We start from the raw sequence: 111045 nt of genomic DNA, 5'->3' as shown, positions 1-111045 counted from the left end.
GTCGGCGAGGCCACCTTCAGCACGGTGCGACACTTCTTCGACTACCTCGGACTCGACGAAGCCGACTGGCTACCCAAATGCGCCGGAGGCTACAAACTCGCCATCCGCTTTGAGAACTGGAGCAAAGCAGGCGAGTACTTCTACCACCCGTTCGAGCGGCTGCGCGTGGTGGACGGATTCTCCATCGCCGACTGGTGGCTCGAACTGGGCGACCGCAGCAAGCCGTTCGACCGCTCCTGCTTCATCACCTCGGCGCTGTGTGAGGCCAAGCGCTCACCGCGGATGCGAGACGGTTCGCTCTTCGCCTCCGAACTGGACGGCCCGCTGGGCCGCTCCACCCTGGCCGAACAGCGAGCCCAGTTCCCCTACGCCTACCACTTCGACGCCGACGAGGTCGCCAGATACCTGGCCGACTTCTCCGTCAAACGCGGCGCCCGCCACATCCTGGACAACGTCCAGCACGTCGCCCAGGACGAACGCGGCTGGATCAGCCACGTGCGCACCGAGGCCCACGGCGAGATCGCCGGTGACCTCTTCATCGACTGCACCGGTTTCCGCGGCATGCTGATCAACCAGACACTCGGCACCGAGTTCCAGTCGTTCGAGGACGTGCTGCCCAACAACCGCGCGGTCGCGCTTCGGGTACCGCGTGAACAGGCCACCGACATGAGCCCCTACACCACGGCGACCGCGATGAGCGCGGGCTGGATGTGGACCATCCCGCTGTTTCGCCGCAACGGCACCGGCTATGTCTACTCCGACCAGTTCATCAGCCCCGAGGAGGCCGAGCGGGAACTGCGCCAGGCCGCCGCGCCCGGCCAAGAAGACCTGCAGGCCAACCACATCCGGATGCGCATCGGCCGCAACCGGGACTCATGGGTCAAGAACTGCGTGGCGATCGGCCTGTCCAGCGCGTTCGTCGAGCCGCTGGAGTCCACCGGCATCTTCTTCATCCAGCACGCCATCGAGCAGCTCGTCAAGCACTTCCCCGACCAGCGATGGGACAGCGAGCAGATCGCGGCCTACAACACCCGGGTCGCGAACGCCGTGGACGGGGTGAAGGAGTTCCTGGTCCTGCACTACAAGTCCGCGCAACGCGACGACACCCCGTACTGGAAGGAGGCCAAGACCCGCGCGATGCCGGCCGGGCTGCGCGAGAAACTCGACCTGGCCCGGTCGCGTCTGCTGGACGAGGAGACCATCTACCCCTACTTCCACGGATTCGAAAGCTACTCCTGGAACGCGATGAACCTCGGTCTGGGCCACCTGCCCCGCACGGCGCCGCCGGCCCTGAAACACCTCGACCCCAGCAACGCCCTGGCCGAGTTCGCCCGGATCAGGTCGCAGGCCGAGGAGATGGTCGCCGCGCTGCCCAGCTGTTACGAGTACCTGGCCGGTATCAATGGCTGACCGCCATCACCTCGTGACGCCGGAGGCCTTCCGCGGCTTCATGAGCTCCTACTTCACCGGTGTCACGATCATCACCTCCATCGACGGCGACGAGCGGCCGCACGGGCTGACCTGCAACTCGCTCACCAGCGTGACGCTCGACCCGCCGACGCTGCTGGTCTGCCTGGACATCCGAAGCGGGACGCTGGCCGCGGTCAGCGGCCGGGGAGAGTTCACGGTGAACCTGCTCGACGAGGGCGCTCAGAGCACGGCGGAACTCTTCGCCTCGCCGAAATCCGACCGCTTCGACCAGGTCACCTGGCGGCGAACCGCGCTCACCGGGCTGCCCTGGCTGATCGAGGACGCCTTCGCGGTGGCCGAGTGCCAGGTGACCGAGACATTGGTCGTGGGCGACCACGCGGTGCTCTTCGGCCGGGTGATGAACGTACAGGCCGGTCCTGGAAACCCACTGCTGTACGGCATGGGGGCGTTCTCGGGCGGGAGGCCGCGGCCGGTGCCGGCCTCCTGACCCACCCGGTGAGCACGACCCCGAGGGGAGTTCGGTCTTGTCGTCTTCGTGTTCCTGCTCGGCTGTGAACTGCGGGCCGACAGGATCGAGCGCCCGCGTATTCGTCCCGGCGGGCGGGCTCAGGGCGGCGTGAAGGTGGCGCGCAGGCCGGCGAGGGTGAACTCGGTGGCCTGGCGTCCGGCTTCCAGCATCTCCTCGGGGGAGGCTCCGTGCCGCATGCTGACGAAGGCGGCGAGCTTGGCCCCGCCGATCACCGCCCCCACGGCCGCCGACGCCTCGGCCAGGTTCAGCTCGTCGGGACACGCCCGGTGCAGGGCCTCGGCGAGCTCCTGCTGGCTGTCGAAGAGGAGCAGCAGGCCGCGCGCCCTGAGCGAGGGGACGGTCAGGATGAGGTGGTTGATGGGCGCTATCTCACGGGCGAGCTGGTCGTCGACGGCGAGCGCGGCGAACCCCGAGGTGATGGCGCGGCTCAGCAGGTCGACCGCCCGGTCTCCGGGACCGCGCTCGGCGATCACCCGCAGGGCGCGGTCGATGCCGTCTCGCGAGTTGTGGAAGACCACGTCCTCCTTGCTCGCGAAGTAGCTGAAGAAGGTGCGGGTCGAGACGTCGGCCGCTGCGGCGATCTCCGAGACGGTCGTCTGCTCGTAGCCCTTCTCGACGAAGAGCTCGATCGCCGCGGCGATGAGTGCGTGCCGGGTGCGCAGCTTCTTGCGCTCACGCAGTCCCAGAACCTCACTCATGCGGACATCTTACTGCACAGCACCATACTCTGCACCTATTGTAATTTTACATTTGATGTAGTTTTCTGGAGGGAGACCAGCCGCATCTCTGCACAGGAGTAACGGATGACAGAGTCCCACGCGGAGGCGATCGCCTTTCCCTTCGGACGCCCCGACCCCTTCACCCCGCCCGAGCGCCTGGCCGCACTGCGCGAGGAGCGGCCCGTCACCCGGATGGCCTACCCCGACGGCCGGGTCGGCTGGCTGGTGACCTCCTACTCCGCGGTGCGGTCGATCCTGGCCGACCCCCGGTTCAGCTCCCGGCGCGAGCTGCTGAACGTCCCGGTGCCCTTCCCGCTGATGCAGGAGATGCGCCGCCCGGCCGACCCCGGCATGTTCATCCGGATGGACCCGCCCGACCACACCCGCTACCGGAGGCTGCTCACCGCGCAGTTCACCGTGCGGCGGATGAAGCAGCTGGAGCCCAGGATCCACGAGATCACCGAGGAGCGGCTGGACGCGATGGAGAAGGCCGGGCCTCCCCAGGACCTGGTCAGGGAGTTCGCGCTGCCCATTCCCTCGCTGGTGATCTGCGAGCTGCTCGGCGTCCCGTACTCCGACCGTGAGGAGTTCCAGCAGGCCACCGCGGTGCTGCTGAACCTGGAGTCCGCCGTCGAGGACATTCGCGCGGCGGTCGCCCGCGTCGCCGCGTTCTTCGCCCGGCTCATCGAGCTCAAGCGGGCCGAGCCCGCCGACGACCTGCTCAGCGGGCTCGTCACCGGTGGTGAGCTGACCGACGAGGAGCTGGGCAACATCGGGTTCCTGCTGCTCGCCGCCGGGCACGAGACGACCGCCAACATGCTCGGGCTCGGCACGTTCGCCCTGCTGCAGCACCCCGAACAGCTCGCCGCGCTGCGCGCCGATCCCTCGTTGGCCGACAACGCGGTCGAGGAGTTGCTGCGCTATCTCAGCATCATCCACATCGGCCCGATCCGCGCCGCCCTGGAGGACGTCGAGGTGGACGGGGAGCTCATCAGGGCGGGTGAGGTGGTGACCCTCTCGGTCCAGGCCGCCAACCGCGATCCCTCGCGTTTCACCGATCCCGACCGGCTGGACATCACCGGCCCCGCGAGTGGGCATCTGACATTCGGGCACGGGTTGCACCAGTGCCTCGGCCAGCAGCTCGCCCGTGTGGAGATGCGCACCGCGTTTCCCATGCTGTTTGATCGGTTCCCCGGTCTACGACTCGCCATACCGGCGCAGGAGGTCCGCATGCGCGACACCATGTCCATCTACGGCGTACGGGAGCTGCCGGTCAGATGGTAGAGAACGCACTGAGGGTGACCACGGACACGGCGCGGTGCATCGGAGCGGGCATGTGCGTGCTCACCGCGCCGGAGGTGTTCGACCAGAGCGAGGACGACGGCACCGTCGTGCTCCTCGACGAGTCGCCGCCGCCCGGGTCGCACGCCGACGTCCGCCGGGCCGAGCGGCTCTGCCCCTCGGGCGCCATCTCGGTGCGGGAGGATCCCGGTACCGCCTGACGTACGGGGGTGCCGGGGTCCCGCACGTCGGAGGACGCGGGATTCCGGCACTTCCCGAGGTACCTCGGTCACCGGCGCGAGCGGGCGACGGCCAGCACGGCGGTGAGGATGGCCTGCGCGTTGGCGGGTACCGGGACGTTCTGGACGAGGACCGTCGGTGTGGCGCTCACCCCGCGCTCGATGGCCGTCTCCGTCACGTGGGCGGCCCAGTCGAGGTAGACGCCCTCGCGCACGCATCCGCCGAACCCCGGATCGGTGATCTCCGCGAGGCGGCCGACCTCGACCAGTTCGTCGTCGGTGAGCCCCGGGCCTCCCTCCGGGGGCTGGTCGGCGAAGAGCGCGTGGGCGTACTCGACGAACCTCCCCCGGTCCGAGGCGCAACCCGACGAGGCGGACGCGCGGGAGGAGTAGCGGTCGGTGGACAGCTCGTCCAGGAAGCCCATGGGGTGGTAGACGAGGCTGACCGCCCCGCCCGCCACCAACCTTGCCAGCGCCGGTCCCGCCGCCTCCTCGAACGCCTTGCAGAACGGGCAGAGGAAGTCGATGTAGACGTCCACGATGACCGGGCCCGAACCCATGGCGACGCCGTCTCCCGCCGTGGAGGCGCCGGCGGGCACCCGGGCCGGCCGGGTGGGCCGATGCGGTCGAGCTGTCATGTGTTCCTCCCCGCGACGCGGAAGAGGGCCGCGGACCCCGCGGGTCCACCCCCTTTCGTGCTCTACCCCGTGACGGACCGCCGGAGCCTACGAACCACCAAAATTCGGACAAATCACCCCGATATGCTCCCCCTCAGACTCGCGGTCCCGGAGCCCGGCGGAAGGAGAAGGGCTGGCTCTCGCGACCGGGGATCACGAACCAGCACTCGCCGGTGCCCTCGCTGTCGAGCAGCTGGACGAACGTCTCGACGACCGCCGAGACCTCCAGGATCGGGAAGCCGAGCTGCTGGAGCGTCTCCCTGCCCTCGCCGAGGATCGCGGTGTCGGCGAACGAGGGGCAGAGCCCCTGCACCCTGATCCCCCGCGGCTGGAGATCCTGGCCGAGCGAGCGGACCAGCCCGACGACGGCGTGCTTGTTGGCGGCGTAGATGGGGTCCGAGGGGATGCCGACGATGCCCGCCATGCTGGCGGTCGCCACGATCGTGCCGCCGCCCGCCGCCAGCAGCGCCGGGATCGCGGCGTGCGCCCCGAAGACGACACCGTCGAGGTTGACCCCCATCGCCAGGCGGTAGCGCCGGATGTCGAAGTCCTCGCCCAGCCCGCAGCCCGAGGTGATGCCCGCGTTGAGGAAGACGAGGTCGAGCCTGCCGTACCGCTCGACCGCGGTCGCCACCGCCGCCTCGTTGTCCTCCGGCCGGGACACGTCGCAGTGGACGTAGGTCGCGTCCAGCTCGTCGGCGAGCTTCTCGCCCGCGGCGTCGTCGATGTCGGCGAGGACGAGGCGGGCCCCGCCCTCGGCCAGCCGCCGGGCCACGCCCGCGCCGATGCCGTTGCCGCCGCCGGTGATCAGGGCGACCCTGCCCTCCAGCCGGTCGCTGCGGACCACGTTGGCCGCCTCCACCGGGCTCTGCCCCCCCAGCCCGCTGAGCAGCCCGGCGCCCGTGTTCCCCGTGTTCTCCGTGGTCAAAGTGGCAGCCCTCCGGTCGCGGCGTTGGTCGAACCCGTGCTCTGGTACGCCGCGATCGTACGCTCGGCGATGCGCATCTGGTGGATCTCGTCGGCACCGTCCGCGAAGCGGGCCCAGCGGGCGTGCTGGAGCATGTTGGCCAGCGGGGTGTCGGTCGAGTAGCCGAGCGCGCCGTGCACCTGGATCGCCCGGTCGACGATCCGGTTGAGGCTGTTGGCCACGAAGTGCTTCGCCATCGAGACCTCGGTACGGAAGTCCTCGCCCTTGTCGATCTTCGAGGCGGCGTGCAGGACCATCAGCTTGCACTGGTAGAGCTCCATCGCCGAGTCGGCGATCAGCCACTGGATGCCCTGCTTCTCGGCCAGCAGCGATCCGTGGCTGTAGCGGTTGAGCGCGCGGTCGACCATCATGTCCAGCGCCGTCTCGGCCTGGGAGATCCAGCGCATGCAGTGCGCCAGCCGCGCCGGGCCCAGGCGGTACTGGCCGAGCCGGTGGCCGTTGCCGCGCCCGCCGAGGATCTGGCTGTCGTGCAGCCGCAGGTCGGTGATGACGATCTCGCTGTGACCGGTGGAGCCGTGCATCGTCTCGACCTCGCGGACGTCGTTCCACCCCTCCTGCGGGAGGTCGACCAGGAAGGCCGTGTTGCCGCCACGCGAGCCCTCGGGCACGTCGAGCTCGGTCTTGGCGATGAGGATGGCGAAGCTCGACCGGCGGGCGTTGGAGATGAACCACTTGTGGCCGTTGATGACCCACTCGTCGCCGTCCCTGACGGCGTGGGTCCGGATGAGCGTGGGGTCGGAGCCGGCCACCTCCGGCTCGGTCATCGCGAAGCATGACATCTGGTGGCCCTTGAGCAGTGGCTTGAGGTACTTCTCCTTCTGCTCGTCGGTCGCCCAGTGCAGCAGCGTGTGCATGTTGCCCTCGTCGGGCGCCGCGCAGTTGAGGACCCAGGGCCCGAGTCGGGTCTTGGCGGCCTCGGACTGCACCATGGCGAGTTCGACGTGGCCGAGGCCCATGCCGCCCCATTCCTTGGGCATGTGCGGCAGCCACAGTCCCTCGGCCCGCGCCTTCTCGCGCAGCTCGAAGATGACCCGGATGTACTCGTCGCGGCTGGTCGCCTTCTCCTCGTCGTCGAAGCCGCTGACGGCCGGGATGACGGTCTCCTGGACGAAGGCCCGTACCCGGCGGCGGATCTCCTCGTGCTCGGGGGCGAGGGTGAAATCAATGGCCATGGGGTCCTCCCCTTACCTTCCGGCCGACAGGTCAGAAGGGGACGCCTTCTATCCTTGCCGTGTGCCGCCACCTTTGAGGCGACTGCTTGATGATTTCAGACAGATGCATTATTACCTTAACGACCGACGGATCCACCGGCAAGACAGGAGCGCGCATGCCCCCCAACCCGGAAGCGACCGGCAGGCGCCTGGTGGCGGCGGCCGAGCGGCTGTTCGCCGAGCGGGGGATCGACGGCGTGTCGCTCCGCGAGATCAACACCGCCGCCGGGCAGCGCAACTCGACGGCGCTCCAGTACCACTTCGGGGATCGGGCGGGGCTGCTGAACGCGGTGCTCGCCAAGCACCATCCCGAGATCGAGGCCCGCCGCCACCAGCTGCTCGACGAGTACGAGTCCAGGGGGAGCCTTCCGGAGGCCGAGGCCCGCCGCGCCCTCGCCGCCGCGCTGGTGCGGCCGATGGCCGCCAAGCTGGCCGACCCCGACGGCGGCCGGTCCTATCTGCAGATCATGGAGCAGCTCGTCCACCGCGGCGACCTGCCCGCCCTGCGGGGCGTGCGGGACGATCCTCGGCAGAGCATCAACCGGTGGCGCGAGCTGGTGGCCCCGCTGCTCTCCGAGGTCGCGCTGCGCCGGTTGCACCAGCGTTTCATGGCCATCCGGGTGACCTACGTGGAACTCGCCCGCCGCGCCGCGGGCCCCGAGGGCAAGGACGACCGGCTCTTCACCAGCCACCTGATCGACGTCGTGTCGGCCGTGTTGGCCACCGAGGTCTCCGCGGAGACCGCCCGCCTGCTGGGAGAGCGCGACAGGCTGCGAGGCGGGGACCGCCCCGAACCCCCCGAAGGCGAACGGTGACCGTCAGGCGCCCGCCTGAGCCGCCTGGAAGGCGCCTCCCGCCGAGTAGGTGACCAGCGTGGTCAGCACCTCCTTGACCGACTCGCGCCTGCGCACGTCACAGAGGATGATCGGGGCCACCCCGTCCAGCCCCAGCGCTCTGCGTATCTTGATCGGGTCGTGCCGCCGCGCGCCGTCGAAGCAGTTGACCGCCACCACGAACGGGAGCCCGCGCTGTTCGAAGTAGTCCACCGCGGGGAAGCAGTCCTGCAGCCGACGGGTGTCGGCGAGCACGACCGCGCCGAGCGCGCCGACGGAGAGCTCGTCCCACATGAACCAGAACCTGTCCTGGCCCGGGGTGCCGAACAGGTAGAGCCAGAGCCCGTCGCGGATGGTGATCCGGCCGAAGTCCAGCGCCACCGTCGTGGTGATCTTCGATTCCACGCCCGCGAGGTCGTCCACGCCGACGCCGCGCTCGCTCAGCAGTTCCTCGGTGTGCAGGGGCCTGATCTCGCTGATCGTACCGACCATGGTCGTCTTGCCGACCCCGAAACCGCCGGCGACAAGGATCTTGATGGCCATCGCCGGGCTGTCGGCCGGGCTCATGCCCGGCTCAGAGGCCGCGTATTCCATGCAGCACTTCCCTGTAGATGCGTTCGTCGATCGTCTTCCCCATCGGCCGGGGCTTGTCGATGGTGACCAGGCCCTCGCGGCGCAGTTCGCTGAGGAGTACGCGGGTGATGTTGAGCGGCAGCTTGAGGTGCGCCGCCACGTCCGCCACGGGGGTCGGCCGACGGCAGGCCGACAGCACGTCGAGATGCTCGGGCATCAACCCGACCGGCTCGAAGGGCATGTCGACGGTCGTGACGATGGCCACCAGGTCGAAGCTCTCCCCGATCGGGCGCGCCCGACCGCCGGTCACCCCGAAGAGCCTGACCAAGGGCCCGGGATCCTCTCCCGTCACGATCTCGCACCGTTCCAGGCGGGTGCCGGGGCAGCTCCCCTCGGCTGGGAGGACAGGTGTTCGCCGACGCGCTTGACCAACAGCGCCATCTCGTAGGTCACCATGCCGAGTTCGGCGTCGCCCGCGGCCAGCACGGCCAGCCGGGCTCCCTGCCCCGCCGCGGTGACGAACAGGAAGCCCCCCTCCATCTCGATGATGGTCTGCCGCACACCGCCGAGGCCGAAGTGCCGCCCGGTGCCCAGCGCGAGGCTGTGACTCCCGGCGGAGATGGCGGACAGGTGCTCGGCGTCCTCCCGGGTCAGCTCCCGGGAGCCGCCCATCGCCAGGCCGTCGGCGGACAGCACGATCGCGTGCCGGATACCGGGGACCCGCTGGGTCAGGTCGTCGAGAAGCCAGCTCAGTTCAGATCTGGGGTCGGGCATCGGAGTGGCCATCCTTTCGCTTCCACACGTCCTGGTCCTGCTCGGCCTGGCTGCGACCCTGCTGCCAGCCTTGTTGCATGGACGACATGAGGTTTGAGAGCTCCTCGGGAGTACGCGCGGGAACGTCGCGCCGCTCGGGTGAGCGTGTCTGGCGGAGCTGGGGGGCCAGGTTGGCCTGCCGCACCCGCACCGGCAACCCGTCCAGGTCATCGTCGATGTCCGGTACGGACACCGCCCGCCGCACGGGTATCGAGGGGGCCGGGGTCTCCTGCCGCTGCTGTGGCGCGGGGAACCATCCCGGCGAGGGCTCGGGGGTGCGCGCCACCGGCAGGTCCTGCGAGCTGTAGAACGCCCCGGGCAGCACCTCGGGTGCCGCGGTCAGCTCCCGCGCCGGCCCGCCCGGATGGGCGCCCACCCGGCGCGCCTGGGGGACGGCATCGGCGGCCAGTGCCTCGCAGGTGGCGAGGAGGCTCTGCGGCAGCAGCACGATCGCGGTGGTGCCGTCGTACGGCGAGGGCCGCAGCACGACCTTGATCCCGTGCCGGGCCGCGAGCCTGGCCACGACGAACAGGCCGAGCCTGTCGCTGTCGGCCAGGTCGAACTCCGGCGGGTCGGCGAGCTTGGCGTTGAGCTCGTCGAGAGTGGCCTGGTTCAGCCCCAGACCCCGGTCCTCGACCTCCAGCGCGAAGCCGTTGGCCGCCACCATGCTCCGTACGTGGACCACCGTGTTCGGCGGCGAGAAGACCGTGGCGTTCTCCACCAGCTCGGCGATCAGGTGGATCACGTCGGTGACCGCGGCGCCCACCAGCAGCGGCGCCTGCGGCATGGGCAGGACCGTGACACGGGTGTAGTCCTCGACCTCGAGCACGGCGCTGCGCACCACGTCGAAGATCGGTACCGGGTCGCGCCACCTGCGGGCCGGGGCCGCCTCGGACAGGATGATCAGGTTCTCCGCGTGCCGCCGCATGCGGGTGGTCAGGTGGTCGAGCTTGAAGAGATCCTCCAGGATCTCCGGCTCCTCGACGCGGCGCTCCATCGTGTCCAGGAGCGTGAGCTGGCGGTGGAGCAGCGCCTGGTTGCGCCAGGCGAGGTTCAGGAAGACCTGGCCTACGCCCTTGCGGAGTGTGGCCTGGCCGACCGCGGCCTCCACCGCGGTGCGCTGCACCGCGGAGAACGCGTGCACGACCCGGTCGACCTCGGCGGTGTTGGCGCGGTCCAATTCGGGGGCCTCGGTCGCCGGGTCCACGTCCTCGCCCTTGCGCAGCCGCTCGACCAGCCGCGGCAGCCGCTCTTCCGCCAGCTCCACGGCCGAGGCCTGGAGGCGCTTCAGCTCATCGATCAGGGAGCGGCCGAACCGGTAGGAGAACACGATCGAGACGACGATCGCGAGCAGGCCCAGGCCCAGGACCAGTCCGACGCGCAGGAAGGCCGAACTCCTGAGCTCGCCGCCCTTGATCGTGGCGCGGGCCAGTTCCTCCTGGGTGTGCTGGTTGACCGTGCTCAGCACCGTCCCGGAGTCCCGCTTCCACTCGGCGGCGTCCAGCGGCGGCTTCCCCTTCAGGTCCCATGCGAAGATCTTGTTCTCGGCGGCCAGCAGCCGCTGGTGGGCGGCGTCCCCGGCGACCTGCTGGTAGCGCGCCTGCAGTTCGGGGCCCATGTCCCGCTCCGCGTTGGTCAGGTAGTTCCTTCGGCTGGTCATCGCCGCGACGAAGGCCACCTGCTCGGCGTGCGTCATCCTGCCGTGCTTCAGCACGGGGGCGAGTATGGCCTGTTCCCTGCCCAGGTACTCGGCGGTGGTGCTGTAGGCGCTCATGCCGCGGATGATCCGGAAGGAGGACACATCGGCGAGCTCCGTCGAGTCGCCGAACTGCTTGTTGGCGGCGCTGATGAAGGCGTTGTAGGCGTCGGTCACCTGGATCGCGCTCATCGAGCCGTTGTCGGCGGAGGCGCGCACCAGAACGAGCCCGTCCATGGCCGACTTCAGGGCCCGCATGTCGGTCGGGGCGTTCTCCGGCTCGTAGCCCTCGGCGGACGAGATCGCCTGGCGTACCAGATCCACCGTGCGGTTGGTGGCTCTCCGCTGTTCGGAGAGCGGCTTGTGCTGTGCGGTGGCCCCGGCCGCGTCGGCGGAGAGCTGGCGCTCGCGCTGGATCTCGACGATCATCTCCCGGATCGGCGCCCCGGTCACCTGCCAGCGGGTCTGCGTCTGGGAGATGCCGGCGATCTGCGAGACCGCCGTGTAGGCGATGACCGTCCAGAGGGCGATCAGCGAGAGCACAGGAATGACGAGGATCCTAAGGATCTTCGAGCGGATCGGAGGGGGGGAACTCATTCTTCTTGTCCAATCCGCGGTTCCTGCGCGTAGCCGACAGCCGCCGGGCTCGGAGAGCCCGGCGGTCGCACGCCGCGACTGGTGCGTGTGTGATTCGAAACACTATGCCCATGGGACATATGTGGCTTCAAGCCGCAGAGCGAAGAATGAATCTGAATGTTCGCGACAGGTCACCAGACTTCGCACCTGCGAGGACCCGGACTCCAGACGATCATGCAGCTCAGCGCGGGTGTGGGCGCGCGAAACCACCGTCTCCGCAGGCACGGATCGAGAGCATTCCGTTACCGCCCGCCGACGCCCGAGCAGCCGGTGGCGGAGCATCGCCCCTGACGTCCGGTCGCCGAGCGCGACGTCGGTGGACACCCGAGAATCAGACGGCCGGATCCCGCGTGCCGAGGTGCCCGACGCCTTGCGGGCCCTCATGGGGGGCGACATGGGGGGTGACCGGAGGCGGCTCCGGGGAACCACCCGCCTGGTTCCGCGGGGCGTCCGGCGAGAAGCCCTCGCGCGCCGCCTCGGAGCGGGCGCGGCGGGCGGCCAGGTCGACCACGGTGCCCGCGGTGCCGGTGGCGGTGAGCGCCGCCGCGAAGAGGATCAGCTGGTTAAGGATCTTGAGGAAGACCAGCATCCCGACGGCTCCGGCGACCACCTGGTAGGCGGGATTGCCCACCGTCATCTCCAGATAGAACTGCCCCAGGGACTTGAGGGCCTCCAGACCGGCGGTGATGAGCAGCGCGGGCCCGAGGACCCGGCGCGGCGGCAGTCTCAGCCGGGGCGGGCCGCAGAGCAGGGCGACCGCCAGCAGGGTGTTGACGGCCAGGCCGAGCACGAACGCGGCGGCCGACAGCAGCCACCGCGACAGTGTGTCGTCGACGCCCACCGTGTGCGCGAACATCCAGTTCAGCACCGTCTCCGCGACGAAGGCCACCGCGAGCGAGGCCGACAGCAGCAACCCGAGGCCCGCCATCACTCCCAGGTCGATGATGTGGCGCAGCACGGGACGGCCCGGATACTCCTCGATCCGCCAGGTGGCCCTGATCGCCGAGCGCAGGGCGTCCATCCAGAACAGGCCGGTGATGGGCAGGCCGACGAAGGCGATCGCGCCGGCCGTGCTCCTGGCGTCCTGCAGCGCCTGCACGTCCAGCCGGGGGAAGTTCTCCGAGAGGTAGCCCTGCACCGTACGCACCACCTCCGGGTCGTCGAGGACCTGGCCGATGATGGCGAACCCGAGCAGCCCCAGCGCGAACACGGCGAAGAACGAGTAGTAGGTGAGCGCCGCCGACAGCCGTCCGGCGTCCACCTCGTCGTAGCGCACCCCGGCACGCACCAGATGGTCCAGCCAGCCGTGACGGTGGCGGGCACGCGTCCACGCCTCGGAGATCCGCGCGGTGAAGCCCGTGACCGTCATGCCACGGCCTCTACCCCCGCGCCGCCCGTCTAGCCCCTTCCCGATCATGTCCTCTCCGGGCCCACCTCCCGGATCGTCCTTCCGGAGAGCCGGTCTCGTCCCGGGAACGCCGCCGTCTCGCCCTCAGCCGTCGCAGGCCCTGCGGGCGAGGATCGAGTGGATCTCGAAGGAGGGCGCGCTGAACCCCGGAGCGGACATGACCTCGCGGACCTCCCGGAGTCGCCGTACGGTCATCCCCGCCTCCACCAGGCGCTCCTCCAGGTGGTGACTGTTGCTGATCAGCAGGCCGAGCCCGGCGGAGCCGCGCTCCCACACCTCGGTCCAGCGCACCGGGTCGACATCGACCAGGCCCGCCCCGGCCATCTCCCGCGCGGCGGAACCGCCCCAGGTCGGATCGCTGCCCGCGGCGCCCAGCACCCGGGTCATCGCGGCGATGTAGGCCCCGTACAGCTCGCCCTCCCGCCCGCCGAGGGTGGGCGGCGCCACCCAGCGGGTGATGTCGATCTCGTCGATCTGCAGCCAGCCGCCGGGCCGCAGCGCGGCGCGCAGGCGCCGCAGGACCTGGCGGCGCTGGGGCAGGTGGCTGAGCACGAGCCGGGCGTGGATCAGGTCGAACGCGTCCACCGGCAGCGGGTCGGCGACGATGTCGTGGCGGGCGACGGTCAGCCCCGGCCTGGACGGGATCAGGCCGGGTTTGATGTCGGTCGCCAGCACGCGCCCGCCGGGCGCCACCCGCTCGGCCAGCCAGAGCGCCACGCTGCCCCCGCCGGCCCCGACCTCCAGGCAGTTCCAGCCGGCTTCGACGCCGGTCAGCGCGAGGCGCTCGAAGGTCAGCGGGTCAAGGAGCTGGGCGAGGTAGCGGTGCTGGTCGGACGAGTGATCCCCGTCGTTGTCGAACACGTAGTCAGACGCGGTCGCCGAGTTCTGCCCGGGCATGTGGGAACCTTCCGAAAGTGGGTGACCTCCGTCGCATGGTAAGCGGCGCACCACGGAAAGTGACAGGCTTTCGGCGAGACGTACCCCCTATCCCTAAAGAACGTATCCCCCGCGCCACATCATGTCCGGACATGAGCCTTTTGCTGGGCGAACAAGCGGCGGTCCAGCCGCCGAGCGGCACACCGCGAGGCCGGTCAGGCCCCTCCCCGGGGAATGACACGGCGAAATGCGGTGAGGTACACCGGTGACGCCATACACGAGGGGGCACCATGGCGACCGTCGCCGAGCAGTTCATCGAGGTTCTCCGCCAGGCCGGGGTGGAACGAATCTACGGGGTGGTGGGCGACAGCCTGAACCCGGTGGTCGACGCGGTCAGGAAGTCCGGCCACGTCGAGTGGGTCCACGTGCGCAACGAGGAGGCGGGGGCGTTCGCCGCCGCGGCCGAGGCACAGGTCACCGGGCGCCTGGCGGCCTGCGCGGGGAGCTGCGGCCCCGGCAACACCCACCTGATCCAGGGGCTCTACGACGCCCATCGCAGCGGCGCCCCCGTGCTCGCGCTGGCCTCGCACATCCCCTCCACTCAGATCGGCACCGGCTTCTTCCAGGAGACCCATCCGGGACGCCTGTTCGTGGATTGCAGCCACTTCTGCGAGACGATCAGCACGCCGGAGCAGATGCCCCGGGTGCTGCGCACCGCCGTCCAGCAGGCGATCGGCCTCGGCGGCGTCTCGGTGCTGGTGCTCCCCGGTGACGTGGCGAGCATGTCCACCGCCCACGCCACCGGGAGACACGACTTCCTGACCAGGACCGGCACGGTCGTGCCGCCCGCCGACCAGGTGGCCGGGCTGGCCGAGGCGCTGAACCGCGCCGAGAAGGTGATGCTGTTCTGCGGTGCCGGGACGCGCCACGCCCGCGAGGAGGTCATGGGACTGGCCGGGCGCACCCTGGCACCGGTCGGGCACGCGCTGCGCGGCAAGGAGTGGATCCAGTACGACAACCCCTACGACGTGGGAATGAGCGGGCTGCTCGGCTACGGCGCCTGCTACGACGCGATGCGCGAGGCGGACCTGGTGGTACTGGCGGGGACCGACTTCCCCTACGACGACTTCCTGCCGGGGGCGCGCACGGTCCAGATCGACCACGACCCGGCACGGCTGGGCCGCAGGACCCCGCTGGAGCTGGCCGTACACGGCGATGTCGGCGCGACGATCCGCGCGGTGCTGCCGCACGTCACGCAGAAGACGGACCGCCGCCAGCTCGACAGGATGCTGGCCAGGCATCTGAAGGCGCTGGAGAACGTCGTGGAGGCCTACACGCACGACATCGAGCACCACCGCCCGATCCACCCCGAGTACGTCGCGAACCTGATGGACGAGCTCGCCGCCGACGACGCGGTGTTCACGGTGGACACCGGGATGTGCAACGTCTGGGCCGCCCGCTATCTCAGTCCCAACGGCCGCCGCCGCATCATCGGCTCGTTCGTGCACGGGAGCATGGCCAACGCGCTCCCGCACGCCATCGGCGCCCAGTTCACCGACCGCGGGCGGCAGGTCGTCTCGCTGTCGGGGGACGGCGGGCTCGGCATGCTCCTCGGAGAGCTGCTCACGGTCCGGCTGCACGACCTGCCGGTGAAGACCGTGGTGTTCAACAACTCCTCGCTCGGCATGGTGAAGCTGGAGATGCTGGTGGACGGACTTCCCGACTTCGGCACCGACCACGCTCCCGTCGACTACGCGGCGATCGCCGCCGCGGCCGGCATCGGGTCGTTGCGGGTGGAGGACCCCGCGAACGTACGTGAGGCCCTGACCACCGCCTTCGCGACCCCCGGCCCCTTCCTGCTGGACGTGGTCACCGACCCCGACGTGCTGGCCATGCCGCCGCGCATCACCACGGGGCAGGTGAAGGGGTTCGCCCTGGCCGCGGGCAAGATCGTGCTCACCGGCGGGGTCGGGCGCATGGTCGACATGGCGAAGGCGAATCTGCGGAGCATCCCGCGCCCCTGAGCCGGGCGGCGCCCGAGCCGGCTCCGCTCAGGGGGCGTCCTTGGGCCGGGCGGCGAGGACCCGGCCCAGGAGGTCCGTGAGGTTCCCGCGCTCATCGGCCCCCAGGCAGGAGAACCACTCCTGTTCCCTGCTCGTCTGCTCGGCGAAGATCTCACGGACCGCCGCCTCGCCCGCCGGGGTGAGGCCGACCACCACGGCCCGCCTGTCCTCGGGGAGCGGGCGGCGCTCGACCAGGCCGTCCCGCTCAAGGGTGTTGACGGCGTTGGTCACCGCGGAGCGGGAGGTGGCCGAGATCTCCGCCAGCCTGGCGGGCTGGGTGGGGCCGAGCAGCCAGAGTTTGAACATCAGGCGGAAGCCGGGAAGGGTCCAGCCGCGCGGGCGGTGGATCCGCGTCTCCAGGTCCGTGACGAGCAGGTAGGCCAGCTGGAGCAGGTTGTAGGCCAGCGCGAAGGCCTCGGCGTCGGCCGGGGGCGGCATGGCCGCCAGGCGCTCACGCGCGTAGGCGGCGTACCGAAGGTCTGCTCTGTCCATCGGCCAAGTCTTGCGCAACGAGAGGTCCGTCGTGAATATTGTTACGGCCATAACAATCCCCGGGAGGCAGCTGTGCGGGTGGTCATCGCCGGAGGCGGCATCGGCGGGCTGGCGACGGCGCTCAGCCTGCACGCCGCCGGCTTCGAGGACGTGGTCGTGTGCGAGGCCGCCGGGGAGATCCGCCCGCTGGGGGTGGGCATCAACCTGCTGCCGCACGCCGTGCGCGAGCTCACCGAGCTCGGCCTCGCGGAGCGGCTGGCCGAGATCGGGGTGGCCACCGGGGAACTGGCCTACTTCAACCGGTACGGCAGGCCGATCTGGTCGGAGCCCAGGGGCCTGGGCGCGGGATACGGCTGGCCGCAGTACTCGGTCCACCGCGGACGCCTGCAGATGCTCCTGCTGGAGGCCGTGACCGAGCGCCTCGGCGCGCAGGCCGTGCGGACCGGCAGCCGCGTCGTCTCCACCGGCCCGCGCCCTGGATCCGGCGCGGACGGCCTGCGGATCGGGACGGGCGACCTGCGGATCGAGGCGGACGACCTGCTCGTCGGAGCGGACGGCATCCACTCGGCGGTCCGGGCGCACCTGTTCCCCGGCGAGGGACCGCCGCCCTGGAACGGGCTGGTCCTGTGGCGCGGCACGACCTACGGCGAGCCGTTCCTGACCGGGCGGTCCATGATCATGGCCGGGGACGGCACACGGAAGTTCGTGGCCTACCCGATCGAGACGGGCGAGCGGACACTGATCAACTGGATCGCCGAACGCCCGCTGGACGGCGAGGCCCCGGCCCGGGGCGACTGGAACCGCCCGGCGGACCCGCGGAGGATCGTCGAGCACTTCGCGGACTGGCGGTTCGACTGGCTGGACGTGCCCGGGATCATCTCCGGCGCCGAGGCGGCGTACGAGTACCCGATGGTCGACCGCGACCCGCTGCCGTACTGGACGTCGGGCAACGTGACCCTGCTGGGCGACGCCGCCCACGCCATGTACCCGATCGGCTCCAACGGCGCCTCCCAGGCGATCATCGATGCCCGGGTGCTCGCCCACTCCCTCGCGCACGGCGACCTCGCCGCCTACGAGACGGCCCGCCGCCCGGTGACCACCGCGCTGCAGCTGTCCAACCGGCGGATGGGCCCCGAGGTGGTGATGAAGCTCGCCCACGAGCGTGCCCCGGACGGCTTCGACGACATCGAGCGGGTCGTCCCCCTCGCCGAGCGGGCCGAGATCGCCGCGTCGTACAAGCGCACGGCGGGCTTCGACCCGGTGTCACTGAACGAGCGCCCGTCCTGGAGCGTGACGCGGTGAACCTCGAACCGCTCGCCGCGTTCCACGTGGAACTCGACCCGATCATCGACCTCGGCGACTCCCCGTGGGGCAGGCGCCGGGTGATCAACATCGTGGGCGGATCGTTCGAGGGGCCGCGCCTGTCGGGAACCGTGCTGCCCGGCGGCGCCGACTGGCAGGTCCTGCACGCCGACGGCATGGCCAGCGTCGACACTCGCTACACGCTGCGCACCCACGACGGCGCGCACCTGTTCATCTCCACCAGCGGGGTGCGGCACGGCCCTCCCTCCGTCCTGGAACGCCTGTCTCTGGGCGAGCCCGTCGACCCCGGTGAGTACTACTTCCGGCTGTTCTGCCGCTTCGAGACCGGCGACGAGCGTTACCTGTGGCTCAACCGCACCCTGGCCGTGGCCTCGGCGGCCCGCACCGCCGACGCCGTCCGCTACGACGCCTACACCCTGACCTGAGGAGCCTCCCGATGGCGAAACTCAACCGCGCACCGCTGCCCCTCGCCGCCGAGCACGACACCCCCGTCCCCATGCGCGACGGCACGATCCTCCGCGGCGACGTCCACCGTCCCGCCTCGGGCGGACCGTTCCCGACCATGCTGGTCCGCTCCCCGTACGGCGAAGGCTCGTTCCGGATGACGCCGACGATCCCCGCGTTGGAGGCCGGGTTCGCGGTGGTGCTCCAGCACTGCCGGGGGCGCGGCAGCAGTGACGGCACGTTCCGGCCCTGGCTGGACGAGGGAACGGACGGCTACGACACCATCGAGTGGATCTGTGCCCAGCCGTGGTCGAACGGCGAGGTCGTGGCGTCCGGGATGTCGTACCTCGCCGGATGCGCGCTCCAGGCCGCGGCGACGCGCCCGCCGGGACTCAAGGCCGTGGTCGCGTCCATGACGCCGCACGACTTCTACGACGGGCTGAAGTACCACGGCGGGGCGTTCGCCCTGGGGTCGGCGCTGAACTGGGGATCGATGCAGTCGATGCTCGACCTGCTGCACCGGACGGCGGCGGGCGAGGACGTGGGTGCCGGGTTCGGCGCGCTGCTGCCCGTCATCGGCGATCCCGCGCGGGCCGCGCGGACGCTCCCGCTCCGTGACATCCCGGCCATCCCGTGGTGGCAGGAGTGGACCTCGCACCCGAGGCGGGACGCCTACTGGGAGGGCCTGGCCGAGACGCTGCGGCACGACCGGATCGAGGTGCCGGTCATGCACACGGCCGGCTGGTTCGACCTGTTCCTCGCCGGCACCCTGGAGAACCACCGCCGCCTGGGTGGTCCGCTGGTCATCGGGCCCTGGTCACACGGTCCCGGCACGGCGGGCACCGGTGCCCTCGACTTCGGCTTCGCCGCCTCGGCGGCGGCGGCCCGGCTGGAGAGCCGGCAGCTGGAGTTCCTGCGCGGCGCGGACCGGGGTCCGGCCGTGCGAATCTTCGTGATGGGTGACAACGTGTGGCGGGACGAGGAGGCCTGGCCGCCGGCCCGCGCCGTCCACACCCGCTACCACCTGCACTCCGACGGCAGCCTGTCGACCGACACCCCCGCGAGGACCGCCCCCTCCACGTTCGTGTTCGACCCCCGCGACCCGGTTCCCACGGTGGGAGGTCCGCTGCTGCTCGCCGACGCCACCAATGTCGGCCCGCAGGACCAGCGCGAGGTGGAACTCCGGCACGACGTGCTCTGCTTCACCACCGACGTCCTCGAATCGGACATCGAGGTGACCGGACCGCTCCAGGTCACGCTGCGGGCGGCGACCTCGGCGGTCAGCACCGACTGGACGGCCAAGCTGGTCGACGTCCACCCCGACGGCCGCGCGATGAGCGTGATCGACGGCATCCTCAGGGCCCGCACCGAGCCGGACAGTCCCGCCGAGTTCGTGATCAGCCTGGTGGCCACCAGCCAGGTCTTCAAGGCCGGGCACCGCATCCGCGTGGAGATCTCCAGCTCCAACTTCCCGCGATTCGACCTCAACCCCGGCAACGGCCGCACCTCCGCGGAATCGACGCCGGACGAGTTCGTCGTCCAGCGCCAGACCGTCTTCCCCGACTCCCACATCACCCTGCCGATCGTTCCCCGCTGAGGACCGTCACGAAGACGCCGGAAAACGGGGTGGGCGGCATGACTCGCTCTTTCCCTGTTCGGTGGGGTGGAGTTCGGCGTGGCACCACGTGGCGGCGAATTTCGGCTGTAAGCATCGTCACTGTCCCGCCGGGTCGTGCCAGGTGACGGCCCGGCCGGCGAATCGGTCGTGGATCACATGTGGAAAGGAGTGAGGTCTCCATGTCCACTCCCGGACCCCGAGTCCCTCCAACCGGTACAGGGGACGTCGGCCGATGAAAGGGACGGCCGTACTGTCCCTGTCCCTGGCCCTCGCCGTCACCGTCTCCACACCCGCGGCCGCGTCCGCGTCCGCGTCCAACGTCCCGCCACCCGCCCCGACCTCGCCCGCCGCCTCGACCACCGGCTCGACCACCGGCTCGACCAGCACCTCGACCACCGGATCGTCCGCGCTCGTCGAGCCACCACCCGACCCGACCTCGCCCATCGCCTCGGTCAGCACCGAACCCCCCTCCGCCGCCGACTCCGCCGGCTCCCGCCCTTCGCTCGCGGAACAGGCACGCAGGAAGTGCAGGCCGAGGTCCTTCTTCAGATTCCACTCCTTCAGGCCGAAGAACTTCTTCGTTCCCCGTACCCGGTTCATCGACGGACCCGGCGGCACGATGGCGGCGACGGTCGTCCGGCAACACCGCGTGTACGCCGAGATGGAAATAGAAAGGGAGAAGGTCAGCGAGATCGAGACGGGAAAACTGATCCGCCAGCTGCGAAACGACGTGAACCCGCTGCTCGCGGACGAGCACATCGTCGAGACCGGACACGAGTACACCCGGGAGATCAGCGACGGCATGTACGGCAACCTGTGGTACCGCGTCTTCGGATACCGGGTGAGTTTCACGGCGTGGCGCCAGGTCTACAACTGCCGGGTACGCAAGGTCACCGCCGGCATAGCCAACATCCCCGCGCGGGTGGAGGGCTGGAGGTACTGGGAGACCAAGCACCCGATGTTCGGGGGACGCAGGCTGAGCGACCGCTGAGCGTCCCCCGGCGGGGGATGCTCAGGTGACGGCGAGGCGCCGGCTGTAGCGGTCGTCGCGCCAGCTCTCCTTCTCCAGCACCTCGGCCAGGGTCACGGCCGCGTCGTAGACGTCCACGAAGCGGATGTAGAGCGGCGCGAAGCCGAACCTGAGGACATCGGGCGCGCGGAAGTCACCGTGGACGCCACGGTCGATCAGGGCGCGCATGACCGGATAGCCGTCCGGGTGGCTGAAGCTGACCTGGCTGCCCCGCCGCTCCGGGTCCCTGGGCGAGAGGAGCCCCAGCCCGTGCGGCGCGCAGAGCTCCTCGACGAGCTCGATGAAGAGCGAGGTCAGTGCCACGCTCTTGGCCCGTACGGCGGCCAGGTCGACGTGCTCCCAGATGTCGAGCGAGGCGTTGAGCGGGGCGTAGGACACCACGTGCGGGGTGCTCACCGTGAAACGCCGGATGCCCTCGGCGGGACGGAAGTCCGGCTCGAACGCGAACGGCTCCGCGTGACCGTGCCAGCCGGTCAGCAGGTGCCGCCCCGCCGCCTGGTGGTCCGGGTGGACGTAGACGAAGGCCGGGGACCCCGGACCGCCGTTCAGGTACTTGTAGGTGCAGCCGACCGCCAGGTCGGCCGCCGAGACGTCCACCTGGTACGCGCCGGCGCTGTGGCACAGATCCCAGATCATCAGCGCGCCCGCCGCCTGGACCAGCGCGGTGACCGCCGCCGTGTCGTGCCGGGCGCCGGTCCGGTAGTCCACCTCCGACAGCAGCACGCACGCGACGTCCTCGGAGAGAGCGCCGGAGAGGTCGTCGACACCGGTGACGTCACGGATCTCGTAGCCGCCCAGCGCCTCCGCCAGCCCCTGGACCATGTAGCGGTCGGTGGGGAAGTTGGCCAGGTCCGAGACGACGACCCGGCGCTCCGGCCGCAGGCCCAGGGCGGCGGACACGGCCTTCACGATGGCGATCGAGGTGCTCTCACCCACCGCCACCTGGCCGGGGCCCACGCCGATCAGCGGGGCGATCCTGTCACCGGTGGTCAGCGGCAGGTCGTACCAGCCGGAGACGTTCCAGGCGCCGACCAACCGGCCGCCCCACTCCTGCTCCACGGTCCTGGCGACCGCTGCCGCGGCGGCCTTCGGCGGGGCGCCGAGCGAGTTGCCGACCAGGTAGATCGTCCCGTCGGGCAGGACGAACTCGTCCCTGATCTGCTTGAGGGGATCGGCGGCGTCGAGCGCGACGCACTCCGCACGGCTGATGGCCATGAGTCAACTCCGGGGTAGGTGCCGGCAACCTTTCCATCATGCCGTCACCGGCGGATCGGCCGGCACCCCGGGTGCGGCGGGACCCCGAGCGGGCCGCCGCACCCTGGCTCCCCTGCTCGCCGCCGGGTCAGCGGCCCAGGAACCGGGTGGCGTTGCCGCCGAGCAGCTTGGCGCGGGCGTCCGCGGAGAGGAACCCCGCCCCGCGGATCAGTGAGCCCACCGGCGACTCGCCCAGCGGATAGGGGAAGTCGGAGCCGAGCATGACCCGGTCCTCTCCCATCGTGTCGACCAGCAGTCGCAGCGCCCGCTCGTCGAAGACCACCGAGTCCACGCTGAACCGGTCGAGATAGTGCGACGGCGGGAACTCGGAGACCCCGACGAGGTCGCCCCGGCGGTGCCAGGCGTTCTCGAACCGGCCGAGCCAGAAGGCGAACGAGCCGCCGCCGTGCGCGAAGCAGAGGCGCAACGTGTCCGGCACCCGATCGAGGACCCCGCCCAGGATCAGGGCGAGCACCGACAGGTGTGTCTCCGCGGGCATGCCGACCAGCCACTGCGCCATCCAGCGCTCCAGCCGGGGCCCGCCCGCCATGTCCCAGGGGTGCACGAAGACGGGGGCGCCCACGGCGGCGCAGTGTTGGAGGAACTGGACGACCCCCTCGTCGTCGAGGTCACGGTCGCCGACGTGGTTGCCGATCTCGACGCCCGCGTGCCCGGCGGCCATGCACCGGTCCAGCTCGGCACAGGCCAGGTCGGGGTCCTGGAGCGGCACCTGGCAGAACGGCACCAGCCGTTCGGAGGCGCAGATCTCCAGCGCCAGGTCGTTGAAGATCTTCGCGACCCGTACCGCCTCCGCCGCCGGGCGCTCGTAGCAGAAGAAGACCGGCGTCGGCGAGACGACCTGGACGTCCACCCCGTCGGCGTCCATCCGCTCCAGACGGACCGAGGGGTTCCAGCAGTCGTCGGCGATCCGGCGGAACTCCCGGTCACCGAGCAGGATCACGGCCTCCCGCTCGGAGTCGACCCGGAGCCGTGGCGCCCCCGGCCAGCCGAGATCCGGCCAGCCCTTGGGGACGTGGTGCGTGTGCACATCGATGATCAACGGCTATCCCTTGCCGGGGTGGACGGCGCCGCAGTTCCCGCAGGTGCGCGCCTTCTCGTCGTCGTAGAACGCCTGGAAGATCGGCGGCAGGTCGGTCACGATGTCGCGGACCTGAAGCTCCACCTCGTGGACCACGGCGCTGCACTCCGGGCAGTACCAGAGGAACCTCTCCAGCACACCCTCCGGCCTGATCCGCTCCACCACCAGGCCGACGGACCCCTCCTCGGGGCGCTGCGGCGAGTGCGGCGTGTTCGCCGGGAGCAGCCACATCTGCCCCTCGCGCACGTGCACGGTCTGCGGTCCCTCGGGGGTCATGACGTTGACGTGCATGTTGCCGCGGATCTGGTAGAAGAGCTCCTCGTACGGATCGATGTGGAAATCGGTCCGCGCGTTCGGCCCGCCGACGACCATGACGATGAAGTCACCGGCGCCCTCGAAGACCATCTTGTTGCCCACCGGCGGCTTGAGCAGGTGGGCGTGCTCGTCGATCCACTTGGTGAAGTCGATGGGTGGGATCACGGGCGCCCCTCCGGTCGGTAGGCCACGGCCTGGATTTCGATGAGCAGATGCGGGTGCGGCAGCTGGTGAACGGCCACTGTAGTGCGGGTCGGACCGGCCTCGTCGAAGTACTCCGCGTAGACCGCGTTGTACCCGCCGAAGTCATTGATGTTCACCAGGTAGGCGGTGACCTGCACGAGATCGCGCAGGTCGGCTCCGGCCGCCCGGAGGATGTCCTTGATGTTCTCTATCACCGCCCGGGTCTGCTCGGCGATGTCGAGCGTGACCGTGCCGAACTCGTCGGCCTCGGCGCCGACGATCGTGTTGTCCGGCCTGCGCGAGCTGGTCCCGGACACGTACAGGAAGTCACCCGCCCGCTTGACGTGCGGAAACCTTCCCCTGGGGGTGGCCTTCCCGGTGACGACGAGCGCGTCGCTCATGTTCTCTCCGCTCCTGCGGTCGCCGGCGTTCAGGACTTCTCTCCGGGCACGGACGCGGTGAACGACACCGATCCCAGGTGCTGGATCTCGGCCCGCACCCGCGCGCCGGGCGCGAGCGGCTCGGCGGGCGTGGCGGCGCCGGCGAGCAGGATCCACCCCGGCTCCAGGACCGTCCCGATCCGTTCCGCCAGGCGTGCGGCCTCCGCCAGGGCCCGGCGTGGGTCGCCCAGGATGGCGCCGGTCGACCCGACCTGCACCACGCGTCCGTCGATCTCCAGCACGACGCCCAGGTTCCACCGGGACGGGTCGTAGGGCCGCCACTGGCCGACGGCGTACCCGGCGGCCGAGGTGTTGTCGGCGATCACGTCGGGCAGCGAGAACCTGAAGTCCTCGTAGCGCGAGTCGATGACCTCGATCCCGGGGGCGACGGCCGCGATGGCGTCCGGTGCGAACGCGTCGGCCGGCGACGCGACGCGCCGCCCGATGAGGTAGACGACCTCCGGCTCCACCCTCGGATGGATGTAGCCGGACAGGTCCGCGTACGAGCCGTCACCGATGGCCGACGACTCCGGCACCCGGCCGAAGATGATGTCGTGCACGCCCATCTGGCGGCGCTTGCCCTCGCTGGTGAAGCCCAGCTTCACCCCGGCCAGCCGGTCCCCCCGCGAAAGTCGGAGCCGGATCAGCTCCTCCTGCACCCGGTAGGCGTCGGCCACGTCGTAGTCCTGCTCGGGCCTGGGCACCGCGCGACCGGTGCGGACGGCCTCGTCCAGGACCGCGGCGAGCTTGTGGATGTCGGTCATGACTGCTCTCCCGAACGTGCGAGGTCCAGCGCGATGTCCACGATCATGTCCTCCTGGCCGCCCACCATCCGGCGGCGTCCCACCTCGGTCAGGATGGTCCGGGTGTCGACCCCGTACCGCGCCGAGGCCGCCTCGGCGTGCCGCAGGAAGCTGGAGTAGACGCCGGCGTAGCCGAGCGTCAGCGTCTCCCGGTCCACCCGGACCGGCCGGTCCTGCAGCGGCCTGACCAGGTTGTCGGCCGCGTCCATCAGGGCGTTCAGGTCACAGCCGTGGTCCCAGCCCATCAGGTCGGCCACCGCGACGAACACCTCGATCGGGCAGTTGCCCGCGCCGGCGCCCATCCCGGCGAGGGAGGCGTCCACCCGGTAGGTGCCGTTCTCCACCGCGACCACCGAGTTGGCCACGCCCAGGCCCAGGTTGTGGTGGGCGTGGATGCCGATCTCGGTGCCCTCGTCGAGCACCGAGCGGTAGGCCCGGATCCGTTCCCTGACCCCGTCCATGGTCAATCGGCCGCCGGAGTCGGTCACGTAGACGCACTGCGCCCCGTACGACTCCATGAGCTTGGCCTGCCTGGCCAGCTCCTCGGTCTCCGCCATATGCGACATCATCAAAAATCCGGACACGTCCATGCCGAGTTCGCGCGCGGTGGCGATGTGCTGGGCGGAGATGTCGGCCTCGGTGCAGTGGGTGGCGACCCTGACCGAGGTGACGCCGAGCGCGTGGGCGCGCTTGAGGTCCCCGATGGTGCCGATGCCGGGCAGCAGCAAGGTGGTCAGCCTCGCCCGGCTCACGGCCCCGGCGACCGCCTCGATCCACTCGTCGTCGGTGTGCGCGCCCACGCCGTAGTTGAAGCTGCCCCCGGAGAGGCCGTCGCCGTGCGCGATCTCGATCGCCGCCACCCCGGCGGCGTCGAGGGCCGCGGCGATCTCGGCGGCCTGGGCGACGGTGTAGCGGTGCCGGATGGCGTGCATGCCGTCCCGCAGCGTCACGTCCTGAACGTACAGTCTCACGCCGTCACCTCCGTACGGTCCATCTCGGCCAGGCGCTCGGCGGTACGCAGCGCGGCGGAGGTCATGATGTCGAGGTTGCCCGCGTAGGCGGGCAGGTAGTGGGCGGCGCCCTCCACCTCCAGGAAGACGGTCACCTTGACGCCGCCGTCGCGGGTGCCGTCGGGGAGCGGCTCCCCGGCCGGGACCTTCTCGAACTGCACGTCCTGCTTGAGCCGGTAGCCGGGCACGTAGTCGCGGACCCGCTCCACCATGGCCCGCACGGCCGCCACCACCGCCGGCTCGTCGCACTCGTCCACCAGGCAGTAGACCGTGTCACGCATGATCAGCGGCGGCTCCGCCGGGTTGAGGACGATGATCGCCTTGCCCTTGGCCGCCCCGCCGACCTGCTCGATCGCCCGGGAGGTCGTCTCGGTGAACTCGTCGATGTTGGCCCGGGTGCCGGGTCCCGCCGACCGGGAGGCGATCGAGGCGACGATCTCCGCGTACCGGACGGGCACCTGCGAGGCGACCGCCGCGACGATCGGGATCGTGGCCTGCCCGCCGCAGGTGACCATGTTGAGGTTCGACTCGGTGAGGTGGGCCTCCAGGTTGACCGGAGGCACCACGTAGGGGCCGAGGGCCGCGGGGGTCAGGTCGATGACCCGCTTGCCGTGCGCCCGCAGCACCTTGTCGTTGTGCCGGTGCGCGCCGGCCGAGGTCGCGTCGAGGACGACGTCCACCTCGGCGAACCCGGGCAGCGCGACCAGACCCTCGACGCCCTCGTGGGTGGTGGCGACCCCGCGGCGGCGGGCGCGGGCCAGGCCGTCGGAGTCCGGGTCGATGCCCGCCATCGCGAAGACCTCGACCTTCTTCGACAGCAGCGCCTTGAACATCAGGTCGGTGCCGATGTTCCCCGAACCGATGATCGCTATCTTCATGAGAACACCGCCCTGACCGAGCCGAGGCCCTCGATGTGCGCTTCGAAGACATCGCCGGACTCGACGCCGACCATCGGGCCGAGCGCGCCGGTGAGCACGACGTCCCCCGCGCGCAGCGGGAAGTCCGTGCGGCCCAGCGCGTCGGCCAGCCAGACCGCGGCGTTGAGCGGGTGCCCGAGGCAGGCCGCGCCCGCGCCGGTGGAGACCTCCAGGCCGTTCCTGCTCATGGTCATCCCGGCCAGGCGCAGGTCCAGGCCGCGCAGCTCGACCGGGGTGTTGCCGAGCACGAACGCGCCGCTGGAGGCGTTGTCGGCGACCGTGTCGACGAGCGTGATGTCCCACTCCGCGACGCGGCTGTCCACGATCTCGATCGCGGGCAGCACGAAGTCGACCGCCCGGATCACGTCGGCGACCGTGAAGGGGCCGCCCTCCAGGTCGGCGCCGAGGACCAGTGCCACCTCCGCCTCGGCCCTGGGCTGCAGGAAGCGGTCGGTCGGGACGGGCAGGCCGTCGAGGTGGGCCATGTCGGCGAAGAGCATCCCGAAGTCCGGCCGGTCCACACCGAGCTGGCGCTGGACCGCGGGGGAGGTCAGCCCGATCTTCCTGCCGACCAGCCGCCGCCCCTCCGCCAGCGCCCGCCTGGTGTTGATCTCCTGTACGGCGTAGCCGATCTCGGCGCTCCGGCCGGGCAACGTCTCACGTACCGGGGGGCACGGCTTGCCGCTCCGTGCCGCCTCCAGCAACCGGTCGGCCGCCTCCGTCTGCGCGTCGACGGCCTCGCTCCACTCAGTCATTTCCCGGCTCCAGCTTGATGGTGATCGTGGTGGGTTCGGAGTAGAAGTCCAGCGAGCGGGTGCCGCCCTCGCGCCCGATGCCGGACAGCTTCACTCCTCCGAAGGGGGTTCGCAGGTCGCGCAGGTACCAGGTGTTGACCCAGACCAGTCCGGCCTCCAGCGACCGCGCCACCCGGTGGGCCCTGCTCAGGTTGGTGGTCCAGACCGTCGCCGCCAGGCCGTACTCACTGTCGTTGGCCAGCTCGACCGCCTCGGTCTCGGTGTCGAACGGGGCGACGTGGCAGACCGGGCCGAAGATCTCCTCCCGGTTCACCCTGGAGTCGTGCGGCAGTCCGGTCAGCACCGTCGGCTCGACGTAGTAGCCGCCGTCGCGGTCGTCGCCGAAACGCGGCACGCCACCGCCGGCGCGGATCTCGGCGCCCTCACCTCTGGCCAGCTCGTAGTAGGAGAGCACCTTGTCCCGGTGCTCGGCGGAGATCATCGGCATCATCGTGGTGTCCTGGTCGGCGGGGCGGCCGAACCGCAGTTCCCCCGCGCGCTTGGCCAGCCGCGCGGTGAACTCCTCGAAGACGGGCCGTTCCACGTACAGCCGCTCGGTGCACAGGCAGACCTGGCCGCCGTTGGTGAAGACCGACCGCACGCTCCCCTCGACCGCCGCGTCGAGGTCCGCGTCGGCGAAGACCAGCCCCGCGTTCTTGCCGCCCAGCTCGAACGAGACGGGCTTGACCCGGTCCGCCACCGCTTTCATGATCGTCGAGCCGGTGCGGCTCTCGCCGGTGAAGGTGACCGCGTCCACCCCCGGGTGCTCCACCAGGAACTGGCCGGTGGAGCCTCCGCCGAAGCCGTGCACGACGTTGAGGACGCCGGGGGGAAGGCCGATCGAGGCGGCGATCTCCGCGAGCACCGCGACCGAGCCCGGGGTGTGCTCCGAGGGCTTGACCACCACCGTGTTGCCCGCGACGAGCGCGGGGCCGAGCTTCCAGGTCGCCAGCAGGAAGGGCAGGTTCCACGGCACGATCACCGCGACCACCCCGAGGGGTTTGCGCACCGTGTAGCTCAGCACGTCCGTCAGGTGGAACGCGTTCTCCGGGTGCTGGGCCGCGATCTCGGCGAACGACCTGAAGTTGGCGGCGCCGCGCGGGATGTCCAGGGTCCGGGTCTGGGTGACCGACTTGCCGGTGTCCGCGATCTCCGCGGCCACCAGATCCTCGAACCGTTCCTCGATCGCGTCGGCGAGGCGACGCATCCAGGCGGCCCGCTCGGCCACCGGCAGCGCCGCCCAGGCGGGCAGGGCCGAGCGGGCGGCGGCCACCGCTCTGTCGACGACGGCCCGGTCCGCCTCGCGGACCTCACGCACCACAAGCCCGGTCACCGGGTCGTACGTGGCGAACGTCGCGCCCTCGGCGACCGGCACCCCACCGATGAAGTGGTTCACCTGGTCAGACAAGACTTCTCCTCGGGGATGTACTTCGCTGGGTCACTCCATACGGGTATAGGGCCCAGGTGATTCATAAGCAAGAATGAGTTCCGTGAAACGGAACCCCGACCGACTGTCCGTGCTGGAGAAATCCTGGCTCGTACTTGACGCGTTCCGCCCCACGGGCGGGCCGTTACGCCTGGCCGACGTCGCCGAGCGCTGCCATCTGCCCAAGACCACGGCCTTCCGGCTGCTCACCGAGCTGACCTCGATCGGCGCGGTCACCCGCCGCCCCGACGGCTACTATCTCGGCCGCCGCCTCTTCGAGCTCGGCAGCATCGTGCCCGGAGAGCGCGACCTGAGACACGCGGCGCTGCCCTTCATGCACGACCTCTACGAGGCCACCCACGAGACCGTCCACCTGGGCGTGCGCGACGGCCTCGACGTCGTCTACGTCGAGAAGATCCGTGGCCAGACGGCCTTCGCGCTGCCCTCGCGCGTCGGCGGGCGCCTCCCGCTGACCTGTACCGGGATCGGCAAGGCCCTGCTGGCCTACTCGGGACCCGACCTGATCGACGAGGTTCTCGGCCGGCCGCTCCGCCGGCTGACCCCGCACTCGATAGTCGACCCCCGGCACCTGGAGGAGGTGCTCGGCCAGATCCAGGCCGCGGGGCTGGCCTACGAGCGGGAGGAGGCCCAGTTGGGCGGTGCCTGCATCGCGGCCCCGGTGTTCGGCGACGGGGTGGCCGTGGCCGCGCTGTCCATCTCGGTCCCGCTGGCCCGCTTCCAGCCCACCCGGCTGGCCCCCGCCGTCAAGGCCGCCGCCCTGGGCATCTCCCGCGCCCTGGCCAGAACCATCTGATCCCGGGTCGGCCGCGACCGCCCGCCTCGTCCCGCCACCACTCCGGCCATCACTCCGGGCCTCGACTCCGGCCACCGTTCGGCCCGAGGTGCCGGCTCCCGCGCCGTACCGGTCCGCTCGGGCCCGGCGCCCCCCGGACGCCCCTTGCCTGAAGGCCACCTTCTCGTAACCTCACAGCCCCGCCGGCCGGGCTTCGCGCACCGGCATCATTGCCTCATGCACCAGGCATGGCAGCTATGGGGAAATATCGTTATAGCGACCTTCGTCGCGATCCCGGTGGCCGTGGTCGCCGTCCATCTGCTGGCCCGCCACCGCGCCCGCAAAGGTCACCCCTTCCCCGTCCGCACCGCCCTGGCCGACGTGGTCGCGGTGACCGGGACCGCCCCCTGGATCTGGATGATCCTCACGCCCCGGGCGGGCGACTCGGAGGTCAGCCTTCTCCCCCTCGTGGACCTGTGGGCGACCGTCCAGGGGCCGGCGCAGGCGGCGTTCGTGCAGGTCGGCGGGAACCTTCTGGTCTTCGCCGCGCTCGGCGGCATGCTCCCGGTGCGCTCGCCGCGCCTCGCCTCGCTCGCCCGGATCGCGGCCGTGGCGGCGGGCGCCTCACTCACCGTGGAGATCCTCCAGTACGTCCTGCACCTGGGGCGGGTGAGCTCCGTCGACGACGTGATCGTCAACACAGCGGGTGCCGTACTGGCCGCGACCGCGACGCGCCGGTGGTGGGCCGACCGAATAGCGGCTGGGATCGTTCCACGGTAACGGACCGGAGAAACTCCTTAAGCTCGCCACACGGGCACGATACCTCCCAAAAGAAACAGGTTACCAACCCCTGTATCTGTGCGATCGTGGACAAGACGGGGCAAGTTCTCTGGAGACGCCAAACCCGGTTGGTGACAGAGGGTGATCGAACGTGCAGCAGTCCCCGGTACCTCCCGAGCCCCCGATCTATCGGCGCATCGCCGACGGGCTTCGCGAAGCGATCCTGTCCGGCGATCTCCGAGACGGGGATCGGCTTCCGGGCGAGAACGCCCTGATGGCACGGCACGGCATAGCCCGCGCCACCGCCAGACAGGCCCTTTCCGTGTTAATCAACGAAGGACTGGCCATCCCAAAACGCGGCTCGGGAGTGTATGTCAGGCAGTTCCGCCCGATCAGGCGACACGGCTCCCGACGGCTCTCTCGTGACAGGTGGGGGCGCGGCGCGGCCATCTGGGACTCCGACACCGAGGGCCGCCCCTACACCGTGGACGAGGTGGACATCGACCGGGAGCGGGCCGAGGACCCTGTGGCACGGGTGCTGGACAGCTCCGAGGTCTGGGTCCGCAGGCGGCGCTACTCGGTGAACGGGCGGCCGGTGCAACTGTCGGTCTCCCACTTCCCCGCCGAACTGGTGGAGGGGACCGCGATCACAAGGGAGGACACCGGACCGGGGGGCGTCTACGCGCGCCTCGGCGAGCTCGGCCACGCCCCGGCGCACTTCACCGAGGAACTCCGCGCCCGCATGCCCCATCCCCACGAGACCGTCCAGCTCGACCTGCCCGCCGGCACCCCGGTCATCGTGATCGCCCGGGTCGCCCGCACCGCCGACGGCGTCGCCGTCGAGGTCAACGAGATGGTCCTCGACGCCGCCTCTTACGTACTTCAGTACGACTTCGACTCATAGTTCAAGGCCGTCCGTCAACCGATAGGTTGACCTGTCCTTCACGATCATTGATTTCTCTAGAGAAGTGCCTCACCGTCGGAGGTGGAACGTCGCAAAGACGGGCCTGGGCGCGGGGAAGGTGCACGGATGTCTTTCGACCGACATCTAGCGGAAATCGCCCGGGAGTTTCCCGACTGGACGATCTGGCGGAGCGACGCGGGCAGGTGGTGGGCAACCCGCCACCACCCGCTGACCTCCGCCCAGCGTGATGTCGGCTGCGCGATGACCATCGACGCGGACGGCCCGGAGGAGCTGCGTGAGCACCTGCGCGTCCAGCGGGAACGTTCCGGCGAGGCGGAGCCGGAGACGGACACTTGAAGACCGCCCGGTGCCGGGGTGAGCGGATCCGATGCGGTCCCGGCGCCGGGCCCCCAATCGCGGAAGCCCCCGACCCTATCGGGGGCGGGGGCTTCCGCTTGACCTCCGGACGGCTCCGGGCTCCGGCCACGTGGTGGCACCGCTGAGATCCACGGTCAGCCGCGCCGATCCCGGCTCACGCTCCTGGCGAGGGGAACTCACCTGCGGGGAGCGGCGTGCCTCTCCCCGTTCTTTCCCACGGGCTGGGTGAGGTCGACGTCGGTGTCGTCGTACACCTCGAGTTCCTCGGCAGAACGGTCGCCGGCGTCCTTGCGGGGGGCGTCGTCTTCCACGATCACCCGTACGGACTCCAGGTCGGGTGCGGCGTCAACGAGCTCGGATTCGGTGTGCTCCGCCGATGCCTCGGTGCCGTCGGACACGGCGCCCGGCGTCCCGTCAGAGACCTCGGCGACCCCGGAGACATCGTTGGCGGCCTCGACCGGGGCGGGAGCCGTCAGCGCGGGCTGGACACGGGCCGGGGGCAGCACCGCGTCCTCGTCGACCAGGGGACCCGCACTGCTCTCCCGGTGGAGCAGGTCGCCCAGGACGGCACCCATCTCGTGCAGGCGGCGCATGACCTCGTGGTGGGTGTCGGTGAGGTAGACGACCCGGCGGCCGGTGGTCTCGTCCAGGGCGTTGGCCCGCTGCTGGGCCGCCGACAGCGTGGAGTGCGCCTCGGTGTTGGCGGCGATGACCGTCGCCCGCGCCTCCGCGTGGGCCGTGTTCAGCGTGGAGTCGGCCTCCGCACGGGCGTGCTCGACGGTCTGCTCCGCCTCCCTCCTCGCCGAGGTGACCATCCGGTCGGCCTCGGCACGGGCGCTGCGCAGGGTCTCCTCGGACTCGGCACGGGCCGCGTTGACCGTCTCCTCCGCCTCCTTGCCGGCTTGGGCGAGTCGCTGCTCGGCGGTGGCGGTGGCCTCGGCCACCCGGCGCTCGGCCTCCTGCTGCGCGGCGTTCAGCAGGGCCTCGGCCCGATCCTGCGCGGAGGTGATCAGTCGCTCGGACTCGGCGGCCGCGTCGTCGCGGAGCTTGATCGCCTCCGCCTCCGCGACCTGCCTCTTGGAGGCGGCCTCCTCCTCGCCCAGCTTCAGTATCTGGCTGAGCCGCTCGCCGAGCTCGTCGTAGTCCTGAGGGGCGTCCGAGAGCCTTTTGCGCGCCTCGGACAGCTCGATCCGGCTCTGCTCGGCCTGGCCGATCGCGCGCGCGAGCCGCTCCTCCAGGTCGCGGATCTGGTGGCGGTGGCGGTCCATGTAGTCGTGAACCTGTCGGCGGCTGTAACCGCGCATGACGACCTCGAACGAGTCCTCATGCATCAGGTCGGGAAAGCTCTCGTGCTGGTTTGTCATGGCACTGCCCGTGGAGGTTGTGTGGCGGGAAAGGTGACGTCAGGAGACGACTTTCCTGCTTACTGCCCGACTCTGCAACCTGAACACGCCACCTGCTTGCCGAAATACCGGACAGAACGCCCCCCTCTAACATCGTCTCCATGAACGCCATGCCCTACATCGCCGCCCTCGACGGCGACGCGATCCCGCGGATTCATCCGGACGCCTACATCGCCCCGGGAGCGGTGGTCGTCGGAAGAGTCCGGCTGGGCCGCGCCGCGAACGTCTGGTACGGCTCGGTCCTCCGCGGGGACGACGAGGACATCGAGGTCGCCGAGGAGTGCAACATCCAGGACCTGTGCTGCCTGCACTCCGACCCGGGCGAACCGGCCGTGCTGGAGCCCCGGGTGAGCCTCGGACACAAGGCCATGGTGCACGGGGCCCATGTGGAGACCGGCGCGCTCATCGGCATCGGCGCGATCGTGCTGGGCGGCGCCAGGATCGGCGCGGGGTCGCTGATCGCGGCCGGCGCCCTGGTGGCACCGGGGAAGCGGATCCCGGCGGGGGTACTCGTCGCGGGCGTCCCCGGGAAGATCGTCCGAGAGCTCACGGACGACGACCGCGACTCCTTCGCCCGCACCTCGGCCGGCTACGTCGCCAGGGCCGCCCGCCATCGGGCCGCGACCGTTCTGCCGCCGGTCTGAACGGCACGCCCGCCGGCCTGGACGCCCGCCTGCCGGAGCGACCGGGAGAGCCTTACGATCGTGCGAGGCCCGCTTGGCGATCGCGGCGCCGGACACCACCTTGACCGAAGGGAGGCAGGGGCATCCCGCCCGTGGCTGAGGCCAGGGGCCCTCGCCCCGGAATGCCGATGACCGGCATGTGGCAGTGGGATGGGTTCGACGCCATCGAGCGCGACGTGCGGATCATGGTCGCCGACCACCGGTGGACGGGACTCCCTCCGCTCGCACGGGCCCAGGCCATCGCCCAGCGCACGCTGGCCACCCCGGACGGCGGGCGCTGGCTGTTCGGTGCCCACGCCCGGTGGTACCGCCAGGATCCCGCCGACGGCCGCTGGTACCTGACCGCGCCTCCCGCCGACCGGGAGTTCCGCGCCGCGGCACAGGTCGTCCAGGTCACCTCGATGGTGCTGCCGCATCTGATCCCGCCCGGCCCCGACTTCGCCGTCGACCGCGGGTCGGTCCAGGGGTTCGTCGGCCCCGACGTGCCCTACGAGATCACCGAGCGGGTCCGCGAGCTGGTCGTCGCCCAGCGAGGCAGGCGCAGGGAGGACTTCCCGCTCACCGGGCCGTTCGCCCGGCTCTTCGCCGGAGAGGTGGCCAGCCCGGTCGCCGCGATCTGGGGCACGCTCATGTGGTGCGCCTACGCCCCCGCCTTCGACGGCAACGAGGTGCTGCTGTCGATGTTCGGGGAGTTCCTCGCCCGCCCGCTGCCCGGCGACGAGTGGGTCCGCTGGCTGCCGCCCACCTCGCTGGACGAGCTGGTCGCGCTGTACGGCGAGCGGGTCAGGGCGGGGCACCCCGAGGCGGGCCTGCGGTTGGTCGCGCTGATGGCCGACACCGCCGCCGCGGTACGCGGCGACCCGAGATTCGGGCCGCGCGCCGACGCCCTGCTGGCCATGATCGAACCACTGCTCCGCCGGGCCTGCCAGGACCCCGTCATCGCCCACCAGGGCGACGAGGTGGTGCGCCACGCGTGGCTCTCGCGCTGCCCGGTCCACCTGACGCTGCCCGACGCCTCACCCGGCGACCACTTCCAGCACATGGTCTACGACCTGGTCCAGACACTGGGCTTCCTCGCCCCGATGGGTGCCGACCCACGGGCGGTGGCCGCCTCGCTGCTCGCCGCCGACCTGGCGGCCTTCGCGCCGCGGGTGGCCGACGGGCTCTACCCGTGGCTGGATCCCGAGCTGCGGCACATCCTGCACGTGGTGCTCACCGACGCCGCACACCCGCTGCGGGGCTGCTGGCCGCGCTCGGGCGAGCTGCCTTCCGCGCTCCACCCGCCGGACCGGGCCTCGGCCGCGGCCCTGCTCGGCGCCGCCTACGCCACCGGGCTCGCGTGGTGTCGTCTCACCGGGACCGAGATACCCGAGCGCGGCTTCACGACGGCCTCGGCCGTCGTGCACCGGCTGACACACGAGCGGGACGACCCCTTCCCAGGAGTGTCGGGAACCTATCCACGCCACTTCTGACACATACCAGTATGCTTAAACCACAAATAGAGTTATTTCATCCTTACTCTCCCTATATCCTTCTAGGCCCCTACGCATCAGACAATTAGCTGAATTGTGATCTCGTAATCGGGAAATGATCCTCCTTGAGGACCTGCCGGGCGGGGCGAGGAATGGTCCCGATGGGCCATGGGCACCGATGACCGCCCGCCGTAACCTCGAAGTGGGTGTGGGCTGCGGAAGGAAGGACGACGCGGTGGGGCACGACGACCTGGACTCTAGAGTCCACGACCGTGTCGCGTTGGACGAGATCGCGCTCTATGCCGAGGTGCTGTCCGCCGTCGCCATCAGCGAACGGCCCCTCACCTTGGTGGAGCTCGACAACGCGCTCGGGTTGAGTGCTTCGGCTGTCTGCTGAAGCCACCGGAGGAACCGTTTTCAAGACCCGGTCCCGGACCCTGTAACGGGGTCCGGGACGTGGTCGGAAAAAATAGTCATGTGACTAGTCACGAACGGACGAGACGGGCGATCGCGGCCGACGCCTCCTTGACCTTCTCCTGCGCCTCCGGGCCCCCGATGTTGATGGCGTCGGCGACGCAGTGACCGATGTGATCCTCGAGCAGGCCGAGCGCCACCGCCTGGAGCGCCCGCGTGGCGGCGGACACCTGGGTCAGCACGTCGATGCAGTAGGCATCCTCTTCGACCATCCGCTGCAGACCTCTGATCTGCCCCTCGATCCGCCGTAACCGGGTCAGATAAGCCTGCTTGTCACCGCTGTACCCATGCATGTCCCAACGGTACCCGGGTCAGGCACAGCGGGATGTAGCCGCGATCAGTTTCTCCCAGTGGCCCGCCACCGCGCCCGCGCCGTAGACCGCCGCGGCCTCCAGCGCCCCCGCCGCGAGCTCCCGCCGCCGCCGCTCGTCGTCGATGAGCGCGAGCAGCGCGGACGCGTACGCCTCGATCTCGCCCTCCCCCTCGGCGACCAGGACCCCGCTCCGCCCGTCGGCCACGAACTCGCCCGCTCCCCGCGGGCTGTCGAACGCGATCACCGGCACCCCGCTGGCCATCGCCTCGATCACGGTCATCCCGAGCACCTCCGTCCTGGAGGTGGTCGCCACGATCGAGGCCTTGGCGAACTCGCCGGTCAGGTCGGAGGTGGTGCCCATGAAGTAGACGTGGTTGTGCAGGTCGAGGGCGCCGACGAGGGCCCGCAGGCGCTTCTCCTCGGGCCCCCCGCCGTACAGGCGCAGCCGCCAGTCGGGGCGCTTGCCCGCGACGGCGGCGAACGCGCGGATCAACCGGTCGTGGGCCTTCACCGTGACCAGGCGCCCGCCCGCGGCGACGATGCGGTTGTCCATCCGCGAGCGTGGCCACGGCCCGGCGGGCAGCGCGTCCGGGATCACGTCGACCGTGACGTTCCCGTCCAGCAGGCGGTTCCACTCCTGCCTGCTCGACTCGGTGGCGACGGCGACCGCGTCCAGGCGCGGGTAGAACCTCCTGATCGGCCCCGGTACCGGCGGGCGGCCCCACTCGCGGGCGACCCGCACGACGTCACGCGGCGCGTGCCTGGCCACCTGGACGCTCAGGCCGGGGCGGGTGCTGATGAGCACGTCGGCCTTCAGGCCACGCAACCGCCGCCAGAGCGCGACCTCGGTGCGCATCTGGCCGCGCGGGAGCAGGTGCCGTACCCCCGGCTGGGCGTCGACCACCCAGGACAGCTTCACACCGGGCGCCACCGGGAAGAACGGCTTCTCGCGCTGGCGGCGGACGCTGATGATCTCGACGTCGTGACGTTCTGCCAGCTCTCCCGCGAGGTTGACCACCGAGCGGGTATCACCACGCATACCGTAGACGGATGGGACGAGCAGGCAGATCCTCACCCGCCGACCTCGATCCTGAGCTCGTCGTCCGCCGTGTAGCAGGGACGGATCGGCACCCCGTCGATCTGGGCGGCGGGATAGTGCAGGCGGCGGCGCTTGCCGTCGACGTCGTCCAGCCGGGAGCCCAGCCGGAGTGGTGTGTCCACGCCGCGCACCCGCAGCGAGGGTTCCCAGGTACCGGTCTGGTCGGGAGCCGCGGCGAGCACGTCGCAGAGTGAGAGCGCGGCGTGGAAGCGCACGCCCTGGACCGTTGCAACAGAGGTCAGCTCGGCGTCCGGCCGGCTGCGGCGCAGGGCGAGCCGCGCCTCGTGCCGGGCCTCGTCGTCGTCGAGGCCGGTGAAGGCCAGCAGCCCGGTGACCTCGAAGCGCCCTTCCCTGAACCAGACGGAACGGACCTCGGCCGCCGGCCGGGCGTCGTCGATCTTCAGGGCCAGGAAGCCGTTACGGGTCCGGTAGGCACGGTAGGCCAGCGTGCGGCGGCTCAGCGCGTACGCGTCCAGGTGGTCGAGGGAGAACCCGGGGTCGACGCTGCGCAGCCGGGTGCGCGACGAGCCCTGCTGCAGGTAGGTGTCCCAGCGGCCGGGTCCCAGCTCCAGCGGCGCGAGCGAGACCGCCAGCGCCGCCTCGCGCACCCGTACGCCCGGCGCCCCCAGCGGCACCCGGCTCTCGACCGCGGTGGCCCGGTTGCGCAGGACCAGCTCGGTACCGTCGGCCAGCGGCTCGTCGACGGCCAGCCTCAATGAGAGAACATCGGCCAGGGTTACCTCGGCATCGCTGACGACGGCGGGCATCGTCAAGCCCCCTCCCCGTTGAATGAGCTACGCGACGTTGAGGTTACCGTGATTTGACCGTTATGTGAAAGGAAGGTTTTTGGACCTTACGTCCTTTTCATGAGATCTTGACCGCAGGTCAGGCGCGACATGAGAAAAAATGCCGCGCCTGACGTTCGCCCATCGGGCGTCAGGATGCCTCGACGGGCTGGCCCTTGATCGACTTGATCAGCAACTGGGAGACGTCGACGACTTCCAGCGTCTCCCTGGCCTCGCCCGCGTTCTTCTTCTCGTTGATCGAGTCACCGAGCATGACCAGACAGAACGGGCAGGCCGTGGAGATGGTGTCCGGGTCCGTGGTCAGTGCCTCGTCCACCCGCTCGGTGTTGATGCGCTTTCCGAGCCGCTCCTCCATCCACATCCGCGCGCCGCCCGCGCCGCAGCAGAAGCCGCGGTCCTTGTGACGGTGCATCTCCTGGGTCTGCACACCGGGCACCTTGGCCATGATGTCGCGAGGCTGGGAGTAGACCTTGTTGTGGCGCCCGAGGAAGCACGGGTCGTGGTAGGTGATCTTCTCCTCGATCGGCGTGACCGGGATCAGCTTGCCCTCGTCCACCAGCTTGGCCAGCAACTGGGTGTGGTGCACCACCTCGTAGGTGCCGCCCAGCTGCGGGTACTCGTTGGCGAGAGTGTTGAAACAGTGCGGGCAGGTCGCGACGATCTTCTTGACCCCGGCCTCGTTCAGCGTCTCGATGTTCTGCTTGGCCAGCATGTCGAAGAGGAACTCCATGCCCAGGCGGCGGGCCGGGTCACCGGTGCACGCCTCCATCGGGCCGAGCACCGCGAACTTGACACCCGCGACGTGCAGCAGCTCCGCGACCGCCTTGGTGGTCTTCTTGGCCCGGTCCTCCAGCGCGCCCGCGCAGCCGACCCAGAACAGGTACTCGGTGTCCTCGTCCATTTTCTCGTCGATGAGCTGGACCTCGATCGGGTCGACCTCGCGGCCGGCGAGCTCCTCGATCCAGTCGGCCCGCTTCATCTCGGACATCCCCCACGGGTTGCCCTTGTTCTCCAGGTTCTTGACCATGACGCCGGCCTCGGAGGGGAAGTTGGACTCCACCATCACCTGGTAGCGGCGCATGTCGAGGATGTGGTCGATGTGCTCGATGTCCACCGGGCACTGCTCGACGCAGGCTCCGCAGTTGGTGCAGGACCACAGCACGTCGGGGTGGATGACGCCGTCCTCGCCGACCAGCGGCTTCTCCAGCAGGGCCAGCACGTCCTCGTGCAGGTCGGCGCGCTGCTCCTGGGTGGCCATCAGGTACGGCGCCACCTTGAAGGCGTGGTCGCGCTGGTCCAGGATCAGCATCTTCGGCGACAGCGGCTTGTCGGTGTTCCAGGCCGGGCACTGCGACTGGCAACGGCCGCACTCGGTACAGGTGTAGAAGTCGAGGAAGCCCTTCCAGGTGGTGTCCTCGATCTTGCCCCGGCCGAGCCGGTCACCGTCGAGGTCCTCGTCCTCGAAGTCGACGACCTTGCCGTCGATCCGCATCGGCTGGGCCGCGCCGTTGCCGTCCGGGCGGCGGGAGAAGGCCACGTTCATCGGCGCGGTGAAGATGTGCAGGTGCTTGGAGTTCACCACGATCACCAGGAACACCAGCATGACGCCGATGTGCAGGAGCAGGCCGACGTGCTCGATCGCCTCGTTGGCCGTCTCGCCCAGCGGCCGGAGCAGCGCGGCCGTCGCGTCGGAGGCGAACGCCCCCGAGGCGTAGGGCAGGTTGCCGGTGTTGGCCGCGGCGCCGCGGAAGAGGAACATCGTCCAGATCACATTGAAGATCATGAAGAGGACGAGCCAGGCGCCGCCGAGGTGCGACCCGGAGAAGCGGGACTTGCGGCCCAGCTTCTTCGGAGCGTTCTTGATCCTGATGGTCGCGAAGGCGATGAGTCCCAGCAGCGCCGCGACCGCGATGAAGTCCTGCAGGAAGCCCAGGATCGGCCACGTCCCGATGAGCGGGATGTGGAAGTCGGGGGTTCCGGTGACGGCCCCCTGGATCAGCGCGCCGTACGCCTCAAGGTAGACGGTCGCCAGGATGAGGAACGCCCACATGACAAAGAAGTGCGCGATACCTGACGCCGTCCACTTCAGCAGCTTCCGCTGCCCGAAAACCTCGACCAGCTGTGCCTTGAGCTCCTCACCGAGGTTGTTCTTCGCGTACTCGACGCGCTCGGGCGCGCCCGGCCCGATGGTGGCGAGCTTGTACAGGAACAACACGCGGCGCGCGGCGAGCGCGAGCGCCACGATTGTCATGACCAGCCCGATAATCGCTACCCAGAGCACGGGTCCTCCCACAGACGACGTTGGCTGACAGCGTACGACTGCCTGTCATCCACGCTGACGACGGGTCACCATAAATACTACTGATCGGTAACTTAACTTCAAGCCGAGGCGGACGGCGGCCGTGGCCACCTTACGGTCAACACCGTTCCCAGAACAATGCTCTACATGCCGCCGAGGCTAGGAAGGCGCGTCGAGATAGCGCTGGATCGTGGGAGCGAGCAGCTCGACCAACTCCTCGATGTCCACCGAGGCCAGCGGTTCCAGTTTGAGCACGTAGCGCACCAGGACCACGCCGAACAGCTGCGCGAAGGCCGCCTCCATCCGGATCGGCGGGACTCCCAGTACCTCCGCGACCCGGGCCAGGAGCGCCTGCGTCATGAACTCGCGGATCATGACGACCATCTGGTCGTTGGTCATCGCGGTGCGGACCAGCGCCAGCAGCGGCTGGCGGGCCCCGTCGTCCGAGGTGATGGTCAGGATGAACCGGGCCAGCCGCTCGCCGACCTCCTCGCGCGGCCCCGCCAGGACGGTCGAGACGATGCTCTCGGGAGCGATCGGCAGCTCCATCGCCTCGACGAACATCCCCTCCTTGCCGGCGAAGTAGTGGTGGACCAGTGCCGGATCCACCCCCGCCTGCCGGGCGATGCCCCGGATGGTCGCCCTGTCGAACCCCTTCTCCGCGAAGGTCTCGCGCGCCGCCGCGAGAATCTGCCCGCGTGTGTCAGCCGACCCCGGCCTGCGCCCCGGGCGCCTTCTGACCGCTCCGGCCCCGTCCTGGGCGGAGCCGTTCGCGGACGGCGTGCTCACGACGGGCTCGCTCATACGTTGCTGGACGCGGCGAGGTGCAGCCGGGCGAAGGCCAGCGCCTCGGCGAGATCGTCGATCCGCTCGGTGCGGCTGGCGGCCTTGCGCGTGTTGATCTCCAGCACGACCAGCCCCGAGTAGCCGTTGCCCGCCATCCGCTCCAGGATCGGCGCGCACGGCTGGCCGCCCCGCCCGGGAACCAGGTGCTCGTCCTTGTTCGACACCCCCAGGCCGTCGGCCAGGTGCAGGTGGGCCAGCCTGTCGCCGAGCTTGGTGAACATCTCCATGGCGTCGGACCCGGACACCGCCGTGTGCGACAGATCCAGCGTGACCTGCGGGAAGTCGTAGTCGACCGGATTCCAGTCGGGCGAGTAGGGAACCACCTCGTTGCCCCTGGCCCTCAGCGGGAACATGTTCTCCACCGCGAAGACCACGTCGGTCTCCTCACGCATCCTGGCGAGGCCGAGCTCGAAGTCGCGCGCGTAGTCGCGCTGCCAGCGGAACGGCGGGTGCACCACGACGGTCCTGGCACCGACCCGCTCGGCGGCGCGCTGCGCGCGTTGGAGCTTGGCCCACGGGTCCTTGCCCCACACCCGCTGCGTCACCAGCAGACACGGCGCGTGAATGGCCAGGATCGGCAGCTGGTAGTGGTCCGACAGGCGCTCCAGGACATCGATGTCCTGGCTCACGGGGTCGGCGCCCACCATGATCTCCACGCCGTCGTATCCCAGACGCGCGGCCAACTCGAAGGCATCGGGGGTGCGTTCGGGATACACCGACGCGGTGGACAGCGCGATCTTCGCGCTGGATACACGGACGCTCATACCGCTTCCTCGTCTCCGGCTCGGAGCACACCCTGGCGAACACCGCTGGGCATACCGGCCCGCTCGCTCATGTCGCTCACCTTTGCCAGCCTAAGCGGGTCCGGCGAGCAGTGCTGTCCGCCACCACCGACGCGACCGAGATCACATCGTCGTGTCCGGCGAGGAGACCGCCGGGCGTTCGAGGAGGGGGCGAGGAACCGCTCTCCTCACCGGGACGGAGGAGTCACTACGGTAAGGGCATGCCGAGGTTCGCCAAGGGGGCCATCCCCAGCCCCAACATCTGGAACACCCCCCAGACCTACGAGCTGGAGAACCGGGCGGTGGATCCCGAGGGGCGTGCCGAGGCCGCGATGGCCGCCGTCCGCTCGTGGACCGGGGCGACGGTCCTCGACATCGGCTGCGGCACCGGCTACCACCTGCCGGCCATGGCCGCCACCGCCGCCCGCGTGATCGGCGTCGAACCGCACGAGGATCTCGTACGGCTGGCCAGGCGCCGCTGCCATGCCCTGCGAAACGTCGAGATCCACACCGCCACCGCCCAGGCGCTTCCGGTGCCCGACGCCTCCGTGGACGTGGCCGTCGCTCGCTGGGCCTACTTCTTCGGCCCCGGCTGCGAACCAGGCCTGGCCGAACTCTCCCGGGTGACGCGACGCGGCGGCGCGGCCTTCGTGATCGACATCGACCCCACCCGGGGCGCCTTCGGCCGCTGGTTCAGCCAGTCCATCCCCGCGTACTCGGCCAAGGCCGTCGAGAGTTTCTGGAACCGTCAGGGCTGGCAGGTGGAGAAACTCGACCTGCGCATGTGCTTCGAGCGTCGCGCCGACCTGGAGGCGGTGCTCCGCATCGAGTTCACCCCCCCGGTCGCCGACCTCGCCATCGCCGAGACCCCCGGCCTGGAGATCGCCTACCCCAACCTGCTGCGCTGGAGGCGGTTCTGAGCCTGTCCCGCGGCCACCCGCCCGCCGGCCGGGCGCGAGGAGGAACAACGGGACACCGGCTTGACCTTGACGTTGATGTCAAGGTTTATCGTCGGCTCATGAGGAGGACCGGATGCGGATCGGCGAGCTGGCGCGGCGGGCGGGTGTCAGCACCCGGGCACTGCGCTACTACGAGCAGCAGGGACTGATCACGGCCCGGCGCTCGGCCAACGGCTACCGGGAGTACGGGGAGACCGACCTGCGGCTCGTCTCCGAGATCCGGTCGCTGCTCGCCGTCGGCTTCACCCTGGAGGACGCCCGACCGTTCGTGGCCTGCCTGCGGGCCGGGCACGCCTCGGGGGGATCGTGCCCGGAGTCCGTGGCCGTCTACCAGCGCAAGCTGGCCCAGATCGACGACGAGATCCGCGCGCTTCTCACCCGGAGGGCGGAGGTGGCGGCACAGCTGACCACCGCCTGCCCAGGATGCGTACTGAGGAAAGCGGGAAAACCATGATCACACTGACCAGCGAGAACTTCGACGAGCAGGTGCTGCGGAGCGACAAGCCGGTCCTGGTCGACTTCTGGGCCGAGTGGTGCGGGCCGTGCAAGATGATCGCGCCGGTCCTGGCGGAGATCGAGGCCGAGTACGGCGACCGCCTCACGATCGCCAAACTCAACGCCGACGACTACCCCGAGATCTCCGCGAGGTACGGCGTCCTCGGCCTGCCGACGCTCAACCTCTACAAGGACGGCGAGGTGGTCCGGCAGATCAAGGGCGCCAAGCCCAAGCGCCTGCTCCTGGCCGACCTCGAAGGCCACATCTGACGGCACGTCCGAAGGACCGTCCGGCGCCTCCCCGGACGACTTCCATCCGGTACGGCGCCCCCGCCGGGTGAAAGTTGTCGGGTCCTACAGGTAACGTGCGGCCATGGCGAAGAAGGCTGGTGGCTACCGCTGTGCCGAGTGCGGGTGGCAGACGGCCAAGTGGGTGGGGCGCTGCGGCGAGTGCCAGGCCTGGGGCACGGTCGAGGAGGAGACGGCACCCGCGGGTGCGCGGGTGGCCTCCGCCGGAGCGGTGTCGGCGCCGGCGGTTCCGATCGGCCAGGTCAAGGCCGAGGTGGCGCACGCGCGCGGCACCGGGGTGCCCGAGCTCGACCGGGTCCTCGGCGGCGGCCTGGTGCCCGGGGCCGTCGTGCTGCTGGCCGGTGAGCCCGGCATCGGCAAGTCCACTCTCCTGCTGGAGGCGGCGGCCAAGATCGCCCGGCAGCAGACCGTCCTCTACATCACGGGTGAGGAGTCGGCCGCCCAGGTGCGGATCAGGGCCGACCGGATCGGCGCGATCCAGGACCGCCTCTACCTGGCCGCGGAGACCGAGCTGGGCGCGCTGGTCTCACACGTCGAGAAGGTCCAGCCCGACCTGCTCATCGTCGACTCGGTGCAGACGATCGGCTCGGCCCAGGCGACCGGCGTGCCCGGTGGGGTGACCCAGGTCAGGGAGGTCGCGGGAAACCTGGTGCGGCTGGCCAAGGAGCGCGGTATGGCCACCGTGCTGGTCGGCCACGTCACCAAGGAGGGCTCGATCGCCGGCCCCCGCACGCTGGAGCACCTCGTCGACGTGGTGCTCCACTTCGAGGGCGATCGGCACTCCCGCCTCCGCCTGGTCCGCGCGATCAAAAACCGGTACGGCCCGGTCGACGAGGTCGGCTGCTTCGACCTGCACGAGAGCGGCATCGAGGGCATCACCGACGCCAGCGGCCTGTTCGTCTCACACCGCACCGACCCGGTGCCCGGCACGTGCGTCACGGTCACCCTGGAGGGCACCCGGCCGCTGCCGGCCGAGGTCCAGGCACTGGTCGCCAGGACCGAGGCCCAGCAGCCGCGCCGCTCCTCCTCGGGGCTGGACACCTACCGGGTGACGATGGTGCTGGCCGTGCTGGAACGGCGGCTCAACGCCAAGCTGGGCGGGTGCGACGTCTTCACCGCGACCGTCGGCGGGATCAAGCTCAGCGATCCCGCGGTCGACCTGTCCGTGATGCTGGCGGTCGCCAGCGCGGCCGGCGACAAGGCACTCCCCGCCGGCCTGGTGGTGCTCGGCGAGGTGGGCCTGGCAGGGGAGTTGCGCCCGGTGCGCGACGTGCGGCGCCGCCTGTCGGAGGCCGCGCGGCTGGGCTTCACCCGGGCACTGGTCCCGGCGGGCTCCCTGGAGGTGGGCAAGAGACGCAACGGCGACAACTCCCTGGTCCCGATGGCCGGGCGCGGCGCGGCCTTCGCGCCCGGTTTCGACGTGGTCGAGGCGGAGAACGTCTGGGACGCCCTCACCCACGTCACCTGAGGCGCGAGCGCGGCCCGTGGTCGTCAGATGATTTCGGGCCGGGCGGGGCCTTCGCCGGTAAGCTGAGCGCTATACGCAGACCACGGGGGTCATGTGGCAGCAACGTACAAAGGGCTCGACGAACGCCGCAGGGACGTCCTCGCCGCCGTCGCACCGGGCACGGCCCTGCGCGACGGCCTGGAGCGCATCCTGCGAGGACACACCGGCGGCCTGATCGTGCTCGGATACGACAGCACCGTCGAGGAGATCTGCAGCGGCGGCTTCGAGCTGGACGTCGAGTTCTCCGCGACCCGGCTGCGCGAGCTGGCCAAGATGGACGGCGCGATCGTCCTCAACTCCGGCGACCTGCGGATCGTGCGCGCGGCCGTGCACCTGATGCCTGATCCGTCCCTGCCCACCGACGAGTCGGGCACCCGGCACCGCACCGCCCAGCGGGTGGCCCTGCAGACCTCCTTTCCGGTCATCTCGCTCAGCAAGTCCATGCGGATCATCGCCCTCTACCTCGACGGCATCCGCTACGTGGTGGAGGAGTCGTCGGTCATCCTGTCCAAGTCCAACCAGGCCCTGGCCACGCTGGAGCGCTACAAACTCCGCCTGGACGAGGTCTCCGGCACGCTCTCGGCGCTGGAGATCGAGGATCTGGTGACGGTCCGCGACATCGCGGTGGTCGCCCAGCGGCTGGAGATGGTCAGGCGCATCTCCGAGGAGATCGCGGGCTACGTGGTGGAACTCGGCACTGACGGCCGCCTGCTCTCCCTGCAGCTGGACGAGCTCGTGGCCGGCACGGAGAGCGACCTCGAACTGATCGTGCGCGACTACCTGCCCGTGACGGGCCGCCGCCCGCGCAGGTTCGCCGAGGCGCTTCACGAGCTCGACCAGCTCTCCTCAGCCGACCTGCTCGACCTCTCGGTCATCGCCCAGATCCTCGGCCACTCGGGCAACGACGCCCTGGAGACACCGGTGAGTCCCAGGGGCTACCGCCTGCTGGCCAAGGTTCCGCGCCTGCCGGGCACGGTGGTCGAGCGCCTCGTCGACCAGTTCGCCAGCCTGCAGAAGCTCCTGGCCGCCAGCATCGACGACCTCCAGGAGGTGGGCGGGGTGGGCGAGGCCAGGGCCCGCCACATCCGCGAGGGCCTGTCCCGGCTGGCCGAGTCGTCCATCCTGGAACGCTACGTGTGAGAAATCCCCCGGCCGAGCGCGGAGGCTCCCGGGTCCTTCCGGTACGCCTCGCCCGGCGGCCTGGGCGGGCAGTGGCCGCGAACCTCGGCCGGTTCTCCGGTCGCCGCCTCGCGAAGGCGGCCCTTCGGTGCCCCGGGTTCACCGGCCCGGTGAACCCGGGGGGACATCGCTAGCGAAGGTGGAAGACGGCCTTGCGGCTCCTCAGGCCTGGGGCGTGCACCACCGCGACATAGGTACCGGGACGCGCGGCGACGCGGTCGGCGGTGCAGTCGTTCCCGGACCTGCGGCGGTCCCACACCAGCTCCCGGACATAGGGGATGCCCCGGTCGAGCTTGCGGATGTTCTCCGTCTCGCCGCTGACGCAGTCGGAGGAGGACCACACGCGGTCGTCACCGGAGGTGATGCGCACCTCCATGGTGCGCGGCCCCACGTCCGTGGTGCACATCACCTTGCCGACATTGACGAGGGTGAGGATGAACCTGGGCCGGATGCCCGGCGGGTAGACCGTCCCCTGGCCCTCCATGCTCAGTACGAGCTGCGGGGAGGTACAGGCCTCACCGGGCCGCCGGGGCCTGGGGGCCGCCTTGCTCTCCCTCGGCTCCGGGGTCGGGCTCGCGGACGGGCTCGCGGACGGCGAGGGGATGACCGTCACGGTCGGCAGGATGGCCAGCAGCGGGTCCGGCACGTCCTTCTTGGCGGCCGAGGTGCCTTTCTCCCGGGCGTCCTGCGGCCCGCTCGTCGACGAGCAGGCCCACGCCACGACGGCGACCACCACGAGCACACCGACGAGCGCGGCCATCCGGCGCCGCCAGTAGATGTCGGCTCCGATATCGCTACGGAACGTGTCGGGATCCATACCAACAGTATGGTTAGTGCTCGCGGGCCACAGGGGGAGACCCGCCGCTACCGTCCCCGTTTCGGCCACCGATCATCATCAGAAGGCGGGTGAAGGCAGGTGAAGGAGGGACAAGGGGGCCTGATCCCGCACTATCGTCAAAAGGTGCCCGAGTCGAACCGCTTACTCGAACCCGTCCTCGACTGGTACGCCGGCAACGCCCGCGACCTGCCCTGGCGGGCGCCCGGCGCCTCGCCCTGGTCGATCCTGGTCAGCGAGATCATGCTGCAGCAGACACCGGTGGTCAGGGTGCTGCCCGTCTGGACCGAGTGGATGGAGCGCTGGCCCACGCCCGCCTCCCTCGCCGCCGAAGCCCCCGGTGAGGCCGTGCGCCACTGGGGCCGCCTCGGCTACCCCCGCCGGGCGCTGAACCTGCACGCGTGCGCCCGCGCGATCACCGACCGGCACGGCGGCGAGGTCCCCTCGGAGCACGACGCCCTGCTGGCGCTTCCCGGCGTCGGCGAGTACACCGCGGCCGCGGTCGCCAGCTTCGCCTTCGGGGGCCGGCACGCGGTCCTCGACACCAACGTGCGGCGGGTCCTGGCGCGGGCCGTCAGCGGCGAGGAATACCCGCCGAAGGCCACCACGCCCCCCGAGCGCAGGCTCGCCGCCTCGCTGCTCCCCGACGCCGACCGCGCCCCCGTCTGGGCGGTCGCCGTCATGGAGCTCGGCGCACTGGTCTGCACCGCTCGGGCCGCCCGCTGCGCCGACTGCCCGGTCAGCGACCTGTGCGCCTGGCGCCTGGCGGGCAAGCCCGCCTACGACGGTCCCGCGCGCAGGGGCCAGACGTACGCGGGCACGGACCGCCAGTGCCGCGGCCGTCTCCTCGCGGTGCTGCGCCAGGCCCACGGCCCGGTGCCCAAGGGCGCCCTCGACGTGGTCTGGGACGACGCCCCGCAGCGAGAGCGCGCCCTCGACGGCCTGATCTCCGACGGCCTGGCCGAGGTCCTCGACGACGGCACCTACCGCCTACCCGGCTGAACGTGCCCTCGGCAGGGCATCTGCCGCCCTGCTCACGGTCACCGGGTGCTTTCCCGCCGGGGCCTCCGTGCACGGCGGGAAAGGCTCCCACCGCCGCGCCGCGGACCTGGCGGGCGAAGGCGATCAGGCGGCGAGGCGCAGGCCGAGAGCCGTGAGGCTGGTGCGGGCCCAGTCGAGCTCCTCGGCGATCACGTTGACCAGTGCGCCGGGCCCCTTGGCCCGAAGCGGCACGGCCAGGTCGTGCGTCTCCACCTCGATGTGAGCGGTGCCGTTCACCGCGCCGGAGAGCATCGCGGTGAGGGTGTCCTCCAGCACCGAGCGGGTGCTGGGCAGCTCCTGGCAGGCGGCGGCCATGTGGTTGTGCACGTGGCCGAGCTTGACGACAGGGGCTCCGGCATCCGCCAGGCCGCGCAGGGCGACTCCGGGCTCCTCAGCGCCGCCGGAGAGGTAACAGGCGTCCAGGCAGACCCCCAGGTGCTCGGAGTCGATGCCGGAGACCCTGTCGAGCGCCTGCTTGGTGGTCTCCAGGACACAGCCGGGCCACGGCTCGAAGCCGACCCTGATCGTCTTTCCGGTGACGCTGTACAGCCCGCGCAGCTCGCGGGCGAGGCGCTCCAGTCGGCGCGAGGCTATCGCGTGCAGGTCGGCCGGCCAGTCGCGGCGCCAGCCGATGGGGATGGTGGAGATGCTTCCGAAGCGGACGTCCTGCGGGAGCAGGAAGGCCAGGATCTTGGCGAGTGCCATCGTGTAGCGGTAACGCTCGGGCTTGGCCCAGTCGGGACCGGGGGACTCCTGGTTCCTGCCGCCGGTTCCGTTGAGGCTGACGACCTCCAGGCCGCGCTCCTCAAGGGAGCGGCGCAGACGCACCAGCTCTATCCTGTCCGCGGTGAGATGGTCGGCGACGCTCGGGGAGAGCCAGAGGCCGACGCCCATGCGCTCCACTCCGAGGCGCTTGCGCACCGGCACCGCGTACCTAGTCAGGTGCGCGATGAGGTTCTCCAGGTCCTCGGCGGGGTGCACGCCCGCGTTGTAGGCCAGGTGAACGAGCGTCCCGTCCTCGTGCCGTAAACGCATGCGTGCCTCCAAGAAGTACTTCCGTGTAAGCGCCTCCGATCGCCCCACGCCGGTGTTCCAGCGCCGTGAGCCGGAGGCTCTCCCTGCCGGGAGCTCGACCCGGCCGTCCGAAGCATTCCGTGCGACCACCGGGCTCCGCGTCACTCACGGAGCTGATTTCCCGGTACGTCGCCAGGCTGACCTCGACGCCGATCTCACCGCGATCACTGCGACCCACGGATCACTCGGGCAAGACTTATCGAACTCGCTCTACGCAGTGTAGTACTACCTATCGTGGCGAGACACCTTCTTTGGTAACAAATAGACAGACCCCGCCGTGAGTATCCTCACGGCGGGGTCTGTCCTTTCCGCCTGACCAGGCCATACCCGGTGCCCTGGATTCCGCCCGACGCGGCCGGACGACCCCTCGCCGGGCCGTCGCCGGTCACCGCAGCACGCTGCGGTGACCTCCGCCGACCTGGCGAGGCACCGTCTGACCGGTCCTCAACGGCCAGGGCCCGCAGGCCTAGTTCTGGATCGGCTCCGCGATGGCGGCGGCCGAGTCGGGAACCCGGTCGACCGGCGCGTCCTCACCGACGAAGGTGAACTTCGCGTTCTCCCCCTCGCCCTCGATCCCGATCTTCACGATCTGGCCGGGACGGAGCTCGCCGTACAGGATCTTCTCCGACAGGGTGTCCTCCAGCTCGCGCTGGATCGTACGACGGAGCGGGCGGGCGCCCATCACCGGGTCGTAGCCACGGTCGGCCAGCAGCTGCTTGGCCTCCTGCGTGAGCTCCATCCCCATGTCGCGGTCCTTCAGACGCAGGCCCACCTGGGCCAGCATCAGGTCGACGATGCGGATGATCTCCTTCGGCGTGAGCTGGTGGAAGACCACGATGTCATCGACACGGTTGAGGAACTCCGGCCGGAAGTGCTGCTTGAGCTCCTCCTGCACCTTGGACTTCATCCGGTCGTAGTTGGACTCGGCGTCGTTGCTCTTCGCGAAGCCGACCCCCTGCCCCTTGGAGATGTCCCGGGTGCCCAGGTTCGTCGTCATGATGATGACGGTGTTCTTGAAGTCCACCACCCGGCCCTGGGCGTCGGTCAGGCGACCGTCCTCCAGGATCTGCAGCAGCGAGTTGAAGATGTCGGGGTGGGCCTTCTCGATCTCGTCGAACAGCACGACCGAGAACGGCTTGCGCCGCACCTTCTCGGTGAGCTGGCCGCCCTCCTCGTATCCGACGTAGCCGGGAGGCGAGCCGAACAGCCTGGAGACGGTGTGCTTCTCCATGAACTCCGACATGTCCAGCATGATCAGCGCGTCCTCGTCCCCGAACAGGAACTCGGCCAGCGCCTTGGACAGCTCGGTCTTACCGACACCGGAGGGACCGGCGAAGATGAACGAGCCACCGGGGCGGCGCGGGTCCTTCAGACCGGCGCGGGTGCGGCGGATCGAGCGGGACAGGCCCTTGATGGCGTCGTCCTGGCCGATGATCCGCTTGTGCAGCTCGTCCTCCATGCGGAGCAGTCGCTGGGACTCCTCCTCGGTGAGCTTGAAGACCGGGATGCCGGTGGCGGTCGCCAGGACCTCGGCGATGAGCTCCTCGGTGACCTCGGCGACGACGTCCATGTCGCCGGCCTTCCACTCCTTCTCCCGGCGCTCGCGCTTGAGCTGGAGCTGCTTCTCCTGGTCCCGGAGGGCGGCGGCCTTCTCGAAGTCCTGCGCGTCGATCGCGGACTCCTTGTCGCGCCGCACGTTGGCGATCTTCTCGTCGTACTCGCGGAGGTCCGGCGGCGCGGTCATGCGGCGGATGCGCATGCGCGAGCCGGCCTCGTCGATGAGGTCGATCGCCTTGTCCGGCAGGAACCGGTCGCTGATGTAGCGGTCGGCCAGCTGCGCGGCGGCCACCAGGGCACCGTCGGTGATGGAGACGCGGTGGTGGGCCTCGTAGCGGTCCCGCAGACCCTTGAGGATCTCGATCGTGTGGCTGAGGCTGGGCTCGGCCACCTGGATCGGCTGGAAACGCCGCTCAAGCGCCGCGTCCTTCTCCAGGTGCTTGCGGTACTCGTCCAGGGTGGTGGCACCGATGGTCTGCAGCTCGCCTCGGGCCAGCATCGGCTTCAGGATGCTGGCGGCGTCGATCGCCCCCTCGGCGGCGCCCGCGCCGACGAGCGTGTGCAGCTCGTCGATGAACAGGATGATGTCGCCGCGGGTGCGGATCTCCTTGAGGACCTTCTTCAGGCGCTCCTCGAAGTCACCGCGATAGCGCGAACCCGCCACCAGGGCGCCCAGGTCCAGGGTGTAGAGCTGCTTGTCCTTGAGCGTCTCGGGCACCTCGCCCTTGACGATCTTCTGGGACAGGCCCTCCACGACGGCGGTCTTGCCGACGCCGGGCTCACCCACCAGGACCGGGTTGTTCTTGGTCCTGCGGGACAGGACCTGCATGACCCGCTCGATCTCCTTCTCCCGGCCGATGACCGGATCGAGCTTGCCCTCGCGAGCGGCCTGGGTCAGGTTGCGGCCGAACTGGTCAAGCACCAGAGAGGTCGAAGGAGCGGCCTCGGCCGGACCGCCGGCGGCGGTCGGTTCCTTGCCCTGGTAGCCGTGGAGCAACTGGATGACCTGCTGTCGGACCCGATTGAGATCGGCGCCCAGCTTCACCAGCACCTGGGCGGCCACGCCCTCGCCCTCACGGATGAGGCCGAGCAGGATGTGCTCGGTGCCGATGTAGTTGTGACCCAGTTGCAGCGCCTCGCGCAAGGACAGCTCAAGGACCTTCTTGGCACGCGGGGTGAACGGAATGTGCCCCGACGGCGCGGACTGGCCCTGGCCGATGATCTCCTCGACCTGCTGACGCACACCTTCAAGACTGATGCCGAGGCTCTCCAGAGCCTTGGCGGCAACGCCTTCACCTTCATGGATCAAGCCAAGAAGAATGTGCTCCGTACCGATGTAGTTGTGGTTGAGCATCCGGGCCTCTTCTTGGGCCAGGACGACAACCCGCCGTGCGCGGTCGGTGAACCTCTCGAACATCTCGTCGCTCCTCACAGAGCGGTCAGGCAGGTCCGGGATATCCGGGCCCTGTCATCCCGCATGGTAGCCCCGACCCGGCGACCGCTCTATGCAGAAGACGTTCCCCGAGAGCAGGGCGTTCACCCTCCATCCAACTACTTACGGGGGGTGGGATGTTCCCGCTACGCCGCAAGCGAACGACGTTTGTCCGCCGGACAAACACATCATGCGGTCATGGCCGCCACCGGACCCCACCGTGACCGCCATAACCGCATGATTCACTCGATCTACTGAGCCGATCTAGTGAGCCGCTTCGTACTGCTCGACGATCTTGGAGGCGATTCGACCGCGCTCGCTGACATTAAGGCCGTGGGACTTCGCCCATGCCCGGATGTCGGCGCTCTTCTCTCGCGTGAGTGCCCGCGCGCCACCCGCGCGGCGGCGGCGGGGTGCCAACGCGCCGGAACGACGGGCGCTCTGCACGAAAGGCGACAGGGAGTCGCGGAGCTTCTTCGCGTTAACGTCACTCAGGTCAATCTCATAGCTGGTGCCGTCAATCGCGAAGGCGACAGTCTCATTGGCCTCGCCCCCATCGAGGTCGTCGATGAGAATCTCCTGGATCTGCTTGGCCATCTACACAATCCTTTCGCGGAGTATTGTTTCATTCGCAAGCTAAACATATACCCGCGATCGAAGAGCGGCAATTCCAGGAGCCCGGCGATTCTCACAGGCAACCGAGACACTCTCAGTCGGCGCTCCGGTGGATCAGCTGTTCTGCGACTCGGCCGGGTCGGACTGTTTTGGCCGGCGACCGGCGGCTTCACTCCGAAGTAGCTTGACGACTCCGAAGATGAAGGCTCCGCCGACGACCGCCGGAGGTATCAACGCGGACAATACGTCGTACATTCGTCCTCGCTCCGTACCGCTAGGTGGCTTTCTGGAGACCATGAAAATTTGGCGACGACTCCCGAGCCACGCGGGTGTCCGCCCGTTCAGTCTGGAACCGCCCACAGATGACCATAGCGCCACCGGACGGCGACGTGTGTCAGCAGGGGCGACCATGCCCGTCACTCTCCAGCCTAATGCTTCTCTCCAGCCGCCTTACCGGTTGCAGTCGTAAAGCCGCAGGGAAAAACCGACAGGACGATCAGGTGATCACCGTCGCCTTCGGAAATACCAATGCCCGCCCGCTCTCCGGCCCCCGCGCCACCGGCCTCGGAGGGGCGAAGCTCCTGGTGGGAGAGCCTGCCCGCCGGGATGAACAACGCCTTGTCACGGAACCGGAGATCACCGCGGGCGGGTTCATCGCGAGAATGTCCACCGCCGGTGGAACATCCGGATGGAGAGCGGCCCGCTTCATCACCCGGGTGGCAGCCGATGCGACGCAAGCCTGCGGAACAAGACGGATCTTCAACGCTTTCTTGCCAAGAGTACGACCCACTCCGGCGCGGAGTACATAGTCGTAGACCGTATAACCACCAAAGACGATGGGCTCACCGGACAACCCAGGCAACACCGCACACCCGGTGATCCAGCTCCGCGAGAAGACCCTGAACGCGCGACGGAAGGTGAAGGAGAGAAACCCGCGGGCCGTCCCCGGGGATGCCGGAGGCAGGCCGGTCCCGCCATTCGATGACTGGCGTGCGAACCCTCGGCGAGGGCAGAACCGGCATTGGCGTCTCATAGCGGCTTGTGAGCTCCCCTGAGCCCCTTGTCGGCCTCAAACACGAATATTCCGCCGCGCCGGGGCCCGATCATAAGTCCCCCCGCGCCGGCCAAGGCGCGGCAAATGATTTTTACGCTTCCGTGGCTTCCGCGGCCGAGACGGTTACCCGCCCCTAACGATCCCCGTTTTTCTCGTCCGGGCGCGAAATCGGGGCCGACGGTTCAACCGCCGGCCCCGATTTACCCGGAACTACTTGATCTTGACGACGACCGTCCCGGCCACCTTGTCGTGCAGCGCCTGCTGCAGGGGCTTGTCCCACAGCAGCCACAGCACGTTCACGAGGCTGAAGATGTTGACGATCCAGCCGAGGACGGGGATCCAGCTCAGGAACTGCGGACCGAAGAACACACCGCCGCGCTTGAGCGCGACGTCGGAGCTGAGCCCGCCCGGCGGCAGGGCACTGCCGACGGGCACGATCTTGATGCCCATGACCATCTTGCCGACGGTCTGCCCACCCCTACTGATCATGAAGAACTCGTAGGCGAAGTAGATCGCCGCGGCGATCAGGGAGCTGAGCAGACTCGCGAGGAAGATGCCGCTCCCCTCCGTGACGGCGCCCGACTCAAGGTTGAAACTGGGAGACGTCACGAGGATGGCGGTCAGCACCCCGCTGATGATGAATGTCGGGATCGCCAGGATGATTCCGTCGATGATCCGCGCCACCAGGCGCTGCCACCACTCGGCGAGCGGAGCGGGAGCGCCGGGAGGACCGCCGTAAGGCTGGCCGTACCCCTGCTGCTGTCCGTACGCGGGCTGCTGCTGACCATAGCCGGGCTGCTGACCGTAGTCGGGCTGCTGACCGTACTGCTGCTGGCCGTAACCCGGCTGGGACGACTGCTGACCGTAACCGGGCTGCTGACCGTAGTCGGGCTGCTGACCGTACTGCTGCTGGCCGTAACCCGGCTGGGACGACTGCTGACCGTAACCGGGCTGCTGACCGTAGCCGGGCTGCTGACCGTAGCCCGACTGCTCGTGGGACGCCTGCTGTCCGTAGCCGGGCTGCTGCCCGTACGCGCCGGTCCCGCCCTGCTGACCGTAGCCCTGCTGCTGGCCGTACATGTCCGTCCCGCCCTGCTGACCGTACGACTGCTGCTGTCCGTACCCCTGCTGACCGTAACCGGGCTGCTGCCCGTACCCCTGCTGCTGCCCATAACCCTGCTGCTGGCCATAGCCCTGCTGGCCATAACCGGGCTGGGCCACCCCCGGGCCGGTGTTCGGCTGCGACCCCTCCGACCGATATCCCATGATCGTCACGTCGGGGTCGAGTTCGCCAGGGGCTCGACCCGGGTTGTGCTGTCCGTAATCCGGCTGTCCCGAAGGTGTGCGACTGCGCTCGGGATCATCCTGCGGATACGGCGGCTGTCCGGTGCTCACCGCGTCACCTCACTTAGACTGCGCATGTGGCAAATGTCAGACGCACATGCTTGCTGCTGCACAAGGTATCGACATAGGAATCAACAGTCACCTTTCCAGTCAGTCATCTCTAAAGTCATCAGAGTCGGGCTCGCGTGTCAGGTGCAGCAGCATCCGAGTGTTTCCCAAGGTATTGGGCTTGACGTGCTCCAGATCGAGGAACTCCGCGACGCCCTCGTCGTAGGAGGCGAGGAGTTCGGCGTAAACCTCCGGGGCGACGGGCGTGCCCTGGATCTCCTGAAATCCGTGCCGGGCGAAGAAGTCGACCTCGAAGGTCAGGCAGAAGACCCTGCGCAGCCCCAGCTCGGCGGCCGTGCGGATGAGCGCCGAGACGATCCGATGGCCGATTCCCATCCCCCGGCGGGTCGGATCGACGGCAACGGTCCGTATTTCGGCAAGATCCTCCCAGAGGACATGGAGCGCCCCGCAACCGAGGATCATCCCCTCCGCGTCGGTCGCGACCCAGAACTCCTGGATGTCCTCGTACAGGGTGACAGTGGCCTTCTCCAGCAGGCGCGGGCCGGCTCCACCGTAGGTGTCGACGAGCCGCCTGATGGCGCGGACGTCCGGGGTGCGGGCGCGGCGGACCGTGACCGCCGGGGTGACGCCGGGAGCGGGTGACTCCCGCTCCTCTCCCTCGGATCCGGTTCGCCGCTCCCCTTCTTTCCCGGGGTTCGCGAACGGCACGGGAGAATGCTCCGCAAGCTGCTCCATGACCGATCAGCGTACGTCCTCTCCGGCCTTCAATTACGGCTCATCCTTAACTCCGGCCCCGAAGGCATCACATGACCCTTGGTAGTTGGTTTACCACGCTGGGCGCACGACGCCTCCGATGTGTCGCAGCTCATCTTTGGCACGGTCCCGGACCAGGGAAGACCCGCGCCGGGCCCGCCGCGAGGAAGGCAAAGGCAGCGTAATGGCCATGTTGATCATATTGCCATGTGATCTTTCCGTGACATTTCAGTTGCGAAACCTCTACTGAGTTCGCAGTTCTGGTTGAGCAGGAACCACGAGTGCACTAATCTCCGTGCTCGATGTCAGAGACGTAAAAAGCCTGACCCGCCGAATCTCCCGACCAGGGGAACCGGGGACCCACCACGTCCTTCGGGGTGAATCCGAGTGCCACCGGCGCACCCGGTAGGGCTGCCTCCGGCCCGAACCCGTCAGCTAACCCGGTAGGCGGCCGAGGAGAGGAGCCCGTTGGTGAAGCGCATGCGCGACCGCGCAGGAGAGCATGCGGGCGGCGACGCCCGCTGTCGAGAACGCGCGCCGCGGAGGCGGAGTCGCCGCATGGCGGTCATCGGCCTGGCGTTCGCCATCATGACCCTCGGCACCCCCCTGGTCTCGGCCACGGCGGATCCCGAGCCCAGCCTCCAGCAACTGGCCAAGCAGGCCGAGAAGCTGCACGAGGAGATCGGCACGCTCGCCGAGCAGTACAACGGCGAACGGGTCAGGCTCAAGCAGGCCCAGCGAGCCGCGGAAAGTGCCAAGAAGACCCTCGCGACGAGCGAGTCGGAGCTCGCGACCCGGCGCACCAAGGCCACCCTCCTCGCACAGAGCAACTACATGTCCGGCGGCCTGAACTCCGGACTCGCCTTCACCCAGGCGACCGATCCCGACACCTTCCTCGACCAGGCCACCACCAACTACGCCCTCCAGCAGCAGCAGAGCGAGGAGGTCGCCCAGGTCGGCCGGGCGATCGAGGCCGCCGAGCGGGCACAGGCCAGCGCCAAGGCGAGGACCTCGGAGGTCAAGGCGCTCCTGGAGGAGATCGAGGGCAAGCGCAGCAAGATCGAGCGACTGGTCGCGCGGGTCGAGAGTGACCTGTTCAGCGAGGTGCGCACCAGGGCCGTCAGCAACAGGGGTGCCCGGGTGAAGGTCGACGTGCCCATCGTGGGCAGCGGCAAGGCGGCGGAGGCGGCCCGCTGGGCGCTCACCCAGCAACTCAAGCCGTACGTCTGGGGCGCCGAGGGCCCCAACTCCTTCGACTGCTCCGGGCTGGTCATGTGGGCCTACCAGAAGGTCGGCATCAGCCTGCCGCACTACACCGGCAACCAGTGGACCGCGGGCACCCACATCTCCAGAAACGATCTGCGCCCAGGCGACCTGGTCTTCTTCTACAGCGACCTGCACCACGTCGGGATCTACATCGGCGCGGGCCTGATGGTCCACGCGCCCCGGACGGGTGACGTCATCCACATCGCCACGATCGACAACCGGCCCTTCGCCGGCGGGGTGCGGATCGCCGACTGAGCGGCCGAGCCGACCGGCCCTCGGCAGGAGCGCGCCCGCTCCTGCCCGGCGAACCCTGCCCTGCCGAGGGCCGGTCGGACGGCGCTCCCCGGAGTCGCGCCCCCAGGACTCGTGCCCCGCGGGTGCGGCGGCCGACGACAACGCGGCGAGGCGTCACCCGACCGCAGTGGGCGAAAGCCCCAGGGGAAGGGCCTAGATCAGGCGGCGGCGGGCCGCCCAGGCCACGGCTTCGATCGCCGTGGCGACACCGATGCGGTCGCAGATGCCTCTGAGCCTGCGCCTGACGGTCCGGCCGCTGATATCGAGGCGGCGGCCCACCCTGTCGACGGTGACACCCTTGGCGAGTTCAGCCAGCAGCACGAGGTCGTTGTCACTGAGACCGATATCACTCATGCCCAGGGGGCTGTCGCCATGGCGAGAATCCACTTCTGGATATGCCATCAAGAGTCACTCCCCCCACTCTGGAAACCGGGCGTGAGACGCCGGAAATGAATACCGTCCGCCAGGAACGGTAAACGCCTTGTTCAAAGGTCGTCAAGTTCTACTCTTCATAGCGCGCGCCCACTATTGACATACTAGGTGCTACGTGAAGTACTCATGATATGTCAGCGCCTTTGGGGTTAAGTCACGACTGTGCCCCCGCACGAGCCCGCAGACGCCCCTCTGGCTGCGACAACAGAAGTCCTGGCAGAACAAGGTTTTGCCGGAACCGTCGTGGCGGCACGCGTCCGCGGGGCCGCATCCTCGGCGGAAGCGAGCCGCCCGCTTTTCCCCGGGAAAATCGATCTCATCGTGACGCTCTTCGACGGCCACGCCGGCCGGCGCCTTGACGGCACCTCGCGGAAAACTCTGAAATGGGAAGCCTGCGCGAGCACCTTTGCGGCATTCGCGAAGTATCAGGTGCCGACGACCGGCGTCAGGCGATATTGGACATGCTTAAAGGGAGTTTCTGCGCTATGCAGAAATCCGTCCGAAATTGCATGGGGAGAGTGAGCACGGCCCCACGATTCCCGGCCCATCGGGGTTCGCCCCGTCCGCCCGGGCATCGTCCGCGCGCCGCGCTCGCGCCCACGCGGGCCGGCACGGAGCCGTGCGAGACGGTGTGGGACGGCGCGGGACGGTGGTGCGGAGGTGCCCGCGAGGCGGGTGAGGGCGCTACTCGGTACGCCGGCCGGGGGAAGGTACGCGCCGAGCCCGACCGGCCCGCCCTGGAGACCCGGAGACCCGGAGACACCGTCCCGGGCCGTCGTCCGGGCTTCGGTCCCGGCGGACAGCGCCCGGCGGGAACGGTCGCGTCGCCCGACCGCGCCGGACCGCACGGGACGAGGTCCCGCGCGGTCCGGCGACGCCGCCCTCGGACTTAGCCGGCCGGCTTGACCAGCGGGAACAGGATGGTCTCGCGGATGTTCTTACCGGTGAAGGCCATGATGAGGCGGTCGATGCCGAGACCCATGCCGCCGGTGGGCGGCATCGCATATTCCAGTGCGGTGAGGAAGTCCTCGTCAAGCTGCATGGCCTCGGCGTCCCCGCCCGCGGCGAGCAGGGACTGCTCGGTGAGGCGGCGACGCTGCTCGACCGGGTCGACCAGCTCCGAGTAGGCGGTGCCGAGCTCGGTGCCGAACCCGATCAGGTCCCACTTCTCGGTGAGGAGCGGGTTGTCACGGTGCTGGCGGGTCAGCGGGGAGGTCTCCACCGGATAGTCCATGACGAACGTGGGCTGGACGAGCGTGTGCTCGACGAGCGCCTCGAAGATCTCCTGGACGAGCTTGCCCTGGCCCCACTTGGCATCCCAGTGGATCTCCCGGGCGTCCGCGAGCTTGCGTACGTACTCCAGGGGCGTCGCGGTGGTGATCTCCTCGCCCAGTGCCTCCGAGACCGACCCGTAGAGGGTTATCCGCGGCCACTTCGCCAGGCCGAGGTCGATCTCCTGCCCCTGGTGGACGACCACGGAGTGGCCGAGGGCCGCCACGACCGCCTTCTGGATCATCCGCTGGGTCAGGTCGGCCATGTCGTTGTAGTCGAGATACGTGCCGTAGGCCTCGAGCATCGTGAACTCGGGGTTGTGCGTGGAGTCCGCGCCCTCGTTGCGGAAGTTACGGTTGATCTCGAAGACCTTCTCGATACCGCCGACCACGAGCCGCTTGAGGTAGAGCTCGATCGCGATGCGAAGGTAGAGCTCCATGTCATAGGCGTTGATGTGGGTCTTGAAAGGCCGGGCCGTGGCTCCACCGTGGATCGGCTGGAGCATCGGCGTCTCGACCTCCAGGTAGCCCTCCTCGTGCCAGAAGTCGCGGATGGACCGCACCACGGCACTGCGGGTGTAGGCCAGCTTCCTGGCCTCGTCGTTGACGATGAGGTCGACGTAGCGCTGGCGGACCCGCGCCTCGGGGTCGGTGAGCCCGGCGTGCTTCTCCGGCAGTGGGCGCAGGCACTTCGAAGTGATCGCCCAGCGGTCGGCGAGGATGGACAGCTCACCCCTGCGGGAGGTGATGACCTCACCCTCGATGCCCACGTGGTCGCCGAGGTCGACATCGCGCTTCCACGAGGCCAGTGCCTCCTCGCCCACCCTGTCCAGGGAGATCATGACCTGGAGATCGCCGGAGCCGTCGCGGATGGTGGCGAAGCAGAGTTTGCCACCGGTCCTGGACAGCATCACCCGGCCGGTGACACCAACCTTGTCGCCCGTCGCGGTGTCAGCGGAGAGATCAGCGTATTTCCGGCGGATCTCGGCGTTGGTCGCGGTGCGCGGGAAGTTCACCGGGTAGGGGTCGACGCCCTCGGAGCGGAGGCGGTCGAGCTTCTCCCGGCGCACGCGCATCTGCTCGGGCAGATCCTCGGCGGGGTTGGTCACTTCATCGGTCACAGTTCCAAAGGGTACCGATGTGGCGAACCTCATGAGGTCGCCGACCGCCGGGGACCGGAAAGGGACTCCGGGGCGCCGCGGGTCCTCCCGGAACGTCGCGGCGTCCTCCGGCCGTGACACCGCGCTCCGGGCGGTGTCACGGCACCGGTGTCACAACGCTCTCAGGTGGCGTTGCGGTGGTAGATCAGGCGCAGCCCGATCAGTGTGAGCCAGGGCTCGTGCATGTCGATCGAGCGCGCCTCGCCGACCACCAGCGGCGCCGCGCTGCCGGTGGCGACCACCGTGACGTCGTCGGGGTTGGCGGCGAGCTCGGCCGCCATCCGCTCGACGATCCCGTCCACCTGACCTGCGAAGCCGTAGATGATGCCGGCCTGGAGCGCCTCGACGGTGTTCTTGGCGATCACGGAGCGGGGGCGGACCAGCTCCACCTTGTGCAGCTGCGCGCCCGCCGCGGCGAGCGCGTCCACCGAGATCTGGATGCCGGGGGCGGTCACCGCGCCGACGTACTCCCCCTTGGCGGAGACGGCGTCGAAGGAGGTCGCGGTCCCGAAGTCGACGATGACGCACGGCCCGCCGTACAGCTGGATGGCCGCCAGCGCGTTGACGATGCGGTCGCTGCCGACCTCCTTCGGGTTGTCCATCCGGACCGGCACCCCGGTGCGGACGCCCGGCTCGACGATCACCGCCGTCACGTCGCCGTAGTAGCGGCGGCACATCTCACGCATCTCGTTGAGCACCGATGGGACGGTGGAGCAGATCACGATGCCGTTGACGTCGGTGCCCTTGAGCAGCGGTGACTGCCCGAGCAACCCCTGGAGCACGACGGCGATCTCGTCCGCCGTACGCCGGGCGTCCGTGGCGATCCGCCAGTGCTCGATGACGTCCTCGCCCTCGAAGAGGCCGAGAACGGTGTGAGTGTTGCCGACGTCAATGGCAAGCAGCATCAGTTCCCCCGAAGGTCCAAGGCGATGTCCAGCGCCGGCGCCGAGTGCGTGAGCGCGCCCACGGCAAGGTAGTCAACACCTGTTTCGGCCACATCACGAGCGAGTCGAAGGGTCAGCCCTCCGCTGGACTCCAGCCGCGCCCTGCCGCCCACCAGCCGTACGGCACGCGCCAGCTCCTCGACCGTGAAATTGTCCAACAGGATCTCCTCCGCTCCCTCGGCCAGCACCGGCTCGATCTGGTCGATCCTGTCGACCTCGACCTCGATCGGCAGACCGGGGTAGGCGTCACGGACCGCCCGGAACGCCTCGGCGACCCCACCGGAGGCCACCACGTGATTGTCCTTGATCAGCGCGGCGTCCGAAAGTGACATGCGGTGATTGATACCACCGCCGCAGCGGACCGCGTACTTCTCCAGGGCGCGCAGTCCCGGCAGCGTCTTGCGGCTGTCCCTGATCCGGGCCCCGGTCCCCTCGACGGCCTGGACCCACCTACCGGTCAGGGTCGCGATACCGGAAAGGTGGGTGAGCAGGTTGAGCGCGGTGCGCTCGGCGGTCAGCAGATCCCTGGTGGGACCGGTGACGGTCATCAGCACGTCGCCCCTGGAGACGTACTCGCCGTCCTTGACCCTGCGCTCGGCCGTCAGACGGCCTCCGCTGAGGTAGGAGAACGCGCCCTCGGCCACGGCCAGCCCCGCGACCACGCCGTCCGCGCGGGCGACCACGTCGGCGCTGTCGCGCCGGTCCGCCGGGATGGTGGCGATGCTGGTGACGTCACCCTCCGCCACGTCCTCGGCCGCCGCGACCTCAAGGACCGCGACCACCCCGACCGGGTCGAGACCCGCCTCGGTGAGATCGTTCTCCACCTGCGGCGGCAGCACGGTCGCTCGCCGCCCGTGCGGTACGTATGTCATGGTCGGTCCCTCCGCTGTCAGGGTCACGTCGAGGTGGCCCAGCCACAAGGCGTCGTCTCTCTCGGAAAAGTCCTCGCGCCAGTGCGACCCCCTGGTCTCCTGGCGGGCGCGGGCGGCCGCCACGAGCGCGGAGGCGACCGTCAGCAGGTTGGTGGTCTCCCACGACTCGGTACACGGCTCGACCGCCACCGGGGTCCATCTGAGGTTCAGCAGGGTCCTGGCGGCCTCTCCCAGCGACTCCCGGCTGCGCAGCACGCTCGCCCCCCGGCTCATGTGCCCCTGGATCCTGACCCGGGCCCTGGGGTCGATCAGGCCGGTGGGGCGGTCGTCGGGCACCGGTTCGCCGGCTGCGGCCCGCCCCTCGCGAACGTCGGCGTGGATGTCGGCGGCGATGCGACCGGCGAAGACCAGGCCCTCGAGCAGGGAGTTGGAGGCCAGCCGGTTGGCGCCGTGCACGCCGGTGCACGCGACCTCGCCGCACGCGTACAGACCGGGCACGCTGGTGCGGCCGTGCAGGTCGGTGCGGACGCCGCCGCTGGCGTAGTGGGCGGCGGGGGCGACGGGGATGAGCTGGGTGACCGGATCGACGCCGTGCTCCAGGCAGACCGCGTGGATCGTCGGGAAGCGGGTGCGCCACTTCTCCTCGCCGAAGTGGCGGGCGTCGAGATACACGTGGTCGGCGCCGGTGGCGCGGATCCGTCGCATGATCGCCTTGGCCACGACGTCACGGGGGGCGAGATCGGCCAGCTCGTGGACGTCCCGCATGAACCGGGTGCCGTCCGCGTCGACCAGTACCGCACCCTCGCCCCTGACCGCCTCGGAGATCAGCGGCTGCTGGCCGCTCGCGTCCTCGCCGAGCCAGAACACCGTCGGGTGGAACTGGACGAACTCCAGGTCCCTGACGACGGCCCCCGCCCGCAGCGCGAGCGCCACCCCGTCCCCGGTGGAGACGACGGGGTTGGTGGTGGCGGCGTAGACCTGGCCCATGCCACCGGTGGCCAGCACCACGGCCCTGGCCGTGACCGCGCCCACCCCGTCGCGCTCGCCCACGCCCATGACGTGCAGGGTCACCCCGGCGGCGCGCCCCTCGGCGTCCTTGAGGAGGTCGAGCACGAGGGCGTGCTCGATCACCTCGATCCCCGACTCCCTGACCGCCGCCACGAGCGCCCTCTGCACCTCGGCCCCGGTGGCGTCGCCGCCCGCGTGCACGATGCGATCGCGCCGGTGGCCGCCCTCCCTGGTGAGCTGGAGTTCCCCGGCCTCGTCGGTGTCGAATCTGGCGCCCATCGCGATCAGGCCGCGCAGCGCGTCGGGCCCTTCGGTCACCAGGACCCGGACGGCCTCCTCGTCGCAGAGGCCCACCCCCGCGAGGAGCGTGTCGGACAGATGCTCGGCAGGGGTGTCCCGCGGGTCGAGCACCGCGGCGATGCCGCCCTGGGCCCAGCGGGTGGACCCGGACGACAGGACGTCCTTGGTGACGACCAGGATCTTCGCCTCGGGGTCCAGGCCGGCGTAGCGCAGTGCCAGGGTGAGACCCGCGATGCCGGAGCCCACCACGACCACGTCCGCCTGGACCGTCCATCCCGGAGCGGGAGCGGTCAACCTCTGGGGTATGGCCGGGATGCTCATTGCCGCCTCCTCGCGGAATCATAGAGGCCGTTCATTTCGTCAGCGTGACGATAACGCCATCCCCGGTGTGGCTGTTCCCCGGGGTGGACATTCCGCCCGCCCTCCGGGACCACCGCGCCCCTGGACCGTGGACGGCGGGAACGGGACCCCGCGTCGGGGAACTCCGCCGTCGGGGCCGAGGGGCTCGGCGGACACGACCTCCGCGACCCGTCGCCCGCCGAGCGCGCGGCGGGACTTCACGCGGGAACCGGGCGGCACCGCGTACGAGGGCCTTCAGAGCTCAGTGAAGAGCTCAGTGAAGGGTGAGCGTGACGTTGTCGATCAGCCGGGTGGACCCCACCCGCGCGGCCACCGCGAGGACCGCCTCGCCCGTGTGGCCGTCGCCGACCTCGGTGAAGGTGGCCGGGTCGACCAGGACCAGATAGTCGACGGCCAGCGACGGCTCGGCCGCCAGAACGGCGAGCGCGTCCCGGCGGATCTCCGCCGGCGTGCGCTGCCCGGCTCCCGCGTGCAGCGCGCGGGACAGGGCCAGAGCGGCCACCCGGTCCTCCGGCGACAGGTAGCGGTTGCGGCTGGACAGCGCCAGCCCGTCCGGCTCGCGGACCGTGGGCGCCCCGACGACGGAGACCGGCAGGTTCAGATCGGCGACCATCCGGCGGATCATCGCGAGCTGCTGGGCGTCCTTCTGCCCGAACACCGCCACATCCGGCTGGACCAGGTTGAACAGCTTCAGCACCACGGTCAGCATGCCGTCGAGGTGCCCCGGCCGGAACTCTCCCTCGACGATCGAGCCCATCCTCCCCGCGGAGACGCCGACCTGCCTGTCCGGCAGGTACATGTCCTCGACCGACGGGGCGAACACCAGGTCCACTCCCTCGGCCGCGCAGACCTCCAGATCGGCATCGAACGTACGGGGATAGCGGGAGAAATCCTCGTTTGGGCCGAACTGAAGCGGGTTCACGAAGACGCTCACCGCCACGTGGGCCGCCCTCTGCCGGGCCAGCCGGATGAGCGAGCGGTGTCCCTCGTGCAGCGCGCCCATGGTCGGCACGAGCGCCAGCGCGCTCCCGCCCACGGAGGCGCCCGCGCCGATCCCCAGGGCTTCTCGGGCCTTGAGCAGCCCTGCGCGGTCGTCCGCCACGATCAATGGAACCTCCCGGGGGTGCTCCGGCCTGCCGGCCGGAGAGGGGGCGACGTTCATCGGAATTCCTGGAGAGTGGAGACCCCCGACCTCAAGCGTACGGAGGGAGAGAACGACACCGACCGGCTCCCCCCGTAGACCGCCCCCTCCGTCAGGCCGGTCTCAGGTCCACACGTTGCCCCCCAGGGCGTCCAGGAGGCGTTCGGCGGCCTCGGGCTTGAGCAACCCGGCCGCCAGCGCCCGATCGGCCGTGAGCCTGGCCAGCGCCACGTAGGCGTCCGCGGCCTCCGGGGCCGCGAGGATCAGCGCGTCCACGTGCCTGCGGACGGTACCCGCGTCACCGCGCACCACCGGGCCGGTCAGCCCCGAGATGCCGAGCCTCAGCACGTTCTCCAGCGCCGCGCCGAGCAGCGGACCGAGCATCCGCCCCGGCTGCTCCACCCCGATCTTCTCCAGCAGTTCGGAGGACTCCGCGATGAGCGTCACCATGTGGTTGGCCGCTCCCGCGAGGGCCGCGTGGTAGAGCGGCCTGTCCTCGTCGGCGATCCAGACCGGCTCGCCCTCCATCTCGATGACGAGGGCCTCGGCCACCGGGCGGAGCCCTTCGGGCGCGGTCACCCCGTAGGAGATGCCGGTGAGGCGGCGCAGGTCGTCCTCACGGCCGGTGAAGGTCATCACCGGATGCAGCGCCAGCGGCAGCGCTCCGGCCTTGATCGCCGGATTGAGCACGGCCAGGCCGTACGCGCCGCTGGTGTGCACCACCAGCTTGCCCCGCAGGTCCGCACCGGTCTCCACCAGGCCGGAGACCAACTCGGGCAGCGCGTCGTCGGGGACCGTCAGCAAGACGAGGTCCGCTCCGGCCACCACGTCCTGGGGCCGTACGGGGACGAGCCCGAGGCGCTCGACCGCACGCTCCCTGGAGTCGTCGGAGACACCGCTCGTCGCGACGATCCGGTGTCCCGCCCTGACGAGCGCCGCGCCGAGCGCAGAGCCGACCTTGCCGGCTCCGATCACTCCGACGGCCAGCCGTGCCGGGCGATCGACTGCGTCCATGACGTCACGTCCTTCGACCATGTGGGGCTTCGTGCCTGATTGACCAGCGTAACGGGCCGCGCCGCCGCAACCGCGTCAAGACGCGTGTTCCGGCGTGACGGCCCTGTTTCACCCCGGGAGCCCGGAAGCGGGCCCCGGGAGCGCATGAGACCCGCCGGGAGTCCGGCCCACCCGGTGATCGAGGTGACAGCGCGTCGACCTCCCGCCGGGATCCCCGAACCGGGCGACACACACCGTACGGGGCCCGCACGGAGCCGGAGAACCCGGCCCACCCGGCGATCCAGGCGGCGACGCGCCGACACGGCGTCAACAACGATCGTGCGATCCGGTGACAGAATGCAGTCATGTACCCAGCCGAAGCGTCAGCGCGAGTTGATCTCGTTCCTCCGCCTCGGCGGGTAGCGTCTGAGAGTGTGTGGCTCACCTGGCGCGCCGCGATGGAGCACGCGCTCTACGGCGAGAGCGGCTTCTACCTCCGCGAACGACCCTCCAGTCACTTCCGGACCTCGGTCGGCGCCTCCCCCGTCTTCGCCGAGGCCGTGCTGCGCGAACTGACCTCGGTCGACGAGGCGCTCGGCGGCCCCCAGGTGCTCGACCTGGTCGACATCGGCGCCGGTGAGGGCCTGCTGGCGGCCGGGGTGCTCGCCGCCGCACCGCCCGCGCTGCGATCGAGGCTCCGAGTGACCGCGGTGGATCTGGCGGCCAGGCCGCCGGCGCTGCCCGAGGAGATCGTCTGGGCGAAGGCCGCGCCGGACGGGATCTGCGGCCTGGTGATCGCCAACGAGTGGCTGGACAACGTTCCCGTCGACATCGTGGAGCAGACCGCCGACGGCCCCCGGCTGGTCCTGGTCAACGTCACCGACGGTGAGGAGCGGCTCGGTGGCAGACCCGCCGAGGCGGATCTCGCCTGGCTGGCCCGCTGGTGGCCGATGCGCGCCACCGGTGAGCGGGCCGAGATCGGCAGGCCACGCGACCGGGCCTGGGCCTCGGTGATCGTGCGGTTGGCACGTGGCCGGGCGATCGCGATCGACTACGCCCACTCCCTGACCGACCGGCCGCCGTACGGCACGCTGGCCGGATACCGCGACGGGGCGATGGTCGCGCCGGTGCCCGACGGCTCGTGCGACATCACCGCCCACGTGGCGCTCGACGCCTGCGCGGCCGCAGGTGAGAGCGCCGGGGCCGTCACGACGGCGCTGACCACGCAGCGGGAGGCGCTGCGCGCCCTTTGCGTCACCGGGAACCGCCCGCCGGTCGAGCAGGCCAGGATCGACCCGCGCGGCTACCTGCACGCCCTCGCGCGGGCCTCCGAGGAGGCGGAGCTGATCGCTCCCGGCGGCCTCGGCGGCTTCGGCTGGCTCTCCCAGACCCGCCTCTGAGTGGGCCGAACGAGGATTCTTCCCGCCTCGTAGGGTCGGTGCCATGAGCACTCCCTCGACACACGCCGTTCCCGCCGGGCCCACGGCCTCTCTCCGACTGGCCGTCCGGAACTCCGCCGCCTTCTGGACGGCTCTCGCCCGCACCCGGGGAAGCGAGCTGATCCGCCGCCCCGGCTTTCTCGCCTCGGACGGACGGGAGCGCGGCGGGCTGCGGATCCTGCTGCTCTCCCCGGACCCCGGTCCGGACGATCTCGCCGAACTGACGGACCTGGCCCGGCGCCGGCTTTCCGACGGGGTCATCGTCGAGGACCCGTTCGGCTCGGTCGACATGAGCGCTCTGGGCCTGGCCCCGGGGCGGCTCCCCATCATGATCCGCCACCCCGGTCCGCTCCCCGCGCCACCGGCCGTGGAGATCACCCACGTGGAGACGACGGCACAGCTGCGGACCGCGGAGAACATCGTGGTCCACGGATTCCCGCTGACCAACTTCCAGCCCTACCGCCCGGGTGACGCCTTCTCCGAGGACCTGCTGGGCCACCCCGGCGTCGATCTGTTCCTCGCCGCGCGGGACGGGGTGCCCGCCGGAGCCTGCATGACCGTCGTCGACGGCACGGTCGGCGGGACCTACTGGGTGACCACCCTGCCCGGCCACCGCTCCCGCGGAGTCGGCCGGGCGCTCATGCACGCGGTCCTGGCACACCTGGGGGACCTCCCCGCCACCCTGACCGCGGCCAAGGCCGGCAAGCCGCTCTACGACTCCCTCGGCTTCGACACCATCACCGATGCGACCTGGTGGATGTGACAGGGCAACGGAACCCCGCCTGGGAGCCGAGCCGCGGTACCGGTCAAAAGTACGGCCGAGCCGGTGCGAACCCTGCTTTTGACCGATGCCCGGTACCGGACCGGGTCCGCAGAATGCCTCCATGCCAAACGAAGACCCCCTACGGCGCCGAATGCCGAGGGTCTGAGCTGCGCCGATACCGCTACGGCCCCCTCGAATGGCTCTGGCGCCGGGCCACCTGGGCCCAGCGCCCGCCCTTGCGCCGCTCCCCCTGACACCACCGCGCGGCGAGCCGGTTCAGACCCGTACGTCGAGGGCGGTGAGGCCGCGGATGATGTAGCCAGGGCCCCAGCCGGGCTCGGTGGCGAGTTCCAGCTTCGGTGCCTTACGGAGCAGGGCGCCGAAGGACTCGATCAGTTCGATTCTGGCCAGGGGGGCGCCCAGGCAGAAGTGGATGCCCGCGCCGAAGGAGATGTGCGGGTTGTCCACCCGGCCGACGTCGAAGCGGTCGGGGTCGGCGAAGACCTCGGGGTCCCGGTTGGCCGAGCCGAACAGCAGCGCCACCTCGGTGCCGCGCGGGATGTCCACCCCGCCGACGGTGATGTCCTCCAGGACCCAGCGCTCGAACATCTGCAGCGGGGTGTCCCAGCGCATCATCTCCTCGATCGCGGTGGGCAGCAGGCCGTGGTCGGCGCGGAGCCGCTCCAGCTCGGCCGGGTTGCGGAAGAGCGACCACCAGCCGTTCCCGGTGACGTTGACCGTGGCCTCGTGCCCGGCGTTGAGCAGCAGCACGCAGGTGCCGACCAGTTCCTCCTCGGTGAGCTTGTCGCCCTCCTCGGCCACCAGGGCGAGCGCGCTGATCAGGTCGTCGCCGGGGTTCGCCCGGCGGGCGCGGGCCAGCTCGACGAGGTAGGCGGAGAACTCCTCGGCCGCGCGTACCGCGGTGTGCTGGGCCTCGACGGAGGGGTTCAGCTCGTACATCCCGCAGATGTCGGCGGACCAGGGGCGGAGCAGGTGGCGGTCGGCCTCGGGCACGCCGAGCATCTCCGCGATCACGGTCACCGGGAGCGGCTCGGCGACCTCGGAGATCAGGTCTCCGCCGCCGCGCTCGACGAAGCGGTCCACCAGCTCCCCGGCGATCTCGGCGACCTTGGGGCGGAGCGCCTCGACCATGCGCGGGGTGAACGCCTTGGAGACCAGGCGCCGGAGCCGGGTGTGCACCGGTGGCTCGACGTCGAGCATCCCGGCCCTGACCACCCGCCAGAACGGGTCCTGGAACTCGGGGTCGTCGGGCCTGCCGAACTCGGCGTGGGTCGCCATGTGCAGGTAGGAGCGGCCGAGCCGACGGTCGCGCAGCAGCGCGTTGACGTCGGCGTGCCGGGCGACCAGCCACTGGCCGGTCGGTTCAAAGAAACTGACCGGCCGCTGCCGCCTCAGCTCGTCGTAGACGTCGTACGGATGGGCGACGAATTCCGGATTCCAGGGATCAAAGCGCACATGGACATCGTAATGTCGCCCCATGTGTCAATTGCCTGGTCCGCCCCCTGGAGCTGGGCCGACGTTCGACAGCCCGGCCGCCGCCCCGCGACGGATGCGCTACGCCTCGGTCGGCTCGTCCGACTTCTCGGACCGGGCCGCCTTGGTGCGCAGCCGGATGTTCAGCAGCTCCACGACGAGCGAGAAGGCCATCGCGAAGTAGATGTAGCCCTTGGAGATGTGCTGCCCGAGGCCCTCGGCGATCAGCACGACGCCGATCAGCACCAGGAACGACAGGGCGAGCATCTTGATGCTCGGGTGCTTGTCCACGAAGCGGCTGATCGGGCCTGAGGCGAAGAGCATCACCAGGACCGAGACGATCACGGCCGCGACCATGACGCCGAGCTGGTCGACCATGCCGACCGCGGTGATGACCGAGTCGAGGGAGAAGATGATGTCCAGCAGCATGATCTGGGCGATCACGGAGCCGAAGGAGGCCGCGACCTTGGTGCTGCCGTGCCCGGACTTGCCCTCGACGTTGTCGTGTATCTCGATGACGCTCTTGCCGAGCAGGAAGAGCCCGCCGCCGAGCAGGATGAGATCTCGTCCCGAGATCTCCTGCCCCAGGACCTCGAAGAGCGGCGCCGTGAGTCTCACCACCCACGACAGTGCCAGCAGCAGCAACAGCCGGCTGAGAAGGGCCGCGAGGAGACCCAACTTGCGCGCCTTGTCCCGTTGCTCGGGCGGAAGCTTCCCCGCCAGGATCGAGATGAAGATGATGTTGTCGATGCCTAGCACGATCTCCAGAGCGACGAGGGTGACGAACCCTATCCAGATCTCCGGGTTGGTCACCCAGTCCAACATCTGAGCCTCCAGCTCGCCTTACTTGATCACTACCGGCACGACGAGGTTTGTCGTTCGGCGTTGTTCACCCACTACCAGGACAGACATCACCCGCCGCCGGACGCCACCCGGCTCACTGCCCAGACGAACGGGATCCATCGTGAGTTCCCGAACCCAAGGGACATCGCTTGCGAATTCCCGGCAGAGGTCGGTTATAGTTCCCCCGTAGGTCATGAGTGCCAGTGACAAGCCCCGGCTCGCTGGCCGGCAACCCTCGCGTCCGCGGCGGGGTGCCCCGGGTGAGGACCTGGTCCGGCACGAGGTGTGCCGGGCAAGCGCGGGCTCCAGGCACCTGTGCCACGGGTTGGGGTCCGATGACCTCGAAGGAGCCCTGGCATGTCCATACTGACGATCTCCACCGCCGCAGCCGCCGACACGGCCACCCCCGCGACCCGTACGTCCGGCGACCGGCCGATCCCCGCCGTGCTCGGTTCCGATCTGGAGGTTCCGGTCAGGGGCGGCAGGCTCGTCCGCTACGCCAACCTCGACTACGCCGCGAGCGCCCCCTGTCTGGAGCCGGTGAGCGCCGCCGTCGCCGCCGCGCTCCCGGCGTACTCCAGCGTCCACCGAGGCGCCGGGTACGCCTCCCAGCTGACCACGGCCCGCTACGAGCAGGCTAGGCAGACGGTGCGCGCCTTCGTCGGTGCCCGTCCCGGCGACTCGGTGATCTTCACCAGGAACACCACGGACGCGACCAACCTGCTGGCCCGCAGCCTGCCCGAGGGCACCACCGCCGTGGTCTTCGACACCGAGCACCACGCCTCGCTGCTGCCCTGGAAGCGTGCCCTGCGGCTGCCGGTCCCCGCCTTCCCCGGCGAGGCGGTCCGCGCCGCCGACGAGGCCCTGGCCTCGGTCGAAGGCCCCAAGCTGCTGGTCGTGACCGCCGCCTCCAACGTCACCGGGGAGCTGTGGCCGATCGCCGCGCTGGCCCACATCGCCCACCGCCACGGCGCCCGCGTCCTCGTCGACGCCGCGCAGCTCGTCCCGCACCGCCGCCTCAACCTGACCGCGCTCGACCTGGACTACGTGGTCTTCTCCGGTCACAAGCTCTATGCCCCGTTCGGCGCCGGCGCGCTGATCGGCCGTTCCGACTGGCTGGCCGACGCCGAGCCGTACCTGCGGGGTGGCGGGGCGGTGAGGGCGGTGAACGACGACGGGACCGAGTGGCACGACGACCCCGAGGCCCGCCACGAGGCCGGAACCCCGAACGTCCTGGGTGCCATCGCGCTGGCCGCGGCCTGCGACGCCCTGACCGCCACCGGCTGGACCCCGCTGGTCCACGAGGAGGAGCGTCTCCTCGACCGGCTGCGCGCTGGCCTCGCCTCCGTCCCCGGCGTGCAGGAGCTGTCCCTGTGGGGCCCCGACCACCCGCGCGTCGGCATCGTCTCCTTCGTGGTGAACGGCCGCACCGCCCGCGAGGTCGCCGAGGCCCTGTCCGGCGACTACGGCATCGGCGTCCGGGACGGCAAGTTCTGCGCCCACCCCTTCGTACGGCACCTGCTGGACGCCAAGGACGGCGGCTGTGACGACCCCGCCGCCTCCGCGGTGCGCGCCTCCATCGGCATCGGCACCACCTCCGAGCACGTCGACCGGCTGATCGCCGCCCTGCGGGATCTTGCCTCGCGCGGCTGACGTGACAGCATAGGCATATGAACGAGCCTCGCCGTGAGCTGAGCGTGGGGATGGGCGCGGGCGCCGCCGCCGTGCGGGAGGCGCACGGCAAGGAGCTCGCGACCGAGGACATGATCCTCAACATCGGGCCGCAACATCCGTCCACGCACGGCGTGCTGCGGCTGCGGCTCACCCTGGACGGGGAGCGGATCAGCTCGGCCGAACCGATCGTGGGCTACATGCACCGGGGCGCGGAGAAGCTGTTCGAGGTGCGTGACTACCGGCAGATCATCGTGCTGGCCAACCGGCACGACTGGCTGTCGGCGTTCGCCAACGAGCTGGGCGTCGTCCTCGCGGTGGAGCGGATGCTCGGCATGGAGGTGCCGGTCAGGGCGGTCTGGACCCGCACGCTGATGGCCGAGCTCAACCGGGTGCTCAACCACCTGATGTTCCTCGGCTCCTACCCGCTGGAACTCGGCGCGATCACCCCGATGTTCTACGCGTTCCGGGAACGCGAGACCCTCCAGGCCGTGATGGAGGAGATCGCCGGCGGCCGGATGCACTACATGTTCAACCGGGTCGGCGGCCTGAAGGAGGAACTGCCCGAGGGGTGGCTGGGCCGGGTCTCGACGGCCGTGGCCGACGTGCGGCGACGGCTGCCCGACATCGAGAGCCTGATCGCCGGAAACGAGATCTTCCTCGCCCGTACCCGCGGGGTGGGCGTGCTGGACCGCGAGACGGTCATGCAGTACGGCGTGAGCGGCCCGATCGCCCGTGCCTCCGGCGTCGACCTCGACCTGCGCAGGGACGAGCCCTACCTCGCCTACGGCGAGCTGCCGGTGAAGGTGGTCACCCGCTCCGCCGGGGACTGCCACGCCAGGTTCGAGGTGCTGCTGGAGCAGGTGAAGGTCTCCCTGGACCTGGCGGACGCCTGCGTGCGGCGGCTCCGCGAACTGCCCCAGGGGCCGATCAACCAGCGCCTGCCCAAGGTGCTGAAGGTCCCCGAGGGCCACACCTACGCCTGGACGGAGAACCCGCTCGGCCTCAACGGCTACTACCTGGTCTCGCGCGGGGAGAAGACACCGTGGCGGATGAAGCTCCGGTCCGCCTCCTTCAACAACGTCCAGGTGCTGCGCGAGATGCTCCCCGGCAACCTGGTCTCCGACATGGTCGCCATTCTGGGCTCGTTGTTCTTCGTCGTCGGCGATATCGACAAGTGAGGCACGGTCAGGAGCGCATGATCGAACCCGGCGGAGACCAGCGGAGGACGACTCCCCCGACGACACCCGCGTCCCCCGCCGATCCCGGCGACTCACCGGCCGTCGGCAGGCCACCGCGGGACCGGTACGTCGACTGGTTGCGCGCGTTCAGCCTGCTCGTCGTGGTGGTCTGGCACTGGGCTTTCACGATCCTCCAGTGGGGGCCGGACGGCCCCTCGCCGACGAGCCCGCTGGGCTTCACCTCGGGGCTGTGGATCCTGACCTGGCTGCTGCAGGTGTTGCCGCTCTTCTTCTACGTGGGCGGGTACGTCCACCTGCTGTCCTGGAACCGCGCCTGCGAAGGCGGGATGGGCATCGGCACCTTCGTGTGGCGGCGCATCCGCGGCCTGGCGATCCCGACGCTGGCGCTGGCCGGAACCTGGATCGTGCTGGGCGCGCTCGTGACCTGGGCGTTCGGGATCAGGTGGATGAACCGGGTGGTCCTGCTCGTCATCAGCCCGCTCTGGTTCATCGGCGTCTACCTCGTGCTGATCGCCCTGCTCCCGGTCGCGCTCTGGCTGCACCGGCGCTTCGACGTGCTGATCCTGATCTGGCTGGCCGGGGCGGCGCTCGTCGTCGACGTGCTGCGGCTGCGCTACGGGTACGAGGCCGTGGGCTGGCTCAACATGATCATTGTCTGGGGGCTGGCCCACCAGGCCGGGTTCTTCTACGCGAGGGTGGTGGCGCTTCCCCGCCGCTTCGACATCGCCATCCTGTGGACCGGGCTGTTCGCGCTCTTCGGCCTGGTCTACTCGGACATCTACCCGGGCTCGATGGTCGGCGTGCCCGGCGACAAGCTGTCCAACATGGCGCCGCCCACCTTCGTCATCGTGGCGTTGCTGATCTTCCAGATCGGCCTGGTGGAGGTGCTGAGGCCGGCCATGGAGCGCCTGCTCGACCGCCCCAGGTGGCAGCGCGTGAACGAGACGGTGAACCGGTTCGCGCTCCCGCTCTTCCTGTTCCACACGACCGGCATGGCCATCTGGGTGGCGCTGACCTGGTGGCTGGCGGGCAGCAGGCCGGGCAGCCTGGTCCGGCCCGACCTGCTCTGGTGGCTGGAACGCCCCCTGGCCGTCGCCGGAGCACTGGTGTGCACCCTTCCGGTCATCATGCTCTTCGGCCGGAAGTGGGCCAGGAGGCGCTGACGCGTCCCCTCAGCGGTCGTCGTCCGCGGAGTCCTTGGGCACCTTGCAGCAGTGCTCCAGGTACAGGGCCGCGCAGACCAGCAGCACGCACACCAGCGCCGACCCGCCGGTGATGAAGAAGTCCTGACGGGGCACCCTCTGGTCGAGCAGTTCGGCGGTGTAGAGAGTGAACCCGGCGAAGAGTCCCGCGAAGACCGCCCCGGCGTACGCGGAGGCCTTGGCCAGGGCCGCCAGCCGGGCCACCGCCAGGGCATCGACGGGCTTGGTGTCGGGCCTGCGCTCGATCCTGGCCTTCGTCATCCACCCGCTGTAGGCCTCGCCGATCGCCAGCACGAGCACCGTCGGGATCGCCGTCCACGGCATGGTCGGCAGGGACACGTAGAGCGGCTTGAGCAGCGCCCAGGTGAGGATGGTGACCACGACGAAGAGCCCGACGAGGACGCCGGGACGGCTGGGCCTCACGCGGCCTCCCGCAGGACCAGCTCGGGGCGGGGCCGCACGTAGTCCTGGTCGAGACCGGCCAGCAGATCGGCCACCCGACGCCCGGACAGGACCGCGTCCGGATCGGCCCGCACCCACGGGACCAGCACGAACGCCCGCTCGTGCGCCCTGGGATGCGGCAGGGTCAGGTCTGGGTCGTCCATCACGACGTCTCCCACGGTGATCAGATCGACGTCCAGGGTGCGCGCTCCCCAGCGCTCCACCCGGACCCGTCCGAAGGCGTTCTCCACACCTTGAGCACGATCGAGGAGGGCCCGGGGTTCCAGCGCGCTCTCGGCGATCACCACCGCGTTGAGGTAGGCACCCTGCTCCGGGCCGCCGACCGGGTCGGTCTCGTAGACCGGCGACACCGCGACGAGCGTGAGCCCCGGCTTGGCGAAGAGGGCGTCGAGCCCGCCCCGCAGAGTGCCGAAGCGGTCGCCCAGGTTACTGCCGAGCGCCAGGACCACCCTCATACCCGGCCCCGGGTGATCGTCACGATCACGTCGTCGAACGGCAGCGGGATCGGCGCGGCGGGCTTGTGCACGCTCACCTCCGCCGACCGGACGAGCTCGCGGGCCAGGCAGACATCGGCCAGGCGCTGGGCCAGGGTCTCGATCAGGTCGACCGGCTCGCCCGCCACGACCCTCGCCAGATCCTCGGCGAGCTCGCCGTAGTGGACCGTCCTGCCGAGGTCGTCGCGGGCCGCCGCGGGCGCCGTGTCGAGGAAGAGCGTGACGTCGACGACGAACTCCTGGCCGAGCTCCCGCTCCGCCGCCAGCACGCCGTGCCGCCCGCGCACCCGCAGCCCCTTCAGGCTGATCCGGTCCGCCACCTGGCCCGACGGCAGGCCGTACGTCGTATCCGCCGGACCCCCCAGCGGGTCCTGGAGCGGATCGCCGATCAGGTCCGCGACGTCGTCGTTGATCCGCAGGGGCCGCTGGTCCTGGGATCCGTCACCGGCCCGTACCTCGGCCACCCGGGAGGCGTTCCCGTCGGGCCGTTCGCCGGTGCGCTCGCTCACGCCACCTCCTCTTCCTCTTCGTCGTCGTCACCCTGCAGCACGGGTGAGCCGTGGTGCAGCCAGAGCCGCCATCCCGCGGACGTGCGCACGAAGGTGTTGCTCGCCACCACCTTGCCCGCGGCGAAGCTGGAATCACCCTCGTCTCCCGCGGTGAGGATGTTCTCCTCACAGGTGAGGATGGCGACGTCACCCAGGACCATGACGCGGACGTCTGTCAGCACGAACTGGATGTAGGGCGTGTTGGCCATGATGAGCGCCCATGAGCGCAGCACCTCCTGCCGGCCGTTCACGATCGGCCACCCGGGGTGCACGCAGCTCACCTGCTCGCCATCGATGTCCTCGGCCCAGATCTCGGTCATCTTGTCGAGGTCGGCGTCCTCGATGGCGGTGTAGAACGCCTGGTTGACCGTCTCGACGGCGGTGGTGTCGACGCTCATGGTCTCGCTCTCTGAACTGCGGCGGCCACACGGACGGCGTCCGCGTTCGGGCGGACATCGTGCACACGCACGCACCAGGCCCCCGCCTGGGCGACGAGGGCGGTCACGGCGAGCGTGGCGTCGTCACTGCGGCTGAAAGGACGCGGTGTGCCGTCCGGGGCGGCCAGCAGGCGACCCAGGAATCGTTTCCGTGAGGCCCCGACGAGCAGCGGACGGCCCAGTTCGGCGAGCCTGTCGAGGCCCGCGATCAGAGCCCAGTTGTGGTCGGGGTTCTTGGAGAAGCCCAACCCCGGGTCGAGCACGATCTGTTCCTCCGCCACCCCCTCGGCCAGCACGGACTCGACCCGCTTGGTGAGCTCCTGGCAGACCTCGGTCACCACGTCGTCGTACACGGCCCGCTCCTGCATGGCGTGGCTGTGCCCCCGCCAGTGCATCACCACGTACGGCACGCCGGATGCGGCCACGACCCTGGGCATCGCCGGGTCGGCCAGCCCTCCGCTGACGTCGTTGACCAGTTTCGCCCCGGCCTCCACCGCCACCTGGGCGACCTCGGCCCGCATGGTGTCGACGCTGACGGCGACCCCCGCGCGACTCAGCTCCCTGATGACCGGCTCGACCCTGGCCACCTCCTCCTCCAGCGGCACCCGCGCGGCGCCCGGCCTGGTGGACTCGCCTCCCACATCGACGATGTCGGCCCCCTGCTCGACCAACTCCAGGCCGTGGCGCACGGCCTCCGCGGGGTCGAACCATCGGCCGCCGTCGGAGAAGGAGTCGGGAGTCACGTTGACCACGCCCATCACGAGACACCGGCCCACGTCCGGCAGCCCGGGCACACTCCACGTAGTCATGCGGACAAGCCTAGGCGTTGCGTACCGTCCGCCCGTCTCGCGGGTCCGGCTTGTGCCGCCACGGATCCGTACACCCGTCACGGAGCGGACGGCCTTTGGTCGGGGTGTCCGGCCTGCATCCGTCCTCCTCCGGGGGGACCCTGGGCGTGTTCGCCGCGATCCGAAGATCGCAGAGCACCCGGCCCTGCCGGGTATGGCGATATTAGCCGGATCAAGGTCAGCTTGGGGGATTTCTCTGGGCGACAACGCGGAACCCCGCCCGGGCCGCCGGCGGGCGGTCCTGACGGGGTTGTCGCGGACGCTCTGGGAGACGGGGATCAGCGGATGATCAGGGCCATCGCCTCGGCGCGGGTCCTGTCGCTGTTGCGGAAGTCCCCGCGCACCGCCGAGGTGATCGTCTTGGCGCCGGGCTTGCGGACGCCCCGCATGGTCATGCAGAGGTGCTCACACTCGATCACGACGATGACCCCGCGCGGCTCCAGCACCTCCATGAGCGCGTCGGCGATCTGGGAGGTCATCCGCTCCTGCACCTGGGGACGCCTGGCGTAGACGTCGACCAGGCGGGCGAGTTTGGACAGGCCGGTGACCTGCCCCTTCTCGTTGGGGATGTAGCCGACGTGGGCCACACCGTGGAACGGCACGAGGTGGTGCTCGCAGGTCGAGTAGACCTCGATGTCGCGGACCAGCACCATCTCGTCGTGGTCGACGTCGAAGACCGTGGTCAGCACGTCCTCGGGGGTCTGCCCCAGTCCGGCGAACTGCTCCGCGTAGGCACGGGCGACCCGGGCCGGGGTGTCCCGGAGACCGTCGCGGTCGGGATCCTCACCGATGGCGATGAGGATCTCGCGGACCGCGCTCTCCAGCCGGACCGTGTCGACCGGCAGTGGCTTGACACCCACGCTCAGTTCCCGTCCCTCTGCACGGGGTCGGGCTGGCCCGAGCCATTGGGGAGGGCGCCGTTACCCTCGGTCACCTGCTCACCGGGGGGAAGCGAGCCGTTGCCGGACTGCTCCTTGCGGGACAGGATCGGCGGGCGGTTGGAAGGCAGCCGCTTGCCGTAGCCGGAGTAGGAGGGCCTCTTCTCCTTGACGACGACCGGGGCGAAGATCTGCAGAACCTGCTCGCGGGAGAGAGTCTCCTTCTCCATCAGCTCCAGCACCAGGTTGTCGAGCACGTCGCGGTACTCGACGAGGATCTCCCAGGCCTGGTCGTGGCCCGACTCGATGAGGCGGCGGACCTCCTCGTCGATCGTGGAGGCGATCTTCTCGGAGTAGTCGCGCTCGTGTCCCATCTCACGGCCGAGGAAGACCTCGGCGTTGCCACTGCCGAACTTACGGGCGCCGAGCTGCTCGCTCATGCCGTACTCGGTGACCATGCGGCGGGCGATGGAGGTGGCCTTCTCGATGTCGTTGGAGGCGCCGGTGGTGGGCTCGTGGAAGACGAGCTCCTCAGCCGTGCGGCCACCGAGCAGCATCGCGAGCTGGTCCAGCATCTCCGAGCGGGTCGCCAGGAACTTGTCCTCCATCGGCAGCGTCATCGTGTAGCCGAGGGCGCGTCCGCGGGACAGGATCGTGATCTTGTGGACCGGGTCGGAGTTGGGCAGCGCGTGCGCGACCAGGGCGTGACCGCCCTCGTGGTACGCGATGATCTTCTTTTCCTGGTCCGACATGACCCGGGACTTGCGCTCCGGACCGGCCATCACGCGGTCGATGGACTCCTCAAGGAGCTCCATCGTGATCAGCTTCTGGTCGGCCCGCGCGGTGAGCAGCGCGGCCTCGTTGATCACGTTGGCCAGGTCGGCACCGGTGAAACCGGGCGTCCTGCGGGCGATGATGTCGAGGTCGACGCCCTCGGCGAACGGCTTGCCACGACCGTGCACCTTGAGGATGCCCTTGCGGCCCTCCAGGTCGGGGCGGTCGACGGTGACCTGGCGGTCGAAACGGCCGGGACGCAGCAGCGCCGGGTCGAGGATGTCGGGCCGGTTGGTCGCGGCGATCAGGATCACGCCGCCCTTGACGTCGAAGCCGTCCATCTCGACGAGGAGCTGGTTCAGCGTCTGCTCGCGCTCGTCGTGACCACCGCCGAGACCGGCGCCGCGGTGGCGGCCCACCGCGTCGATCTCGTCGATGAAGATGATCGCCGGGGCGTTCGCCTTGGCCTGCTCGAACAGGTCGCGGACTCGCGAGGCGCCGACGCCGACGAACATCTCCACGAAGTCGGAACCGGAGATGGAGTAGAACGGCACCCCGGCCTCACCGGCGACGGCCCTGGCGAGCAGGGTCTTACCGGTTCCCGGCGGGCCGTAGAGCAGCACACCCTTGGGGATCTTGGCGCCGATCGCCTGGAACTTGGCCGGGGCCTGCAGGAACTCCTTGATCTCCTGGAGTTCCTCGATGGCCTCGTCGGCACCCGCCACGTCGGCGAAGGTGGTCTTCGGAGTGTCCTTGGTGATGAGTTTGGCCTTCGACTTGCCGAAGTTCATCACCCGGGAGCCGCCACCCTGCATCTGGTTCATGATGAACAGGAAGATCAGCACGATGATGACGATCGGCAGGAAGCTCACCAGGAGGCTGAGGAGGAAGTTCTCCTTGGGCACGTCGACGGTGTAGCCCTTGTCGAGCTTCTTCGCCCCGACGGCGGTCTGGAGTTGGTCGGCGAGCTGAACGCCCTGGCCGGTCACCCACGAGGAGTAGTAGCGCTTGCCGTCGGTCAGCGTGACCTCGATGCGCTGTTCCTTGTCGATGATCTTCGCGTTGGAGACCTTGCCCTCGCTGATCCAGCTGATGATCTGAGAGGTGTCTCTCTTCTCGAAGTTGCCGTCGCCGCCCCACATGGTGGTGACGAGAAGCAGCAGAACGACGATGCCCAGGATCCACAGCAGTGGCCCACGTGTAAATCGCTTGAGATCCATCCGATGCGGAACCCCGGCGGGCCCGTCCCTTCCTGACCAGAGCCTGGCAACCCCGGGCGGACCCGGGGTTCGCGGTATCCCTAACCGCTCCAACTGACTGTCCGAAAGCGGCGGAGGCCACCTCTTCGGTCGTCCGAAGGTACACCGGCGTGGCGCGCGGGGTCACCGCGCGGACAGCACCGGCTTTCTCTACCAACGTACGTCAGGTAGGTCCGTGTTCCCCGCCGCTATGGGCAATGTCGCGTTTGTGAATGACACACTTCGCGCAGGGCGTACTTTTCAGTCCGCTCCGTACACGTGCGGCGCGAGAGTTCCGATGAAGGGGAGGTTGCGGTAGCGCTCGGCGTAGTCGAGGCCGTAACCGATGACGAACTCGTTGGGAATGTCGAAACCGATGTACTTGACGTCGATCGGCACCTTGACCGCGTCCGGCTTGCGCAGCGCGGCGCATATCTCCACCGAGGCGGGGTTGCGCGACTTCAGGTTGTGCACCAGCCACGACAGGGTCAGGCCCGAGTCGATGATGTCCTCGACGACCAGCACGTGGCGGCCGGCGATGTCGGTGTCGAGGTCCTTGAGCACCCGCACGACGCCCGACGACCTGGTGCCCGCTCCGTAGGACGACACCGCCATCCAGTCCATCTGCACCGGCACGTGCAACGCCCTCGCCAGATCCGCCATCACCATGACCGCGCCCTTGAGCACGCCCACGATCAGCAGATCCCGGCCCGCGTAGTCCTCGTCTATCCGGCTCGCGAGCTCCTTGATCTTGGCCTGGAGCTCTTCCTCGGGAATGAGGACCTTAGAGAGGTCCTTGCCCATGTCGGCTGCGTCCACCTGGGATTTTTCCTTACGAAACGGGGCTGACTGACTGTCTGGCGAGTATCAGGGTGTCATACCGGCGGATCGCCCCCACCCCCCCGGGCACCTCTATCCGCCGCTGTCCCCGCCACTGGGTGACCAGACGGTCCACCTGCAGGACGTGCGAGGCCGCGAGAGTGCCGGGTGGTGCCCCCGCGTCGATCGCCGCTCTCCGCAGCACCCTGCGGCGCACGGCCGCGGGAAGGTGTTCCAGGTCCCGTACGGCCATCGTCACCGGCCCGATATCGCTAAGAGCGCAATCTCGTACCGCGACACGGGCGTAGACCTCGGCGGCCCAGGCGTCGAGCGCGTCGGCGTCGTCACGGCAGAGGTCGGCGGTCCTGGCGAGTGCCTCGGCGACGCCGGGGCCGAGTTCGTCCTCCAGGGCGGGGAGCAGCCGCTCGCGGACCCGGACCCGGGCGTAGCGGGCGTCGAGGTTGTGCGGGTCGTCCCACGGGGACAGGCCGAGCGCCGCGCAGGCCGCCACCGTCGTCGCGCGGCCGAGCCCCAGCAGCGGCCGCCGGTAGATCCCGGTCCGCGCGGGCATCCCGGCCAGCGACCGGGTGCCGCTCCCCCTGGCCAGCCTGAGCAGCACGGTCTCCGCCTGGTCGTCCCTGGTGTGCCCGAGCAGCACCACCGCCGCCCCGAGGCGCTCGGCGGCCTGTGACAGGGCCGTGTACCTGGCCGCTCTGGCCGCCGCCTCAGGGCCTCCCGAGGTGCCGACGGAGACCGCGAGCGCCTCGGCGAGGTCGAGCCCCAGACCGGGTGCGAGCCGCACCACGTCGGCCGCGCGCTCCCCGGAGCCCGCCTGCAGGCCGTGGTCGACGGTCAGCAGGCCGGCGCGGAGCCCGGCCCTGGGCGCGGCGAAACCCAGCGCGGCGGCCAGGGCCAGGGAGTCCGCGCCACCGCTGCACGCGGCCAGCACCAGCTCGCCCGGTTCCAGGTCGCCCAGCGCGTGCCGTACGGCACGGCGGACGTCGGCGACGGCGGGATGCGGACCCATGCTCGCCATTGTCCGGCCTCGGACGGGGGGGTGGCGCCGCGCGTCCCCCTCGGGCTCTTTCGGGCCCTAGCCGGAAGTGCCGCCGACCTCGGAGATGGCCGGGGCGTCGATCACCCTGGCGATCCACCGCTCGGGCTTGGAGATCTCTCCCTGGGTGGGAAGGGTCTCGGGCGAGGTCCAGACCTTGTTGAAGCCGTCGATGCCCACCTGGCCCACGACGGTGCGGACGAAGGCCGATCCCTCGGCGTACTGCTTCATCTTGAGGTCGAGGCCGAGCAGCTTGCGGATCGTGCGGTCGAAGCGGGAACCGCCCTCGCGGCGGTGGTGGAACTTGGCCCGGATGTCGGCGACCGAGGGGACCACCGAGGGGCCGACCGCGTCCATGACGTAGTCGCCGTGCCCCTCGACCAGGGTCATCACCGCGGTGAGCCGGTCGAGGATCACCTTCTGCTCGGGCGTCTGGATCGCGTCGATCAGGTTGCCCTCGCCGCCCCTGATGACGTCCGTGAACGTGCCGGCGGCCGAGCGGAGCCGCTCCAGCAGCGCGGGCAGGTCGATGTCGGAGGCCAGCAGGAAGTCCGTCGTCTGCGTCCTGACGTACTCGCGCAGCCAGTGGACTCCGGTGAACTGCACCCGGTGGGTCTCCTCGTGCAGGCAGACCCAGAGGCGGAAGTCATCGGGGTTGACGTTGAGCTCGTGCTCGGCGTGGACGATGTTGGGCGCCACCAGGGTGAGGCGCCCCGTGGCCGCCTGGCCGGTCGGGTCCGGCGGCAGGAACAGCTCGTACTGCCCGAGGACACGGGAGGCGAGAAAGGCCAGCACCGCGCCCACCTCGATCCCGGTGACGCGCGAGCCCATCGCGCCCACGATCGCCGGCGTCTGGCCGGCGCGGGCGGCCATCCGCTCGGTGAGCGGCTCCAGCACCACCCGGAACCCGTCGATGTTGGCCTTGATCCAGCCGGGCCTGTCGACGATGGTCGCGGGCTGTGGCGCGGTCTCGGTGTCGATTCGGGTGAACTCGCGGACGTGCCCCTCGGCCTCACGCGAGAGCCGCCGCAAATCGGCGACGGCCTGCCGGGCCTCCTCTCGGCTCACTTGCGGCCCGGGGCGCACCAGGCGCGTTCCGGTCGCTACGGCAAGATCCCAGTCGATCACCTGCATACCGTCCACCGTACGTGCTCCCTTCCCGGGCCGCGCACCCGGAACCTGTGATCAACTGGCGGCCACCACCGCCGCGAGCCTGTCGAGGGCCGCCTCCGCCTTGCCCCAGCCGGGTGGCACGTCGTCCGCCATGAAGGCGAAGGTCACCAGGCGTCCGGCGCGCGTGGTGGTCATACCCGCCAGCGTGTTGACCCCGTCCAGGGTGCCCGTCTTGGCGCGGACGAGCCCGTAGGCGGAGCGCGTCTTGTCGAACCTGTGCCCGAGGGTGCCGCTGAAGCCTGCGATCGGCATGCCGCTGACGATCGGGTTCAGGCCGGGATTGGCCGGGGAGGCCGCCACCGCGACCAGGCGGGCCAGGGCCTCGGGGGTGATGCGGTTTCTGGGGGACAGCCCGCTGCCGTCGAAGACCAGCACGCCCTTGCCCGCGCCGAGCCTGGCCAGCACCTTGGCGACGGCCCGGGCGCCACCGTCGAAGGAGGCGGGCTCGCCCTCCTTGATCGCCACGTGCCTGGCCAGCGCCTCGGAGAGGTCGTTGTCGCTGAGCGTGAGTGCCCGCTCGACCAGGGCGTAGACCGGCGCGGACTCGACCCTGGCGATCTCCTGGGCACCGGCCGGCGCCGTGGCCCGCCTGGCGGACTTGGAGACCGTGATGCCGTACTTCGACAGCAGCGACACGAACGCGCCGTGCGCCGCGCGGGAGGGGTCCGAGGTTCTCTGGCCGCCGCTGGAGACCCTGCCCTCGTCGACCATGAGCGCGGTGACGGGGGCCACGCTGCCCTCGGGCACGTAGCCCGGCTTCCACGACGCGGCGGTGCGCGGCCCCACGTAGAGGGAGTCGTCGTAGGCCACCGTCACCTTGGACGTCCCCGCCGCCTTGAGCGCCCTGGCGGTGCGCGAGGCGAGGGTGGCGAGCGAGGCGGGCTTGGGATAGACCTGGCTCGCCGCCGTTCTCGGGCTCGCCAGGGTGGGGTCGCCGCCGCCGACGAGGACGATCGAGCCCGGCGAGGAGCCCCGCACCACCCGGGTGCTCAGCCTGGTGTCGGGCCCCAGCGAGGCCAGCGAGGCGACAGAGGTGACGACCTTGGTGGTGGAGGCGGGGGTGATGCCCTTGGCCTCGTGGCTGCCGAACAGCACGGCGCCCGTCTCCGCGTCGACGACCACCGCCCCGACGCTTCCCCCCAGGGCGGGGTCCCCCAGCGCCTCGGTCAACCGCCCTGCCAAAGTACTCTTGGCGGGGAGAGGTCCGTTCCCCCCCGCGGCCAGCACCGGACCCGCGGTGATGACCGGGACGGGGGGCGGCGCCGCCGGCGCGACACGCTCGGACTCACCTTTGACCAGCGCACCGCTGGTGATCAGGTGTGCCCCGGCCGCGACGACGAAAATCTGCAGCAGGACGAGAGTGACCAAGGCCACCCACCGCTCACGCCGCATTACGTCGCCGACCTCTCATCATCAGTACCCAAAAGGCATAAAACGCCTACGAGACATTAACGCCCAACCGGGGGTGCCCGGGGGTCTGAGTGGAGGAAACGCGGTGGAGTTCGACGTTCTCGTTGAGATTCCCAAGGGGCAACGGAACAAGTACGAGGTGGACCACGAGTCAGGCCGCATCAGGCTCGACCGCATGCTCTTCACCTCCACGCAGTACCCCGCCGACTACGGCTTCATCGAAGACACGCTGGGCGAGGACGGTGATCCCCTCGACGCCCTGGTGCTGCTCCAGGAGCCGACCTTCCCCGGCTGCCTGATCAAGTGCCGCGCGGTCGGTATGTTCCGCATGACCGACGAGAAGGGCGGCGACGACAAGGTCCTCTGCGTCCCCGCCACCGACCCCCGGATGGAGCACATCCGCGACATCCACCACGTGCCGGAGTTCGACCGCCTGGAGATCCAGCACTTCTTCGAGGTCTACAAGGACCTGGAGCCCGGCAAGTCGGTCGAGGGCGCCAACTGGGTCGGCAGGGTGGAGGCCGAGGAGGAGATCGTCCGTTCCATCAAGCGCGCCCAGGACGAGGCCCCCGGCAAGCACTGAGCCGTCACGGGTGACGGCTCAGTGCCGCTGAGCCGTCACGCGGGGCGGGTCGCGCCGATGAGGTCGCTGCGCCACATCGGCGCGACCCGGACCACGTCCCCCGTCTGCGGGGCGTGCACCATCAGCCCCCGGCCGACGTAGATCCCCACGTGGTGGATGTCTCCGGGGTTCCCCGTGGCCTGCCCGTAGAAGAGCAGGTCGCCCCGGCGGAGCTCGCTGAGCCGCACGTGCGGGCCCGAGGTCCACTGGGTGCCGGTCCAGTGGTCCATGACGATCCCGACCCGCTCCCAGGCCCGCATGGTCAGCCCCGAGCAGTCATAGGCGGCCGGTCCGTCGGCCGCCCACACGTACGGCTTGTCGAGCTGGGTGAGCGCCCAGTCCGCGGCGATGTCGCCCCTGGCCGACTCGGCGGTCACGTTGAGCGCCCAGCGCGACACGGGCTCCCCCGAGGCCACTCCCATCCGAGCCGCCTCGCGGCGCATCGCGGCCGCCTGGTATCGGGCGCGCTCGGCGTTCTCCCTGGCGACCCTGGCCTGCTCCAGAGCCACCTCGCGCTCCCTGGCGAGTTTCTCGGCCGTACTCCGCGCCTCGTCGGCCAGCTTCTCCAGCCGCGCCTGCTCCTCCTCGATCCGCCGGGTCTCGTCGACCTGTCTGGCGACGGCCTCCTCCGCGGCCTGCTTCGCCTCCGCGGCCTCCGCCTGCGCCTCCCGCTGCCCGGCGTACGCGTCCTCCGCCTGGGCCTGCAGGATGGCGAAGACCTCCTGGGACTCCCGCAGTTGCTTGAGCGTCTCGGCCTGTCCTCCGCCCATGTGGGCCAGAATGCTGGCCCTGCGCAGGTAGCCGTCGTCCGTGGGGCCGCCGTTGCCGGTCATCATGGCCATCATGGGCTGGGCGATGTCCAGTCCCCCGTAGCTCTGGGCGGTGATCGCGGCCACCGCCTCGCGGGCCTTGGCGACCTGGGAGCCGGCGGCCTTCGCCCGCTCGGCCGCCTGGACCGAGAGCTCCTTGGCGCGAGCCGTCTTGACGAGCTCCCCGTTGTACGACTCGACGAGCCTCTCCGCAGTGGTGACCAGCTCCTCCAGCCTGGCCCGCGCCTCGGCGACCAGGACCGTGGTCTCGCCGAGCCGCTCGCCACGCTCGCGGGCCATGGCCCGCGCCTCGGCGACCTCGTCGGCCGACGGGCCCGTCACGCCGCCGGGCGCGGCATCGTCGGCCGGCCCCGACCGGCCGGGCACGGCGCCGGCGGGGAGTCCCTGCCCGGCGATCAGGCAGCAGGCCAGGCCCGCCACCGCGGCGGCATGGCGGCGCCGTCTGACTGAATGCATGCGTCTCCCCCCGGAGTCCCCCTTGAACACCGCTTGCCGCGGTCTCACCGCGGAGCGCGGCGCGTCGCCGCTTGCCAGGCGGCCTACCTCAACATTCCCATTCGTCACTCTACGCACACATGACACTCACGCCGCGTAGTCATCGCCCGCCACAATACCGCCGCTCGCGGAGGGCTCGGCCCGTACCGCCGAAGGGATGCCGAAAGCGTCTCGACGCTCAGACGGCCGGCGTGCTGCCGCCCGGAGGCCGCCGCTCGACGAGGGGTGTGACCGGCCCTCGCGGTGAGGTGGAAGGCCCGGAGAACGCGGGAGAGCCGGGCGGCGGGGGATGCGATCCGGGAAATGTCGGCCGGGAGGCGTCCGGGGACCGCCGCTGAGCGGCCCGCGGATGGCCGAGGACTCCCCGCGGCCCGGGACGCGGAGGTCTCAGGTCTCCCCGTGACGGCCCGGGGCCTGTGGACGGAGCCTGCGGGTCGGCGGGCGGCGGCACGGGGCCGGCATACGGCGGCCGAGGATTCGCCCGCGGCGGCCGGGGGTCCGCCTGCGGGGGCCGGGGGGTCACGCGGGGCGGCCCATGTTCTCCTCGCGGGGGCCTCGGACCGCCCGGGTCCGTCGATCGGTGTGTGTCACGGCAGGGACGGAGGGGCCGGTGCCCGTGGTGGTCGCGGTGCGGGGGGCGCCCGTCCGGCGCACCGGCCCCGGGAGCCCCCGGCAGCACCGGTCCGCCGGCTGAAGGTCTGTTGTCCGGCGGTGCGGGCGGGGTCTCCGCCGGGCGGCCGGTCGGGCCCGGCGCCGGCACCGGCCGGTCGGTCTCGGAGCCGGGCCCGGTGACGCCGACCGGCTCCGTCACTCCGAGCGAGCCGGTCCGCCCGACGGCCGTTTCCGCGCGGACGGGCTCCGGCGCCGGCGGCACGTTCACCCGCCGGCGCTCCCCTGACCGGCCGGGCTCCTCGGGTCCGCGGTACTCCTCCGGCCTCTGGCGCCCCTCCGGCCGCCGGGCGGCCGGAGGCTCCGCCGACGCCGAGAACATCCCCGAGGCGGCACCGGGACTCGCCTCCCCGGACCGGAGGGTGGTCTGGGTGAGGAGCAGAGCGAGCGCCGCCGACGCGGCGACCGCGACCGCCGTACCGGCCATCACGTAGGGCCGGCGACGACCTCCGCGTGCCGTACCGGCGGGAAACCCGGCAGCGTCTAGGGGGCCGACCCGGTGGGCGACGTCGTGCCGGTAGGGGATCCGCCCGGGGTCGGTGAAGCAGTCCATCACCCGCGCGCGCAGCGTCGGCGGCGGCGCGACCACCGGGAGCAGGTCGAAGACCTTGGCCGCGGAGACCTGCCTGACCCGGTGCGGGGCGCAGGTGTCGCACCGGTTCACATGGCGGATCACCCGCTCGCGCGCCCGCGCGGTGAGCTCGCCGGCGAAGCCGGTCAGCACGCGGGCTCGGCTCGCGCAGTCGTGGGGTCCCTTGCGGACGAGGACCTCCGCGGTGACGGTGTCGCGCAGCCGCTCCCTCGCCGATTCGTACCGCGCTGCCGCGACCTTGGCGGTGACGCCCAGGACCGCGGCGAGGTCGACGGGCCCGAATCCGTGCCGGCAGCTCAGATCGAGGACCTCCCGGTCCTCGGGCGGCAGGCTCCGGGTGGCGTTCCACGCCATCACCCGCAGGTCCGCCTCGCCGACGCCCGCGGGAACGGGGACCCGCGGGTCGGGCTCCCCGGCTGGATCGCGCCGCACGCACTCCCCCCGAGCGAGTGCGTACAGCCACGCCTCCAGCCGGCGGGAGTCGGCGAGCGCGTGAACATGGGCCTCGGCCGCGACGAAGGTGTCAAGGAACGCCAGTTCCGCGTCCGCCGAGACGCCGAGCATTGAATGGCAGTATCGATAGACGCTTTCCGCATACGAGTCGTAGAGGCGGGAAAGGGCCGCAGGTTCCCTCGCGCGCAACGCTTCGACCAGGACACCGTCAGTCACGCAACCGAAGGTAAACGATTGGCGACCGTAAGTTCCAGCCGTTTCTACGCGGTGACTCCAACTGTCTCAGCGGAGTCAACAAAATTGGTGAACCATCCCTGGCGACCCGTAATCATAAACATTGAAAAATAGTCATTTATCGCGCTTATCGGTATGGCACGGAGAGAATTCCCGATCACGGGTGGGCGGCGCTCGCGAGCGGGGCCTGCCTGCCCCGGTCCTTGGCGAACGGGGGCATCCTCGGCTTGACCGTGTGCAGGGGCAGCGCGCCGCCGAGGGCGAGCTGCTCGAAGGGACGGCTGCTCGACCCCCAGGTGCGCGCGGTCACCTCGGCGGAGGCGATGTCGCGGGTGTTCTGGACACTCTTGATCTGCAGGATGAACCGGCGGTTCTCACCCGCCTGGAGGTTGTCCACGAACGTGCTCCCGCCGCCGAGCAGCTTGCCCCGCTTGTCGCGCAGGAGCGCGGTGACGGCCAGGCTGCGGGTCGGCATCACGTACGGGGTGCCGACATAGCCGGTGACGAGATAGTTGCCGTCGGCGGTGCGGTCGGTCAGCACGCCGCGGACCGGGAAGGGCTGGAAGGCCGAGACGATCCGTCCGGCCAGATGCCAGCGTGCCGGGCGGTACGCGATGCTCACGTCGGCGGGCCTGTCCTGGGTCACCACCTGGCCCGTGAAGGGCAGGGTTCCGGCGGGAGGCACCGCGTCCAGCGGCTGTTCCAGCCGGACCACCTCCTTGCCCTCGGCGTTCTTGGCCACCACGGTGGCCACGATGTGCTCGCCGAAGTGCCACGGATTGGTGTTGGCCAGCACTCCTGCCCAGTTCACCACATACCCATCGTCACCCTTGATGATGGACGATGCCTGCTCCCTGACCGCGATCGGCTGGAGCGCGGCGGCCCGCTTCTTCTCCACCTCCTCATCGGTGCATCCGGCACTTCCGATGAGGAGCAGGAGGGCGAGGGCGCCGACGATTCGGGTGCTGTGCGTCACCTAGCCGTGATAACCGGTGGCGACACCGCTCCCACTCCGACGCGCCGGGAACGACCCGAGTCTTTACCTCTGGCGGACCACCCTGGTCTCGTCCCACACCGGCTCGGACGATTCGTAGACCTTTCCATCGGCCCCGAAGACCAGGTACCGGTCGAAGTCGTCGGCGAACCAACGGTCGTGGGTCACCGCGACCACGGTCCCGTCGAAGGCGTCCAGCCCTTCCTGGAGAGCCTCGGCGCTGGCCAGGTCGAGGTTGTCCGTCGGCTCGTCCAGCAGCAGCAGGGTGGTGCCGGACAGTTCGAGCAGCAGGATCTGCAGCCGGGCCTGCTGCCCCCCGGAGAGCGTCTCGAAACGCTGTTCGGCGATGGTTCCGGCCAGCTCGTAGCGGGACAGCGCCTTCATCGCCTCGTTCTTGAGCCGGGCGTGCTCGGTCATGACGATCTCGCAGGGCGTCCGGCCGATGAGCTCAGGGCGAGCGTGCGTCTGGGCGAAATGCCCGGGGACGACCCGGGCGCCGAGCCTGGCCACCCCGGTGTGCCTGACCTCCTCCCCGGCGATCAGGCGCAGGAAGTGCGACTTGCCCGAGCCGTTGGAGCCCAGCACCGCGACCCGCTCGCCGTACCAGATCTCCAGGTCGAACGGCTTCATCAGGCCGGTGAGCTCAAGCCGCTCGCAGATCACCGCCCGCTTGGCGGTCCGGCCGCCCTTCAGCCGCATGCTGATGAACTGCTCCTTGGGCGCCGCCTCCGGCGGCCCGGCCTCCTCGAACCTGCGCAGCCGGGTCTGGGCCGAGTGGTAGGCGGCGGCCATGGTGTCCATGTACTTGGCCTTCTGCTTGAGCATCAGGACCAGCCGCTTGATCTTGGCGTGCTCCTCGTCCCAGCGCTTCTTCAGCTCGTCGAGGCGCTCGTTGCGCTCCCTGCGCGCCTGGGCGTAGCCGCCGAACCCCCCGCCGTGCACCCAGATGTTGCCGGACTCGACGGTGATGATCCGGTCCGCCGCGTTGGCCAGCAGCTGCCGGTCGTGGCTGACCAGCAGCACGGTCTTCGGGGTCTCCCTGAGCGCCTGCTCCAGCCAGAGCTTGCCGGGCACGTCGAGGTAGTTGTCCGGCTCGTCGAGCAGCAGCGTCTGGTCGGGACCGCGCAGCAGCGCCTCCAGCACCAGCCGCTTCTGCTCACCGCCCGACAGCGTGTTGACCTCGCGGTACTTGCAGTCGTCGTACGGCATGCCGAGCGCGGCCATCGCGCAGGTGTCCCAGAGCACCTCGATGTCGTAGCCGCCGGCGTCGCTGTAGTCGGTGATGGCCTGCGCGTAGCGCATCTGGGCCTTCTCGTCCTCGCGCTCCATCATCACCAGCTCGGCGGCCTCCAGCTTCGCCGCCGCCTCCCGCACCCGCTGCGGGGCGACACTGACCAGCAGGTCGTGCACGGACCGGCCGTCCCGGATGCTGCCGATGAACTGCCGCATGATCCCCAGGCCGCCGGAGCTGGCGACGCTCCCGTCGACAGGCTGCAGGTCACCCGCGATCAGCCGCATCAACGTCGTCTTGCCCGCCCCGTTGGGCCCGACGAGCGCCGCCTTGACCCCCTCGCCGACCCGGAAGGACACGTCGTCCAGCAACGGCCGCCCATCCGGCAGAACGTACGTCAGATGACCAACCTCTACGTGCCCCACGACGATTCCCTTCCTAGGTCCTCGCGCAGGGTACCCGCGAACCGGTCCGGTGGACATTTCGATTTCCGCCGTCCCGGCACTGTCCGCCCGTGCCACCCCATGACGGCGCTCTCACTTCCGAAAACGAAAGCGATTCGAGATCGAATGACTACACAGGGTCGCAGATATGCTATAGATGCATAGTACTATTCATCTATGAGGGAAATTCCGCCGTTGCTGCTTCCCCTGTTGCGGTCCAATGCCGTCGGCGAACTGCTCGCCTGGCTGTACCTCCACCCAGAGAAGGAGTACTCGACGACCGATCTCGCCAAACGGACAGGCGTGTCCCAGCCGACCGTGAGCCGTGAGATGGACCGCTTCGCCGCCGCCGGGCTGACCCGGGAGAGACGGCACGGCAACCTCCGCCTCATCCGCGCCGACACCGACACGATCGTCGCCAGGCCGCTCACCGATCTGCTGGCGGTGACCTTCGGCCCGGCGGCCGTCCTGCCGCCCCTCCTCCGGCCGATCCAGAACATCGACGAGGCGTACATCTACGGCTCCTGGGCCGCCCGGCACGCGAACCAGACCGGGTCGCCCCCGCGTGACATCGACGTCCTCGTGGTGGGCTCCCCGGACGAGGACGAACTGTACGACGCGGCACGAGCGGCGGAACACATCCTCGGCCGCGAGGTGAACATCAGCCGGATCTCGCCGACATCGTGGAATTCCGACCAGGGAGACCCGTTCGTGAGGTCCCTGCGGAGCAAGCCCCTCCACCCCCTGATTCAGAACCGGAGAACATCGTGAGATGGATGCAGGGACGCGACCGGATCGACGCGATGCTGGCCGCCGGCCAGTTGGAGCGGGTGCCGCCGAGTCGGGAGCACGCCGACACCATGCTCACCCAGGCCGAACGGCACATCGCTCTCGCCCGTAGCGGTGTCGGGACAGACCCTACCGGGGCCTACCAGCTCGTTTACGACGCCTCACGGAAAGCTCTCGCGTCGATCCTGGAAAACCAGGGCCTGCGTGCCACGAGCCGGGGCGGGCACCTCGCGGTGCTGGACGTGGTGACGGCTCAACTGGACCCTCCGCTCGGGCAGGCACTACGGTCCTTCGACCGGATGCGCCGCCGTCGCAACAGCGCCGAATATCCGCGTCCGGACACCCCGGAGATCACTCCCGATGACGTCATGCGGGACATGGAGAGAGCTGAGCAGTTCGTAGCACTCGCCGCCAAGGTGCTGGACCAGATGAGCCCGTACTGAGACGCCCCAGGGAGTCATGGCTTGTAAGTGAGCTGCCCGACCTCAACGTGCCCCGCGACGATTCCTCTCCAAAGGTCCTCGCGCAGGTTACCTGCGAACCGGTCTTCCGGACATTTCGATTTCCGCCGTCCCGGCGCCGTCCGCTCGTACGGGGCCGGGCCTCACAGCCGACAGGGAACCGAGGACTCCCGGCGGGCCCGCGGCCGCCTTGGCTTCCGGCGCCGCAGCCGACTTCGGTGACCGAACAAGATCAGGGCTCCCACGCCCTGGAGCAGGTCGGTCTTCACATCGAAGGGAAATCGTAGGCTCGGCCAGGAGCGAGGAACCACTCCTCGTCCATGAAGCGGCCTGTCATGCGTCCCACGACGGTCAGAAAGGCGTGCGCCAGCCGTTCTTCGCCCTCGATTGGACAACCGTCCCGGGGAAGCCCTTGGGCATAGGGCTCGAGCAGCTGCGGGGGCAGCAATTCGCCCGATGGCATCCCTGGAATTTCTGCGACCACGTTTCCATCTCGGTAATAGTCGAGGTCGGAGAGGCCGTCGATCTCCCGGTGTCGGCCGGCCATGAGCGTTCCTCGGTTTCCGGAGCTGAGCTGCCACACTCCCGTGCCGGGGCCGCTGGTGCTGATCACTACAGACCAGCCAGGACTGTGGGGTCCGATCCAGAGGCTGTCCTTCACGGACCGGTCCGTCATCGTGGGCGCTTCCTCGATCAGGCGCACGTCACGCCTGGACTGCGGATCCAGGCGCAGGATTCCGACGATTTCGTCGAGGTCGTCCCGTTCCACCCAAAGTCCGAAGCAGGGAGCCACGTCCGAGAATCGGCCACGCCGGACGTGGGGCCCACCTGGTGGCGACGACCTGGATCAGCTCGGTGAGCTTCATGTAGGTGTAGTACTTGCCGGTCAGGAGCCCGTTGTCCTTCAGGTTGACATAGTTGCGCTCCGGCCCCTGGCGTACGTCGTAACGCCTGCTCCGTTCGATGGTGGCGAAGGCGAGCGCTCCGCCGTCGGCCGTGCGCAGGGCGTAGCAGGGGTACGCGGTGGCCGTTGTGGGCGGCGCCTGCTCCGGGCCGGCCCCCGGCAGGACGGAGCATCCTGCTCCCGTCAAACACCCGACCACCCATACAAATCGCTGCATTAACACCATCCGTGATGTTTCCGGATTAAAACGCACAAAGCTATCAAAAATGCTTACCGGATGCCCGGAGACCCCGGGGCGGAGCGGGGAAGGGACGGTGTAGACGAAGGAAGGTGACATGACAATGTGCGGCGAACAGGGCACGGCCCTGGTGGCGGGGGCTCCTCGGACGTCGGGTCGGAGCACGCCGCCCGGCTGAGCGCCCGAGGCCGGGACACGCCGCCGGCGGCCAGACGGGCGAATCCGTCGCGACCGGGCCGGGAGACCTCGCCGCTCGGCTTCCGTTCCCGCCAAAGGTCCTACCCGTCGACTTCGCCCGAAGGCATTCCGACACCCGGGCCGGCCCGCGCGTCCGTCCGTGACAGGCAGGGCGGGGCCGAGAAAATGCGTGGGAAAGTGTCGGCGCCCGGTGATAGAAAGCAAGTTCGACTTTCATTCTCGACCTGCTTGGGAGCGAACCTGTGACCACCAGCGGTTCGGAGTTCTCCGTCTCCGGTCGCCCGCATGACAGGCGGGGTCCGGTGCGCTGGTTCTGGTCCCATGTTCGCCGCCACCCGCTCCAGCTGACCGGATTCCTCGGCGCATCGCTGATCATGGTCGTGCTCAACGCCACGGTCCCCGGGCTCACCGGCGCGGCCTTCGACGCGGTGCTGGGCGCGGGCGGTGGCGGGGCGCGGGAACTGGGCCTGATCTCGCTGGGACTGCTGGCGATCGTGCTGGCCCGCGGCGCCTTCGACCTCGTGGCACGCCTGGCCAGCGAGGTTCTGGCCAAGCGGCTGGAGCGGGACACCAGGGACGAGCTCTACGTCAGCCTGCTCGGCAAGAGCCAGACCTTCCACAACAGACAGCGGGTCGGCGACCTGATGGCACGGGCGGCCAACGACATCCGGCAGCTCTCCATCATGATCAGCCCAGGCATCGACCTGATCGTCGACTCCAGCCTGACCGGTCTCGTGCCCCTGGTCTTCATCGCCGCGATCGACCCGCGGCTGCTGCTGGCGCCCGGCGTCTTCGCGGTCGTCTTCGTTCTCGCGCTCTGGCACTACATGAGGCAGCTCAACCCGGTGGCGACCCGCATGCGCGAACAGTTCGGCGATCTCAACGCCGGGCTGAACGAGGCGGTCCGCGGCATCGAGGTCATCAAGGTGTCCGCGCAGGAGGACCAGGAGCGGCGGCGGTTCCGGGCACGCGCGCGGCGTTATCGGGACTCCTTCGTCCACAACGGCCTGGTCCAGGCCCGTTACCTGCCGACCCTGCTCTTCGCGTTCGCGATGGCCGCCTCGCTCTGGCACGGCCTCTACCTCCAGGCCGCCGGCGCCATCACGATCGGCGAGCTGGTCGCCTTCATGAGCCTGATGAACATGATCGGCTTCCCGACCAACATGTCGATCTTCACCTTCTCGCTGGTCCAGATCGGCATCGTGTCCGCCCGCCGGATCCTCGGCATCATGAACACCGAGACCGAACTGGGGCAGCGTGCCGACGGCCACGCCGCACCGATCAGCGGGGCGATCCGCTTCGAGAACGTGACGTTCGGCTACGGGGAGGACGATCCGGTGCTGCGCGGGGTGACGTTCACCGTGCAGCCGGGCGAGACCGTGGCGATCGTCGGCGAGACCGGCTCGGGCAAGAGCACCCTGGCGAAGCTGGTCCCCCGGATCTACGACGTCACCGCGGGCCGGATCCTGGTGGACGATGTGGACGTGCGCGAGTGGGACCTCGACTCGCTGCGCTCCCAGATCTCCACCATCGAGCAGGACATCGTGCTGTTCTCCCGGTCCGTGGCCGAGAACATCGCCTTCGGGCTGGGCCAGCAGGCGGAGCGGAGCGCCGTCGTGAAGGCGGCCGAGGAGGCCCAGGCCGCCGAGTTCATCGGCGAGCTCGACGACGGCTACGACACGGTCATCGGAGAGCGCGGCATCACCCTCTCCGGTGGCCAGCGCCAGCGCCTGGCCATCGCACGGGCACTGCTGACGGATCCGGCGATCCTGGTGCTCGACGACTCGACGAGTGCGATCGACTCCGCCACGGAGGACAGGATCCAGCAGGCCATCGGCCGCGTTCTCGACGGGCGCACCACATTCCTGATCACCCACCGGCTCTCCCAGATCCGCTGGGCCGACAAGGTGCTGCTGCTCCGCCGAGGCGAGCTGGTCGACTACGGGACGCACGACGAACTGCTCACCCGCAGCCGCCTCTACCGGCGGATCTTCGCCCACTACGACGAGGTCGACCTGACCGACACCACCGACCCGGCCGTGGTCCTCGCGGGCGAGCAGGGAGGGCAGGGCTGATGGGCTTCATCATGGACGGCCTCGACGCCGAGGACTACGACCGCACCTACAACGATCGTGATCTACTCCGCCGGATCCTGTCCTATTTCCGGCCGAAGCTGGGCTCGATGATCCTGGTCGCGGCCATGATCGTGCTCTCCTCACTGACCCAGGCGGCCATGCCGTTGCTGGTCAGCTGGGGCGTGGACGGGATCGAGGACGGCACGATCGCCGACGTGGGCCGGCAGCTCACCGTCGGCCTGCTGCTCGCCGGGGTGCTCGGCTGGCTGTTCAACTTCATCCGCCAGTGGTACAGCGCGAAGGTCACCGGAGACGTCGTGCTGCGTCTTCGCGAGGACGCGTTCGACGCCGTACTGGAACGCGACCTGTCGTTCTACGACGAGAACCCGTCGGGCAAGATCGTCAGTCGGGTCACCTCCGACACCGATGACTTCGCGACCGTCTCCACCTTGACGATGGACCTGATCAGCCAGGTGTTGATGGTGGGTTTCGTCACGATCCTGCTCTTCCTGCGCAGCGTCGAGCTCGCCCTGCTGACCCTTCTCGTGGTGCCCGTGGTGGTGGGCATCGCGCTGCTGTTCCGGCGGATCGCCCGCAGCAGCACCCGCAGGGCGCAACGCTCGCTGAGCCGGGTGAACGCCACCCTGCAGGAGACCATGGGCGGAATCAGCGTCGCCAAGAACTTCCGCCAGGAGCAGCGGGTCTACGACGAGTTCCGGCCCATCAACGAGCAGAGCTACCAGGTGACGCTCAGGCAGGGTTTCGTCTTCTCCGGCATCTTCCCCGTGCTCTTTCTGGTCGCCGGACTGGCCACGGTCGCGCTCATCCAACTGGGTGGTACCACGGTGCTCGGCGGCGGCCTGTCCGCCGGTGACTGGTACCTCTTCCTCCAGGGCGTCGCGCTCTTCTGGTTCCCGCTGACCTCCATCGCCGCGTTCTGGTCCCAGTTCCAGCAGGGCCTGTCCGCGTCCGAGCGGGTCTTCGCCCTGATCGACGCGCCGCCCCGGGTCGTGCAGACCGACCCCCAGCCGGTGGGCAGGCTGGCGGGCCGCGTCGAGTTCCGCGACGTCCGGTTCGGTTACGAAGCCGACAACCCCGTCCTGCGGGACTTCAACCTCACCATCGAGGCGGGCGAGAGCGTCGCGCTGGTCGGTCACACCGGTGCGGGCAAGTCGACGCTCAGCAAGCTGATCACCCGGTTCTACGAGTTCCAGGACGGCCGGTTGAGCATCGACGACCGTGACATCCGCACGCTGGACCTGGCCGGGTACCGGCGGCAGATCGGCGCGGTTCCGCAGGTTCCGTTCCTGTTCAGCGGCACCGTCGCCGACAACATCAGATACCCGAGGCCGGAGGCGGGCGACGAGGAGGTGCTCGCCGCCGCCACGGCGGTCGGCGGCGGCGACTGGATCGACGCCCTGCCCGACGGCCTGCGGACCGACGTCGGCGAACACGGCCGCGCCCTGTCCATGGGCCAGCGCCAGCTCGTCGCGCTGGCCCGCCTGCTCATCCAGGATCCGGCGATCGTGGTCCTGGACGAGGCCACCGCCAGCGTCGACCCGCTGACCGAGGCCCAGATCCAGGAGGGTCTGGACCGGGTGCTGGCCGACCGCACCTCCATCGTCATCGCACACCGGTTGTCCACGATCGAGCACGTCGATCGCATCATCGTGCTGGATCACGGCCGGATCGTCGAGGAGGGCGACCACAGCACGCTGCTGGCTCGCGGTGGTCACTACTGCCAGGTCTACAACACCTACTTCAGGCACCAGTCCCCCGACTACCGTCCCGGTTCCGGGTTCGTCTCCGTCACCGGCTCCGCCTGATCGAGGCCGCTCGAATCGGGGCCCCGATTCGAGCGGCTCGCCGGGACATCCGGCGGAAGGGGGTGTTCAACCCGGCCGCCTTCCCGGTGGCGCCCGCCCAGCTCCGCGACGAAGGCCGTGAGCAGGCGGGCGAACTCCCGTCTTTCGTGCTCGGACCAACCGCGCATCGCCGCGTCGAAGACCTCACGGCGGAAGCGATGGACCCGCTCGGCGTGCCCGGCGCCCAATTCGGTGAGCTCCAGCGTGCTGCGGCGGCCGTCAGCCGGGTCGGCCACCCTGCGAAGCAATCCCGCCTCGACGGCCCTGGCCACCAGACGGCTGGCACGAGGCTGGTCGACGCCCATCCGACCGGCGACGGAGGTCACCGTCGCGGCCTCCGCCCCTTCCTCCACAGCGTCGATCACCCCGAAGAGTGCGGGGTCGAGCTCGACGTCACCCGCGAGACGCTGGAGGGCGCGGCGGGTCTGGCTGCGCCGGATCGCCACCATCGCCCGCTCGACGGCGGCCACCTGAGGATCTTCCATGCCCCAATGATACATGTACTAATACATGTTATTGTCAAAATACATGTATCTGCCAAGGAGAGGCGGCACCGTGAACACCTCCGAGATCACCGGCCAGAGGCGCCCCATCGGCTACTGGATCAAGCACCTCCACGGCCTCGTCGAGGGCTCCCTCGACGGCCTACTCGCAGGCCAGGGGCTGACCCGCCGCCACTGGCAGGTGCTGAACGTCGTCGCCACCGACTCCCCCACCCCCGCCGGCCTCGACACCGCCCTCGCCCCCTTCCTCGACGACCGGCGGCCCTCCCTGCGTCCACTGGTGGACGACCTGCGCGGGCGGGGCTGGCTGAAAGGGCCGGAAGGAGAGGGGCGGTTGGCCCTCACCGCCGCCGGGATCCGGGCACACCAGGAGTTGCGACGGCAGGTGAACGCCGACCGCGCCCGCCTCACCGAGGGGATCGGCGCCGAGGAGTACCTGGCCACGATCGACGTCCTGACCCGGATGTCGGCCAACCTGACGGGCCCGACGGAACCCGCAAAACCAACCACTAATTCCGGAAATATCGCCTGAATAATATTAAACAACACCTAAATATCTATTATTGCCACTCCAAAGGGAGGCAGAAAGCCGATCTCCACGAGATGGCAGAATTACTTATGCCACCTTAATACTGTCTATTTTCGCCGTCCGCGGGCTCCATACGGAGTGATGGTGTTGCGATGAGTGATGAGCCGCGATGAGAGCGACGGCCTGCTTCGGCCGCCGCCTGACATCCCCCAGCGGACCGCTGCCTTCCCCAATGGGTCGGGACAGCACGGTGAGATCCCCACCACCGGAGCCGGACGCACCCGTGACGCCGGCAGGACCGAGGAGGCGATCGCCGCCTACCGGTACGCCGCGGAAGCCGGGAACCTCGATGCCCGCTGGCGGCTGGTCGAGTTGTTCCAGCGGGTGGGCCGCAGTGAGGAGGCGATCACCTGGCTACGGGCCCGCGCCGAGGCAGGCGACATCGACGCCCTGTGGAAGGCGGTCGAGCTGCTCCAGGAGTCGGAGCGGACCGAGGAGGCGATCACCTGGCTACGGGCCCGCGCGGAGAGCGGCGACACTCACGCCCTCGGGCGGCTCACCGTCCTGCTGTACCAGCTGGAGCGGGCCGAGGAGGCGATCACCTGGCTACGGGCCCGCGCCGAAGCAGGCGACACCCACGCTCTGGCGCACGCGGTCGACCTGATGTACGAGACCGGCCGCGCCCGGGAGACGATCGCCTGGCTGCGGGCCCGCGCCGAGACCGGCGACACCCACGCCCTGATATGGGCGGTCCTGCTGCTGTGTGAGACCGGTCATGCGGACAGAGCGGTTCTTGCCTACCTGAGCACCGCCGAGTTGGGCCGTCCCGACGTTCTGGCCCAGGCGATCGGTCTGCTGAGACGGCTCGGCCACGCCGACGAGGCCGAACGGCCCCGACGGTGCGGGATCACCCCCGGCAGGACGTGACCCCCGTATCGGCCGAGGACCGGCTTCACGTCCACGACGGGTGTTCCGTCCAGCACCTTCACACACCCGCGCCCCGTCCATCGCGGGTCTCCACCAGGCGCCAGAGAGATCCAACCCGCGCACAAGTGCACTGGATCATTCTCATGTCATGAACATCGCAAGAATCTCCCTCATGACGCTCGCGGCCGGCGTTCTCACGGGATGTACCTTCACCCTCGAAACCGATCAGGAGAACGGCTCATCGCCCCAGAACCCACCGAAACCCCCAGGAACCTTCGCGACGCCGTTCCCCACCGCGATCGGCGCACTGGATCTCCAGTCGGCGACCCCCGCCGAGGAACGCTTCAAGCTCCCGGACGGTCCGCACCACAAGATCCTTGGCACCCAGCTCACCGCGTTCTACCAGGACACCCCGCGCCTGAGATCCTTCTACGCCACCGGGGCGCAGGCCGAGGTGACCGACCCCAAGGCCGCCGTGGACTGGCTGACCGCCCAGGACCGCGAGCGGGAGAACCCGCAGACGGACTGGGTCTACGTGGGGACCGGTCCGCTCCGCGGCGCGGCCTCCTGCCGGAACACCGACGACGGGACCTACTGCTACTGGGCCGACGCCGACACAGTGGGCTTCCTTGAGATCCCGCGCAGCCTCGCCGGGAAGATCACGGAGAGCTTCGCCATGATCAGGGGCGCGCTGGAAGGAGAGCCCTCCAAGAGCCGGTGACCAGCGGGGGGCCATGCCGGTCTGCGGGCTGTCGCGTTGTCTCCGTACTCTCGTCGGGCTCACGCAGCAGCCGGGCACGCACGACCGGCCCGGACCCGGCGATGTCGTCCGGCCGCGGCCGCCGGAAGTCGAGCGACACCGGGTGGCCGAGCGACCGATACAGGTGCGGCGGCTCGCCGCCGGCCTGGAAGGCGGGCACAGGCAGACCCCGCCGGACATACCCATCGCCGATGGGAGCCGGTACGGTTTGACCATGGCTGTGCGGTCGTTGGGCTACCGGAGCGATCTGATGTTGCTCGGGCTGCAAGGCAGCGTCGTCGACCGGCGCGACGGTTACCTGGCTGTCCGGACGCCCGCCAACCCGACCTATCACTGGGGGAACTTCATCCTGCTGGACACCCCGCCGGCCCCCGGAACGGTGGCCTCGTGGGTGAGCACCTTCCACCGCGAGTTCCCGGACGCGGGCCACGTCGCCCTCGGTGTCGACGGTGTCACCGGCGACGCCGGTGAGCCGGAGGAACTGGCGGCGGCGAGTCTCGACGTCGAGCGGAGCACGGTGATGACGGCCGACACGGTGCACCCGCCGCCGCGCCCCAACCGTGACGCTCACTTCCGCGTCCTGGACGGCGACGAGGACTGGTCCGCCGCACTGGCACTGCAGGAGGCCACCAACTCCGGTCCCGACGTCGAGGGATATCGGGTGTTCGCGCAGCGCAACCTGGCGGCCATGCGCCGGCTGCAGGAACGCGGATGCGGCGCGTGGTTCGGAGCCTTCGTGAACGACCGCATGGTCTCCGGGCTCGGCCTGTTCACCGACGGTTCGGGACTCGCGCGCTACCAGGCCGTCGACACCCACCCGGCATATCGAAACCAGGGCCTTTCCGGAACCCTCGTGTACACGGCCGGTCGGCACGCTCTGGAACGGCTGAACGCGCACACGCTCGTCATGGTGGCCGATCCGAGCTACGTCGCGATCCGCGTGTACCGCTCGGTGGGCTTCACCGACTCCGAGACACAGGTCCAACTGGAGCCGAAGCCGTCAACGACGACTCCGGCCTGAGGATCGCCGCGGCCCTGCTCCGGAGCACAGGGGTACGGGCCAGGCTCGCCCACATCTCGCGCGCACGATTTAAGGAACTCCACGTTATTCGGCGAAGATCCCGGCTGGGGATGCCTGGGAGCAATCGATATATGCCGTGGACGCATCCCTGCCCCGGACCGCTTCATGCCTGAGAGTTGCTCCACAAGTTTGAAAGCACGGGGTCTCGGTGGCGAGTGACGCGATGCGGTCGTCGTCGCGGGTCAGAGCCGCGCGAGATCGGCGAGGCTCCTCAGTGATTCGGGCAGGGCGGTAAGCGGGTTGCCGCGCAGGTCGAGCCAGCTGAGTTTGGTGAGGTTGCTCAGCGACTCCGGCAAGGAGGCCAACCCGTTCTCGCATAGGTCGAGCCAGGTGAGGTTGGTGAGGTCACCCACCGATTCCGACAAGGAGGTGAGCCGGTTGCCGCGCAGATACAGCTTGGAGAGGTTGGTCAGGTCGCCCAGCGACTCGGGCAGGGCGGTCAACCGGTTGTGTGCCACATCGAGCCTGTCGAGACTGGTCAGCCCGCCCAGCGACTCGGGCAAGGAGGTCAACGCGTTCTCGGACAGGTGGAGCCCGGTGAGGTTGGTCAGGTCGCCCAGCGACTCGGGCAGGGCGGTCAACCGGTTGTGCGTCACATCGAGCCTGTCGAGACTGGTCAGCCCGCCCAGCGACTCGGGCAAGGAGGTCAACGCGTTCTCGGACAGGTGGAGCCCGGTGAGGTTGGTCAGGTCGCCCAGCGACTCGGGCAGGGCGGTCAACCGGTTGTGCGTCACATCGAGCCTGTCGAGACTGGTCAGCCCGCCCAGCGACTCGGGCAAGGAGGTCAACGCGTTCTCGTGCAGAAGGAATGTGGTGAGGCTGGTGAGACCGCCCACCGATTCCGGCAGGGCGGTCAGCTGGTTGCGTGACGCGCGCAGTTCGGTGAGTCTGGTGAGACCGCCCAGCGACGTCGGTAAGGCTGCCAGCTTGTTCACCTGCAGTTCCAGTTTGGTGAGGTTGCTGAGGCCGCCGAGCGACTCGGGCAGGGCGGTCAGCTGATTCTCGCTCAGGTCCAGCGTGGTGAGGCTGGTGAGACCGCCCACCGACTCCGGTAGGGCGGTCAACCGGTTGTGTGACGCGCGGAGCCAGTCGAGGCCGGTGAGGTCACCCAGCGACTCGGGCAGGGAGGTCAGCTGGTTGCTGCCCGCCAGGAGCTGGGTCAGTTTCGTGAGGTTGCCCAGCCACTCGGGCAGGGCGGTCAGCTGGTTGAAGCTCAGGTCCAGTTCGGTGAGGTTGGTGAGGTTGCCCAGCCACTCGGGTAGGACGGTCAGCCGGTTGTGGCTCAGGTCCAGTGCGGTGATATGGGTGAGGTCGTCGTTCACCGACTCGGGTATCACGTCGATGTGCTGCCAGGACAGGTCGAGTACGGTCGACCCGTCACTCAGGCACCTGCTGATCCCGTCTCTGACAACTTTCTCGTCATAGCCGACCCTGTCCAAGGTTGTTCCTCCCCGTGTCACGCGCATGTCCGGATGCCGTTTCGAGCGCGAGGGCGAGGTTAGGCGCCGGTAATGGGGAATGGCTTGGAAATCGCTGACAGACCGTGGAGGCGTCCTCCAGATGGAGACGGGGATTGATACCGGTGGTCGGTCACGGCGGTCCGGCCCCAGATGCTGGGTTCGGTGGTCACCGGTCGGCGCAGGAGCGCGGTCGACAGGTGGACGTCACCGGTGGCGGCGTTGCGCACCATGCTGTCGGGGTCGGCGGTCGGCGCGACCAGTGGGAGGTGCCGGTGACTGCCCGGTCGATCGGCGCTCACACACCCGTCAATGCGACAGGGGCTCTCGCCTGCCCTGGTGGAAGAGAAGGCGCGAGCTTACTGCGACTTATTTGCAATAAACTGTCGAGGGTGGAAAGCCCCCTCGGGAGGACGTCATGAGCGTGATCGACCAGGAGCAACCCACGGCTACGCCCGACGTGGTCCGGGCCTGGGTCGGCGGCTGGGCCGTTTCCCGTTCGGTGCGGCCCCCGGTCGAGGTGGCCGGGGGGTTCCGGCTGGAGATCGGGCTGCCGGGGCATCGCGTCCGCTACGTGCTCTTCGACGTCGAGCGGGTGGCCGAACTGGTCCCGGCGCTGACCGCTCCCGGCACCTGGCTCAAGGTGTCCGCGTCCGCCGAGCGGGTGGTGCCCCTGCTCACCCCGGCCTGGACCGTCGGCGAGCCGGAGTACCTGATGACCATGCCGCTGCGCCGGGCCACCGCGCTCGCTCCGGACGGCTACACGCTGCACACCGCGACGGACGGCGGGATCACGTCCGGATACACGACGCCGACGGAACGACGGCCGCGAGCGGGCAGATGGGGGTGGCCGGCCCGGCAGCCGTGGCCGACAGGATCCTGACCGATCCGGCACACCGCCGCCGGGGCCTGGGCAGCGTCCTGATGACCGCGCTCGGCGACGCCGCCGCCAAGCGGGGCGCCGCGACCGGCGTCCTGGTGGCCACCCGGGACGGCCTCGCGCTCTACCGCGCCCTGGGATGGACCCTGTGGGAAGCGATCACACCCGCGTACCTCCCCGAAAACGAGTAGGCGATACGCCTGCCTGTTTCCCCAGGCGTGGAAACCACACGTGACCCGCGGCTACCGTCTCATCCTCGGCCCACGCGATTCACAGTGATCGGCGGTGGCCGCGTTCGTCCCCATATCTCCGTATCATCGACTACATGACCGCTGAATACCCGGAATCCTTCCACCGTGGTGAGCTGCGCGTCTCCCATGCCGAGCGCGAAGCGGTGGTGGCACGGCTGAACGAGGCGGCGGCCGAAGGCCGTATCGACCTGGCCGAGCTCGATGAGAGGCTGGAACAGGCGCTGACCGCCAAAACCTACGCCGATCTGGCGCCCCTCACCGCCGACCTGCCGCCCGTGGTTTCGCTGGACCCGGGACAGCCGCTGGTCCTCAAGGGGGGCCTGCACGGCGCGGCGCGCGTCGGGCGCTGGCAGGTACCCGCGAAAGTAGTCGCGTACGGCGGCATGGGCGGCGCCAAGCTCGATTTCACCCAGGCCGACTGCCGGCTGCCCGTGGTCGAGGTGGAAGCGCACGGCCAGATGGCCGGGGTCACGATCGTTCTCCCCGACGGCTGGGCCGTGGAGACCGGCGGGATGGATCCCGGCCTCGGCGGCCTGAGGGACAAGACCACTTCCGACCGGCTGCCGGGCACGCCGCTGATCCGTCTCACCGGCACCGGCGGCCCGGCAGGCGTGGTCGTCCGCCATCCCAACGGCTTCGAACGTCGCAAGCTGAAGCGCATATCCGCGCAACGTCCTTGATTTCATCCTGACGGCCTGGTGCGGCGGGCCCGCGGCGGGGTGATTCACCAGAGGACGGTTCGGGATTCGGTCTCCACGCCGCGAGGGGACACGCACTTTCAACCAGCGGGTTGACCGGTGGGTGATCTACGCCCTATGGTCCTTTCAACCATTGAGTTGAAAGGGGAGGGGATGACCACGGACACGCTGTCCCGGGTCTTCGCCGCCCTCGCGGATCCGACCCGGTGTGACATGGTTGCCCGGCTCGCCGAGGGCGACGCGACCGTGAGCCAGTTGGCCGAGCCGTACCGGATGACGCTGCAGGCCGTCTACAAACACCTGCGGGTGCTTGAGGACGCCGGGCTCGTCAGCCGGCCGCGAGGGCCGCAGCCCCGGCCGGTGCGCCTGGAGGTCCAGGCCCTCGACCTGATGGACAGCTGGATCGAGCGCCACCGGGACCGTGTCGAGCGGCGCAACCGCCGCCTTGACGCCGTTCTGGCGGAGATGAACGGAGACGAACATGAACAGGATCACGGAGACGGTCATCGAAGCCGACCCGAGGCTGCCGGTCATCCGGATGACTCGTGACTTCGCGGCCACGCCCGCGCAACTGTTCCGCGCCCACACCGATCCCGCGTTGTTCACCCGCTGGGTGGGCCCCGATGCCACAGCCACCCGGATCGAGCACTGGGACGCGCGTACCGGTGGCAGCTGGCGGTACGTCTCGGTGCACGACGGCACGGAGTACGGGTTCCACGGCTGCTTCCACGAGGTACGGCCGGACCGTATCGTGCAGACCTTCACGTTCGACGGCGATCCCGACGGAGTCGCGCTGGAGACGTTGTGGTTCGAGGACCTGGGCGACGGACGTACGCGGCTGCGGACACAGTCGCTGGTCGACAGCTTCGAAAGCCGCGACGCGTGGCTGCGCGGCGGTATGGAGATCGGTGTCAACGAGGGTTACGCGAAGCTGGAGAGGATGCTCACCGATGGCGCTGTCTGACCACCCGGCCGAGCGACACCTGCGGGTCGCCGGGCTGTTCACGGACCGGGTTCGCGGCACCAGGTCCTGGGACGCGCCATCCCCGGTCGCCGGCTGGGCCGCCCGCGACGTCGTGCGTCACCTGATCGAATGGTTCCCCGGGTTTCTCGCCTCCGGTGCCGGCATCGAACTGCCCCACGGACCGTCGGTGGACGAGGACCCGGTCGCCGCGTGGCGGGTTCACTGCGACGGTGTGCAGGCGGTGTTGGACGATGCGGGGACGGCGCATCGGGAACTCGTCAATCCACACGTCGGCAGCCTGCCGGTGGAGACCGCGATCGACCGGTTCTACACCGCCGACGTGTTCATGCACACCTGGGATCTCTCCAGGGCCACCGGCCAGGACGACCGGCTGGACCCCGACTTCTGTGCCCAACTCCTCGGTCAGATGGAGCAGATGGAGCAGGTCCTTCGCTCTTCCGGCCAGTACGGCGCCCGGGTCGAGGTGCCCGACGGTGCGAGTACCCAGGCCAAACTGCTGGGTTTCATCGGCCGGGACCCGTTCTGGCCGGGGCGGTGATCGGGACAGCTCGCTGATCTGCATGTCCGTTACCACCGGCCCCGGGTCCGGTGACGCTATCGGGGGGTCAGCACACAGAACTCATTGCCATCGGGATCGGCCATCGGCACCCGACCGACCCCGCGCCGGCCGATGTCGATTCGAGTCGCTCCGAGGGAGACGAGACGGTCGACCTCCGCTTGCTGATCACCGTGCGCAGGTGGAGCCAGGTCGAAGTGCAGCCTGTTCCTCCCTGTCTTCGGCGTTACCGGCGGACCGCCCCATGTGATCTTCGGACCGCCGTGCGGCGAGCGGATCGCGGTCTCCTGGTCCTGGTCCCAGACCAACGGCCAGCCCAGCGCCTCGCTCCAGAAGTACCCGACCTCCTGCGAACCGTCACACGCGAGCGCTCCGACGAATCCGCAGTCGGCGAGGAAGTCGTTGCCCGGCCCGATGACGCAGAACTCATTGTCCTCGGGGTCGGCGAGCACCACATGACCCTCCTCCGGGCGTTGCCCGATGTCGATGTGCCGCGCGCCGAGTTCGAGCGACCTCGCCACCGTCCGCTGCTGGTCCTCCAGGGACGTGCTCGTCAGATCGAAGTGCATCTGGTTCGGACCGGTCTTCTTCTCCTGGGTCGGAAGGCATCGGATCCGGAACCCGGTGTCATCGCTCGGCAGGAGCGCGATGCCGTCGTGGGGGTCGTCGACCGTCTCCCAGCCCAGAACCCCGGCCCAGAAGCGCGCGAGACGGAGTGGATCGTTCGCGTCGAAACAGAGCGCGACGAGCTGAGCAGTCATCCCGCGTCTCCAATCTGCCGACTCGCACCCGCGTCCTGGCGCACGACGGAAACAACGCTAGCCCGCGCGAGGACCGCGACGCCAACGCTTATACGTCAGAAGTGGTGGCGGTGTCCTTGCCCTTGTGCCCGGGTTCTGGTCAGGGCGTCTTCCGCGCCGGCTTGGCCCTCGTGCCGACGCCGCCGAACAGGGCGAGGCCGCTGATGACGATCCGCGGCGCGCCACGCTTCCTGCGCGCGGCGCTTCTGTCGAACCCGCCGAACAGGCCGAAGCCCTTGACCTCGACTTCGACGTCGTCGGGAACGACGACCTCCGTGTAACCCCATAGGGCGAAGACCCGGATCCGGATCTCGTGGTCGGTGAAGCGGGCGTCGCGCAGATCGATCTCGCCGCCGCCGAACATCGACAACGACGTGAACTCGCGCGGGGCGACCCACTGACCCTGGCGGGTGAACCAGCCGAACACGCTCACCGCGAAGCGGGAGCTGGGCGCGTCCTCCACCACCAGCGTGTCCGTACGGCCGGGCTCGGGGAGATCGCGGCCCGCGCGCTCCAGCTCGCCCCTGGTCTTCGCCTCATAGATCTCGGTGAGCCGCTGGTCCAGCTCGGCCAGCTCGATCCACCCCATGGCGGCGGCCGTCCGCAGTCGTTCGGCCGCATGCTCACGGTCCTCGCCGGAGGCGCGCACCTGGTGGTCCGCACGGGGATGCTCGGCCATGCCTCAGTCCTGTTCCGTCGATCAGCGTGACTGACGACATCCTATTATCCAAGTGGACAATAACTCATTCAGGAGACTCCAACCCGGATTCCTCCACCATGTGAGCCCCCATCATCGCGGCCAGCTGGACACGGAACTCCGCTTCATGCGCGGGATCGTCGGGATCGTGTGCCATGCCCGCCAGCCACGACCGCCCGCCGATGGCGAACCCGTACGCCGCCGACAGCCCGATCAGCGCCACCGCCTCGATACGAGACCGGCTCGGAACGCGCCGCCCGGCCAGTGCGGCGCGGATCCCCGCCTCGATCGCGTCCATCAGCTCCACCAGCTCCGGCCGCGCGGCCCCCCGATAGTCGGCATGCATCTCGGCCCAGACGAACAGGCGCAGGTAGCGCTCGTCGGCCAGGGTGTCGAACAGCACTCTCGTGATCCCCGCTGCGGTGGGTACGCCCCGCTCGGCGCTGATCCGCTCGCGTACCCGTTCCTCGATCCGATCGTTCTCGGCCATCAGTACCTCGCGGACCAGGGCGGCGTAGGTGCCGAAGTAGTGCGTCACGAGCCCGTGGGCGACACCGGCGGCCGCGGCGATCTGTCGCAAACTGACATTGTCCGGGCCTCGTTCTCTGATCAGCCGGGCTGCCGCCGCCAGCAGCTCCGCCCGCGATTCCTCGGGACTGCGCCTACGCCTTCTGGATGTCATGCCCGGCAGCCTATTGTCCATTGGACAACAGGCCGCCACCTGCACACCATCGTCACCCTGTACGGCTCCGCGCAGACGTAGCAGCGCAGCGTCGACGACGACGGGTACCTCACGATCCGCAACGCGGCGAACGGCCGCTGCCTGACCATGGCGGACACCGTCGTGACCGGCCCGTGCGCGAAGAAGGACAGGTCGCAGCAGTGGCTGCCGCAGGCCGGTCAGGACAGGACCGACTTCGCCGGCCGCGCCGGCGGGCAGCTGTCCGTCAAGGACAACCGTTTCAACGGCGGCGGCATGCTCGCGGTCCGGCTCGGTCCCTGCTCCTCCGCCCCGGCCCAGCGCCGGCACCGCCCGGCCTTCGGCGACGGCGTGCGCCGGCTGGTGAGCGTCCCTTCCGGCAAGGCGCTGTCCATCGGCAAGGAGTTCGTCGGCAAGCGTTCGCCGACGGCGTTCATCCTCTACGGCCCCTACACCGGCTCAGCCGATCAGCGCATCACCCTCGTGGACGGCTCCGGCCTGCCGGCGGAACGAACCAGCAAGTCCTACTGGCGGGGTGAGGGGATGCGGCCCCGTGTGAGGTAGGCGATCGGACCGAAGGGCTGGACGAACAGCAACGGCCACCACAGCGCCTTACGTCCCCGGATCTGCCCGGCCGGCCTGCACCACAGGTCTGCGGCCGCCGTGGCGGTGAGCGACAACTCTATGGAGACCAGCGTCAAAATCGCCGCCCGTTGCCGGTCGGAGAGGTCACGCCAGCGCTTGTGCGAACGTGCCATGATTGCTCCTTGGTTGAGAGCGGCGCGGGCTCGATGCGGAACAGTGCGACGGTGACGTCGGAGAGTCTCCATGTCTTCACCTCCATCACACACCGGCAGGAGGGATCCGGCACCGGCCGAACGTCACTCGCCGCAAGGACCAACGTCCCCGCGACGCCCTCGGAAGCACCGAGTGGCAGGAAGGCCCCCGGTTCATGTCGGCGCGAAAGAGCTATAAATGCCGAGCACAGGAACCTAAACGACGTATGCCGCGAGCGGGCATGAGCACGGCATCATCTGCTGGATGACGTACAGGATTGCACTACCGATCTTGGTATTGCTCACGGTGACGGCCTGTGTGGAAACGCCGGAGGACGCCGCCGCGATGAACGTCAAGATCGCCGAATTCGGGGAACTGGAGGTGCCCGTCCAGTAGCTTCGACGTCCTTAATCCTGACAAAGACAGATTCATCACCGTATGGGGACCAAGTGATCCGCGTTCTGCTGGCCGAGGACATGACCATGTTGCGCCAGGCACTGGCCGCCCTGCTGTCGCTGGAGGACGACATCGAGATCGTCGCCGAGGTCGCGGCCGGTGACGTGATCGTGGCCACCGCGCTGCGCACCCGTCCCGACGTGGCCGTGATCGACATCGAGCCGCACGGGATGGACGGGCTCAGCGCGGCGGCCGAGCTGCACGAACGGCTGCCCCAGTGCCGGACCCTGATCCTCACCGGCGTGGGCAGCCGGGCAACCTGCGGCGGGCGCTGTCAGGTCACCCGGGGCCGACCAACCCGGCGAGCCCCCGAAATCACCGGCAGGGCCCATGGCCACGCGTTCCGCGCCGCACGATGGGGGCAGGGCGAGCGCGCGCCGAAGAACCACAGCACCGCCACCGTTGAGATTCAACTGAGAAGCGTGTTCTGGATACCACTTCTCAGTTAGCCTCAATGGTGTGAAGCACGATGAGGCGGAAGCAGCCCTGCAGGCGCTCGGCCACGGCGTCACCGCCGACGACCTGGAAACGGACACTCTCGATTTCAAGCTCGTGGCGGAATCACCCAAGGCGACACTGGGGCTGCTGGCCGATGCCCTGGTCTGCTTCGTCAACGCCCAAGGTGGCACCGTGGTGCTGGGGGTCGATGACAAGGCCCGCGAGCGCGCCGACGCCCTGCGTGGTGTGCCGTCGACCTACACCATTGACCAGATCCGCAAAGGCGTATTC

112 protein-coding genes and 2 riboswitches (2 of these 114 running past the window's edge) are annotated in these 111045 nt (G+C 69.7%); of the genes, 48 read left to right on the top strand and 64 right to left on the bottom strand.

Going from position 1 to position 111045, the window contains the following annotated elements; translation table 11 throughout:
* Positions 1-1410, top strand: partial view of a tryptophan halogenase family protein gene (locus ACFQVD_RS33445; protein ID WP_343962348.1) — the 3' portion only. 129 nt of this gene lie to the left of the window's left edge; 1410 of the gene's 1539 nt are visible here — the last part of the coding sequence; the start codon falls outside the window, past its left edge; it ends in the stop codon at positions 1408-1410.
* A gap of 13 nt (positions 1411-1423) precedes the next feature.
* Positions 1424-1918 (top strand): flavin reductase family protein, encoded by a 495-nt coding sequence (locus ACFQVD_RS33440; RefSeq protein ID WP_343962346.1) that lies wholly within the window; start codon positions 1424-1426, stop codon positions 1916-1918.
* A 119-nt stretch (positions 1919-2037) separates the two neighbouring features.
* Here ACFQVD_RS33440 and ACFQVD_RS33435 read toward each other — a convergent pair whose 3' ends face one another.
* On the bottom strand, positions 2038-2658 hold the full coding sequence (locus ACFQVD_RS33435; protein ID WP_343962344.1) for a TetR/AcrR family transcriptional regulator: 621 nt from the start codon (positions 2656-2658) through the stop codon (positions 2038-2040).
* 105 nt (positions 2659-2763) lie between these two features.
* Here ACFQVD_RS33435 and ACFQVD_RS33430 point away from each other — a divergent pair, with 105 nt between their 5' ends.
* A complete protein-coding gene (locus ACFQVD_RS33430) occupies positions 2764-3963 on the top strand; it encodes a cytochrome P450 (RefSeq protein ID WP_343962341.1) in 1200 nt (399 codons plus the stop codon).
* The gene (locus ACFQVD_RS33425; protein WP_386273015.1) at positions 3957-4181 is read left to right on the top strand and encodes a ferredoxin; all 225 of its coding nucleotides are present in this window, start codon (positions 3957-3959) and stop codon (positions 4179-4181) included. The genes ACFQVD_RS33430 and ACFQVD_RS33425 overlap by 7 nt, the downstream gene beginning before the upstream one ends.
* Before the next feature lie 68 nt (positions 4182-4249).
* On the opposite strand, the gene ACFQVD_RS33420 is transcribed toward ACFQVD_RS33425, so the two are convergent.
* From ACFQVD_RS33420 to ACFQVD_RS33410, 3 genes are all read right to left on the bottom strand, one after another.
* The gene (locus ACFQVD_RS33420; RefSeq protein WP_343962339.1) at positions 4250-4837 is read right to left on the bottom strand and encodes a DsbA family protein; all 588 of its coding nucleotides are present in this window, start codon (positions 4835-4837) and stop codon (positions 4250-4252) included.
* A gap of 133 nt (positions 4838-4970) precedes the next feature.
* On the bottom strand, positions 4971-5804 hold the full coding sequence (locus ACFQVD_RS33415) for an SDR family NAD(P)-dependent oxidoreductase (protein WP_343962337.1): 834 nt from the start codon (positions 5802-5804) through the stop codon (positions 4971-4973).
* Positions 5801-7036, bottom strand: a complete 1236-nt coding sequence (locus ACFQVD_RS33410) for an acyl-CoA dehydrogenase family protein (RefSeq protein WP_343962335.1) — start codon at positions 7034-7036, stop codon at positions 5801-5803. The genes ACFQVD_RS33415 and ACFQVD_RS33410 overlap by 4 nt, the downstream gene beginning before the upstream one ends.
* Positions 7037-7191: 155 nt before the next feature.
* Here ACFQVD_RS33410 and ACFQVD_RS33405 point away from each other — a divergent pair, with 155 nt between their 5' ends.
* Positions 7192-7890, top strand: a complete 699-nt coding sequence (locus ACFQVD_RS33405; RefSeq protein ID WP_343962333.1) for a TetR/AcrR family transcriptional regulator — start codon at positions 7192-7194, stop codon at positions 7888-7890.
* Positions 7891-7893: 3 nt separating this feature from the next.
* Here the strand turns inward: ACFQVD_RS33405 and ACFQVD_RS33400 are convergent, their stop codons facing one another.
* The 6 genes from ACFQVD_RS33400 to ACFQVD_RS33375 all read right to left on the bottom strand — a co-directional run bounded on the left by ACFQVD_RS33400 (position 7894) and on the right by ACFQVD_RS33375 (position 13931).
* Positions 7894-8502: a GTP-binding protein gene (locus ACFQVD_RS33400; protein WP_343962331.1), complete on the bottom strand. Its 609-nt coding sequence runs from the start codon at positions 8500-8502 to the stop codon at positions 7894-7896.
* The gene (locus ACFQVD_RS33395; RefSeq protein ID WP_364155492.1) at positions 8483-8809 is read right to left on the bottom strand and encodes a DUF742 domain-containing protein; all 327 of its coding nucleotides are present in this window, start codon (positions 8807-8809) and stop codon (positions 8483-8485) included. Before ACFQVD_RS33395 ends, ACFQVD_RS33400 begins: the two co-directional genes overlap by 20 nt.
* A 20-nt stretch (positions 8810-8829) precedes the next feature.
* Positions 8830-9255: a roadblock/LC7 domain-containing protein gene (locus tag ACFQVD_RS33390; protein ID WP_030905472.1), complete on the bottom strand. Its 426-nt coding sequence runs from the start codon at positions 9253-9255 to the stop codon at positions 8830-8832.
* Positions 9236-11587, bottom strand: a complete 2352-nt coding sequence (locus ACFQVD_RS33385; protein ID WP_343962326.1) for a sensor histidine kinase — start codon at positions 11585-11587, stop codon at positions 9236-9238. The genes ACFQVD_RS33390 and ACFQVD_RS33385 overlap by 20 nt, the downstream gene beginning before the upstream one ends.
* A 370-nt stretch (positions 11588-11957) precedes the next feature.
* On the bottom strand, positions 11958-12995 hold the full coding sequence (locus tag ACFQVD_RS33380) for a YihY/virulence factor BrkB family protein (RefSeq protein ID WP_343962324.1): 1038 nt from the start codon (positions 12993-12995) through the stop codon (positions 11958-11960).
* A gap of 123 nt (positions 12996-13118) precedes the next feature.
* A complete protein-coding gene (locus tag ACFQVD_RS33375) occupies positions 13119-13931 on the bottom strand; it encodes a class I SAM-dependent methyltransferase (RefSeq protein ID WP_343962322.1) in 813 nt (270 codons plus the stop codon).
* Between the two features lie 269 nt (positions 13932-14200).
* On the opposite strand from ACFQVD_RS33375, the gene ACFQVD_RS33370 reads away from it, so the two are divergent.
* Positions 14201-15934 carry a pyruvate dehydrogenase gene (locus ACFQVD_RS33370; protein WP_343962319.1) on the top strand — a complete coding sequence of 578 codons (1734 nt, stop codon included), beginning with the start codon at positions 14201-14203 and terminating at the stop codon, positions 15932-15934.
* A 27-nt stretch (positions 15935-15961) separates the two neighbouring features.
* Here ACFQVD_RS33370 and ACFQVD_RS33365 read toward each other — a convergent pair whose 3' ends face one another.
* A complete protein-coding gene (locus tag ACFQVD_RS33365) occupies positions 15962-16465 on the bottom strand; it encodes a MarR family winged helix-turn-helix transcriptional regulator (protein ID WP_343962316.1) in 504 nt (167 codons plus the stop codon).
* Between the two features lie 72 nt (positions 16466-16537).
* On the opposite strand from ACFQVD_RS33365, the gene ACFQVD_RS33360 reads away from it, so the two are divergent.
* The 3 genes from ACFQVD_RS33360 to ACFQVD_RS33350 are packed head-to-tail and all read left to right on the top strand — an operon-like array spanning position 16538 to position 19829.
* The gene (locus ACFQVD_RS33360) at positions 16538-17767 is read left to right on the top strand and encodes a flavin-dependent oxidoreductase (protein WP_343962314.1); all 1230 of its coding nucleotides are present in this window, start codon (positions 16538-16540) and stop codon (positions 17765-17767) included.
* Positions 17764-18213, top strand: coding sequence for a DUF3237 domain-containing protein (locus tag ACFQVD_RS33355; protein WP_343962312.1), 450 nt, complete (start codon positions 17764-17766; stop codon positions 18211-18213). The genes ACFQVD_RS33360 and ACFQVD_RS33355 overlap by 4 nt, the downstream gene beginning before the upstream one ends.
* 11 nt (positions 18214-18224) lie before the next feature.
* Positions 18225-19829 (top strand): CocE/NonD family hydrolase, encoded by a 1605-nt coding sequence (locus ACFQVD_RS33350; RefSeq protein WP_343962310.1) that lies wholly within the window; start codon positions 18225-18227, stop codon positions 19827-19829.
* Positions 19830-19946: 117 nt separating this feature from the next.
* Here ACFQVD_RS33350 and ACFQVD_RS33345 read toward each other — a convergent pair whose 3' ends face one another.
* The gene (locus ACFQVD_RS33345; RefSeq protein ID WP_343962308.1) at positions 19947-20450 is read right to left on the bottom strand and encodes a hypothetical protein; all 504 of its coding nucleotides are present in this window, start codon (positions 20448-20450) and stop codon (positions 19947-19949) included.
* 19 nt (positions 20451-20469) lie between these two features.
* Between ACFQVD_RS33345 and ACFQVD_RS33340 the strand changes: the two genes are divergently transcribed.
* Positions 20470-20841, top strand: a complete 372-nt coding sequence (locus tag ACFQVD_RS33340) for a hypothetical protein (protein WP_343962304.1) — start codon at positions 20470-20472, stop codon at positions 20839-20841.
* Between the two features lie 21 nt (positions 20842-20862).
* On the opposite strand, the gene kynU is transcribed toward ACFQVD_RS33340, so the two are convergent.
* From kynU to ACFQVD_RS33295, 9 genes are all read right to left on the bottom strand, one after another.
* Entirely contained in the window at positions 20863-22095 is a 1233-nt protein-coding gene (gene kynU, locus ACFQVD_RS33335) for a kynureninase (protein WP_343962302.1), read from the bottom strand.
* Positions 22096-22222: 127 nt separating this feature from the next.
* Positions 22223-23194, bottom strand: a complete 972-nt coding sequence (locus ACFQVD_RS33330) for an amidohydrolase family protein (protein WP_343962300.1) — start codon at positions 23192-23194, stop codon at positions 22223-22225.
* Positions 23195-23197: 3 nt separating this feature from the next.
* Positions 23198-23713, bottom strand: a complete 516-nt coding sequence (locus tag ACFQVD_RS33325; protein WP_343962298.1) for a 3-hydroxyanthranilate 3,4-dioxygenase — start codon at positions 23711-23713, stop codon at positions 23198-23200.
* On the bottom strand, positions 23710-24132 hold the full coding sequence (locus ACFQVD_RS33320) for a RidA family protein (RefSeq protein WP_343962296.1): 423 nt from the start codon (positions 24130-24132) through the stop codon (positions 23710-23712). The genes ACFQVD_RS33325 and ACFQVD_RS33320 overlap by 4 nt, the downstream gene beginning before the upstream one ends.
* A gap of 29 nt (positions 24133-24161) precedes the next feature.
* On the bottom strand, positions 24162-24935 hold the full coding sequence (locus tag ACFQVD_RS33315) for a 2-keto-4-pentenoate hydratase (protein WP_343962293.1): 774 nt from the start codon (positions 24933-24935) through the stop codon (positions 24162-24164).
* Complete coding sequence (gene dmpG, locus ACFQVD_RS33310; protein WP_343962290.1) at positions 24932-25945, bottom strand: 4-hydroxy-2-oxovalerate aldolase; 1014 nt, start codon at positions 25943-25945, stop codon at positions 24932-24934. The genes ACFQVD_RS33315 and dmpG overlap by 4 nt, the downstream gene beginning before the upstream one ends.
* On the bottom strand, positions 25942-26862 hold the full coding sequence (locus tag ACFQVD_RS33305; protein ID WP_343962288.1) for an acetaldehyde dehydrogenase (acetylating): 921 nt from the start codon (positions 26860-26862) through the stop codon (positions 25942-25944). The genes dmpG and ACFQVD_RS33305 overlap by 4 nt, the downstream gene beginning before the upstream one ends.
* Entirely contained in the window at positions 26859-27656 is a 798-nt protein-coding gene (locus ACFQVD_RS33300; RefSeq protein ID WP_343962285.1) for a 2-keto-4-pentenoate hydratase, read from the bottom strand. The genes ACFQVD_RS33305 and ACFQVD_RS33300 overlap by 4 nt, the downstream gene beginning before the upstream one ends.
* The gene (locus ACFQVD_RS33295; protein ID WP_364155471.1) at positions 27649-29103 is read right to left on the bottom strand and encodes a 2-hydroxymuconic semialdehyde dehydrogenase; all 1455 of its coding nucleotides are present in this window, start codon (positions 29101-29103) and stop codon (positions 27649-27651) included. Before ACFQVD_RS33295 ends, ACFQVD_RS33300 begins: the two co-directional genes overlap by 8 nt.
* A 73-nt stretch (positions 29104-29176) precedes the next feature.
* Between ACFQVD_RS33295 and ACFQVD_RS33290 the strand changes: the two genes are divergently transcribed.
* The 4 genes from ACFQVD_RS33290 (at position 29177) to ACFQVD_RS33275 (ending at position 31955) form a co-directional block, all read left to right on the top strand.
* Positions 29177-29935, top strand: a complete 759-nt coding sequence (locus ACFQVD_RS33290; RefSeq protein ID WP_343962279.1) for an IclR family transcriptional regulator — start codon at positions 29177-29179, stop codon at positions 29933-29935.
* A gap of 216 nt (positions 29936-30151) precedes the next feature.
* Positions 30152-30694 (top strand): VanZ family protein, encoded by a 543-nt coding sequence (locus ACFQVD_RS33285; RefSeq protein ID WP_343962277.1) that lies wholly within the window; start codon positions 30152-30154, stop codon positions 30692-30694.
* 151 nt (positions 30695-30845) lie between these two features.
* Positions 30846-31598: a GntR family transcriptional regulator gene (locus ACFQVD_RS33280; protein ID WP_343962275.1), complete on the top strand. Its 753-nt coding sequence runs from the start codon at positions 30846-30848 to the stop codon at positions 31596-31598.
* Positions 31599-31724: 126 nt separating this feature from the next.
* The gene (locus tag ACFQVD_RS33275; protein ID WP_030905540.1) at positions 31725-31955 is read left to right on the top strand and encodes a hypothetical protein; all 231 of its coding nucleotides are present in this window, start codon (positions 31725-31727) and stop codon (positions 31953-31955) included.
* A gap of 197 nt (positions 31956-32152) precedes the next feature.
* Here the strand turns inward: ACFQVD_RS33275 and ACFQVD_RS33270 are convergent, their stop codons facing one another.
* Positions 32153-33340 (bottom strand): hypothetical protein, encoded by a 1188-nt coding sequence (locus tag ACFQVD_RS33270; protein WP_343962270.1) that lies wholly within the window; start codon positions 33338-33340, stop codon positions 32153-32155.
* A 140-nt stretch (positions 33341-33480) separates the two neighbouring features.
* On the opposite strand from ACFQVD_RS33270, the gene ACFQVD_RS33265 reads away from it, so the two are divergent.
* From ACFQVD_RS33265 to ACFQVD_RS33255, 3 genes are all read left to right on the top strand, one after another.
* Positions 33481-34023: a gamma carbonic anhydrase family protein gene (locus ACFQVD_RS33265; protein WP_343962268.1), complete on the top strand. Its 543-nt coding sequence runs from the start codon at positions 33481-33483 to the stop codon at positions 34021-34023.
* A gap of 167 nt (positions 34024-34190) precedes the next feature.
* On the top strand, positions 34191-35534 hold the full coding sequence (locus ACFQVD_RS33260) for a hypothetical protein (protein ID WP_343962266.1): 1344 nt from the start codon (positions 34191-34193) through the stop codon (positions 35532-35534).
* 115 nt (positions 35535-35649) lie between these two features.
* Positions 35650-35931, top strand: a complete 282-nt coding sequence (locus ACFQVD_RS33255) for a hypothetical protein (RefSeq protein WP_343962264.1) — start codon at positions 35650-35652, stop codon at positions 35929-35931.
* An 88-nt stretch (positions 35932-36019) separates the two neighbouring features.
* Here the strand turns inward: ACFQVD_RS33255 and ACFQVD_RS33250 are convergent, their stop codons facing one another.
* The 6 genes from ACFQVD_RS33250 to ACFQVD_RS33225 all read right to left on the bottom strand — a co-directional run bounded on the left by ACFQVD_RS33250 (position 36020) and on the right by ACFQVD_RS33225 (position 42135).
* Positions 36020-36301 carry a metal-sensitive transcriptional regulator gene (locus ACFQVD_RS33250; protein WP_030905552.1) on the bottom strand — a complete coding sequence of 94 codons (282 nt, stop codon included), beginning with the start codon at positions 36299-36301 and terminating at the stop codon, positions 36020-36022.
* 18 nt (positions 36302-36319) lie between these two features.
* Positions 36320-37360 (bottom strand): glycosyltransferase, encoded by a 1041-nt coding sequence (locus ACFQVD_RS33245; protein WP_343962261.1) that lies wholly within the window; start codon positions 37358-37360, stop codon positions 36320-36322.
* 32 nt (positions 37361-37392) lie between these two features.
* A complete protein-coding gene (locus ACFQVD_RS33240; RefSeq protein ID WP_343962503.1) occupies positions 37393-38187 on the bottom strand; it encodes a hypothetical protein in 795 nt (264 codons plus the stop codon).
* A 169-nt stretch (positions 38188-38356) separates the two neighbouring features.
* Entirely contained in the window at positions 38357-40477 is a 2121-nt protein-coding gene (locus ACFQVD_RS33235; protein WP_386272999.1) for a heterodisulfide reductase-related iron-sulfur binding cluster, read from the bottom strand.
* Positions 40478-40684: 207 nt separating this feature from the next.
* Complete coding sequence (locus ACFQVD_RS33230) at positions 40685-41314, bottom strand: TetR/AcrR family transcriptional regulator (RefSeq protein WP_343962257.1); 630 nt, start codon at positions 41312-41314, stop codon at positions 40685-40687.
* 11 nt (positions 41315-41325) lie between these two features.
* On the bottom strand, positions 41326-42135 hold the full coding sequence (locus ACFQVD_RS33225; RefSeq protein ID WP_343962255.1) for a sugar phosphate isomerase/epimerase family protein: 810 nt from the start codon (positions 42133-42135) through the stop codon (positions 41326-41328).
* A gap of 239 nt (positions 42136-42374) precedes the next feature.
* Between ACFQVD_RS33225 and ACFQVD_RS33220 the strand changes: the two genes are divergently transcribed.
* The 5 genes from ACFQVD_RS33220 (at position 42375) to disA (ending at position 46563) form a co-directional block, all read left to right on the top strand.
* Complete coding sequence (locus ACFQVD_RS33220) at positions 42375-43073, top strand: class I SAM-dependent methyltransferase (protein WP_343962253.1); 699 nt, start codon at positions 42375-42377, stop codon at positions 43071-43073.
* A gap of 112 nt (positions 43074-43185) precedes the next feature.
* Positions 43186-43566, top strand: a complete 381-nt coding sequence (locus ACFQVD_RS33215; RefSeq protein ID WP_343962251.1) for a MerR family transcriptional regulator — start codon at positions 43186-43188, stop codon at positions 43564-43566.
* The gene (trxA, locus tag ACFQVD_RS33210) at positions 43563-43877 is read left to right on the top strand and encodes a thioredoxin (RefSeq protein WP_343962249.1); all 315 of its coding nucleotides are present in this window, start codon (positions 43563-43565) and stop codon (positions 43875-43877) included. The genes ACFQVD_RS33215 and trxA overlap by 4 nt, the downstream gene beginning before the upstream one ends.
* A gap of 103 nt (positions 43878-43980) precedes the next feature.
* On the top strand, positions 43981-45384 hold the full coding sequence (gene radA, locus ACFQVD_RS33205; RefSeq protein ID WP_343962247.1) for a DNA repair protein RadA: 1404 nt from the start codon (positions 43981-43983) through the stop codon (positions 45382-45384).
* 93 nt (positions 45385-45477) lie between these two features.
* Positions 45478-46563, top strand: a complete 1086-nt coding sequence (gene disA / locus ACFQVD_RS33200) for a DNA integrity scanning diadenylate cyclase DisA (RefSeq protein ID WP_343962245.1) — start codon at positions 45478-45480, stop codon at positions 46561-46563.
* 169 nt (positions 46564-46732) lie between these two features.
* Here disA and ACFQVD_RS33195 read toward each other — a convergent pair whose 3' ends face one another.
* Positions 46733-47419, bottom strand: coding sequence for a hypothetical protein (locus ACFQVD_RS33195; protein WP_343962243.1), 687 nt, complete (start codon positions 47417-47419; stop codon positions 46733-46735).
* Between the two features lie 144 nt (positions 47420-47563).
* On the opposite strand from ACFQVD_RS33195, the gene ACFQVD_RS33190 reads away from it, so the two are divergent.
* Positions 47564-48439 carry an A/G-specific adenine glycosylase gene (locus ACFQVD_RS33190; protein ID WP_343962241.1) on the top strand — a complete coding sequence of 292 codons (876 nt, stop codon included), beginning with the start codon at positions 47564-47566 and terminating at the stop codon, positions 48437-48439.
* A gap of 123 nt (positions 48440-48562) precedes the next feature.
* Here ACFQVD_RS33190 and ACFQVD_RS33185 read toward each other — a convergent pair whose 3' ends face one another.
* The 5 genes from ACFQVD_RS33185 to ACFQVD_RS33165 form a co-directional block, all read right to left on the bottom strand.
* Positions 48563-49513 (bottom strand): TIM barrel protein, encoded by a 951-nt coding sequence (locus ACFQVD_RS33185; protein WP_343962239.1) that lies wholly within the window; start codon positions 49511-49513, stop codon positions 48563-48565.
* Between the two features lie 505 nt (positions 49514-50018).
* Positions 50019-52526 (bottom strand): ATP-dependent Clp protease ATP-binding subunit, encoded by a 2508-nt coding sequence (locus tag ACFQVD_RS33180; protein ID WP_030905625.1) that lies wholly within the window; start codon positions 52524-52526, stop codon positions 50019-50021.
* Positions 52527-52805: 279 nt separating this feature from the next.
* Positions 52806-53138 (bottom strand): histone-like nucleoid-structuring protein Lsr2, encoded by a 333-nt coding sequence (locus ACFQVD_RS33175; protein WP_012895497.1) that lies wholly within the window; start codon positions 53136-53138, stop codon positions 52806-52808.
* Between the two features lie 1282 nt (positions 53139-54420).
* Positions 54421-55476 (bottom strand): RDD family protein, encoded by a 1056-nt coding sequence (locus tag ACFQVD_RS33170; RefSeq protein ID WP_343962227.1) that lies wholly within the window; start codon positions 55474-55476, stop codon positions 54421-54423.
* A 228-nt stretch (positions 55477-55704) separates the two neighbouring features.
* Entirely contained in the window at positions 55705-56358 is a 654-nt protein-coding gene (locus tag ACFQVD_RS33165; RefSeq protein ID WP_343962224.1) for an amino-acid N-acetyltransferase, read from the bottom strand.
* Between the two features lie 336 nt (positions 56359-56694).
* Positions 56695-56842: riboswitch (cyclic di-AMP (ydaO/yuaA leader) on the top strand.
* Between the two features lie 92 nt (positions 56843-56934).
* Between ACFQVD_RS33165 and ACFQVD_RS33160 the strand changes: the two genes are divergently transcribed.
* Positions 56935-57897: an NlpC/P60 family protein gene (locus ACFQVD_RS33160; RefSeq protein WP_343962221.1), complete on the top strand. Its 963-nt coding sequence runs from the start codon at positions 56935-56937 to the stop codon at positions 57895-57897.
* A 192-nt stretch (positions 57898-58089) separates the two neighbouring features.
* Here ACFQVD_RS33160 and ACFQVD_RS33155 read toward each other — a convergent pair whose 3' ends face one another.
* From ACFQVD_RS33155 to ACFQVD_RS33130, 6 genes are all read right to left on the bottom strand, one after another.
* Entirely contained in the window at positions 58090-58290 is a 201-nt protein-coding gene (locus ACFQVD_RS33155) for a LuxR C-terminal-related transcriptional regulator (RefSeq protein WP_343962219.1), read from the bottom strand.
* A gap of 967 nt (positions 58291-59257) precedes the next feature.
* Entirely contained in the window at positions 59258-60793 is a 1536-nt protein-coding gene (gene lysX, locus ACFQVD_RS33150) for a bifunctional lysylphosphatidylglycerol synthetase/lysine--tRNA ligase LysX (protein WP_343962217.1), read from the bottom strand.
* A 128-nt stretch (positions 60794-60921) separates the two neighbouring features.
* A complete protein-coding gene (locus ACFQVD_RS33145; protein ID WP_343962215.1) occupies positions 60922-61704 on the bottom strand; it encodes a type III pantothenate kinase in 783 nt (260 codons plus the stop codon).
* Positions 61704-64244: an L-aspartate oxidase gene (locus ACFQVD_RS33140; protein WP_343962213.1), complete on the bottom strand. Its 2541-nt coding sequence runs from the start codon at positions 64242-64244 to the stop codon at positions 61704-61706. Before ACFQVD_RS33140 ends, ACFQVD_RS33145 begins: the two co-directional genes overlap by 1 nt.
* A 292-nt stretch (positions 64245-64536) precedes the next feature.
* Positions 64537-65445, bottom strand: coding sequence for a pantoate--beta-alanine ligase (gene panC, locus ACFQVD_RS33135; protein ID WP_343962211.1), 909 nt, complete (start codon positions 65443-65445; stop codon positions 64537-64539).
* 102 nt (positions 65446-65547) lie between these two features.
* Positions 65548-66438 (bottom strand): Rossmann-like and DUF2520 domain-containing protein, encoded by an 891-nt coding sequence (locus tag ACFQVD_RS33130; RefSeq protein ID WP_343962209.1) that lies wholly within the window; start codon positions 66436-66438, stop codon positions 65548-65550.
* A 413-nt stretch (positions 66439-66851) separates the two neighbouring features.
* Between ACFQVD_RS33130 and ACFQVD_RS33125 the strand changes: the two genes are divergently transcribed.
* The 3 genes from ACFQVD_RS33125 (at position 66852) to ACFQVD_RS33115 (ending at position 68873) form a co-directional block, all read left to right on the top strand.
* The gene (locus ACFQVD_RS33125; RefSeq protein WP_343962207.1) at positions 66852-67817 is read left to right on the top strand and encodes an SAM-dependent methyltransferase; all 966 of its coding nucleotides are present in this window, start codon (positions 66852-66854) and stop codon (positions 67815-67817) included.
* A 43-nt stretch (positions 67818-67860) separates the two neighbouring features.
* The gene (locus ACFQVD_RS33120) at positions 67861-68619 is read left to right on the top strand and encodes a GNAT family N-acetyltransferase (protein WP_343962204.1); all 759 of its coding nucleotides are present in this window, start codon (positions 67861-67863) and stop codon (positions 68617-68619) included.
* Between the two features lie 113 nt (positions 68620-68732).
* Positions 68733-68873 carry a DUF418 domain-containing protein gene (locus tag ACFQVD_RS33115; RefSeq protein ID WP_386272985.1) on the top strand — a complete coding sequence of 47 codons (141 nt, stop codon included), beginning with the start codon at positions 68733-68735 and terminating at the stop codon, positions 68871-68873.
* Positions 68874-68895: 22 nt separating this feature from the next.
* Here the strand turns inward: ACFQVD_RS33115 and ACFQVD_RS33110 are convergent, their stop codons facing one another.
* Both ACFQVD_RS33110 and ACFQVD_RS33105 read right to left on the bottom strand, forming a co-directional pair.
* Positions 68896-70095, bottom strand: a complete 1200-nt coding sequence (locus ACFQVD_RS33110; protein WP_343962202.1) for a cytochrome P450 — start codon at positions 70093-70095, stop codon at positions 68896-68898.
* 99 nt (positions 70096-70194) lie between these two features.
* On the bottom strand, positions 70195-70938 hold the full coding sequence (locus ACFQVD_RS33105; RefSeq protein ID WP_343962200.1) for a TerC family protein: 744 nt from the start codon (positions 70936-70938) through the stop codon (positions 70195-70197).
* Positions 70939-71145: 207 nt separating this feature from the next.
* Positions 71146-71261: riboswitch (SAM riboswitch) on the top strand.
* A gap of 52 nt (positions 71262-71313) precedes the next feature.
* On the opposite strand from ACFQVD_RS33105, the gene ACFQVD_RS33100 reads away from it, so the two are divergent.
* The 3 genes from ACFQVD_RS33100 to ACFQVD_RS33090 are packed head-to-tail and all read left to right on the top strand — an operon-like array spanning position 71314 to position 74992.
* Complete coding sequence (locus tag ACFQVD_RS33100; RefSeq protein WP_343962198.1) at positions 71314-72609, top strand: aminotransferase class V-fold PLP-dependent enzyme; 1296 nt, start codon at positions 71314-71316, stop codon at positions 72607-72609.
* A gap of 17 nt (positions 72610-72626) precedes the next feature.
* Entirely contained in the window at positions 72627-73808 is a 1182-nt protein-coding gene (locus tag ACFQVD_RS33095; RefSeq protein WP_343962196.1) for an NADH-quinone oxidoreductase subunit D, read from the top strand.
* A gap of 17 nt (positions 73809-73825) precedes the next feature.
* Positions 73826-74992, top strand: coding sequence for an acyltransferase family protein (locus tag ACFQVD_RS33090; RefSeq protein ID WP_343962194.1), 1167 nt, complete (start codon positions 73826-73828; stop codon positions 74990-74992).
* 9 nt (positions 74993-75001) lie between these two features.
* Here ACFQVD_RS33090 and ACFQVD_RS33085 read toward each other — a convergent pair whose 3' ends face one another.
* From ACFQVD_RS33085 to dacB, 11 genes are all read right to left on the bottom strand, one after another.
* Positions 75002-75454, bottom strand: a complete 453-nt coding sequence (locus ACFQVD_RS33085; RefSeq protein ID WP_343962191.1) for a DUF3180 domain-containing protein — start codon at positions 75452-75454, stop codon at positions 75002-75004.
* Positions 75451-75948, bottom strand: a complete 498-nt coding sequence (gene folK / locus ACFQVD_RS33080) for a 2-amino-4-hydroxy-6-hydroxymethyldihydropteridine diphosphokinase (RefSeq protein WP_343962189.1) — start codon at positions 75946-75948, stop codon at positions 75451-75453. Before folK ends, ACFQVD_RS33085 begins: the two co-directional genes overlap by 4 nt.
* Positions 75945-76307 carry a dihydroneopterin aldolase gene (gene folB / locus ACFQVD_RS33075; RefSeq protein WP_343962501.1) on the bottom strand — a complete coding sequence of 121 codons (363 nt, stop codon included), beginning with the start codon at positions 76305-76307 and terminating at the stop codon, positions 75945-75947. Before folB ends, folK begins: the two co-directional genes overlap by 4 nt.
* 185 nt (positions 76308-76492) lie before the next feature.
* The gene (locus tag ACFQVD_RS33070) at positions 76493-76933 is read right to left on the bottom strand and encodes a nuclear transport factor 2 family protein (protein ID WP_030905684.1); all 441 of its coding nucleotides are present in this window, start codon (positions 76931-76933) and stop codon (positions 76493-76495) included.
* Positions 76930-77781 carry a dihydropteroate synthase gene (gene folP, locus ACFQVD_RS33065; RefSeq protein WP_343962186.1) on the bottom strand — a complete coding sequence of 284 codons (852 nt, stop codon included), beginning with the start codon at positions 77779-77781 and terminating at the stop codon, positions 76930-76932. The genes ACFQVD_RS33070 and folP overlap by 4 nt, the downstream gene beginning before the upstream one ends.
* A 317-nt stretch (positions 77782-78098) precedes the next feature.
* The gene (gene folE / locus ACFQVD_RS33060; protein ID WP_343962184.1) at positions 78099-78680 is read right to left on the bottom strand and encodes a GTP cyclohydrolase I FolE; all 582 of its coding nucleotides are present in this window, start codon (positions 78678-78680) and stop codon (positions 78099-78101) included.
* A gap of 2 nt (positions 78681-78682) precedes the next feature.
* Positions 78683-80692, bottom strand: a complete 2010-nt coding sequence (gene ftsH, locus ACFQVD_RS33055; protein ID WP_343962182.1) for an ATP-dependent zinc metalloprotease FtsH — start codon at positions 80690-80692, stop codon at positions 78683-78685.
* 279 nt (positions 80693-80971) lie between these two features.
* On the bottom strand, positions 80972-81529 hold the full coding sequence (gene hpt, locus ACFQVD_RS33050) for a hypoxanthine phosphoribosyltransferase (protein WP_343962180.1): 558 nt from the start codon (positions 81527-81529) through the stop codon (positions 80972-80974).
* 13 nt (positions 81530-81542) lie between these two features.
* Positions 81543-82556, bottom strand: a complete 1014-nt coding sequence (tilS, locus tag ACFQVD_RS33045) for a tRNA lysidine(34) synthetase TilS (protein ID WP_343962178.1) — start codon at positions 82554-82556, stop codon at positions 81543-81545.
* A 66-nt stretch (positions 82557-82622) separates the two neighbouring features.
* Positions 82623-83717 carry a zinc-dependent metalloprotease gene (locus tag ACFQVD_RS33040; protein ID WP_343962499.1) on the bottom strand — a complete coding sequence of 365 codons (1095 nt, stop codon included), beginning with the start codon at positions 83715-83717 and terminating at the stop codon, positions 82623-82625.
* Positions 83718-83768: 51 nt separating this feature from the next.
* On the bottom strand, positions 83769-85130 hold the full coding sequence (gene dacB, locus ACFQVD_RS33035; RefSeq protein WP_343962176.1) for a D-alanyl-D-alanine carboxypeptidase/D-alanyl-D-alanine endopeptidase: 1362 nt from the start codon (positions 85128-85130) through the stop codon (positions 83769-83771).
* A 121-nt stretch (positions 85131-85251) separates the two neighbouring features.
* Between dacB and ACFQVD_RS33030 the strand changes: the two genes are divergently transcribed.
* Positions 85252-85749 carry an inorganic diphosphatase gene (locus ACFQVD_RS33030; RefSeq protein WP_030905709.1) on the top strand — a complete coding sequence of 166 codons (498 nt, stop codon included), beginning with the start codon at positions 85252-85254 and terminating at the stop codon, positions 85747-85749.
* A gap of 35 nt (positions 85750-85784) precedes the next feature.
* Here the strand turns inward: ACFQVD_RS33030 and ACFQVD_RS33025 are convergent, their stop codons facing one another.
* The 4 genes from ACFQVD_RS33025 to ACFQVD_RS33010 form a co-directional block, all read right to left on the bottom strand.
* The gene (locus ACFQVD_RS33025) at positions 85785-87074 is read right to left on the bottom strand and encodes a C40 family peptidase (RefSeq protein ID WP_364155442.1); all 1290 of its coding nucleotides are present in this window, start codon (positions 87072-87074) and stop codon (positions 85785-85787) included.
* A 217-nt stretch (positions 87075-87291) separates the two neighbouring features.
* Positions 87292-89043 (bottom strand): RNA polymerase sigma factor, encoded by a 1752-nt coding sequence (locus ACFQVD_RS33020; protein ID WP_364155440.1) that lies wholly within the window; start codon positions 89041-89043, stop codon positions 87292-87294.
* A 175-nt stretch (positions 89044-89218) separates the two neighbouring features.
* On the bottom strand, positions 89219-90037 hold the full coding sequence (locus ACFQVD_RS33015; protein ID WP_343966705.1) for a hypothetical protein: 819 nt from the start codon (positions 90035-90037) through the stop codon (positions 89219-89221).
* 63 nt (positions 90038-90100) lie between these two features.
* Positions 90101-91711, bottom strand: a complete 1611-nt coding sequence (locus tag ACFQVD_RS33010; protein WP_343966707.1) for an ABC-F family ATP-binding cassette domain-containing protein — start codon at positions 91709-91711, stop codon at positions 90101-90103.
* A gap of 195 nt (positions 91712-91906) precedes the next feature.
* Between ACFQVD_RS33010 and ACFQVD_RS33005 the strand changes: the two genes are divergently transcribed.
* Together ACFQVD_RS33005 and ACFQVD_RS33000 are read left to right on the top strand one after the other, a co-directional pair.
* Entirely contained in the window at positions 91907-92500 is a 594-nt protein-coding gene (locus ACFQVD_RS33005; protein ID WP_343966709.1) for a MarR family transcriptional regulator, read from the top strand.
* A complete protein-coding gene (locus ACFQVD_RS33000) occupies positions 92497-92961 on the top strand; it encodes a hypothetical protein (protein WP_386272976.1) in 465 nt (154 codons plus the stop codon). The genes ACFQVD_RS33005 and ACFQVD_RS33000 overlap by 4 nt, the downstream gene beginning before the upstream one ends.
* Before the next feature lie 283 nt (positions 92962-93244).
* Here ACFQVD_RS33000 and ACFQVD_RS32995 read toward each other — a convergent pair whose 3' ends face one another.
* Positions 93245-93748 (bottom strand): hypothetical protein, encoded by a 504-nt coding sequence (locus tag ACFQVD_RS32995; RefSeq protein ID WP_343966713.1) that lies wholly within the window; start codon positions 93746-93748, stop codon positions 93245-93247.
* A gap of 813 nt (positions 93749-94561) precedes the next feature.
* On the opposite strand from ACFQVD_RS32995, the gene ACFQVD_RS32990 reads away from it, so the two are divergent.
* Complete coding sequence (locus ACFQVD_RS32990) at positions 94562-96394, top strand: ABC transporter ATP-binding protein (RefSeq protein ID WP_343966715.1); 1833 nt, start codon at positions 94562-94564, stop codon at positions 96392-96394.
* The gene (locus ACFQVD_RS32985) at positions 96394-98220 is read left to right on the top strand and encodes an ABC transporter ATP-binding protein (protein ID WP_343966717.1); all 1827 of its coding nucleotides are present in this window, start codon (positions 96394-96396) and stop codon (positions 98218-98220) included. Before ACFQVD_RS32990 ends, ACFQVD_RS32985 begins: the two co-directional genes overlap by 1 nt.
* Here ACFQVD_RS32985 and ACFQVD_RS32980 read toward each other — a convergent pair.
* Complete coding sequence (locus ACFQVD_RS32980) at positions 98175-98744, bottom strand: MarR family winged helix-turn-helix transcriptional regulator (RefSeq protein ID WP_343966719.1); 570 nt, start codon at positions 98742-98744, stop codon at positions 98175-98177. The genes ACFQVD_RS32985 and ACFQVD_RS32980 overlap by 46 nt on opposite strands.
* 70 nt (positions 98745-98814) lie before the next feature.
* On the opposite strand from ACFQVD_RS32980, the gene ACFQVD_RS32975 reads away from it, so the two are divergent.
* The 4 genes from ACFQVD_RS32975 (at position 98815) to ACFQVD_RS32960 (ending at position 101999) form a co-directional block, all read left to right on the top strand.
* Positions 98815-99294: a MarR family winged helix-turn-helix transcriptional regulator gene (locus ACFQVD_RS32975; RefSeq protein ID WP_343966721.1), complete on the top strand. Its 480-nt coding sequence runs from the start codon at positions 98815-98817 to the stop codon at positions 99292-99294.
* A 156-nt stretch (positions 99295-99450) separates the two neighbouring features.
* Entirely contained in the window at positions 99451-100218 is a 768-nt protein-coding gene (locus ACFQVD_RS32970; RefSeq protein WP_343966723.1) for a tetratricopeptide repeat protein, read from the top strand.
* Positions 100219-100366: 148 nt separating this feature from the next.
* Positions 100367-100939 (top strand): hypothetical protein, encoded by a 573-nt coding sequence (locus ACFQVD_RS32965; protein ID WP_343966725.1) that lies wholly within the window; start codon positions 100367-100369, stop codon positions 100937-100939.
* Between the two features lie 253 nt (positions 100940-101192).
* On the top strand, positions 101193-101999 hold the full coding sequence (locus tag ACFQVD_RS32960; protein WP_343966728.1) for a GNAT family N-acetyltransferase: 807 nt from the start codon (positions 101193-101195) through the stop codon (positions 101997-101999).
* 242 nt (positions 102000-102241) lie between these two features.
* On the opposite strand, the gene ACFQVD_RS32955 is transcribed toward ACFQVD_RS32960, so the two are convergent.
* Positions 102242-103498, bottom strand: coding sequence for a leucine-rich repeat domain-containing protein (locus tag ACFQVD_RS32955; RefSeq protein WP_386272971.1), 1257 nt, complete (start codon positions 103496-103498; stop codon positions 102242-102244).
* Between the two features lie 436 nt (positions 103499-103934).
* On the opposite strand from ACFQVD_RS32955, the gene ACFQVD_RS32950 reads away from it, so the two are divergent.
* From ACFQVD_RS32950 to ACFQVD_RS32925, 6 genes are all read left to right on the top strand, one after another.
* Positions 103935-104399: a hypothetical protein gene (locus tag ACFQVD_RS32950; RefSeq protein WP_343966735.1), complete on the top strand. Its 465-nt coding sequence runs from the start codon at positions 103935-103937 to the stop codon at positions 104397-104399.
* Entirely contained in the window at positions 104381-104587 is a 207-nt protein-coding gene (locus ACFQVD_RS32945) for a GNAT family N-acetyltransferase (RefSeq protein ID WP_343966737.1), read from the top strand. The genes ACFQVD_RS32950 and ACFQVD_RS32945 overlap by 19 nt, the downstream gene beginning before the upstream one ends.
* A gap of 134 nt (positions 104588-104721) precedes the next feature.
* Positions 104722-105327 (top strand): DUF1707 SHOCT-like domain-containing protein, encoded by a 606-nt coding sequence (locus tag ACFQVD_RS32940; RefSeq protein WP_343966739.1) that lies wholly within the window; start codon positions 104722-104724, stop codon positions 105325-105327.
* A 171-nt stretch (positions 105328-105498) separates the two neighbouring features.
* Positions 105499-105894, top strand: a complete 396-nt coding sequence (locus tag ACFQVD_RS32935) for an ArsR/SmtB family transcription factor (RefSeq protein ID WP_343966741.1) — start codon at positions 105499-105501, stop codon at positions 105892-105894.
* Positions 105827-106309 carry an SRPBCC family protein gene (locus tag ACFQVD_RS32930; RefSeq protein WP_343966744.1) on the top strand — a complete coding sequence of 161 codons (483 nt, stop codon included), beginning with the start codon at positions 105827-105829 and terminating at the stop codon, positions 106307-106309. Before ACFQVD_RS32935 ends, ACFQVD_RS32930 begins: the two co-directional genes overlap by 68 nt.
* Positions 106296-106868, top strand: coding sequence for a maleylpyruvate isomerase family mycothiol-dependent enzyme (locus ACFQVD_RS32925; protein WP_343966746.1), 573 nt, complete (start codon positions 106296-106298; stop codon positions 106866-106868). Before ACFQVD_RS32930 ends, ACFQVD_RS32925 begins: the two co-directional genes overlap by 14 nt.
* Before the next feature lie 56 nt (positions 106869-106924).
* On the opposite strand, the gene ACFQVD_RS32920 is transcribed toward ACFQVD_RS32925, so the two are convergent.
* From ACFQVD_RS32920 to ACFQVD_RS32910, 3 genes are all read right to left on the bottom strand, one after another.
* Entirely contained in the window at positions 106925-107647 is a 723-nt protein-coding gene (locus ACFQVD_RS32920; RefSeq protein WP_343966748.1) for a VOC family protein, read from the bottom strand.
* Between the two features lie 139 nt (positions 107648-107786).
* A complete protein-coding gene (locus ACFQVD_RS32915) occupies positions 107787-108365 on the bottom strand; it encodes a DUF1707 SHOCT-like domain-containing protein (protein WP_343966751.1) in 579 nt (192 codons plus the stop codon).
* 64 nt (positions 108366-108429) lie between these two features.
* A complete protein-coding gene (locus ACFQVD_RS32910; protein ID WP_343966753.1) occupies positions 108430-109065 on the bottom strand; it encodes a helix-turn-helix domain-containing protein in 636 nt (211 codons plus the stop codon).
* A 147-nt stretch (positions 109066-109212) separates the two neighbouring features.
* On the opposite strand from ACFQVD_RS32910, the gene ACFQVD_RS32905 reads away from it, so the two are divergent.
* Positions 109213-109647, top strand: coding sequence for an RICIN domain-containing protein (locus ACFQVD_RS32905; RefSeq protein WP_343966755.1), 435 nt, complete (start codon positions 109213-109215; stop codon positions 109645-109647).
* Here ACFQVD_RS32905 and ACFQVD_RS32900 read toward each other — a convergent pair.
* Positions 109608-109841, bottom strand: a complete 234-nt coding sequence (locus ACFQVD_RS32900; RefSeq protein WP_343966757.1) for a hypothetical protein — start codon at positions 109839-109841, stop codon at positions 109608-109610. The genes ACFQVD_RS32905 and ACFQVD_RS32900 overlap by 40 nt on opposite strands.
* A gap of 468 nt (positions 109842-110309) precedes the next feature.
* Here ACFQVD_RS32900 and ACFQVD_RS32895 point away from each other — a divergent pair, with 468 nt between their 5' ends.
* Together ACFQVD_RS32895 and ACFQVD_RS32890 are read left to right on the top strand one after the other, a co-directional pair.
* Positions 110310-110765 (top strand): response regulator, encoded by a 456-nt coding sequence (locus ACFQVD_RS32895; protein WP_386272965.1) that lies wholly within the window; start codon positions 110310-110312, stop codon positions 110763-110765.
* 10 nt (positions 110766-110775) lie between these two features.
* Positions 110776-111045 carry the beginning of an ATP-binding protein gene (locus ACFQVD_RS32890; RefSeq protein WP_343966761.1) on the top strand. 1437 nt of this gene lie beyond the right edge of the window, so only the first 270 of its 1707 coding nucleotides appear in the window; it begins with the start codon at positions 110776-110778; its stop codon lies beyond the right edge, outside the window.

It is taken from the genome of Streptosporangium amethystogenes subsp. fukuiense, from assembly GCF_042665875.1.
Lineage (GTDB): Bacteria > Actinomycetota > Actinomycetes > Streptosporangiales > Streptosporangiaceae > Streptosporangium > Streptosporangium fukuiense.
Note: the sequence above shows the minus strand (reverse complement) of the source record. Positions and strands in the feature narration are given on the sequence as shown.

Excerpts from the sequence above, each read along its gene's own strand:
- ACFQVD_RS33380 (WP_343962324.1), bottom strand. The coding sequence starts at position 12,995 with ATGACGGTCACGGGCTTCACCGCGCGGATCTCCGAGGCGTGGACGCGT.
- ACFQVD_RS33140 (WP_343962213.1), bottom strand. The coding sequence starts at position 64,244 with ATGAGCATCCCGGCCATACCCCAGAGGTTGACCGCTCCCGCTCCGGGA.
- ACFQVD_RS33420 (WP_343962339.1), bottom strand. The coding sequence starts at position 4,837 with ATGACAGCTCGACCGCATCGGCCCACCCGGCCGGCCCGGGTGCCCGCC.
- ACFQVD_RS33145 (WP_343962215.1), bottom strand. The coding sequence starts at position 61,704 with ATGCTGCTTGCCATTGACGTCGGCAACACTCACACCGTTCTCGGCCTC.
- ACFQVD_RS33425 (WP_386273015.1), top strand. The coding sequence starts at position 3,957 with ATGGTAGAGAACGCACTGAGGGTGACCACGGACACGGCGCGGTGCATC.
- ACFQVD_RS32985 (WP_343966717.1), top strand. The coding sequence starts at position 96,394 with ATGGGCTTCATCATGGACGGCCTCGACGCCGAGGACTACGACCGCACC.
- ACFQVD_RS32925 (WP_343966746.1), top strand. The coding sequence starts at position 106,296 with ATGGCGCTGTCTGACCACCCGGCCGAGCGACACCTGCGGGTCGCCGGG.
- ACFQVD_RS33195 (WP_343962243.1), bottom strand. The coding sequence starts at position 47,419 with ATGGATCCCGACACGTTCCGTAGCGATATCGGAGCCGACATCTACTGG.
- ACFQVD_RS32950 (WP_343966735.1), top strand. The coding sequence starts at position 103,935 with ATGAGCGTGATCGACCAGGAGCAACCCACGGCTACGCCCGACGTGGTC.
- ACFQVD_RS33400 (WP_343962331.1), bottom strand. The coding sequence starts at position 8,502 with ATGGAATACGCGGCCTCTGAGCCGGGCATGAGCCCGGCCGACAGCCCG.
- ACFQVD_RS33435 (WP_343962344.1), bottom strand. The coding sequence starts at position 2,658 with ATGAGTGAGGTTCTGGGACTGCGTGAGCGCAAGAAGCTGCGCACCCGG.
- ACFQVD_RS32965 (WP_343966725.1), top strand. The coding sequence starts at position 100,367 with ATGAACATCGCAAGAATCTCCCTCATGACGCTCGCGGCCGGCGTTCTC.
- ACFQVD_RS33185 (WP_343962239.1), bottom strand. The coding sequence starts at position 49,513 with ATGCGTTTACGGCACGAGGACGGGACGCTCGTTCACCTGGCCTACAAC.
- ACFQVD_RS33005 (WP_343966709.1), top strand. The coding sequence starts at position 91,907 with ATGAGGGAAATTCCGCCGTTGCTGCTTCCCCTGTTGCGGTCCAATGCC.
- ACFQVD_RS33165 (WP_343962224.1), bottom strand. The coding sequence starts at position 56,358 with ATGGAGCAGCTTGCGGAGCATTCTCCCGTGCCGTTCGCGAACCCCGGG.
- ACFQVD_RS33410 (WP_343962335.1), bottom strand. The coding sequence starts at position 7,036 with ATGGCCATTGATTTCACCCTCGCCCCCGAGCACGAGGAGATCCGCCGC.
- ACFQVD_RS33265 (WP_343962268.1), top strand. The coding sequence starts at position 33,481 with ATGAACGCCATGCCCTACATCGCCGCCCTCGACGGCGACGCGATCCCG.
- ACFQVD_RS33260 (WP_343962266.1), top strand. The coding sequence starts at position 34,191 with ATGACCGGCATGTGGCAGTGGGATGGGTTCGACGCCATCGAGCGCGAC.
- ACFQVD_RS33120 (WP_343962204.1), top strand. The coding sequence starts at position 67,861 with ATGAGCACTCCCTCGACACACGCCGTTCCCGCCGGGCCCACGGCCTCT.
- ACFQVD_RS33250 (WP_030905552.1), bottom strand. The coding sequence starts at position 36,301 with ATGCATGGGTACAGCGGTGACAAGCAGGCTTATCTGACCCGGTTACGG.
- ACFQVD_RS32935 (WP_343966741.1), top strand. The coding sequence starts at position 105,499 with ATGACCACGGACACGCTGTCCCGGGTCTTCGCCGCCCTCGCGGATCCG.
- ACFQVD_RS33340 (WP_343962304.1), top strand. The coding sequence starts at position 20,470 with ATGGCGGCGACGGTCGTCCGGCAACACCGCGTGTACGCCGAGATGGAA.
- ACFQVD_RS33245 (WP_343962261.1), bottom strand. The coding sequence starts at position 37,360 with ATGCGTGGTGATACCCGCTCGGTGGTCAACCTCGCGGGAGAGCTGGCA.
- ACFQVD_RS33365 (WP_343962316.1), bottom strand. The coding sequence starts at position 16,465 with ATGGACAGAGCAGACCTTCGGTACGCCGCCTACGCGCGTGAGCGCCTG.
- ACFQVD_RS33255 (WP_343962264.1), top strand. The coding sequence starts at position 35,650 with ATGATCCTCCTTGAGGACCTGCCGGGCGGGGCGAGGAATGGTCCCGAT.
- kynU (WP_343962302.1), bottom strand. The coding sequence starts at position 22,095 with ATGGCCATCAGCCGTGCGGAGTGCGTCGCGCTCGACGCCGCCGATCCC.
- ACFQVD_RS33070 (WP_030905684.1), bottom strand. The coding sequence starts at position 76,933 with ATGAGCGTCGACACCACCGCCGTCGAGACGGTCAACCAGGCGTTCTAC.
- ACFQVD_RS33170 (WP_343962227.1), bottom strand. The coding sequence starts at position 55,476 with ATGGGATATCGGTCGGAGGGGTCGCAGCCGAACACCGGCCCGGGGGTG.
- ACFQVD_RS33290 (WP_343962279.1), top strand. The coding sequence starts at position 29,177 with ATGAGTTCCGTGAAACGGAACCCCGACCGACTGTCCGTGCTGGAGAAA.
- ACFQVD_RS33025 (WP_364155442.1), bottom strand. The coding sequence starts at position 87,074 with ATGCATTCAGTCAGACGGCGCCGCCATGCCGCCGCGGTGGCGGGCCTG.
- ACFQVD_RS33175 (WP_012895497.1), bottom strand. The coding sequence starts at position 53,138 with ATGGCCAAGCAGATCCAGGAGATTCTCATCGACGACCTCGATGGGGGC.
- ACFQVD_RS33095 (WP_343962196.1), top strand. The coding sequence starts at position 72,627 with ATGAACGAGCCTCGCCGTGAGCTGAGCGTGGGGATGGGCGCGGGCGCC.
- panC (WP_343962211.1), bottom strand. The coding sequence starts at position 65,445 with ATGAACGTCGCCCCCTCTCCGGCCGGCAGGCCGGAGCACCCCCGGGAG.
- ACFQVD_RS33215 (WP_343962251.1), top strand. The coding sequence starts at position 43,186 with ATGCGGATCGGCGAGCTGGCGCGGCGGGCGGGTGTCAGCACCCGGGCA.
- ACFQVD_RS33155 (WP_343962219.1), bottom strand. The coding sequence starts at position 58,290 with ATGAGTGATATCGGTCTCAGTGACAACGACCTCGTGCTGCTGGCTGAA.
- ACFQVD_RS33115 (WP_386272985.1), top strand. The coding sequence starts at position 68,733 with ATGCCTCCATGCCAAACGAAGACCCCCTACGGCGCCGAATGCCGAGGG.
- ACFQVD_RS32910 (WP_343966753.1), bottom strand. The coding sequence starts at position 109,065 with ATGACATCCAGAAGGCGTAGGCGCAGTCCCGAGGAATCGCGGGCGGAG.
- ACFQVD_RS32980 (WP_343966719.1), bottom strand. The coding sequence starts at position 98,744 with ATGGAAGATCCTCAGGTGGCCGCCGTCGAGCGGGCGATGGTGGCGATC.
- ACFQVD_RS32930 (WP_343966744.1), top strand. The coding sequence starts at position 105,827 with ATGAACAGGATCACGGAGACGGTCATCGAAGCCGACCCGAGGCTGCCG.
- ACFQVD_RS33240 (WP_343962503.1), bottom strand. The coding sequence starts at position 38,187 with ATGCCCGCCGTCGTCAGCGATGCCGAGGTAACCCTGGCCGATGTTCTC.
- ACFQVD_RS33430 (WP_343962341.1), top strand. The coding sequence starts at position 2,764 with ATGACAGAGTCCCACGCGGAGGCGATCGCCTTTCCCTTCGGACGCCCC.
- ACFQVD_RS32905 (WP_343966755.1), top strand. The coding sequence starts at position 109,213 with ATGGCGGACACCGTCGTGACCGGCCCGTGCGCGAAGAAGGACAGGTCG.
- ACFQVD_RS33285 (WP_343962277.1), top strand. The coding sequence starts at position 30,152 with ATGCACCAGGCATGGCAGCTATGGGGAAATATCGTTATAGCGACCTTC.
- folK (WP_343962189.1), bottom strand. The coding sequence starts at position 75,948 with ATGAGGGTGGTCCTGGCGCTCGGCAGTAACCTGGGCGACCGCTTCGGC.
- ACFQVD_RS33385 (WP_343962326.1), bottom strand. The coding sequence starts at position 11,587 with ATGAGTTCCCCCCCTCCGATCCGCTCGAAGATCCTTAGGATCCTCGTC.
- ACFQVD_RS33180 (WP_030905625.1), bottom strand. The coding sequence starts at position 52,526 with ATGTTCGAGAGGTTCACCGACCGCGCACGGCGGGTTGTCGTCCTGGCC.
- ACFQVD_RS33105 (WP_343962200.1), bottom strand. The coding sequence starts at position 70,938 with ATGTTGGACTGGGTGACCAACCCGGAGATCTGGATAGGGTTCGTCACC.
- ACFQVD_RS33370 (WP_343962319.1), top strand. The coding sequence starts at position 14,201 with ATGGCGACCGTCGCCGAGCAGTTCATCGAGGTTCTCCGCCAGGCCGGG.
- ACFQVD_RS32940 (WP_343966739.1), top strand. The coding sequence starts at position 104,722 with ATGACCGCTGAATACCCGGAATCCTTCCACCGTGGTGAGCTGCGCGTC.
- lysX (WP_343962217.1), bottom strand. The coding sequence starts at position 60,793 with ATGAGGTTCGCCACATCGGTACCCTTTGGAACTGTGACCGATGAAGTG.
- ACFQVD_RS32920 (WP_343966748.1), bottom strand. The coding sequence starts at position 107,647 with ATGACTGCTCAGCTCGTCGCGCTCTGTTTCGACGCGAACGATCCACTC.
- ACFQVD_RS33235 (WP_386272999.1), bottom strand. The coding sequence starts at position 40,477 with ATGACAATCGTGGCGCTCGCGCTCGCCGCGCGCCGCGTGTTGTTCCTG.
- ACFQVD_RS33090 (WP_343962194.1), top strand. The coding sequence starts at position 73,826 with ATGATCGAACCCGGCGGAGACCAGCGGAGGACGACTCCCCCGACGACA.
- folP (WP_343962186.1), bottom strand. The coding sequence starts at position 77,781 with ATGACTACGTGGAGTGTGCCCGGGCTGCCGGACGTGGGCCGGTGTCTC.
- ACFQVD_RS33040 (WP_343962499.1), bottom strand. The coding sequence starts at position 83,717 with ATGCAGGTGATCGACTGGGATCTTGCCGTAGCGACCGGAACGCGCCTG.
- trxA (WP_343962249.1), top strand. The coding sequence starts at position 43,563 with ATGATCACACTGACCAGCGAGAACTTCGACGAGCAGGTGCTGCGGAGC.
- ACFQVD_RS33300 (WP_343962285.1), bottom strand. The coding sequence starts at position 27,656 with ATGACTGAGTGGAGCGAGGCCGTCGACGCGCAGACGGAGGCGGCCGAC.
- ACFQVD_RS32915 (WP_343966751.1), bottom strand. The coding sequence starts at position 108,365 with ATGGCCGAGCATCCCCGTGCGGACCACCAGGTGCGCGCCTCCGGCGAG.
- ACFQVD_RS33160 (WP_343962221.1), top strand. The coding sequence starts at position 56,935 with ATGGCGGTCATCGGCCTGGCGTTCGCCATCATGACCCTCGGCACCCCC.
- radA (WP_343962247.1), top strand. The coding sequence starts at position 43,981 with ATGGCGAAGAAGGCTGGTGGCTACCGCTGTGCCGAGTGCGGGTGGCAG.
- ACFQVD_RS33390 (WP_030905472.1), bottom strand. The coding sequence starts at position 9,255 with ATGCCCGACCCCAGATCTGAACTGAGCTGGCTTCTCGACGACCTGACC.
- ACFQVD_RS33375 (WP_343962322.1), bottom strand. The coding sequence starts at position 13,931 with ATGCCCGGGCAGAACTCGGCGACCGCGTCTGACTACGTGTTCGACAAC.
- ACFQVD_RS32960 (WP_343966728.1), top strand. The coding sequence starts at position 101,193 with ATGGCTGTGCGGTCGTTGGGCTACCGGAGCGATCTGATGTTGCTCGGG.
- ACFQVD_RS33350 (WP_343962310.1), top strand. The coding sequence starts at position 18,225 with ATGGCGAAACTCAACCGCGCACCGCTGCCCCTCGCCGCCGAGCACGAC.
- ACFQVD_RS33315 (WP_343962293.1), bottom strand. The coding sequence starts at position 24,935 with ATGACCGACATCCACAAGCTCGCCGCGGTCCTGGACGAGGCCGTCCGC.
- ACFQVD_RS32970 (WP_343966723.1), top strand. The coding sequence starts at position 99,451 with ATGAGCCGCGATGAGAGCGACGGCCTGCTTCGGCCGCCGCCTGACATC.
- ACFQVD_RS33405 (WP_343962333.1), top strand. The coding sequence starts at position 7,192 with ATGCCCCCCAACCCGGAAGCGACCGGCAGGCGCCTGGTGGCGGCGGCC.
- ftsH (WP_343962182.1), bottom strand. The coding sequence starts at position 80,692 with ATGGATCTCAAGCGATTTACACGTGGGCCACTGCTGTGGATCCTGGGC.
- ACFQVD_RS33220 (WP_343962253.1), top strand. The coding sequence starts at position 42,375 with ATGCCGAGGTTCGCCAAGGGGGCCATCCCCAGCCCCAACATCTGGAAC.
- ACFQVD_RS33225 (WP_343962255.1), bottom strand. The coding sequence starts at position 42,135 with ATGAGCGTCCGTGTATCCAGCGCGAAGATCGCGCTGTCCACCGCGTCG.
- ACFQVD_RS33130 (WP_343962209.1), bottom strand. The coding sequence starts at position 66,438 with ATGGACGCAGTCGATCGCCCGGCACGGCTGGCCGTCGGAGTGATCGGA.
- ACFQVD_RS33275 (WP_030905540.1), top strand. The coding sequence starts at position 31,725 with ATGTCTTTCGACCGACATCTAGCGGAAATCGCCCGGGAGTTTCCCGAC.
- ACFQVD_RS33270 (WP_343962270.1), bottom strand. The coding sequence starts at position 33,340 with ATGACAAACCAGCACGAGAGCTTTCCCGACCTGATGCATGAGGACTCG.
- ACFQVD_RS33305 (WP_343962288.1), bottom strand. The coding sequence starts at position 26,862 with ATGAAGATAGCGATCATCGGTTCGGGGAACATCGGCACCGACCTGATG.
- ACFQVD_RS32900 (WP_343966757.1), bottom strand. The coding sequence starts at position 109,841 with ATGGCACGTTCGCACAAGCGCTGGCGTGACCTCTCCGACCGGCAACGG.
- tilS (WP_343962178.1), bottom strand. The coding sequence starts at position 82,556 with ATGGGTCCGCATCCCGCCGTCGCCGACGTCCGCCGTGCCGTACGGCAC.
- ACFQVD_RS33100 (WP_343962198.1), top strand. The coding sequence starts at position 71,314 with ATGTCCATACTGACGATCTCCACCGCCGCAGCCGCCGACACGGCCACC.
- ACFQVD_RS33345 (WP_343962308.1), bottom strand. The coding sequence starts at position 20,450 with ATGAACCGGGTACGGGGAACGAAGAAGTTCTTCGGCCTGAAGGAGTGG.
- ACFQVD_RS33320 (WP_343962296.1), bottom strand. The coding sequence starts at position 24,132 with ATGAGCGACGCGCTCGTCGTCACCGGGAAGGCCACCCCCAGGGGAAGG.